This window comes from Rhodococcus sp. NPDC056960, from assembly GCF_042674125.1.
Taxonomy (GTDB): domain Bacteria; phylum Actinomycetota; class Actinomycetes; order Mycobacteriales; family Mycobacteriaceae; genus Rhodococcus_F.
In genome coordinates this window covers 207,606-305,862 of record NZ_JBHURF010000010.1, presented here as the reverse complement: position 1 = coordinate 305,862, position 98,257 = coordinate 207,606, and the positions used below count along the sequence as shown (strand labels likewise).

At 68.3% G+C, this 98,257-nt stretch carries 83 protein-coding genes and 2 pseudogenes (1 of these 85 running past the window's edge); 52 read left to right on the top strand and 33 right to left on the bottom strand.

The window, feature by feature from the left end; genetic code table 11:
* Positions 1–101, top strand: a pseudogene (locus ACFTWF_RS18460) (GntR family transcriptional regulator); the annotation flags it as partial.
* 66 nt (positions 102–167) lie between these two features.
* Here the strand turns inward: ACFTWF_RS18460 and purU are convergent.
* The 4 genes from purU to ACFTWF_RS18440 form a co-directional block, all read right to left on the bottom strand.
* Positions 168–1,016 carry a formyltetrahydrofolate deformylase gene (gene purU / locus ACFTWF_RS18455; RefSeq protein WP_378462632.1) on the bottom strand — a complete coding sequence of 283 codons (849 nt, stop codon included), beginning with the start codon at positions 1,014–1,016 and terminating at the stop codon, positions 168–170.
* Between the two features lie 113 nt (positions 1,017–1,129).
* Complete coding sequence (locus ACFTWF_RS18450; protein WP_378462631.1) at positions 1,130–2,023, bottom strand: bifunctional 5,10-methylenetetrahydrofolate dehydrogenase/5,10-methenyltetrahydrofolate cyclohydrolase; 894 nt, start codon at positions 2,021–2,023, stop codon at positions 1,130–1,132.
* A complete protein-coding gene (locus ACFTWF_RS18445; RefSeq protein WP_185724999.1) occupies positions 2,020–2,646 on the bottom strand; it encodes a cyclodeaminase/cyclohydrolase family protein in 627 nt (208 codons plus the stop codon). The genes ACFTWF_RS18450 and ACFTWF_RS18445 overlap by 4 nt, the downstream gene beginning before the upstream one ends.
* On the bottom strand, positions 2,643–5,108 hold the full coding sequence (locus ACFTWF_RS18440; RefSeq protein WP_378462630.1) for an FAD-dependent oxidoreductase: 2,466 nt from the start codon (positions 5,106–5,108) through the stop codon (positions 2,643–2,645). The genes ACFTWF_RS18445 and ACFTWF_RS18440 overlap by 4 nt, the downstream gene beginning before the upstream one ends.
* A 317-nt stretch (positions 5,109–5,425) precedes the next feature.
* On the opposite strand from ACFTWF_RS18440, the gene ACFTWF_RS18435 reads away from it, so the two are divergent.
* Positions 5,426–6,226, top strand: a complete 801-nt coding sequence (locus tag ACFTWF_RS18435; RefSeq protein WP_378462629.1) for an IclR family transcriptional regulator — start codon at positions 5,426–5,428, stop codon at positions 6,224–6,226.
* Between the two features lie 8 nt (positions 6,227–6,234).
* On the opposite strand, the gene ACFTWF_RS18430 is transcribed toward ACFTWF_RS18435, so the two are convergent.
* Together ACFTWF_RS18430 and ACFTWF_RS18425 are read right to left on the bottom strand one after the other, a co-directional pair.
* Positions 6,235–7,413 carry an NAD(P)/FAD-dependent oxidoreductase gene (locus ACFTWF_RS18430; protein WP_378462628.1) on the bottom strand — a complete coding sequence of 393 codons (1,179 nt, stop codon included), beginning with the start codon at positions 7,411–7,413 and terminating at the stop codon, positions 6,235–6,237.
* Positions 7,410–7,754: a bifunctional 3-phenylpropionate/cinnamic acid dioxygenase ferredoxin subunit gene (locus tag ACFTWF_RS18425; RefSeq protein WP_378462627.1), complete on the bottom strand. Its 345-nt coding sequence runs from the start codon at positions 7,752–7,754 to the stop codon at positions 7,410–7,412. Before ACFTWF_RS18425 ends, ACFTWF_RS18430 begins: the two co-directional genes overlap by 4 nt.
* A 198-nt stretch (positions 7,755–7,952) precedes the next feature.
* On the opposite strand from ACFTWF_RS18425, the gene ACFTWF_RS18420 reads away from it, so the two are divergent.
* The 6 genes from ACFTWF_RS18420 to ACFTWF_RS18395 all read left to right on the top strand — a co-directional run bounded on the left by ACFTWF_RS18420 (position 7,953) and on the right by ACFTWF_RS18395 (position 16,668).
* Positions 7,953–8,765 carry an IclR family transcriptional regulator gene (locus tag ACFTWF_RS18420; protein WP_378462626.1) on the top strand — a complete coding sequence of 271 codons (813 nt, stop codon included), beginning with the start codon at positions 7,953–7,955 and terminating at the stop codon, positions 8,763–8,765.
* Positions 8,766–9,142: 377 nt separating this feature from the next.
* Complete coding sequence (locus tag ACFTWF_RS18415; RefSeq protein ID WP_378462625.1) at positions 9,143–10,303, top strand: aromatic ring-hydroxylating dioxygenase subunit alpha; 1,161 nt, start codon at positions 9,143–9,145, stop codon at positions 10,301–10,303.
* Positions 10,300–11,931: a BCCT family transporter gene (locus ACFTWF_RS18410; RefSeq protein WP_378462624.1), complete on the top strand. Its 1,632-nt coding sequence runs from the start codon at positions 10,300–10,302 to the stop codon at positions 11,929–11,931. The genes ACFTWF_RS18415 and ACFTWF_RS18410 overlap by 4 nt, the downstream gene beginning before the upstream one ends.
* The gene (locus tag ACFTWF_RS18405) at positions 11,928–13,448 is read left to right on the top strand and encodes an aldehyde dehydrogenase family protein (protein WP_378462623.1); all 1,521 of its coding nucleotides are present in this window, start codon (positions 11,928–11,930) and stop codon (positions 13,446–13,448) included. Before ACFTWF_RS18410 ends, ACFTWF_RS18405 begins: the two co-directional genes overlap by 4 nt.
* A 32-nt stretch (positions 13,449–13,480) precedes the next feature.
* The gene (locus ACFTWF_RS18400; protein ID WP_378462622.1) at positions 13,481–15,049 is read left to right on the top strand and encodes an APC family permease; all 1,569 of its coding nucleotides are present in this window, start codon (positions 13,481–13,483) and stop codon (positions 15,047–15,049) included.
* Positions 15,046–16,668 (top strand): GMC family oxidoreductase, encoded by a 1,623-nt coding sequence (locus ACFTWF_RS18395; protein WP_378462621.1) that lies wholly within the window; start codon positions 15,046–15,048, stop codon positions 16,666–16,668. The genes ACFTWF_RS18400 and ACFTWF_RS18395 overlap by 4 nt, the downstream gene beginning before the upstream one ends.
* Here the strand turns inward: ACFTWF_RS18395 and ACFTWF_RS18390 are convergent.
* Positions 16,571–17,752, bottom strand: coding sequence for an alpha/beta hydrolase family protein (locus ACFTWF_RS18390; RefSeq protein WP_378462620.1), 1,182 nt, complete (start codon positions 17,750–17,752; stop codon positions 16,571–16,573). The two genes, ACFTWF_RS18395 and ACFTWF_RS18390, sit on opposite strands and share 98 nt — an antisense overlap.
* Before the next feature lie 185 nt (positions 17,753–17,937).
* On the opposite strand from ACFTWF_RS18390, the gene ACFTWF_RS18385 reads away from it, so the two are divergent.
* The 4 genes from ACFTWF_RS18385 (at position 17,938) to ACFTWF_RS18370 (ending at position 21,810) form a co-directional block, all read left to right on the top strand.
* Positions 17,938–18,771: an NmrA/HSCARG family protein gene (locus ACFTWF_RS18385; protein WP_378462619.1), complete on the top strand. Its 834-nt coding sequence runs from the start codon at positions 17,938–17,940 to the stop codon at positions 18,769–18,771.
* A gap of 105 nt (positions 18,772–18,876) precedes the next feature.
* Positions 18,877–19,731 (top strand): tryptophan 2,3-dioxygenase, encoded by an 855-nt coding sequence (locus ACFTWF_RS18380; RefSeq protein WP_378462618.1) that lies wholly within the window; start codon positions 18,877–18,879, stop codon positions 19,729–19,731.
* Positions 19,728–20,963: a kynureninase gene (locus ACFTWF_RS18375; RefSeq protein ID WP_378462617.1), complete on the top strand. Its 1,236-nt coding sequence runs from the start codon at positions 19,728–19,730 to the stop codon at positions 20,961–20,963. Before ACFTWF_RS18380 ends, ACFTWF_RS18375 begins: the two co-directional genes overlap by 4 nt.
* Positions 20,947–21,810, top strand: coding sequence for a PaaX family transcriptional regulator C-terminal domain-containing protein (locus ACFTWF_RS18370; RefSeq protein WP_378462616.1), 864 nt, complete (start codon positions 20,947–20,949; stop codon positions 21,808–21,810). The genes ACFTWF_RS18375 and ACFTWF_RS18370 overlap by 17 nt, the downstream gene beginning before the upstream one ends.
* A 4-nt stretch (positions 21,811–21,814) precedes the next feature.
* On the opposite strand, the gene ACFTWF_RS18365 is transcribed toward ACFTWF_RS18370, so the two are convergent.
* From ACFTWF_RS18365 to ACFTWF_RS18330, 8 genes are all read right to left on the bottom strand, one after another.
* Positions 21,815–22,264: a flavodoxin domain-containing protein gene (locus ACFTWF_RS18365; RefSeq protein WP_185724973.1), complete on the bottom strand. Its 450-nt coding sequence runs from the start codon at positions 22,262–22,264 to the stop codon at positions 21,815–21,817.
* A 34-nt stretch (positions 22,265–22,298) separates the two neighbouring features.
* Positions 22,299–24,065 (bottom strand): sulfite reductase subunit alpha, encoded by a 1,767-nt coding sequence (locus ACFTWF_RS18360; protein WP_378462615.1) that lies wholly within the window; start codon positions 24,063–24,065, stop codon positions 22,299–22,301.
* Positions 24,062–29,569 (bottom strand): glutamate synthase-related protein, encoded by a 5,508-nt coding sequence (locus tag ACFTWF_RS18355; protein ID WP_378462614.1) that lies wholly within the window; start codon positions 29,567–29,569, stop codon positions 24,062–24,064. The genes ACFTWF_RS18360 and ACFTWF_RS18355 overlap by 4 nt, the downstream gene beginning before the upstream one ends.
* 406 nt (positions 29,570–29,975) lie before the next feature.
* Positions 29,976–31,358, bottom strand: coding sequence for a dicarboxylate/amino acid:cation symporter (locus ACFTWF_RS18350; protein WP_378462613.1), 1,383 nt, complete (start codon positions 31,356–31,358; stop codon positions 29,976–29,978).
* Between the two features lie 188 nt (positions 31,359–31,546).
* Positions 31,547–32,533 (bottom strand): isopenicillin N synthase family dioxygenase, encoded by a 987-nt coding sequence (locus tag ACFTWF_RS18345; RefSeq protein WP_378462612.1) that lies wholly within the window; start codon positions 32,531–32,533, stop codon positions 31,547–31,549.
* 134 nt (positions 32,534–32,667) lie between these two features.
* Complete coding sequence (locus ACFTWF_RS18340; RefSeq protein WP_378462611.1) at positions 32,668–34,164, bottom strand: aldehyde dehydrogenase; 1,497 nt, start codon at positions 34,162–34,164, stop codon at positions 32,668–32,670.
* Positions 34,165–34,191: 27 nt separating this feature from the next.
* Positions 34,192–34,557 carry a cupin domain-containing protein gene (locus tag ACFTWF_RS18335; RefSeq protein WP_378462610.1) on the bottom strand — a complete coding sequence of 122 codons (366 nt, stop codon included), beginning with the start codon at positions 34,555–34,557 and terminating at the stop codon, positions 34,192–34,194.
* Positions 34,558–34,568: 11 nt separating this feature from the next.
* Entirely contained in the window at positions 34,569–36,686 is a 2,118-nt protein-coding gene (locus ACFTWF_RS18330) for an FAD-dependent oxidoreductase (protein ID WP_378462609.1), read from the bottom strand.
* A gap of 279 nt (positions 36,687–36,965) precedes the next feature.
* Here ACFTWF_RS18330 and ACFTWF_RS18325 point away from each other — a divergent pair, with 279 nt between their 5' ends.
* Together ACFTWF_RS18325 and ACFTWF_RS18320 are read left to right on the top strand one after the other, a co-directional pair.
* Positions 36,966–38,495 carry an APC family permease gene (locus ACFTWF_RS18325; RefSeq protein ID WP_378462608.1) on the top strand — a complete coding sequence of 510 codons (1,530 nt, stop codon included), beginning with the start codon at positions 36,966–36,968 and terminating at the stop codon, positions 38,493–38,495.
* 86 nt (positions 38,496–38,581) lie between these two features.
* Positions 38,582–39,508 carry a LysR family transcriptional regulator gene (locus ACFTWF_RS18320; protein ID WP_378462607.1) on the top strand — a complete coding sequence of 309 codons (927 nt, stop codon included), beginning with the start codon at positions 38,582–38,584 and terminating at the stop codon, positions 39,506–39,508.
* Here the strand turns inward: ACFTWF_RS18320 and ACFTWF_RS18315 are convergent.
* Entirely contained in the window at positions 39,505–40,713 is a 1,209-nt protein-coding gene (locus ACFTWF_RS18315; protein ID WP_378462606.1) for an enhanced intracellular survival protein Eis, read from the bottom strand. The genes ACFTWF_RS18320 and ACFTWF_RS18315 overlap by 4 nt on opposite strands.
* Positions 40,714–40,831: 118 nt before the next feature.
* On the opposite strand from ACFTWF_RS18315, the gene ACFTWF_RS18310 reads away from it, so the two are divergent.
* Positions 40,832–41,509: a hypothetical protein gene (locus ACFTWF_RS18310; protein WP_378462605.1), complete on the top strand. Its 678-nt coding sequence runs from the start codon at positions 40,832–40,834 to the stop codon at positions 41,507–41,509.
* On the opposite strand, the gene ACFTWF_RS18305 is transcribed toward ACFTWF_RS18310, so the two are convergent.
* A complete protein-coding gene (locus tag ACFTWF_RS18305) occupies positions 41,467–42,375 on the bottom strand; it encodes a dienelactone hydrolase family protein (RefSeq protein ID WP_378462642.1) in 909 nt (302 codons plus the stop codon). The genes ACFTWF_RS18310 and ACFTWF_RS18305 overlap by 43 nt on opposite strands.
* Positions 42,376–42,567: 192 nt before the next feature.
* Between ACFTWF_RS18305 and ACFTWF_RS18300 the strand changes: the two genes are divergently transcribed.
* The 6 genes from ACFTWF_RS18300 to ACFTWF_RS18275 are packed head-to-tail and all read left to right on the top strand — an operon-like array spanning position 42,568 to position 48,297.
* Positions 42,568–43,188 (top strand): flavin reductase family protein, encoded by a 621-nt coding sequence (locus tag ACFTWF_RS18300; RefSeq protein WP_378462604.1) that lies wholly within the window; start codon positions 42,568–42,570, stop codon positions 43,186–43,188.
* Entirely contained in the window at positions 43,185–44,645 is a 1,461-nt protein-coding gene (locus tag ACFTWF_RS18295; protein ID WP_378462603.1) for a 4-hydroxyphenylacetate 3-hydroxylase family protein, read from the top strand. Before ACFTWF_RS18300 ends, ACFTWF_RS18295 begins: the two co-directional genes overlap by 4 nt.
* On the top strand, positions 44,642–45,055 hold the full coding sequence (locus tag ACFTWF_RS18290; RefSeq protein WP_378462602.1) for a RidA family protein: 414 nt from the start codon (positions 44,642–44,644) through the stop codon (positions 45,053–45,055). Before ACFTWF_RS18295 ends, ACFTWF_RS18290 begins: the two co-directional genes overlap by 4 nt.
* Positions 45,052–45,723 carry a DUF1028 domain-containing protein gene (locus ACFTWF_RS18285; RefSeq protein ID WP_378462601.1) on the top strand — a complete coding sequence of 224 codons (672 nt, stop codon included), beginning with the start codon at positions 45,052–45,054 and terminating at the stop codon, positions 45,721–45,723. The genes ACFTWF_RS18290 and ACFTWF_RS18285 overlap by 4 nt, the downstream gene beginning before the upstream one ends.
* Positions 45,720–46,874: a M20 family metallopeptidase gene (locus ACFTWF_RS18280; RefSeq protein WP_378462600.1), complete on the top strand. Its 1,155-nt coding sequence runs from the start codon at positions 45,720–45,722 to the stop codon at positions 46,872–46,874. Before ACFTWF_RS18285 ends, ACFTWF_RS18280 begins: the two co-directional genes overlap by 4 nt.
* A 19-nt stretch (positions 46,875–46,893) precedes the next feature.
* Positions 46,894–48,297 (top strand): aspartate ammonia-lyase, encoded by a 1,404-nt coding sequence (locus ACFTWF_RS18275; protein ID WP_378462599.1) that lies wholly within the window; start codon positions 46,894–46,896, stop codon positions 48,295–48,297.
* Between the two features lie 21 nt (positions 48,298–48,318).
* Here ACFTWF_RS18275 and ACFTWF_RS18270 read toward each other — a convergent pair whose 3' ends face one another.
* Together ACFTWF_RS18270 and ACFTWF_RS18265 are read right to left on the bottom strand one after the other, a co-directional pair.
* Positions 48,319–48,726 carry a VOC family protein gene (locus ACFTWF_RS18270; protein WP_378462598.1) on the bottom strand — a complete coding sequence of 136 codons (408 nt, stop codon included), beginning with the start codon at positions 48,724–48,726 and terminating at the stop codon, positions 48,319–48,321.
* A gap of 168 nt (positions 48,727–48,894) precedes the next feature.
* Entirely contained in the window at positions 48,895–49,059 is a 165-nt protein-coding gene (locus ACFTWF_RS18265; RefSeq protein WP_378462597.1) for a hypothetical protein, read from the bottom strand.
* Between the two features lie 134 nt (positions 49,060–49,193).
* Here ACFTWF_RS18265 and ACFTWF_RS18260 point away from each other — a divergent pair, with 134 nt between their 5' ends.
* Positions 49,194–49,937, top strand: a complete 744-nt coding sequence (locus tag ACFTWF_RS18260) for a DUF429 domain-containing protein (RefSeq protein ID WP_378462596.1) — start codon at positions 49,194–49,196, stop codon at positions 49,935–49,937.
* 105 nt (positions 49,938–50,042) lie between these two features.
* Positions 50,043–50,498: a tellurite resistance TerB family protein gene (locus tag ACFTWF_RS18255; RefSeq protein WP_378462595.1), complete on the top strand. Its 456-nt coding sequence runs from the start codon at positions 50,043–50,045 to the stop codon at positions 50,496–50,498.
* Positions 50,499–50,541: 43 nt separating this feature from the next.
* Here ACFTWF_RS18255 and ACFTWF_RS18250 read toward each other — a convergent pair whose 3' ends face one another.
* Both ACFTWF_RS18250 and ACFTWF_RS18245 read right to left on the bottom strand, forming a co-directional pair.
* Positions 50,542–53,814 carry an arabinosyltransferase domain-containing protein gene (locus ACFTWF_RS18250; RefSeq protein ID WP_378462594.1) on the bottom strand — a complete coding sequence of 1,091 codons (3,273 nt, stop codon included), beginning with the start codon at positions 53,812–53,814 and terminating at the stop codon, positions 50,542–50,544.
* Positions 53,815–54,138: 324 nt separating this feature from the next.
* Entirely contained in the window at positions 54,139–54,774 is a 636-nt protein-coding gene (locus tag ACFTWF_RS18245; RefSeq protein ID WP_378462593.1) for a DUF4232 domain-containing protein, read from the bottom strand.
* Positions 54,775–54,932: 158 nt separating this feature from the next.
* Here ACFTWF_RS18245 and ACFTWF_RS18240 point away from each other — a divergent pair, with 158 nt between their 5' ends.
* Together ACFTWF_RS18240 and ACFTWF_RS18235 are read left to right on the top strand one after the other, a co-directional pair.
* Positions 54,933–56,357: an aldehyde dehydrogenase family protein gene (locus ACFTWF_RS18240; RefSeq protein WP_378462592.1), complete on the top strand. Its 1,425-nt coding sequence runs from the start codon at positions 54,933–54,935 to the stop codon at positions 56,355–56,357.
* A gap of 160 nt (positions 56,358–56,517) precedes the next feature.
* Positions 56,518–57,315, top strand: coding sequence for an SDR family NAD(P)-dependent oxidoreductase (locus ACFTWF_RS18235; protein WP_378462591.1), 798 nt, complete (start codon positions 56,518–56,520; stop codon positions 57,313–57,315).
* Here the strand turns inward: ACFTWF_RS18235 and ACFTWF_RS18230 are convergent.
* From ACFTWF_RS18230 to ACFTWF_RS18220, 3 genes are all read right to left on the bottom strand, one after another.
* The gene (locus ACFTWF_RS18230) at positions 57,309–58,661 is read right to left on the bottom strand and encodes a flavin monoamine oxidase family protein (protein WP_378462590.1); all 1,353 of its coding nucleotides are present in this window, start codon (positions 58,659–58,661) and stop codon (positions 57,309–57,311) included. The two genes, ACFTWF_RS18235 and ACFTWF_RS18230, sit on opposite strands and share 7 nt — an antisense overlap.
* A gap of 102 nt (positions 58,662–58,763) precedes the next feature.
* Positions 58,764–59,834 carry an LLM class flavin-dependent oxidoreductase gene (locus tag ACFTWF_RS18225; protein WP_378462589.1) on the bottom strand — a complete coding sequence of 357 codons (1,071 nt, stop codon included), beginning with the start codon at positions 59,832–59,834 and terminating at the stop codon, positions 58,764–58,766.
* A 1-nt stretch (position 59,835) separates the two neighbouring features.
* Complete coding sequence (locus tag ACFTWF_RS18220; protein ID WP_378462588.1) at positions 59,836–61,134, bottom strand: O-acetylhomoserine aminocarboxypropyltransferase/cysteine synthase family protein; 1,299 nt, start codon at positions 61,132–61,134, stop codon at positions 59,836–59,838.
* Positions 61,135–61,342: 208 nt separating this feature from the next.
* Here ACFTWF_RS18220 and ACFTWF_RS18215 point away from each other — a divergent pair, with 208 nt between their 5' ends.
* The 10 genes from ACFTWF_RS18215 (at position 61,343) to ACFTWF_RS18170 (ending at position 71,193) form a co-directional block, all read left to right on the top strand.
* A complete protein-coding gene (locus ACFTWF_RS18215) occupies positions 61,343–62,041 on the top strand; it encodes an alpha/beta hydrolase (protein WP_378462587.1) in 699 nt (232 codons plus the stop codon).
* Positions 62,042–62,087: 46 nt separating this feature from the next.
* On the top strand, positions 62,088–63,452 hold the full coding sequence (locus ACFTWF_RS18210) for an aminotransferase class I/II-fold pyridoxal phosphate-dependent enzyme (RefSeq protein WP_378462586.1): 1,365 nt from the start codon (positions 62,088–62,090) through the stop codon (positions 63,450–63,452).
* Between the two features lie 150 nt (positions 63,453–63,602).
* Positions 63,603–64,994 (top strand): LLM class flavin-dependent oxidoreductase, encoded by a 1,392-nt coding sequence (locus ACFTWF_RS18205; RefSeq protein WP_378462585.1) that lies wholly within the window; start codon positions 63,603–63,605, stop codon positions 64,992–64,994.
* Between the two features lie 35 nt (positions 64,995–65,029).
* The gene (locus tag ACFTWF_RS18200; RefSeq protein ID WP_378462584.1) at positions 65,030–66,553 is read left to right on the top strand and encodes an ABC transporter substrate-binding protein; all 1,524 of its coding nucleotides are present in this window, start codon (positions 65,030–65,032) and stop codon (positions 66,551–66,553) included.
* Positions 66,550–67,575: an ABC transporter permease gene (locus ACFTWF_RS18195; protein ID WP_378462583.1), complete on the top strand. Its 1,026-nt coding sequence runs from the start codon at positions 66,550–66,552 to the stop codon at positions 67,573–67,575. Before ACFTWF_RS18200 ends, ACFTWF_RS18195 begins: the two co-directional genes overlap by 4 nt.
* A 6-nt stretch (positions 67,576–67,581) precedes the next feature.
* Positions 67,582–68,439: an ABC transporter permease gene (locus tag ACFTWF_RS18190; protein ID WP_378462582.1), complete on the top strand. Its 858-nt coding sequence runs from the start codon at positions 67,582–67,584 to the stop codon at positions 68,437–68,439.
* Positions 68,429–69,295 (top strand): ABC transporter ATP-binding protein, encoded by an 867-nt coding sequence (locus tag ACFTWF_RS18185; RefSeq protein ID WP_378462581.1) that lies wholly within the window; start codon positions 68,429–68,431, stop codon positions 69,293–69,295. Before ACFTWF_RS18190 ends, ACFTWF_RS18185 begins: the two co-directional genes overlap by 11 nt.
* Positions 69,288–70,115, top strand: coding sequence for an ABC transporter ATP-binding protein (locus tag ACFTWF_RS18180; RefSeq protein ID WP_378462580.1), 828 nt, complete (start codon positions 69,288–69,290; stop codon positions 70,113–70,115). The genes ACFTWF_RS18185 and ACFTWF_RS18180 overlap by 8 nt, the downstream gene beginning before the upstream one ends.
* A gap of 71 nt (positions 70,116–70,186) precedes the next feature.
* Entirely contained in the window at positions 70,187–70,696 is a 510-nt protein-coding gene (locus tag ACFTWF_RS18175) for an NADPH-dependent FMN reductase (protein ID WP_378462579.1), read from the top strand.
* Positions 70,693–71,193, top strand: coding sequence for a flavin reductase family protein (locus tag ACFTWF_RS18170; RefSeq protein WP_378462578.1), 501 nt, complete (start codon positions 70,693–70,695; stop codon positions 71,191–71,193). Before ACFTWF_RS18175 ends, ACFTWF_RS18170 begins: the two co-directional genes overlap by 4 nt.
* Before the next feature lie 56 nt (positions 71,194–71,249).
* On the opposite strand, the gene ACFTWF_RS18165 is transcribed toward ACFTWF_RS18170, so the two are convergent.
* A complete protein-coding gene (locus ACFTWF_RS18165; RefSeq protein ID WP_378462577.1) occupies positions 71,250–72,077 on the bottom strand; it encodes an alpha/beta fold hydrolase in 828 nt (275 codons plus the stop codon).
* Between the two features lie 245 nt (positions 72,078–72,322).
* Here ACFTWF_RS18165 and ACFTWF_RS18160 point away from each other — a divergent pair, with 245 nt between their 5' ends.
* Complete coding sequence (locus tag ACFTWF_RS18160) at positions 72,323–72,910, top strand: C40 family peptidase (RefSeq protein ID WP_378462576.1); 588 nt, start codon at positions 72,323–72,325, stop codon at positions 72,908–72,910.
* 71 nt (positions 72,911–72,981) lie between these two features.
* On the opposite strand, the gene ACFTWF_RS18155 is transcribed toward ACFTWF_RS18160, so the two are convergent.
* Entirely contained in the window at positions 72,982–74,571 is a 1,590-nt protein-coding gene (locus tag ACFTWF_RS18155; RefSeq protein ID WP_378462575.1) for a GMC family oxidoreductase, read from the bottom strand.
* Between the two features lie 47 nt (positions 74,572–74,618).
* Positions 74,619–76,313 carry an aldehyde dehydrogenase family protein gene (locus ACFTWF_RS18150; protein ID WP_378462641.1) on the bottom strand — a complete coding sequence of 565 codons (1,695 nt, stop codon included), beginning with the start codon at positions 76,311–76,313 and terminating at the stop codon, positions 74,619–74,621.
* Between the two features lie 249 nt (positions 76,314–76,562).
* Between ACFTWF_RS18150 and ACFTWF_RS18145 the strand changes: the two genes are divergently transcribed.
* The 3 genes from ACFTWF_RS18145 (at position 76,563) to ACFTWF_RS18135 (ending at position 81,059) form a co-directional block, all read left to right on the top strand.
* Complete coding sequence (locus ACFTWF_RS18145) at positions 76,563–77,741, top strand: PucR family transcriptional regulator (protein WP_378462574.1); 1,179 nt, start codon at positions 76,563–76,565, stop codon at positions 77,739–77,741.
* A 76-nt stretch (positions 77,742–77,817) separates the two neighbouring features.
* Complete coding sequence (locus ACFTWF_RS18140) at positions 77,818–79,758, top strand: acyl-CoA thioesterase/BAAT N-terminal domain-containing protein (protein WP_378462573.1); 1,941 nt, start codon at positions 77,818–77,820, stop codon at positions 79,756–79,758.
* Entirely contained in the window at positions 79,758–81,059 is a 1,302-nt protein-coding gene (locus ACFTWF_RS18135; protein WP_378462572.1) for a glutamine synthetase, read from the top strand. Before ACFTWF_RS18140 ends, ACFTWF_RS18135 begins: the two co-directional genes overlap by 1 nt.
* Here ACFTWF_RS18135 and ACFTWF_RS18130 read toward each other — a convergent pair.
* Positions 81,060–82,279, bottom strand: a pseudogene (locus tag ACFTWF_RS18130) (fatty acid desaturase family protein).
* A gap of 181 nt (positions 82,280–82,460) precedes the next feature.
* On the opposite strand from ACFTWF_RS18130, the gene ACFTWF_RS18125 reads away from it, so the two are divergent.
* The 5 genes from ACFTWF_RS18125 to ACFTWF_RS18105 all read left to right on the top strand — a co-directional run bounded on the left by ACFTWF_RS18125 (position 82,461) and on the right by ACFTWF_RS18105 (position 86,934).
* A complete protein-coding gene (locus tag ACFTWF_RS18125; RefSeq protein WP_378462640.1) occupies positions 82,461–82,865 on the top strand; it encodes a hypothetical protein in 405 nt (134 codons plus the stop codon).
* Entirely contained in the window at positions 82,862–85,213 is a 2,352-nt protein-coding gene (locus tag ACFTWF_RS18120; protein WP_378462571.1) for a WXG100 family type VII secretion target, read from the top strand. The genes ACFTWF_RS18125 and ACFTWF_RS18120 overlap by 4 nt, the downstream gene beginning before the upstream one ends.
* 92 nt (positions 85,214–85,305) lie before the next feature.
* Positions 85,306–85,950 (top strand): hypothetical protein, encoded by a 645-nt coding sequence (locus ACFTWF_RS18115; protein WP_378462570.1) that lies wholly within the window; start codon positions 85,306–85,308, stop codon positions 85,948–85,950.
* A 95-nt stretch (positions 85,951–86,045) separates the two neighbouring features.
* Positions 86,046–86,525 carry a MaoC/PaaZ C-terminal domain-containing protein gene (locus tag ACFTWF_RS18110; RefSeq protein WP_378462569.1) on the top strand — a complete coding sequence of 160 codons (480 nt, stop codon included), beginning with the start codon at positions 86,046–86,048 and terminating at the stop codon, positions 86,523–86,525.
* Positions 86,526–86,619: 94 nt separating this feature from the next.
* The gene (locus tag ACFTWF_RS18105) at positions 86,620–86,934 is read left to right on the top strand and encodes a hypothetical protein (protein WP_378462568.1); all 315 of its coding nucleotides are present in this window, start codon (positions 86,620–86,622) and stop codon (positions 86,932–86,934) included.
* 133 nt (positions 86,935–87,067) lie between these two features.
* Here ACFTWF_RS18105 and ACFTWF_RS18100 read toward each other — a convergent pair whose 3' ends face one another.
* Together ACFTWF_RS18100 and ACFTWF_RS18095 are read right to left on the bottom strand one after the other, a co-directional pair.
* On the bottom strand, positions 87,068–87,430 hold the full coding sequence (locus ACFTWF_RS18100; RefSeq protein ID WP_378462567.1) for a VOC family protein: 363 nt from the start codon (positions 87,428–87,430) through the stop codon (positions 87,068–87,070).
* A 148-nt stretch (positions 87,431–87,578) separates the two neighbouring features.
* On the bottom strand, positions 87,579–87,731 hold the full coding sequence (locus ACFTWF_RS18095) for a hypothetical protein (protein ID WP_378462566.1): 153 nt from the start codon (positions 87,729–87,731) through the stop codon (positions 87,579–87,581).
* A gap of 122 nt (positions 87,732–87,853) precedes the next feature.
* On the opposite strand from ACFTWF_RS18095, the gene ACFTWF_RS18090 reads away from it, so the two are divergent.
* Positions 87,854–88,555: an alpha/beta fold hydrolase gene (locus ACFTWF_RS18090; RefSeq protein ID WP_378462565.1), complete on the top strand. Its 702-nt coding sequence runs from the start codon at positions 87,854–87,856 to the stop codon at positions 88,553–88,555.
* Between the two features lie 78 nt (positions 88,556–88,633).
* Positions 88,634–89,074 carry an SRPBCC family protein gene (locus tag ACFTWF_RS18085; protein WP_378462564.1) on the top strand — a complete coding sequence of 147 codons (441 nt, stop codon included), beginning with the start codon at positions 88,634–88,636 and terminating at the stop codon, positions 89,072–89,074.
* A 7-nt stretch (positions 89,075–89,081) separates the two neighbouring features.
* Here ACFTWF_RS18085 and ACFTWF_RS18080 read toward each other — a convergent pair whose 3' ends face one another.
* The gene (locus ACFTWF_RS18080; RefSeq protein ID WP_378462563.1) at positions 89,082–90,755 is read right to left on the bottom strand and encodes a plasmid pRiA4b ORF-3 family protein; all 1,674 of its coding nucleotides are present in this window, start codon (positions 90,753–90,755) and stop codon (positions 89,082–89,084) included.
* Between the two features lie 196 nt (positions 90,756–90,951).
* Here ACFTWF_RS18080 and nhaA point away from each other — a divergent pair, with 196 nt between their 5' ends.
* The gene (gene nhaA, locus ACFTWF_RS18075; protein ID WP_378462562.1) at positions 90,952–92,820 is read left to right on the top strand and encodes a Na+/H+ antiporter NhaA; all 1,869 of its coding nucleotides are present in this window, start codon (positions 90,952–90,954) and stop codon (positions 92,818–92,820) included.
* Here the strand turns inward: nhaA and ACFTWF_RS18070 are convergent, their stop codons facing one another.
* Positions 92,821–93,171 (bottom strand): GNAT family N-acetyltransferase, encoded by a 351-nt coding sequence (locus ACFTWF_RS18070; protein WP_378462561.1) that lies wholly within the window; start codon positions 93,169–93,171, stop codon positions 92,821–92,823.
* A 96-nt stretch (positions 93,172–93,267) separates the two neighbouring features.
* On the opposite strand from ACFTWF_RS18070, the gene ACFTWF_RS18065 reads away from it, so the two are divergent.
* A complete protein-coding gene (locus ACFTWF_RS18065) occupies positions 93,268–94,176 on the top strand; it encodes an LLM class flavin-dependent oxidoreductase (protein WP_378462560.1) in 909 nt (302 codons plus the stop codon).
* 13 nt (positions 94,177–94,189) lie between these two features.
* On the opposite strand, the gene ACFTWF_RS18060 is transcribed toward ACFTWF_RS18065, so the two are convergent.
* Complete coding sequence (locus ACFTWF_RS18060) at positions 94,190–95,386, bottom strand: serine/threonine-protein kinase (RefSeq protein WP_378462559.1); 1,197 nt, start codon at positions 95,384–95,386, stop codon at positions 94,190–94,192.
* A 61-nt stretch (positions 95,387–95,447) separates the two neighbouring features.
* On the opposite strand from ACFTWF_RS18060, the gene ACFTWF_RS18055 reads away from it, so the two are divergent.
* From ACFTWF_RS18055 to ACFTWF_RS18040, 4 genes are all read left to right on the top strand, one after another.
* On the top strand, positions 95,448–96,845 hold the full coding sequence (locus ACFTWF_RS18055) for a plasmid pRiA4b ORF-3 family protein (RefSeq protein ID WP_378462558.1): 1,398 nt from the start codon (positions 95,448–95,450) through the stop codon (positions 96,843–96,845).
* 225 nt (positions 96,846–97,070) lie between these two features.
* A complete protein-coding gene (locus ACFTWF_RS18050; protein WP_378462557.1) occupies positions 97,071–97,523 on the top strand; it encodes a hypothetical protein in 453 nt (150 codons plus the stop codon).
* Between the two features lie 37 nt (positions 97,524–97,560).
* Positions 97,561–97,749, top strand: coding sequence for a hypothetical protein (locus ACFTWF_RS18045; protein WP_378462556.1), 189 nt, complete (start codon positions 97,561–97,563; stop codon positions 97,747–97,749).
* Positions 97,750–97,824: 75 nt separating this feature from the next.
* Positions 97,825–98,257, top strand: partial view of a DNA polymerase IV gene (locus tag ACFTWF_RS18040; RefSeq protein WP_378462555.1) — the beginning only. It continues 611 nt past the right edge of the window; only the first 433 of its 1,044 coding nucleotides appear in the window; its start codon is at positions 97,825–97,827; its stop codon lies off the right edge, out of view.

Genomic DNA, 98,257 nt, shown 5'->3' with positions numbered 1-98,257 from the left:
AACTGCTACGGGCCATCGTCGACGGCGACGGAGACACCGCCTCCGCCCTCACCCTCGCCCACGTCACCGGCTTCGAGCAAGCCATCCGCGACCTGCTGTAGGCGCTTCGCGCCCGTGCGCCTTTCTGGTAGCAGGAGCTACCAGAAAGGCGCACGGGCCCGGAGGGCCTAACTGAAGACGACCGTCCGGTGACCGTGGAGCAGGACCCGGTTCTCGCAGTGCCAGCGCACGGCCCGGGACAGTGCGAGCGCCTCGGCGTCCTGCCCGACCGTGGCGAGTCGCGCCGGGTCGAAGGTGTGGTCGATGCGGATGACTTCCTGCTCGATGATCGGGCCCTCGTCCAGGTCGGGGGTGACGTAGTGGGCGGTGGCGCCCACCTGCTTGACGCCCCGATCGAATGCCTGGTGGTAGGGCTTGGCGCCCTTGAACCCGGGCAGGAACGAGTGGTGGATGTTGATGGCCCGACCGCGCAGCGCCCGGCACGCGTCGTCCGACAGCACCTGCATGTACCGGGCGAGGACCACGAGATCCGCATCGAACTCCTCGACGAGTTCGAGCAGCCGGGCCTCCGCCTGCGGCTTGGTGGCCGGGGTGACGGGGACGTGGATGAACGGCAGCCCGGCGGCCTCGGCCATCGGTCGCAGGACCTCGTGGTTGGAGACGACGGCGACGAGTTCGGCGCCGAGGTTGCCCGCTCGCCAGCGGAAGATGAGGTCGTTGAGGCAGTGGCCCATCTTGGAGACCATCACGATGACGCGGGGCAGGTCGGTGCCGTTGACGGTGAACGTCATGCCGAACTTCGTGGCGACGCTCTGGAATTCCTCGGTGAGGCGCTCGATGTCGACGTCTTCGGCCGACACGAACGACGTGCGGAGGAAGAAGGCGTCGCTGAGGGTGTCGTCGAATTGCTGATGCTCGGCGATATCGCAGTTCTGCTCGAAGAGAAAGGAGCTGACTGCGTGAACGATCCCGGGACGCTGAGCGCAGCTGAGCGTCAGGGTGAAGGTCTGGGTCATGTGGGTCTCCTCGATGCCGGACCTATTGAGGTGTCAGTCCGAGCGAACTGATATATCAGAATGGGCCCATGCTATTTCAGGCGGGACGAGCGGGTCAAGGGGTGGAGCGTGGGTCAGCCGCTGCTGCGGGACCCGGTCAGGAGGGCGTTCGATCGGCTCTGGGCGTACTGGGTCGCGGCAGCGTCGACGGTGTGATTGAGCAACAGTGCGGTGGTGACCGGTCCCACCCCGCCGGGAACCGGGGTCAGCGCGCCGGCCCGACCGTCGACGGCGGCGGCGTCGACGTCACCGAGCAGCTGCCCGTCGTCGGTGGCCGTGGTCCCGACATCGATCACGACGGCGCCTTCGGCCACGTGCTCGGCCGCGATCAGACCGGGTATCCCGACCGCGACGACGAGAATCTCGGCGTCGCGGGTGCCGGCGGCCAGGTCGGTGGTGTGCCGGTGGCAGACGGTCACCGTCGCGTTGCGTTGCACGAGCAGATGTGCCGCGGGACTTCCCACGACCGTCGACCGTCCGACGACGGCGGCGGTCCTGCCGTGCACGGGGATTCCGTGGTGGTCGAGGAGTGCGATCACGGCCTGCGCGGTCGCGGGTGCGAACGCCGGGAGGCGGGCGACGAGGCGTCCGAGGCTCACCGGGTTGGCGCCGTCGATGTCCTTGGCGGGATCGATCGCCTCGCGCAGCGCATCGAGGTCGGTGCCGTCCGGCAGGGGCGTCTGCAGGATGATTCCGTGGACGTCGGGGTCGTGGCCGAGTTCGACGAGTGTGGTGTGGATCTGCTCGGTCGTCGCCGATGGTCCGAGATCGACGGTGTCGCACAGGATTCCGGTGCGCTTCGCGGCGGACGCGATGGACCGCACGTACCACGCGGTCGATTCGTCGTCGGTGGCGAGGACCACCGCCAACCTGGGCCGGACGCCGAGGTCGGTGAGGGCGGCGGCGGCGACGGAGGCGTCGTTGCGGATGGAGGCGGCGAGTTCGGCGCCGCCGAGGCTTCGGGTCATGAACTCAGCTGCTTTCGTACTCGTGTGGTGACGGAGTCGGCGCGCTCGAGGATCGCGTCGACACCGGCGACGCACTCGGTGAGGGCTCGGCGGGTGTCTGCGTCGGTGATGCCGGGCAGGTTCACTTCGATGTTGACGCGGGCAGTGGTGGCGGCCGCGCGGGCAGCCTCGGCGGCGGCCGCGACGTCGCTGACGACGGTGCGGTTCGCCACTGGGAGCAGGGTGTCGGCGAGTGCGACCACCTCGCCTGCCGCGACCACCACCTCGGCGGGAACGGCGGCGGCACCGGCGAGCGCGGAGGCGATCGCCGCTGTACGCGAGGCGGATTCGTCGTCCGTGCCCCGAGGCAGCCGGTAGGCGTCGATCACGGCCGTGAACGCAGCCATGTCGTCGTCCGCGAATTGCAGGGCCTTCTCGCGGAACGCATCCGCGCCGGCACAGATGCGTTCGACGAGCAGACCGTGGTCGGCGTACTTCGTGCCGGTGGTGTACCGGGCGACCATCGAGACCAGCGCGGCCGCCTGGCCGAGGTGCAGCGCGCCGGTGGCGCCGCCGCCCGGCGCGGGGGTCCGGGCGGCGAGCGAGTCCAGGAAACCGGCGATCGTGTCGTCTCGAATGGTCATGACCGGATCTTCTTCATCTCGGGGTCGACGAGTGGTTCGGCGACGACGGTGGCGGGGATGCGGCGCCCGAAGTACTCGATCTCCACCGTGGTGTCGACGGTCGCGGTGGCGGGAAGCCAGGCGTAGGCGATGGGGGCCCCGACAGTGTGGCCGAAGGCGGCGCTGGTGACGTATCCGGCGGGTTCGCCGTCGACGAAGACGGGTTCGTGGCCCAGGACCACCGACTGCCGGTCGTCGATCATCAGGCACGCGAGGCGCCGCTGGACGGTCTCGTCGGAGATGCCGTCGAGGGCGTCGCGGCCGCGGAAGTCGCCCTTCTGCAACCGGACGGCGAAGCCGAGACCGGCCTCGTAGGGGTTGTGCTCGGTGGTCATGTCACTGCCCCAGGAGCGGTAGCCCTTCTCCATCCGCAGGCTGTTGAACGCGGCGCGGCCGGCGGCGATGATCTCGTGCTTCTGCCCCTCCGCCCACAGCAGGTCCCACAGGCGCAGACCGTTGTCGGCGGAGGTGTACAGCTCCCAGCCGAGTTCGCCGACGTAGGACAGGCGCATCGCGGTGACGGGCACACCGCCGATCCGGACCTGCTTGGACCGGAAGTACTTGAAGTTCTCGTTGGAGAAGTCGTCGCTGCTCAGTGCCTGCACCAGATCCCGGGCCCGCGGACCCCACAACCCGATGCCGCAGGTGCCGCCGGTGATGTCCCGGACCGCCACGCTGCCGTCGTCGGGGGCCTGGCGGCGGAAGTAGTCGAGGTCGAGGTTGCCGTTGGCGCCCACCTGGAAGACGGTGGCGGACATCCGGGTGACGGTGAGGTCGCTGCGGACGCCGCCAGCGTCGTCGAGGGCGAGGGTGTAGGTGACGGACCCGACGGACTTGTCCATCTTGCCGGTCGTCAGCCGTTCGAGCAGCGCGAGCGCTCCCGGGCCGGAAATCTCGAGCCGCTTGAGTGGGGTCATGTCGTACAGGGCCACCGACGTGCGGGTCTTCCACGCTTCGGCCGCGGCGATCGGGGAGTGGAACTGCGCGGCCCACGCTTCCCGGGCCGGCGGCTGCCACTCGGCCGGAAGCTGCTGCACCAGATGCGCGTTGGCCTCGAACCAGTGCGGACGCTCCCAGCCGGCGCTCTCGAGGAACACCGCACCGAGCTCCTTCTGGCGGACGTGGAACGGGCTCACCCGCAGATCGCGGGGAGACTCCTTGGGCTGCAACGGGTGCAGCACGTCGTAGATCTCGACGAAGTTCTGTTGCGACGTCTCGCTGACGTAGTCGGGTGCGATCTGGACGTCCTCGAACCGGTGCACGTCGCAGCCGTGCAGTTCGATCTCGGAGCGGCCGTCGACGAGCAACTGCGCGACGGCCCGGCCGACGCCGGCGGAGTGCGTGACCCACACGGCCTCGGCGATCCAGAATCCGGCGACGTCGGGGGACTCCCCGATCAGCGGACCGCCGTCCGGGGTGAACGAGAAGACCCCGTTGAAACCGTGCTCGAGTTCCGCGGATTCGAGGCACGGCAGCAGCAGCTTGCTCTGCTCCCAGGAGGGGGCGAAGTCGTCGTCGGTGAAGGGGAGCATCGACGGCATGTCGGCGTCGGAGACGTCGCCGCCGCTCTCGGCCAGGTCGCGCAGGTTCACCGGCATCGGGCGGTGCGCGTAGGAGCCGATGCCGAGGCGGTCGACGTGCTCACGGAAGTACAGGTCCTGGTCCTGGTGGCGCAGGATCGGGAATCCCGCCTCGGCGAGTTCGGTGTTGCGGCCGACGAGTTCGGGAATCTGCGCGGTCTTCGCGTACTGGTGCGCCAGGGGGAGCAGCGGCACGTCCATGCCCACCATCGCGCCGACGTCGGGACCCCAGAAGCCGGCGCAGGAGACGACGATGTCGGCGGGAATCACCCCGTCCGGGGTGGCGACGCCGGTGACCTTGCCGCCGGCCTGCTCGATGCCGATCACCTTCGTCGAGCCCTGGAACACCGCTCCGCGGGCCTCGGCGCGGCGGGCGAGCGCGACGACGACCCGGGACGCCTTGGCGAGGCCGTCGGTCTCGACGTACAGGCCGCCGAGGACCCGCTTCTCGTCGAGCAGCGGGTGCAGCTTCGCGCACTCGGCCGGGTCCAGGACGGCGCCCTCGATGCCCCAGGACGTGGCCCAGCCCTGCTTGCGGTGCAGATCGGCCAGGCGCTCTTCGGTGGTGGCTACCTCGAGTCCGCCGAGCTGGTTGAAACACCACTGCCCGTCGACGTCGAGTCCGACGAACTTCTCGACCGTGTACCGGGCGAACTCGGTCATCGTCTTGGATGCATTGGTCTGGAACACCAGGCCCGGTGCGTGCGACGTGGAGCCACCGGTGAGCGGCAACGGTCCCTGGTCGAGAACCGTGATCCGATCCCAGCCGCGAGCGGTGAGCTCGTCGGCCAGATTCGCGCCGACGATGCCGGCTCCGATGATCACTACGCGGGGTGACCCCATGATGGTCCTCCTGGTTGGGTGGGTGCCGGTGTGCGGCGAAGTACGGGTGCTGTATCGGAAAGATCTGCGAATCGCGAAATGTGCGGGAATGGAATTCGGGCCGTCATCGGCAATTGATATATCAATACAGTGGGTATGTGTCCGATAACGGGTCGACTCCGAATTGCAGGTAATTCCAGAGTGATCGGATGGGGGAAACGACAACTGTTCCGCGGAGTTCAGCGGAATTGAGCGGTGCGGTGTCGTGAGATGGCGCCGGAGTGGTGGTGGAGGGAGGTAACCGTCGCACGGTGGTGTCGCCTATCCTGATAGTCGCGATGACTGAATTGGACGATAATTCGAATGGGGATCGGAGCCGGCCGACCGGGGCTGTGCAGTCAGTGGACCGCGCTCTGGCCGTCCTCGAAATCCTGGCGAGACTCGGTACCGCCGGCGTCACGGAAATCGCGGACGAATTGGGAGTTCACAAGTCGACTGCGTCGCGTCTCGTCGCCGTGCTGGATTCGCGAGGCTACGTTGCGCAATTGAAGAACCGGGGAAAATTCCAGCTCGGCAATTCGATCGTCCGTCTCGCCCGCACCGCGTCGCCGGACGGCGATCTGGTGCGGCAGAGTCAGGAATTGTGCGCCGAACTCGCGCACTCCGTCGGTGAGAGCGTGAATGTGTCGATACTCGACGGCAATCGCTCGGTGAGCATCGTCAAGGCAGACGGTCCGTCCGGTGTCGGTACCAGTACCTGGGTGGGGCAGAGCAGTCCGGCGCACGCGACGGCGAGTGGCAAATTGTTGCTCACGGAATTGTCCGACAGCGACATTGCCGAGCGACTGGGAGAAACTCCGATCGCGCTCACGTCCAGAACTCTCACCGATGTGCAGGCGCTCGTGGAGTCGGTGAACACCATTCGCGAACGGGGCTGGGCCGAATCCGAGGAAGAACTCGAACTGGGGTTGAACGCGATCGCCGTTCCGGTCCGCGATTACACGTCGAAAATGATTGCGGCGCTGAGTGTGTCCGGGCCGGCGTACCGGCTGCTGCCGGAACGGTTCGCAGACGTCGCCCGCGCCGCACTCGACACGTCCCGGCAGATCAGCAGCCGATTGGGCTATGCCGCCACCTAGCGCCGGCATCAGACCCGCGACCTGGCGAGTTGCTTCTTGTACCGGGTGAACAGGCGGGGATTGTTCATCGCGAAGACTCCGACGGTGTCGCCGTCCCGGTCGTAGGTGGCCACGAACGAGCCGGTTCCGGGATCCCCGTCGACGAACCGCACCTCGTCGGTGCTGTTCCTCGTACCGGCGAACTGCAGCATCTTGCCGTACTGGTGCGACCAGAAGTACGGGATCGCGGCGGGCCCGGACGGTGTCGCCATGATGGTGTCCGCAACGGTCGCGGCCTGCGCGACGGCGTTGCTCCAGTGTTCGCTCCGGTGGTGCACCGCGTGGGCGTGGTCGAACGATCGTGCGCAGTCGCCAATCGCGTAGACGCCGGGGACGTTCGTACGGCACGACGAGTCGGTGAGGAAGCCGTCGTCGATCAGCAGGTCCGAATCGCAGGCCCATTCCACGTTGGGGACGGCCCCGATCCCGATCACCACGACGTCCGCGGGCAGGACCGTGCCGTCGCCGAGCCGGACGGCTTCGACGGCGCCGTCGCCCAGCAGGGCGTCGACGACCGCGCCGGTGAGGAGCCGGACGCCGTGCGCGGCGTGCTGTCCGGCGCAGATGGCGCCGAGTTCGGTGCCGAGGGGGCCTGCCAGCGGGGTCGGCGACGCCTCGACGACGGTGACGGCCAGGCTCATCCCGGCGGCGCTGGACGCCACCTCCGCTCCGATGAAACCGGCCCCGACGATCACCAGGTTCCGCGCCGTCGCGAGTGAATCCCGCAGTGCGCGTGCGTCGTCGACCGATCGGAGGGTGTGCACCCCGGTCAGGCCGGAGTGTCCGGGGAGGGTCCGCGCACGCGCCCCGGTCGCGGCGATCACGGCGTCGGCGTCGAGGTGGGATCCGTCGTCGAAGGTGACGCGGTGGCTCCCGTCGGGTGCGCGAACCAGGCCGGTCGCCGTGCTGTTCATGCGCCACTCGACGTCGAGGGTGTCGTCGTCGCTGTTCATGAGCAGCAGGTCCTCGTCGGTCACCTCGCCGGTGAGGAATTCCTTCGACAGCGGCGGCCGGTCGTAGGGCAGGGACTGCTCGCTCCCGGCCACGACGAGGCGGCCCGCGTATCCCTTCTCGCGAAGCGCGCGCACCGCCGACAGTCCGGCGAGCGAAGCGCCCAGTACTACAACGGAATTCGGAACAGTAGTCATCGCATGTCGTCCTTCTGTTCGAGGTGAACCAGCACGGTGCCGTCGACGATCGACACGTCGTGCGTGCGGACGGCGATCTTGGCCGGCGGACCGGACGGCACTCCGGTGCGGAGGTCGAAGCACGCTTCGTGGAGGGGGCACTCGACGGTGCAGCCTTCGACCCAGCCGTCGGCGAGTGACGCGTCCTGGTGGGTGCACGTGTCGTCGATGGCATACAGACCGTCGGAGGTGTGGAAGACGGAGATCGGAGCCCGGCCCGGCGGGGTCACCGTGACGACGTCGCCCACGGGCAGGGTCACGAGTTCGCACACGGGGAAGGCTGTGGCGCCGGGGTGGGTCACAACTGGGGAATCGTTATCGAGAATCACTCGATACCTCCGAAAGCGTCGGGGAGGAAGGACAAGTTGTGGAGCGGTTGTTGCGCTATGCGCGACGACTTGCAAGCTGTGCAACATAATGCTCGCGGGTGCCGCCCTGTGATGTCAAGCACTCGCGTGTAAAAACTGCGTGGCGGAAGTCCGTGGGCATAACCTCGGGGCATGAGTGAATCCGAGGCGACGGCGCCTGCGACGCAGGGCGGCGAGGGGAAGGCGAAGACCGTGCACGCGGTGGAACGGGCCATCGACGTGCTCGAGATCGTTGCCGCCGAAGGCAAGGTCGGCGCCTCGGAGATCGCCGTGCGGCTCGGCGTGCACAAGTCCACCGTCTCCCGTCTGATCGCATCGCTGCAGCAACGCGGATTCGTGGAAGAGACCGGCATCCGCGGCAAATACCAGCTCGGATTCGCGGTCGTCCGGCTGGCCGAGGCCAAGGTGGCGCAGAGCGGGCTGGTCGAGGTCGCGCAGCCGGAGTGCGACAGGCTGGCCGACGCCTTCGGTGAGACGGTCAATCTGGCCGTGCTGGACGGCGCGGCGACCATCAACGTGCTCGAGGCACGCAGCGATCGGCACGTGGCGTTGCGTACGTGGGTGGGGCAGGTCAGCCCGGCGCACGCGACCGCGACCGGCAAGGTCCTGGTCTCGGAGATGACGTCCGGGCAGCTTCGGAGCCGGCTGGGTCCGCGTCTCGAGGCGCTCACCGCCAATACGATCACCGATTTCCGGGCGTTCGACGTGGAACTCGAGCGCGTGCGGTCGCGCGGGTGGGCGTCCACCGCCGAGGAACTCGAAGCGGGCCTCCACTCCATCGCGGTGCCGGTGCGCAGTCAGGTCACCAAACGGATCGTCGCCTCGATCTGCGTGTCCGGGCCGGAGTACCGGCTCGAACGCGAACGATTCGAGGCGGTGGCACTCGAACTCGCCGACGCGGTGATGCGGATCGAAGCGAAGCAGTCCGCCGGCGAAGGTAGCTGAGCGCCCGGAAGTGCCTCTCCCTCAAGCCAGGACGAACGGATAGTCCCGTTTGTCCGGGTTCCGGCCTGCCGCGGTTAACGCGGTGTTTCGGCTGTGTCGCGTCCGCGAAAGATGTGCCGAATGTGATGTTTGACACGTCTACGGCGACGGTCTAAGTTGTGTAAATCGCATAGCGTTGCTGAAGACGCAACAATGCTGACCCCGCGGTGGTTCGGCCGACAGCCGTCCGTTGTTCGACCGATCACCGAGGATCGGGCCCGCATGTCGTCTCGCTCGGCACCGACGCCTACTGCGATCTGCGCCCATTCGCACACACACCTCAGGTCACAGCCCGACCGAACGCAACTTTCCCGGCAACGAAAGTAACGGTGACATCTATGTCCGCTCCGGACGTTCAAGCCCCCGCTCCCGCCCCTGCCCTGATCCCCACCCTGGGCGGCCGGTACTACACCGACGCCGACATCTTCACGGACGAACAGGAGAACCTCTTCGAGGCGATGTGGTTCTGCGCGGTCCGCGCCGCCGACCTCGCCGATCCCGGAGCCTTCAAGAAGATCACGGTCGGCCGGGAGAGTGTTCTCCTCGTCCGCGGCCGAGACGGGGAACTGCGCGCGTTCCTCAACATCTGCCGGCACCGCGGCGCCATGCTGTGTACCGAGGACGACGGGCAGATCCGCAGGAACCTGCAGTGCCCCTACCACGCGTGGACGTACGGACTCGACGGCAAACTCGTCGCCGCCCCCAACATGGCGGCGCTGCGGGACGAGACCGGTGCCGACATCGACAGGGTCCGGTACGGACTGATCCCGGTCGCGATCCGGGAGTGGCTCGGCTACGCCTGGGTGTGCCTGGCCGACGATCCGCCGTCGTTCGAGGACGACGTCATCGGGGCCGTGACCGAACGCCTCGGCGATCCGGGCGCCATCGATCGTTACCAGATCGGCAGCCTGGAACTCGGCCGCAGGATCGTCTACGACGTCGCGGCCAACTGGAAGCTGATCATCGAGAACTTCATGGAGTGCTACCACTGCGCGACCATCCACCCCGAACTCACCGAGGTGCTTCCGGAGTTCGCCGACGGCCTCGCCGCCCAGTACTTCGTGGGACACGGCGCCGCCTTCGGTGACGACGTCGAGGGATTCACCGTCGACGGAAGAGGCGGATTCGAGGCGTTGTCCGGCATCAGCCCCGAGCAGGACCGCAAGTACTACGCCATTACGATTCGGCCGCAGGTGTTCGTCAACCTCGTCCCCGACCACGTCATCTTCCACCGCATGTACCCCGTGTCCGCGGATCGCACCATCGTCGAATGCGACTGGCTGTACTCCCCGGAGGTCACCGCGTCGGGGCGCGACGTCTCCCGATCGGTGGAGTTGTTCCACCGGGTCAACCAGCAGGATTTCGACGCCTGCGAGCGGACGCAGCCCACGATGGCGTCGAAGGCCTACCGGAACGGGGGTGTGCTGGTGCCCGCGGAACACCACATCGGCGAATTCCACGACTGGTTACTCGACCGGCTGAGCGGGGACCACCGATGACGTACGCCGGCGAACAACCCAGGGTGACCGATCCGCCCCGGGTGCAGGCGCCGGAATCGGAGCCGAAGCACACGGCGTCCTCCGCCGGTGAGGGGCGGGGGAGCGTTGACAAGGTGGTGTTCGGCACGGCCGCGGCGCTCGGTGTCGGACTGATCCTGTGGGGACTGCTGGCGCCGGAGAACCTGTCGGTGGTGTCGACCGCCGCGCTGGACTGGCTGGTGGCCGACATGGGCTGGCTGTTCATCGCCGCGTCGTCGGCGTTCGTCGTCTTCTCGCTGTTTCTCGCGTTCTCCCGGTACGGGAAGATTCCGCTCGGCCGCGACGGCGAGAAGCCGGAGTTCCGCACGGTCAGCTGGATCGCGATGATGTTCAGCGCCGGCATGGGCATCGGACTGATGTTCTACGGCGTCGCCGAACCCCTCGCCCACCTGGTGAGCCCGCCGCCGGGAACGGACGGCTCCGTCGGGTCGGCGATGGCCACGACGATGTTCCACTGGGGACTGCACCCGTGGGCGATCTACGCGGTCGTCGGGTTGTCCATCGCCTACGGCTCCTACCGTCGCGGCCGCAAGCAACTCATCAGCGCCGCGTTCTTCCCCCTCCTCGGGCGCCACTCGGAAGGGGTCGCGGGGAAGGTCATCGACGTCCTCGCCATCATCGCGACGATGTTCGGCACCGCCGCGTCGCTCGGACTCGGCGCACTGCAGATCGGCTCCGGTCTCGAGATCATCGGCTGGATGGGGCACGTCGGCACGTTCGCGCTCGTCGCGCTCGTCGGACTGCTGACCTTCGCATTCGTCGGTTCGGCGGTCTCGGGGGTGGCTCGCGGAATCCACTGGCTGTCCAACATTAACATGGTGCTGGCGGTGGCCCTCGCGCTCTTCGTGTTCGTCCTCGGCCCGACCGTGCTCATCCTCAACCTGCTCCCGACCGCGATCGCCGACTATGCGGCGCAGCTCGCCACCATGTCGGGGCGGACCGCCGCGAGTGCCGGCGACGACACCGCGTCGTGGCTGTCGTCGTGGACGATCTTCTACTGGGCGTGGTGGGTGTCGTGGACTCCCTTCGTCGGAATGTTCCTCGCCCGGATCAGCCGCGGCCGGACGATCCGGCAGTTCGTCGTCGGCGTGATCGTCATCCCCACCTCCGTCAGCCTGGTGTGGTTCGCGGTGTTCGGCGGTGCCGGCGTCGGACTGCAGCAGGACGGTATCGACCTGGCGTCGAAGTCCTCGACCGAGGGCCAGCTGTTCGGAATGCTCGACCATCTGCCGTGGACGGGGTTCGCCACCGTGCTGGTGATGGTGCTGGTCGCAATCTTCTTCGTGTCCGGTGCCGACGCGGCCTCGCTGGTGATGGGCACCCTGTCGCAACGAGGTGCGCGGGAGCCGAGCACCTGGGTCGTCATCTTCTGGGGAACCCTCACCGGCGGCACCGCGGCCCTCATCCTCTGGACCGGAGGCTCGGACGCCCTGCAGGGGCTGCAGACGATGACGATCATCGCCGCCGCACCGTTCCTCCTGGTGATGATCGGATTGTGCTTCTCGCTGTACCGGGACGTCTCCCGGGATCCGCTCATCGTCGGTTCATCGAAAAAGTCTGCACACGAGAGGGTTTCGGACACAGTATGAAGACGACGGCGCTATCGGCGGATCTCGACGTGCAGAGATTGTTCGGGACGGTGAATTTCATCGCGGGAGAGTGGGTCGCGGCGACGTCGGGGCGCACCCGCGACTGCATCGATCCGGCGACCGGGAACGTGATCGCGACCGTCGACGAGGCGTCGCCCGACGACGCCCGGCGCGCCGTGGCCGCCGCCCGCGCGACCTTCGACGCCGGGGTCTGGCCGGAGACGCCGGTCGCCACGCGGTCGTCGCTGCTGTCGCGGATCGCGGATCTCCTCGAGCGCGACAAGGAGGAACTGGCGCGTATCGAGACGCTGGACACCGGGAAGACGCTGGTGGAGAGCCGAATCGACATCGACGACGTCGTGTCGGTCTTCCGGTACTACGCCCGGCTGGCCCTCGTCTCCGGTGACCGGGTGGTCGACGTGGGTGACCCCGCCGTCGTCTCCCGGGTGGTTCGCGAACCGATCGGGGTGTGCGTCCTCATCGCACCGTGGAACTATCCGCTGCTCCAGATCTCCTGGAAGGTGGGACCCGCCCTGGCCGCCGGATGCACGATGGTGCTCAAGCCCAGTGAAGTCACACCGCTGAGCACAATCGCGTTCGCGCGACTCATCGAGGAGGCGGGTGTGCCCGCGGGCGTCGTCAACCTGGTGCAGGGATGCGGCGCCGACCTCGGCCCCGCACTGACCGACACCGGCGACGTCGACTTCATCTCGTTCACCGGTGGACTCGCGACCGGCACCACCATCCTGGAGACCGCGGCCAAGCACGTCACGAAGGTCGCCGTGGAACTCGGCGGGAAGAACCCGCACATCGTGTTCGCGGACGCCGAGTGGGCGTCGTCGGTCGACCAGGTGCTGACCGGCGTCTTCCTGCATTCGGGGCAGGTGTGCTCGGCCGGGACGCGGCTGATCGTCGAGGAGTCGATCGCCGACGACTTCGTCTCCGCTCTCGTCGCGCGCGCCGAGGCCATCCGTGTCGGCCCGGGGCTCGACCCCGGCAGCGAGACCGGACCGCTCGTGTCGGCGGCGCAGCGGGACAAGATCGAAGCCTATGTGGCGCTGGGCATCTCCGAAGGGGCGACGCTCCGGACGGGGGGTTCCCGGCCCGCCGATCCCGCGCTCGACGGCGGCAGCTACTACCTGCCCACCATCTTCGACCACTGCGACCGCTCGATGCGCATCGTGCAGGAGGAAACGTTCGGGCCCATTCTCACGGTCGAGAGATTCACCACCGAGGCGGACGCGGTCCGGCTCGGCAACGACACCGAGTACGGTCTCGCCGCCGGAGTCCGCACGTCCGACGCCGCCCGCGGTGAGCGGGTGGTGCGCCGCCTGCGCCACGGGACCGTGTGGCTCAACGACTTCGGCTACTACACGGCTGCGGCGGAATGGGGCGGATTCAAGAAGTCCGGCAACGGGCGCGAACTCGGACCCGCCGGGCTCTCGGAATACCAGGAAGTCAAACACATCTGGAACAACACGACCTCACCTCTCGCGGGTTGGTTCACCGCACCCTGACAGGCCTACTCAACTTCTCAGGAAGTGATCGAATGACCAGTACCGACAAGACAACCGGTGATCACGACAGTGGACTCGAGGATTTCGGCTACAAGGAGTCCCTCGATCGCAGCATCGGCAAGTTCGCGAGCTTCGCCGCGGGCGTCAGCTACATCTCCATCCTGACCGGCACGTTCCAGTTGTTCTACTTCGGATTCGGCACCGCGGGTCCCGCGTACCTGTGGTCGTGGCCGCTGGTGTTCGTCGGCCAGCTGGCCGTGGCGCTGTGCTTCATGGAATTGGCCGCCAAGTACCCGATCGCCGGATCGGTCTACAACTGGGCCAAGACACTCGGCAGCAGAGTGGTGGGATGGTCCGCCGGCTGGCTGATGCTCACCGCGTCGATCGTCACCCTGTCCGCCGTCGTGCTGGCGCTGCAGCTCAACCTGCCGCGGCTGTGGAGCGGCTTCCAAATCGTCGGTGACGGCACCGGAGAACACGACTTCGCCACCAACGCCGTCATTCTCGGGACCGTGATGATCGCCTTCACCACCGTCGTCAACGCACTCGGCGTCCGACTCATGGCGATGATCAACAGCGCCGGTGTGTTCATCGAGATCATCGCGGCGGTCCTGATCGCGATCATCCTCGCCGCCAACGCCACCCGCGGCCCGCAGGTGTTCTTCTCCACCCACGGGTACGGTGCCGGCGAGAGCGGTGGATATCTCGGTGCGTTCCTGGTGGCGACGCTCGCGTCGGGCTACGTGATGTACGGGTTCGACACCGCGAGTTCGCTGGGGGAGGAGACGGTGGAACCCCGTCGCACCGCCCCCAAGGCGATCTTCCGTGCGATCCTCGCCTCGTTCGTGATCGGCGGCGCGATCCTCGTGTTCGCCGTGATGGCGGCACCCGACCTGGACGATCCGAAGATCGGGGCGTCGGACGGCAGCCTGCAATACATCGTCGAACAGGTGATGTGGGGCCCGCTGGGCACGATCTTCCTGGTGTGCATCGTGATCGCGGTGACCGTGTGCTCGCTCGCGGTGCACACCGCCGCCATCCGGCTGACGTTCGCCATGGCCCGCGACAACGCACTCCCGTTCGGTGAGCGCCTCGCCCGCGTCCACCCGAGAACCCGGACACCCGTCGTGCCCGCCGTGACGATCGGAGTGGTGGCCGCGCTGATCCTGGTGGTCAACATCGGCCAACCGCACATCTTCACCGTGCTCACCTCGATCGCGATCATCATGATCTACCTGGCCTATCTCATGGTCACCGGGCCGATGCTGAAGAAGCGGCTGCGGGGTGAGTGGCCGCCGCGGGACCTGAAGGAGGGCGGCTACTTCACGATGGGCAGGTGGGGATTGCCCGTCAACATCGTCGCGCTCGTGTGGGGAATCGGGATGGCCGTGAACCTGGCCTGGCCGCGCGAGGCCGTCTACGGCGAACCCTGGTACAACACGTGGGGCGCCTTCGTGTACATCGGCGTCATCCTCGGGTCCGGACTGCTGTGGTACCTCACCACCGGCCGCCACCACATCGGCACGTTGACGTCCCACAGCGCGGCGGTGGCGACACCCGCGCCGGAAACCGAACCGAACGACAAGGAGCTCGCCCGATGACCGACCGCGGATCGCAGAGCACTGCAGGAGAATTCGACTACGTCATCGCGGGCGGTGGCAGCGCGGGATGCGCTCTCGCGGCGCGCCTCAGCGAAGACCCGTCGGTGACGGTGTGCCTGCTCGAGGCGGGACCGTCCGACGTCGGGGACCGGGCGATACTCGAACTGTCGCAGTGGATGCACCTGCTCGACTCCGGGTACGACTGGGACTACCCCGTCGAGCCGCAGGAGAAGGGCAACAGCTTCATGCGGCACGCCCGGGCCAAGGTCCTCGGCGGCTGTTCGTCCCACAACTCGTGTATCGCGTTCTGGCCGCCGGCCGAGGCACTCGACGACTGGGAGGCGATGGGCGCGGCCGGATGGGGTGCGCGCGACATCCTTCCGTACGTCAGCCGGCTGGAGAGCAACGACGCCCCCGGCGACGGCCACGGACGCAGCGGACCGGTGCGGCTGCGGGACGTCCCGCCGAACGACCCCTGCGGCCACGCGGTACTCGACGCCGCCGCCGCGGTGGGACTGCCGACCGTCGCGTTCAACCGCGGCGGAACGGTACTCAACGGCGCCGGATGGTTCCAGATCAACGCGTCCGAGGACGGCACCCGGATGTCGTCGTCGCACGCCTACCTGCACCCGATCCTCGGGTCCCGGCCCAACCTGGAGGTCCGGACCGGCTGCTGGGTCAGTGAGATCCTGTTCGACGAACAGCAGACGGCGACCGGCGTCCGGTACCAGCGTCCCGACCTCACCGGCTACGACACGGTGTCGGCCCGGCGCGAAGTGATCGTCACGGCGGGCGCCATCGACACCCCGAAGTTGCTGATGCTGTCCGGAATCGGGCCCGCGGCCCATCTCGCCGAGTTCGGTATCCCCGTCCGCGTCGACTCACCGGGGGTCGGCGCGAACCTCGACGATCACGTGGAGGGTCTCGTCTTCTGGGAGGCGTCCCGGCCGATGGTCACCGAGTCGACGCAGTGGTGGGAGATCGGCCTGTTCGCGACCACGCAGCAGGGGCTGAATCATCCGGACCTGATGATGCACTACGGCAGCGTCCCGTTCGACATGAACACGCTGCGGTGGGGCTACCCGACCACCGACAACGGATTCTGCCTCACGCCCAACGTGACCCAGGGGAGGTCCCGGGGAACGGTCCGGCTGCGGTCCCGCGATTTCCGCGACCGCGCCAAGGTCGACCCCCGGTACTTCACCGACAGCGACGGCCACGACGACCGGGTGATGCTGGCCGGTGTGAAGCTGGCCCGCACCATCGCCGAACAGAAGGCGCTCCGCGGGTGGATCGCCCGCGAACTGGCGCCCGGACCCGACGCGGTCACCGACGCCGACATCCTCGACTACATCCACAAGACCCACAACACGGTCTACCACCCGGCGGGCACGGCCCGGATGGGCCGCGTCGACGACCCGATGGCGGTGCTCGACCCGGAACTGCGGGTCAAGGGTGTGCGGGGACTGCGCGTCGTCGACGCATCCGCGATGCCGAAGCTGCCGCACGTGAACCCGAACATCACGGTGATGACGATGGCGGAGCGCTGCGCGGATCTCGTGCGGGGTCGCGTGGGCTCCGGCCTGCGGTCGGCGGAGTCGACGCTGTCGGAGGTCTGAGCCGGGCGTCGATCGCCTCGGCGACGCTTCGCCAGAGGTCGCTGCCCGGATCGATGACGGCGAAGTGGTCGCCGGGCCCCTCGAGCGCGGCGACGTCGTCGGGCGTCGCCGCGGCGGCCTCGTGGTACTGCCTGCTCATCTCCAGCAGATCGGGTTCGTCGTCCACGCCGCACACCACCAGTTGCGGGACGCCGAGCGGCAGTCGTGCGAACGGTGACGACCGCTCGTACGTCGACCGGTCGTCGGACCAGTGGCCGCCGACGGCGTTCGCGACCGCTCCCTCGCCGAGCCGGCGTTCGTCGGCGAGCCGCAGGTTCAGGACCCCGGCGAGGCTGACGGCCAAGGCCGGACGCACCGCCGCCCGGTCGGCGACCGCGTCGGCGGCGGCGCGCAGCGCGAGCTGTCCACCCGCCGAGTGGCCGAGGATCACGACGCGGTCCGGGTCCGCCTCCGGAACGGCGCCGACCGCCTGCACGACGTCGGCGACATCCGATGTCATTGCGGCCCAGCGGTTCTCTGTGGGTCGCCGGTACTCGACATTCCACGTCGCGTACCCGCGGGCCGTGAGGTCGACAGCGAGGCCGTCCATCAGATCGCATTCCCAGCGGGGCCGCCAATATCCGCCGTGCACCAGCACGGCGACGGGAAACGGTCCGGTGCCGCCCGGGATCCGCAGCTCGGCGCGCTGATCGGGGTGGTCGCCGTAGCGGACGATCCTCCCGGGGTGGAAGCGGTGGTGGTACCAGCTGTCGACCGCGTAGCGGAGCCCGTCGAGTCCCCGCCCCCGGATGTGCGCCCGGACGCCGTCCGTGCGGTCGGGCTCGCAGTCCCCGAAATCGACCCGCACCGCCCCGCCCGCCGGCGCGGCGAACGCTGCTCTGGCGCCGGGCACGACGATGATCTCGCCTCGCGTCGCCGCCGACTGCACGGCGCGCTGCAGATCTGCGGTGTCCGCGGCGAACGTCACGTCGCCGGTGAGGTCGCGCGCATCCAGCGCCCGGCCCAGGAGTTCCGCGGCGGTTCCCCTGTGCGCGACGGACCCGGGCGCGAAGACGACATCGAGTCGGCGAGCGGATTCGGTCACCGGATCACCGTACGTACCCGTGGGCATCTGGCGAGGGCAAACTAAGGTGGTGCCGACGATCCCCGGGTAGCAGGCGGCCGCAGGTTCAGCGTGGAGAGCCACGGAACGTGGACCGGAGAGTAGTCCGAGGGGCGGAGGGATGCTGCGAGTACGCTGTCGCGGTCGAGAAGGAGAGGTTCTGTGCCATGAGTGAGCCGTATGCAGTCGTCGGAGCGACGGGTGGTCAAGGAGGCGCGGTCGTCGACGCTCTGCTCGAACGAGGACGTGAGGTCCGAGCACTCGTCCGCCGAAGCTCTTCTCGTACAGAGGCGTTGCGCCTGCGAGGCGTCGACATCGCCGTTGCCGACATCACCGATCGGGCGGCGGTCGCGTCTGCAGTCGACGGGTGTGCGGGCGTGTTCGCCATGACAACGCCTTTCGAAGAGGGCCCGGAGGCGGAGATCGCTCAGGGTGCCGCGCTCGTCGATGCCTTCAGTGATTCCGGCGTTCCCCACGTGGTGTTTTCTTCGGTGGCCGATGCGGACAAGAGCACCGGGGTCCCACATTTCGACACGAAGGCCGCGACCGAGGCGTTGCTGCGAGAATCATCGGTCTCGTACACGATCGTCGGTCCGACGTACTTCTACGACAACCTGCTCGGCGGCCTCGACGGCATCCGCCGAGGCCGACTCGATCTGCCTCTGCCTGTCGATACCCCGTTGCAGCAGTTGTCGCGCCGAGACCTCGGTCGGTTCGTTGCCCTCGTGTTCGACGATCCGGACCGATTCGCCGGGACGAGAATCGACCTGGCATCGGATGATCCGACGCCGCGTCGAATGGCCGAGGTGCTCGGTGAGGTGCTGGGCACACAGGTACATGCCTATTCGTCCGACGCGGACGCAATCGCATCGCCGGACATGCGCGCGATGTTCCGCTTCCTCACCGACACGGGATACGACGCGAACATCGGAGAACTGCGCCGGCTCTACCCCGAGGTGGGCTGGCAGAGTTTCGCCGATTGGGCGGCGGAGTTGGCGTGAGGCCGGCGGAGAAGCCGAGCAGTATTCGAAGAATGTAGCGGTCGCCACGATTATGTAATATGGGGGTCGGAGCCCGGTACTCGAACACCAGCAGTGAGGACGGCCATGGGCGTGGAGGCCAACACCAGAGCCATCGAGAAAGACATCGTCACCGATTTCAGCGAGCGGATGAGCTACGGCTCGTACCTCGACCTCGACACGCTGCTGAGCGCGCAGAAACCGGTGAGCCGTCCGGAGCATCACGACGAACTGCTGTTCATCATCCAGCACCAGACCACCGAACTCTGGCTGAAGCTCGTCCTGCACGAAACCCTCGCGGCCCGGGCAGCTTTCGACGCCGACGACATCGGCAGGGCGCTCAAGTGTGTGGCGCGGGTCAAGCACATCCAGAAGACGCTGACCGAGCAGTGGTCGGTCCTGGCCACACTGACCCCCACCGAGTACTCGGAGTTCCGGCAGTTCCTCGGCAACTCGTCCGGGTTCCAGTCCTATCAGTACCGCGCCGTCGAGTTCGTGCTCGGCAACAAGAACGCCGGAATGCTCACCGTGTTCGAGGCCGATCCCGCCGCCCACGACCTGCTCGAGCGTCTGCTCCGCGAGCCGAGCCTGTACGACGCGCTCTGGCAGTGCCTGGCGCGGCTCGGATACGACGTGCCGGCATCCGCGCTGGACCGCGACGTGACCGCCGCGTACACCCAGAACGACGACCTGCTGCCCCTGATCAAGTTCGTCTACGAGAATTCCGAAGAACACTGGGCCGTCTACGAGGCCTTCGAGGAGTTCGTCGACCTCGAGGAGAACTTTCAGCTGTGGCGATTCCGCCACATGCGCACGGTGCTCCGGACCATCGGCATGAAGCCGGGAACGGGTGGATCCAGTGGCGTGGGATTCCTGCAGAAGGCCCTCGAACTGACGTTCTTTCCCGAACTTCTCGCCATCCGTACCGAGATCGGACGATGATGCCCGCCTCCACCGACGTACTGGCATCCCGGGCCGGACAACTCGACGCCGCCGACCCGCTCCGCGAGTACCGCGCACTGTTCATCGGCGCCGACGATCCCGAGGTCGTGGCGTACCTCGACGGGAACTCTCTCGGCAGGCCCACCAAGGCGAGCGCCGAGCGGATCCACACGTTCGTCACGCAATCGTGGGGTGGCAGGCTGATCCGCGGATGGGACGAGGAGTGGTACGACCTGCCGATCACGATCGGCGACACGCTCGCGCGGGTGGCGCTCGGCGCGGCCCCCGGTCAGACCACCATCGGCGACTCGACGACGGTCCTGCTGTACAAACTCGCGCGGGGTGCGCTCGCGTTGCGGCCGGACCGCACCGAGATCGTCGTCGATCGCGACAACTTTCCGACCGACCGCTACGTGCTCGAGGCCATCGCCGGAGAGCTCGGGCTCACACTGCGGTGGATCGAGTCGGACACCCGGGGCGGCGTCACCGTCGACGACCTGACGTCCGTGGTCTCCGACCGCACAGCGCTCGTCGTGCTCAGCCACGTCGCGTACCGCTCGGGCTACCTGGTGGACGCCGCCGGCGCCGCCCGCGTCACCCACGACGCGGGTGCACTCCTGCTGCTCGACCTGTGTCACTCCGTGGGGTCGGTGCCCCTCGAACTCGACGCGTGGGGTGTCGACCTGGCGGTCGGGTGCACATACAAGTACCTCAACGGCGGGCCGGGGTCACCGGCGTTCGCGTACGTTCGCGCCGACCATCAGCGGGACTTCGTGCAGCCGATCTGGGGCTGGATGGGGCGCGACAATCCGTTCGCGATGGAGCAGGGCTACCGCCCGGCACAAGGCATCCGGCGCGTGATCAGCGGAACGCCGCCCGTGCTCGGCATGATCGCGCTGCAGGACACTCTCGCCCTTCTCGACGAGGTCGGCATGGCGGCCGTGCGGGCCAAGTCGGTCGCGCTCACCGAATACGCACTCGATCTCGTCCGCGAGTTGCTGGTTCCGCTGGGAGTGGAAATCGGATCGCCGGAGGATCCCGCCGAGCGGGGTGGTCACGTCATCGTCGATCACCCGCGGTTCGAGGTCGTCGTTCATCGACTGTGGACGAAGGGCGTCATCCCCGATTTCCGGGCCCCACAGGGTCTTCGCCTCGGACTGAGCCCGCTGAGCACGAGTTTCGGCGAGGTGTGCGCCGGGATACTCGCGATCCGTGATGAACTCGCCGACTGAACCGGCGAGCGCGATCCTCGACGACTTCGATTCGCGTCCCGGCAGCGCGACGTCGCTGATCCGCACCGTTCTCGGCGCGTACGTGCGCGACCTCGGCGGGTGGGTGGCCATCGCCGATTTCGTGGAACTGATGCAGGCCGTCGGCATCCCGTCCGAATCGACGCGCATCGCGGTGACCCGCCTGAAGAAGAAGGGCGTGCTGCGGCCGCTGACCCGCGATGGGCGGAGCGGATACGAGGTGACCGAGCAGGCCGAGGCGATGTTCACCCGCGGCGATCCGCGGATCTTCGGCTTCCGCCAGATGGCGGACACCGACCCCTGGCGGCTGATCTCGTTCACCATCCCCGAATCCCTACGGGCGGCGCGGCACCAGTTGCGCAGGCGCCTCGGCTGGATCGGCTGCGGCACCGTGTCACCGGGGCTGTGGATCGCACCCGAATATCTCGCCGGTGAGGTGGGGGACATCGTCGACGCGCTGGGACTGTCCGGGTACGTGACCACGTTCGTCTCCACGTCGGTGTTCGTGCCCGATTCGATGGAAGACGCGGCGGCGCGGTGGTGGGACCTCGGCGGCATCGCCGAACGCCACCGAGAATTCCTCGACCACCACCGGGTCGCGCTGTCTGCCGCCGGGGAGGTGTCGCCGCGCGACGCATTCGTCCGATTCGTGCCACTGCTCGACGAATGGCGGATCATCCCGTACATCGACCCGGGGCTACCCGCCGGCATGCTGCCCGCGAATTGGCCTGGCGCCGAGAGTGTTCGCCTGTTCGCGTCGGCGCGGGACCGCTACCTCGCCGAGAGCCGCGACTGGGTGCGAAACGTGCAGTCGCGGCTCCCGGTGTGAGGTGCTATCCGAGGAACTCCTCGCCGATGTTCTTGGCCCACTCCTCGGCCTGATCCTTCGGCCGGATCGAGCTGGACCCGTCGTGCCTGCCGTGCTCGCCGACCTGCACCGCGCCGAGCGAGATCAGCTTCTCCGCGAGGATCTCGCCGCCACGGTTGTACGTCTCCTCGTACACCTTGTCGCCGAGGCCGAACAGCGCGAACTGCATGCCCGTGAGGTCGGGTTCGTCCTCCTCCAGGCCCTCGAAGAATGGTTCCGCGCCGGTGGGCAGTTCGCCCTCACCGTAGGTGGAGCACACGATGACGTGGAAGTTCTCGGGGTCGAGATCGCCCGCGTCGAACTCCATCATGTCGTACAGGGACGTGTCGCCGTAGTCGCCGAGCACGTCGGCGATGTTGTCGGCCACCAGTTCGGAGGTGCCGCCCTCGCTGCCGTACAGAATCACCACTGCCATTGTTCTTGCTCCTCGTGAGTAGCTGCCGACGTGGTCAGTACACGTCGCGCAGGTAGCGCTTGTCCTTCTTGAGCTTGGTCACGTACTCGGCGGCCTGCTCAGTGGAGAGGATGCCATGGGTGGCGACCACCTGGTGCAGTGCCCGGTCGACATCCTTCGCCATGCGGGTGGCGTCGCCGCAGACGTAGAAGTGGCCCCCGTCCTCGAGCCAGGCGAACAACTCCGCGCCGTTCTCGACCATCCGGTTCTGCACGTAGATCTTCTCCGCCTGATCGCGGGAGAAGGCAAGGTCGAGGCGGGTGAGGAGACCGCTGTCGGTCATCGCGGCGATCTCCTCCTCGTAGATGTAGTCCGACGCGCGGTGCTGATCGCCGAAGAACAGCCAGTTGCGTCCCGACGCGCCCCGCGCCTGCCGTTCCTGCAGGAACGCGCGGAACGGCGCGATGCCGGTGCCGGGGCCGACCATGATCATCGGGGCGTCGTCGTTCGCGGGGACGCGGAACGACTTGTTCTTCGACACGAAGATTCCGCCGTTGCCGCCCTCGGCGATCCGGTCGGCAAGGAATGTGGAGCACACGCCGCCGCGGTCGCGTCCTGCCGAGCTGTGCCGGACGCTCGCGACGGTGAGGTGCACACTGCCGGGATTGGCGAGTGGGCTCGACGAGATGGAATACGCCCTGTGCTGCAACGGCTTGAGCAGGCCGACGAACTCGTCCGCGGTCAGCGTCACCGACGGTTCGAGGAGCAGCAGGTCGAGCACGTCCTTGCCCCACAACCAGGCGTCGAGCGCTTCCTTGTCGCCGTGCCGCAGCACGTGACTCAGTTCGTCGTCGCCCGCCCGCTTCTCGATCTCGTCGATGAATTCGTGGCTGGGCGTCGAGATCTCGTATGCGTGCAGCAGCAGGTCGCGCAGCGGCCGCTCCTTGCCGGTGACAGCGGCATCCGCGGGGATGCCCAGCCGGGCCACGAGGGCGTCGACGAGGGCGGGATCGTTGATCGGCATCACACCGAGCGCGTCACCGGCCTCGTACTCGAGACCGCTGTCGGCGAGCGCGAATTCGTAGTGCCGGATCTCCTTCGCGGACGTCTCGCTCGACAGCCGCCGGTTCACGGAGAGCGCGGAACCGTAGGGGTTCTTGCGGTTCCACTGCGACCGTGTGCGGGCCGGTTTCGTCACCGGCTCGGCGACATCGGCGACGGCGGACTCGCCGCGGATCCCCTCGACGGCCGCGAACAGCGGCAGCGTGTCGGCGACCCACGCGGCGGCGGTGTCCTCGTAGTCGACGTCGCAGTCGACGCGCGGCGTGACCCGGTGGGCCCCGAGCTGCTCGAGCCTCGTATCGATCATCTTGCCGGCCTGGCAGTACCCGTCGTACCCGGTGTCGCCGAGGGCGAGCACCGCGAAGTCGGTGGATTCGAGTCGCGGTGCGGTCTCCGCGGCCAGCGCCTGCCAGAACAGTTCGGCGTTGTCCGGCATCTCGCCCTCACCGTAGGTGGAGGTGACGACGAGGACGCGCTGCATGCCGGCGAGTACGTCCATGTCCACGTCGTCGAGGGCGCTCACGACCGGCGCGAAGCCGTGCGAACGTGCCGCGGCCGCCGCGTCTTCCGCGACACCCTCCGCGTTCCCGGTCTGGCTGCCGTACAGCACGTGCATGGCGGGCAGTTGCCCGCCTGTCGCGGCGTGCGCGTCGGCGCCGCCGACGACCAGACGCGAGCTCATTCCGGCGAGAAAGCCGGTGAGCCAGACGCGCTGGTCCTCGCTGAACGGGGCGTCCTGGGGGATGTAGGGCAATTTCATGAGGGCACCACGTCTTTCGTGGGGATGTCTTTCGAGGCGATCAGATCGGGGAGGGCGTGCTGCGCGAACAGCTCCTCGAAGCCGGGCAGCCGGCCGATCTTGGCGACGTTCTTCGCATCCTGGTGCAGGATCCAGCCGTACGTGCCGGGGGCGTCGATGGACCGCACGTTGCGGCGGCGCAGCGCATCCTTGTAGTCGGCGAGACGTTTGGCCGCCACCATCACGGCGAGGTCCTCGTCGCTGTAGTCCTTCAACGCTTCCCGTGCGTATCGCTGCAACCGCTGCACGAGGAAGAAGTCCTCGGTGAGCAGCAGGTTGCGGACGGCCTTGTCGACCGCCGGATCGGACAGATCGGTGACACCCGGCAGCTTCGACAGCGCCATCTCCTGCGCCGCGTTCAGCACGGTGTAGTTGTTCAGCAACGCGAACATGGCCTCGGTGTCGGTCTCGCCGTAGCCGGGCACGGCGCCGTCCTGAACCGCACGGCCGTCCCGGTAGTCCAGCTTGAACTTCCGCACCTGGTGCGCGACCAGTGCGGCGGCGAGCTCGTCGGCCAGGTCCTTGCGGGGCTTGGCCTTCAGGATCTCGTCGCTGTCCTGATACTGCAGCAGTGCGCGCGGCATCCCGTACACGAAGTGGTGCTGCTCGGTCTCCCAGTTCTCCAGCAGCCACGCCGCCTTGGCGGAGCCGGTGGCCTCGAGATGCCACCCGAGCAGCACGTGCACGGCCTGACGGTGCAGCGCCGCGTGCTCGTCGTCGCCGGTGAGGGAACCGAGCAGGATCGAGTCCGCGCTGGCCTTGCCGGGCAGCTCGTTCTCGGGGTCGTACTGGTAGACGAAGCCGCCGCTCATCCCGTTGCCGACGCCCTTGCCGAAGCCGCCGAGGTTGAGGACGGCGCCGTTGGTCATGTACTCGCAGGCGAAGTCGCCGACACCCTCGACCACCGCGGTGGCACCCGAATTGCGCACGGCGAAGCGGTCACCCGCCTGGCCCTCGACGAACGTGCGCCCACCGGTGGCGCCGAACAGCGCGAAGTTGCCGATCAACACGTTGCCGCCGTGACGGTCGGAGCCGCCGCCGGGCGAACGCACGACGATGCTGCCGCCGTTGGCGCCCTTGCCGACGCCGTCGTTGGCGGTGCCCGTGTGGACGAGGGTCATGCCGTCGTTGCAGAACGCGCCGTACGACAGGCCCGCGGACCCGGACGTCGCGATCCGGACGCTGCCGTCGCGCAGGTAACCGCGGCCACGCTCGTCGCGGAGCACGGCGGGCAGTGCGACCTCGGTGAGCTCGTGGTTGAGCATCCGCTCGATGTCGACCGCCAGCTGGGCGCCGACGCTCTTGTTGCGGTTGCTCAGGTGCACCCCGTCGCCGAGCTCGACCGTGGCCTCGCCCTGCTCGACCAGCGCGGCACGCAGCTGCACGAGCCAGCCGTCGTCGAGGGTGTAGTCCTTCTCCAGGTACACCGGATCGGCGATGGTGACCTCGTCGACCACGGCCAGCATCGCGCGCAGGTCGAGCTGGCCGACGCTCGACGGGTGGTCGAGCAGCTGCAGCAGATCCGAGCGGCCCCGGGCCTCGCGCAGCGACGACATGCCCAGCTCGGCGAGCACCTCGCGGGTCTCGTGCGCGATGTTCAGCAGGTACTGCGCCATCGCCCGCGGATCCCCGTCGAACAGTTCGGGATTGGTGGTCAGACCGGCCGGGCACTTGACGTTGCAGTTCTTGGCCATGACGCACTTGAGCATCATCAGCGCGGTGGTGCCGAACTCGAAGCTGTCGGCGCCGAGCAGCGCCGACTTCACCACGTCGCTCGCGGTCTGGTGCGCGCCGGAACACCGGAGCAGCACCTTCTGCCGCAAACCGTTGGCGCACAACGCCTGATGGACCTCGGCGACGCCGATCTCCGCCGAACGTCCGGCGTACTTGAGGCTCGTCACCGCGGCCGCACCGGTGCCACCGGTGTTGCCCGCGACGTTGATGACGTCGGCGCCGGCCTTCGCGACACCCACCGCGATGGTGCCGATGCCCTCCGAGGACACGAGCTTGACGATGACGCGGACCCGCGCCGCCTTGCAGTCGTGGATCAGCTGCGCCAGGTCCTCGATCGAGTACGTGTCGTGATGCGGTGGGGGAGAGACCAGTTCGACGCCGGGAGTGCCGCCACGCGCGGCCGCGATCTCGACGGTCACCTTCGGTGCGGGCAGCTGCCCGCCCTCACCGGGCTTGGCGCCCTGCGCGATCTTGATCTCGAGTTCCTCGAGCATCGGGTCGGCCAGATACCCGGCCCACACACCGAAACGGCCCGACGCGAACTGCTTGATCCGCGAACCGCGGATGGTGCCGTACCGGGAGATGTGCTCGCCGCCCTCACCGCTGTTCGACATGCCGCCGACCATGTTGGTGCCGTGCGCGACGGCCTCGTGCGCGTTGGAGTTGAGCGCACCGTGGCTCATGGCGCCGGACGTGAGGAACGGGGTGATCTCGCTGGCCTTCTGGACCTGCGCGAGCGGGACACTCGGCGGGGCGGTGCGCAGCAGCGACAGGCACCGCAGCGCCTCACCGGACGTGCGCACGACAAGCGCGTCGCCGTCGACGCGGTGCTCACGCAGGTCGTCGCCGAACCGCATCACCAGTGACTCGCCGAGTGCCTCCAGCACCCGAGCCTCGCCCGCGTGGGGGCCGGTGAGCCGGAGCCGGAACTCGTCGTCGCCGACCGGCTCGCACGCGAGTCCGCGCACTGCGAAGCTGTTGTTGCCCTTGCGGGAGAAGCGGCCCATCTGCTTGCGGAACTCCGCGGCCGTCGTGAGGAACGTGACGTCAGCGGGCAGATCCAGCACGTCGCGCAGCGCTGCGGGACGACGGGTGCGCTCCTCGGCCATGGTCCGCGCGAACGCCCGGTATCCGGGGGTGATCTCGAAGCGGTCGATCGCGTCGTGCGTCAGCTTCTGGAAGCCGGCGTTGCGGTAGGCGTCGTCGTCGAGCCCGAACGCGTCCTCGAGCCGGTTCAGCGGCAGCAGTCGCAGCGACTCGGTGTGGTCCTGGGTGCCCGCCGTGTCGAACGCGATGGGCTCCTCGGTGAGGTCGACGAAGCCGCGCACGGCCGCGGTGCCGTACGAGTGACCGGCGCCTTCCGCGCGCTCCTTGAACAGGCCGAGCAGCGGGATGTCCTTCTCGCCCGACACGGTGACGGCACGGGCGTGCCAGTCGGCGACGGCTTGCGCGATCACCGCGAAGCCGACACCGCCGACCGGGGTCTGGACGTTCGGGAACCAGCGGCGCAGGATCGGGTCGTCGGTGTCGAGGTAGTTGGGTTCGAAGAACTCGCCGCCGATGTAGCTCTCGGCGGTGCACAGGCCGACGCGTCCCATCGTCTTCATCAGCGACTTCTCGGCGGCCTTCGCGAACCGCTTGAACGCCACGTCGGCCTCGTCGGCGAACTTCTCCTCGGCGCGCAGGCGCACGGCGAGCGGGTACACCGCGGTGGCGCCGAATCCGAGGGCGGCGGCCACGTGGTGGGACGACGAGATCTGGCCGCTCTCCGCGACGACGGAGACCCGCAGGCGCAGGCCCTCTTCGATGAGACGCTGGTTGAGCGCCGAGATCGCCACGATCATCGGCAGCGCCGCCTTGTCGGTGGACACGTGCCGGTCGGTGACGACGGCGATGCCGCCGTGCTCCCGCGCGAACGCCTCCACGTCGTCACACAGGGCGGACACCGCGGCCTCGAGCGCGGCGGCGTTGGCGGCCGCGTCGCCCTGGACGGGGGTGTACAGCATCGAGAACCGCTCGACGGGTGTCTCCGTCTGCTTGCGGATCCGCAGCGCCTCGGCATGGGTGAGGATCGGCGACGGCACCACGATCTGCGGGGCCGACAGCGCCCCACTGTTCGGCTTGGCGCCGAGCGCCACCCGCAGCGTCATGCCGTCGGCCTCCCGGATGCTGTCCAGGGACGGGTTGGTGACCTGCGCGAACCGCTGCGAGAAGTACTTGGCGACGCCGCCTTCCTGATCGGAGAGCGCGTTGATGGCGTTGCCGTAGCCCATCGCGGAGATCTTCTCCTGACCCGATGCGAGCATCGGGTCCATCATGAACTTGAAGCTCTCCTGGTTGTGCGAGTACGCGACGAAGCGCTGGTGGCGGTCGAGGTCGCCCTTGTAGCGCAACGGGCCGGGCTCGGGCTGCACCTCGGGCAGGGCGTCGAGGGTGCGGCGCGCGTCGGCGACCAGCGTGACGTAGTCGGTGCGGGACGCGAGCAGTTCGAGCGCCTCGTCGGTGGAGTACGCGCGGCCCTCGCGGTGGTCGAAGTACAGCATGCCGCCGGCCTCGATGCGGCCGCGGTGCCGGACGGTGGCGGGGTCGAAGTCGATCTGCCCGGCCTCCGACGTGACGCACAGGTACTCGTCCGTCTCCACGGAACGCAGCGGACGCAGACCGAGCCGGTCGAGGCGGGCGCCGACGACGGTGCCGTCGCCGAAGATCAGCGCGGCCGGGCCGTCGTTCTTCTCCTCGTACAGCGAGAAGTACTCGAGCATCGCCCGCACCTCGGGCGACAGGGTGGAATCGTTCTCCCACGCCGGCGGCATCATCGACACGACCGCGGTCACCAGGTCGAGACCGTCCTCCACGACGCGGCTCTGCAGCGTCTGGTCGAGGCGACAACTGTCGGACTGGCCGTGCGGGCGGACGATCTCCCGGTTCCGGGCGCGGGCCAGCGCCGTCTCGGACAGCCGGTTCTTCTTGTCGGTGTTGAGCTCACCGTTGTGTGCCATCAGGCGGAACGGCTGCGCCATCGTCGGATGCGGGTCGGTGTTCGTCGAGAACCGGGTGTGGAAGTACAGGGTGTGGATGGCGTGGGCCGGGTCGACGAGGTCCTGGAAGTACGGCATCACCTCGTTCGAGTTGAGCCGGCCCTTGAGCACCTGCGTGCGCGCGCTGAGCGACAGCGGGTACAGCCCGGCCAGATCCGGCTGGGTGTACGCGACGGCCTCGATCGCGAGGAGGGCGTCGTGGATGCGACGGTCGAACTCGGCCTCGTCGGCGCACGCGCCGGGTGCGGTGAACACCCACTGCCGGATCGGCAGCTGGTGCCGGATCGCGGCGGGCCGCAGCACGGTCGCGTCGACGGGCACGTCACGCTCGAGGAGCACCCGGAATCCCTGGTCGGCGAGGGCCAGCTCGATGACCGCCTCCGCGTCGCCGTGGAACGCCACGTCGGTGGGGAGGAAGAAGTTGCCGACACCGAAGCGCCCGGCCTCGAGATCGTCGTGCCCCGTCAGGGCGCGGAAGAACGGCACCGACAGGTCGACGCACACGCCCGCGCCGTCGCCGACACCCTCGGCCGACATGCCACCGCGGTGAGGAACCGCACACAGTGCCTCGTGGCCGCGGAGGAGGACGTCATGGGTCTGAATGCCGTCCTTGCGGGTGATGAAGCCCACGCCGCAGCTGCTCTTGTCGAGCGTCCTGTCGTACAGGCCGGACTTTGTGGCACTCGTGTTCAACCGACTGTCTCCTCGCGATACTCGCCGAATAGGTTTCCGTGCTGGGCGCACGGGTGGCGTCGGCGAGAGGATCACGGCAGAGAACCGGCCCCGTACCGATGCGCCGGTGAGGCAGACGTCGTTGTCTGAAATGCGGACTTTGGCATGTCCACGCGAAACCGCAGATTAGCGGAGGCTAAGTCCTTACTGCAAGCTCCTCGATCCACGGCCGACGAGCGATACCAAATCCGCGCCGGGCGTGCAGGCGGAACGCGCAGTCGCGAACATCACACCAGGCCAGGTCGTAAATCGTGCATGCCCCGGTCGCCCGCCGAACGACCGTTCGGACTTACCGGTCCGTAGCTGCGCAGCGATCGGCCGTCATGACGACAGCCTCCCACGTGCGGAAGGCTGCCGTCGGTGTTCGCTACGCCGCGGCGACGGTCTCGTCGTCGTCGACGAAGGGGTCGCCGGTCCGCTCGGCGTTGTAGCGGGTCTCGTCGAGTATGCCCTCGCGCTTCGCGACGAGGGTCGGGACGAGCGCCTGACCGGTGACGTTCACCGCGGTGCGGCCCATGTCGACGATCGGTTCGACCGCGAGCAGCAGGCCCACGCCGGCGAGGGGGAGGCCCAGCGTCGACAGTGTGAGCGTCAGCATGACCGTCGCGCCGGTGGTGCCCGCGGTGGCGGCGGACCCGATGACCGAGACGACGACGACCAGTAGGTAGTCGGTGAACGACAAAGGCACACCATAGAATTCGGCGACGAAGATCGCGGCGATCGCCGGGTAGACGGCGGCGCAGCCGTCCATCTTGGTGGTCGACCCGAGCGGCACCGCGAACGACGCGTACTCGCGGGGGACACCCAGATTGCGTTCGGTGACCCGCTCGGTGAGGGGCAGGGTGCCGATCGACGACCGGGACACGAATCCGAGCTGCGTCGCCGGCCAGACGCCGGAGTAGAACGCGCGCACCGACAGGCCGTGCGCGCGGATCAACACGGGGTAGACGACGAGGAACACGATGGCCAGACCGATGTACACGGCGGCGGTGAACCAGCCGAGCGAACCGATGGCGTCCCAGCCGTACGTGGCGACGGCGTTCGCGATCAGCGCGGCGGTGCCGATCGGTGCGAGGCGGATGATCCACCACAGCACCTTCTGCACGATGGCCAGCAGCGACGCGTTGAACTGCAGGAACGGCTCGGCCTTGGCCCCGACCTTCAGCGCGGCGATGCCGATCGCGGCCGCGACGACGAGCAACTGCAGCACGTTGAAACTCAGCGACGTGCTGGCGGCGCCCTCGGTGAGGGTGGTCTTCGCGTTCAGGCCGAGGAAGTTGCTGGGCACCAGTCCGGTGACGAACGCCCACCACGAACCGGTGGTGGTCGGTTCCTTGCCCGCGCCGGTGACGGTCGTGTGCGAGCCCGGTTGTGTGACGAGTCCGATGACGATCCCGATGACGACGGCGATGAATGCGGTGATCGCGAACCACAGCAGTGTCTGGACGGCGAGGCGCGCGGCATTGGCCACCTCACGCAGGTTGGCGATCGAGCTGACGATCGCTGTGAACACCAGCGGGATCACCGCGACGGTCAGCAGTTTCACGTAACTCGAGCCGATGGTGTGGACGGTTCCGACGAGCCAGTTCTCGTTGCCGTCGGCGGCGACGGGCATCGCGCGGGCGACGAGTCCGAGGACGACGCCGACGACGAGTCCGGTGACGATCTGGGGGCCGAACGCTGTGGCCCACTGGGGAAGTCGGCGCCGGGAGGTGGTCTCGGCGCGCGTGGGCAGCGCGGTATCGGGCATGGGTGTGCCTTTCGCATGGGGCCGTGGACGTCGCCCGGTGGGGCGGATACGGCGAGAGAGTCCTGAGTGAAGAGGTGCGTCAGCGCGAGCGCGGACAGATGGCGCTCGCCTGGAGGCGGAGGTCGACGTAGCGTCGAGAGGTCAGGAACAACACTGCGAGAACAATACTCCCGGTGGCGGCAGTCTGATTACTGCGGTGCCGCCTCGTCCGGATACCAGCGCCGGTAGACGTCGGGGTGGGCGCGGGTGCGGCTCTTCCATGCGTTCTCGCCGTACGTGCGGTACAGCGGATTCGCCGGATCGAGTTCGATGCCGCGGGCGCGGGCGGCCAGGTGCGGCGGCAACTCGATGGTCGGAACGGTGGCGTCGAGTGCGGGATTGAGGAAGTACGGCACCGACAGCCGCTCGGGCGCCCCCGCGGGGGTGAGCACCCGGTGCCGGGTGGCTCGCAGGTATCCGCCGGTGGCGACCTCGAGCAGTTCACCGATGTTCACGACGAACGAGCCTGCCCTGGCGGGCGCGTCGATCCAGTCGCCGTCCTCGGTCTCCACCTGCAGTCCCGACGATCCCGGTTCGAGGAGCAGCATCGTCAGCACGCCCGAGTCCTTGTGGGCGCCCACGCCCTGTTCCCCGGTGTGGTCGGCGCTCGGCCGTTCCGGATAGCGGACGACCTTGATGAGCGTGGCGGGGGCGTGCGCGAAGGCGTCGTCGAACGTGGCCGGGTCGGCGTCGAGCGATGCGGCCCAGTTCCGGAGCAGCCGCATCCCGACGTCGGCGAGGGCGGCGTCGAGGGCCTCGATCGTCTTCTCGAGGTCGGGCAGGTCGGCGGGCCACTGGTTGGGACCTTGCAGCCGCAGATAGTCGGCGGCGCCGGGGATCGGCTGCCGTTCGGGACCGATGTCGATCTGTTCGCGCCAGTCCGTCTCGCCGTTGGTGAGTTCACCGCCCACGCGGTTGTAGCCGCGGAAATGCGGGCTGTTGAGCATCGCGATCGACTGCTTGGAGTCCTCGGACAGGGCGAAGAACTCCCGTGCGACCGTGAACACGCGGTCGAGCAGCTCCCGCTCGACGCCGTGCCCGTCGAGGTAGAAGAAGCCCACGTGATGGGTGATCTCCCGCAGCCGTTCCCGCCCGGCCGGTGTGTCCAGTTCGGCGAGATCGATGACGGGGAGCATTCCTCCACGGTATCCCCGGGTGGACGCGGTGTCAGGTGTCCCGGCGGCGCTCGAGTGGGGTGCCACGATTCGGGGGCGAATGTACCCCTCGGCGCCTCGGGAGCGCCGAACGGTACATTCGCCCGCCGGGCTCGCTACGGCCGCAGCCGGATCCACGTGGTCTTGAGCCCGGTGTACTTGTCCATCGCGTGCAGCGACAGGTCGCGGCCGAACCCGGACTGTTTGAACCCGCCGAACGGGGTCTGCGCGCTGATGGCGTCGACGGTGTTGACGGACACCGTCCCGGCCCGCAACGCGGAGGAGACGCGGTGCGCCCGGTTCAGGTTCTCGGTCCACACCGAGGCGGCCAGACCGTAGATGCTGTCGTTGCCCATGCGGATCGCCTCCGTCTCGTCGGTGAACGTCTGGACGGTGAGGACCGGCCCGAACACCTCCTGCGTCACCACCTCGGCGGTCGGTGCGACGTCCGTGAAGATCGTCGGTTCGACGAAGCACCCCCGGCCGTCGACGGTGGTCCGGTTGCCGCCCAGCAACACCCGGCCCTCCGAACGGGCCCGGTCGATGAACCCGGCGACGCTGCGAGCGTGGTTCTCGTCGACGATCGCGCCCAGCGTCGACGCGGGATCGAGCGGATTGCCGGGGCGGATCGACGACGCCCGGCGGACGAGGGCCTCGGTCGCCTGTTCGGCGACCGACGCGTCCACCAGCAACCGGGAATTCGCCGAGCACACCGCGCCCTGGTTGTAGAACGCGCCGAACACCGCCTTCTCCACCGCCTCGTCGAGGTCGGCGTCCGCGAACATGAGGTTGGGGCTCTTGCCTCCGCATTCGAGCCAGACCTGCTTCAGATTCGAGTCCGCCGCATACCGGAGGAACCGCTTCCCGGTCGCGGTCGAGCCGGTGAACGCGACGACGTCGACGTCGGGATGCAGGCCCAGCGCCGCCCCGGCGGTGGCTCCCGGTCCCGGGACCACGGCCAGGACGCCGTCGGGCAGCCCCGCCTCGGCCGCCAGTTCCGCCAGCCGCAGCACCGACAGCGGCGCCTGCTCGGCGGGCTTGAGCACGACACTGTTGCCCGCGGCCAGGGCCGGCGCCAGCTTCCACACCGCGAGGTCGAGCGGGAAGTTCCACGGGACCACCGCCCCGATGACGCCGAGCGGTTCGCGGGAGACCAGCGCGAGACTCCCGGGATCGGTGGGCGCGATCTCCCCACCGACCTTGTCGAGGGCCTCCGCGTAGAACCTGAAAAGCTCGGCGGCCGAAGGGACGTCGACGGTCAGCGCCTCCACCACCAGCTTGCCCATGTCGAGGGAGTCGAGCAGGGCGAGCTCGTGGCGGTGCTCGAGGATCAGCTCGGCGAGCCGGAGCAGGACCCGTTTGCGGTGCGACGCCGGGCTGCGCGACCAGATGCCCGAGTCGAACGCCTCCCGCGCCGACCGGACCGCCACGTCGACGTCCGGGGCGTCCGCGGCGGACACCCGCGCGAGTAGTTCGCCGGTGGCCGGATTGATCGAGTCGAACGTCTCGTCCGATTTGGCGGGACGGAACGCGCCGTCGATGAACAGTTCCCGGCGCGGCGTGATCGTCGCGGCGAGCGCTGTCCAGTCGTCGAGTGTGGTCGGATCAGGCATCGTCATCCTCGTGCTCGAAAGTGGTGGTCAGGGAACGTAGATCGCGAACTGCTTGAGCAGCGGTTCGTCGACGCGGTACTCCCCGCGCCAGCCCCTGGTCAGGGTGAATGCGTCGCCGGGTCCGAAGGTGTGTGAGGTGCCGTCGTCCGTGGTGAGCGTCACCGACCCTTCCAGCACGCGGGTGTATTCGTCGCCGGGATAGGACTCGATGTACTCGCGGTACGGCTGCGCGCGCCACGAGCCGATGGTGAACTTGTCGTCCCCGCTGCTCAGGTGGACCATCTCGTGTTCCTGGGGATCGCCCGCCCGGAGCGTGTCCGGGGTGACGTACGCGCTGGGCGTCATCGCCGCGACGTTCTCGGCGCCGGTGGGGATCGGGTGTACTGCGGTCATGGTGGGTCTCCTCAGTTCTGTGCGTTGACGAGCGGGGGGACGGACAGGGTGCGGACGGGTTCGATGGACAGTCCGGTGACTTCCCGGCGGAACGCGACCGGACCCGTGGCCGGCGGTTCCTCCAGTTCCTCGGCGTACCGGTGCCCGGACCAGACCGCGGCCGCGATGGTGGACGGCGCCCAGGCGTCGCCGATGCCGCGGACGCTGCGCAGGTCGGCGCCGGCCCATTCGGATTCCCGCGACTGCAGTTCGTGGAACAGTGCGTCGTGCGGGAGCCGGGCCGTGACGAGGACGACGCTGTCCGCGTCGACGAACTGCTCGTCTCCGGTGAACGCGCACACGGTGCGCACACCCTGGGCGGTGACCTCGGTGACGGCGCGATTGACCTGAACGTGCACGCCGGCGTTGATGATTCGCTTGCGGATGCGGACCACTTCCATGGTGTTCGTCGTCCACTGCGACACGTGCGCGGCCGGTGTGATCAGGGTGACGTCGAATCCCTCCTTGGCCAGGAGTTCGGCGACCACGGCGCCGAGGTAGTAGTGGTCGTCGTCGAAGAGCACGACCTTGTTGCCCGCGGGTCGTAGCCCCGCCATCACGTCGTCGGGGGTCAGGACGTCGGCGTGCTCGTCGACGGGGACGGCGTGGGTGTGCCACCGGCCGACGCCGTCACGGCGCCAACTGGAACCGGTGGCGACGACGACGTGGTGGAAGTCGTTGTCGATGACGTCGTCGGCGGTCATCTCGCTCTCCATGAACACGTCGACGTTGGACAGCTTGCGGAGTTGCTGCTCGCGGTAGTCGACCACCCGGATCCAGGCGGACAACCCGGGCAGCTTCGACTCGCGGGACACCCGGCCGCCGAGTTGCCGGCTCGCCTCGGCGAGGCTCACGCTGTAGCCGCGCTGCCCGAGGGCGCGGGCCGCCTCGAGTCCGGCGGGACCCGCACCGACGACGAGCACGTTCGACTCGCTCGACCGGACCTTGATCCGCTCCGGGTGCCACCCGCGACGGAACTCTTCACCCATCGTCGGGTTCTGGGTGCAGCGGATCGGCGACATCGTGAAGTCACCGGACACGCAGATGTTGCAGCCGATGCATTCCCGGATGTCCTCGAGGTTCCCCTCCTCGATCTTGCGGGGGAGGTATGGGTCGGCGATCGACGGCCGGGCCGCCCCGATGAAGTCGAGGATCCCGCTCTTGACCTGGTGCAGCATCGTGTCGGGCGAGGTGAAGCGGCCGACGCCGACGACGGGTTTGGTGGTGAGCTGCTTCAGCCCCCGGACGTACGGTTCCTGCTCCGCCTCGGGACCGAACCGCGAGGTGACGGAGTCGTCCTCCCAGCTGCCGAGCACGAAGTCCCAGAGGTCGGGGGTTTCGCCGAGCAGGCCGATGACGTCCTCGATCTCGCTGCGGGTGATCCCCTCGTCGCCGAGGAGTTCGTCGACGGAGATGCGGCACGCGACGGCGGCTTTCCCGTCGGCGACCTCGCGGGAATCCTCGAGGATCTCGCGGAGCAGACGCACCCGATTGGTGAGGCTGCCGCCGTACTCGTCCGTCCGGTTGTTGTAGCGGCGGGACAGGAAGTGGTGCAGGCCGCCGATCGCGTGCCCGGCGTACACGTAGACGATGTCGTATTCGGCCTTCAGCGACCGGCGCACCGCTTCCTTGTGCCAGTGCCGGAGGTCGGCGATGTCCGACTTGGTCATCGCGCGGGCCTGGACGGGGTCGTAGTTCCAGGAGACGACGGGCAGATTCTGCGGGCCGAGCGGGGTCTCGCGGCTGATCAGGTTGGGGCTGTTCAGGCCGTTGTGGGCGAGTTCGATGCCGGCGAGGGAGCCGCCCTCGTGAATCTTCTCGGAGATCCGGGTCAGGGCGGGCAGGTCCTGGTCGTCCCATAGTCGCAGCTCGATGAACGGGCCGATGTCGGAGGTCGGGTGGATCTCCACCTGCTCGGTGCAGACGACCGCCCAGCCGCCTTCGGCCTTGACGCGCCGCATGTAGGCCTCGCCGGACGGGTCGCGGTAGCCCATGCCGTTGCAGTGGGGGACTTGGAAGAATCTGTTGCGGGCGGTGACCGGTCCGATCTTGACCGGCTCGAAAAGGATGTCGTATCGCGGATCACGCACGGTGGGTTCCTCACGCTGTTCGGTTCGTGCAGTGCCAGAATCGTCGGTCCGCGCGACCGCAACAGTCAACAGGATCTTTCCGTCCCACTGCATCGATAATTCAGATGCCAACTCGGTGTCGGGATCATCTGCAGAATCGATGCACTACCCCGGATCTTTGTGCTGTACAGATTTGCCCGGGGCGGACGAGAGTAGTGACCGGCATCACTTGCTGCACACCGCCGGCGCAAGCACCTTCCTCCGACTCCAGCAAACAGACTCCAGCAACGAGGTACAGCGATGAGTGACAACACCCCCACCGCCCTGGCGGACGAACAGACCCAACACCTCAGGAAGTCGCTCGGCCGGTTCGACATCGTCTTCCTCATCGTCGCGGCGGTGGTGTCGGTCGAGGTCCTCGGTCAGGTGTCCACGTTCGGCGCGGAGACGTTCACCTGGGCGCTCGTGCTCGCCGTGTTCTTCCTCCTGCCGTACGGCCTGATCTTCGCCGAGATCGGCAGCACGTTCACCGGCGAGGGCGGCGTCTACGTGTGGGTGCGGCGGGCGTTCGGCCGTCCCCTCGCCGCGCTCGCGTCGCTGCTGACGTGGGTGACCCAGCCGGTCTGGGTCGGCGGATCGATGGCGTTCATCGCCGCCGAGACGTGGAACCACTACGTCAGCGCCTTCGAGGAAGGCTCGGTGACGGACTACCTGTTCAAACTCGTCTTCATCTGGCTGACGGTGCTCGCCGCCGTGGTGAGTCTCGCACGGGGCAAATGGATTCCGACGATCGGCGCGTTCCTGAAAATCGTCTTCCTGCTGTTCTTCCTCGTCACCACCGGGATCTACGCCGCGAAGAACGGGTTCGCCGGCATCTCCGCGGGAGACTTCAGCCCCACCCTCACCGGGCTCCTCGGCGTCACACCGCTGCTGCTGTTCTCCTACCTCGGTTTCGAATCCGGCAACAGCGCCGCAGGCGAGATGAAGAACCCCGCCCGTGACGTCCCGATCTCGATCGCCCGCGCGTGCGCCATCGCCGCCGCGTCCTACCTCCTGCCGATCTTCGCGATCCTGCTCGTCGTGCCCGCCGACGACATCACCGGTGTCGGCGGACTGCTCGAGGCCGTCGCGACCGTGTACAGCGTGTACGGTCCCGCCGCACCCGCCATGCTGACCGTGACCGGCCTGATCTTCGCGGTCATCCTCATGACCCAGGGCGCGGCGTGGATGATCATCAGCGACCGCATGCAGGCCATGGCCGCCGCCGACGGCGCCTTCTTCGGCGGGTTCTTCGGCCGCTTCCATCCCCGCCTCGGCACTCCGGTGCGCGTCAACTTCCTGTCCGGCGTCGTCGCCACCGTGTTCATGATCGCCGCCATGCAGATCACCGGCTCCGGCGGTTCCGTCTTCGCGGTCGTGCTGACCATCTCGATCTCGACGTTCCTGCTCAGCTACCTGATCGTCATCCCGTCCGCGATCCGGCTGCGCACGCGGTTCCCGGATGTCGCGCGACCGTTCCGGGTTCCCACCGGCAACGCGGGCTTCCGGCTTCTCGGCGGTCTCTGCTTCGCCTGGGTGCTGCTCGGTTCGTGGGTGGCGGTCTTCCCCGGAACCCTGGAGGCGGTGTTCGGCCTCGACTACGATTTCGACGACATCTGGGGCGTGAGCCAGTCGACGTTCGAGGTGTTCACTCTCGGAACGCTGGCCGTGCTCGCGCTCCTCGGCGCGGTCGGGTACGTGCGCGGCAAGTCCGTGCGGTCCGCGACCGGCCCGCGCTCCGCGCGCGACGACGAACCGGACCCTGACCTCGCGAAGGCCGACGTCCGCTGATGATGACGCGTCCGGCGCGGGTGTCGGAGGTAGCTCCCCGGTCGGAGACCTGCGATCCTGATGGCCTCAGATCCCGAGGAGAGCGCATGCAACGACGACCCGACGTAACGTTGACCCAGCTCAGGTATTTCGTCGAGGCCGCGAACTTCTCCAGCATGACGAAGGCCGCCGACGAACTGATGGTCGCGCAATCGGCGGTGTCCTCGGCGATCTCTCAGCTCGAGCACCAGATCGGCACCCAGCTGTTCATCCGGCAGCGGTCCCGCGGGCTGGTCCTCACCGCGGCGGGGGAGGAGATGCTCCGCGACACCCGGAGCGTGCTGGCTCACCTCGGTGAAGTTCTCGATGCCGCCCGCGGCCACGAGGACACCGTCCGGGGCACCGTCCGGCTGGCCTGCTTCGTCACCCTCACGCCGTTCATCCTGCCGACGCTGATCTCGGATCTGCGCGATCAGCACCCCGACCTCGAGGTCGAGGTGGTCGAGACGCAGGCGGAGGCGGTGCGGGCGGCGCTGCGGAACGGCACCGTCGAACTGGCCCTCACCTACGACCTCGCACTGGGCGACGACATGGAGACCGAGACCCTCGGCGTCGCCCGGCCGCACGTCGTCCTGCCCCCGGACCACCGGCTGGCCGGCCACGACGCGATCGCGCTCGCCGACCTCGAAGGCGAACCGATGGTGCTGCTGGACCTGCCGAGCAGCCGCGACTACTTTCTGGCGATGCTGTCGGGGTCGGGGATCACCCCGATGGTCCGGTACCGGTCGGCGAGCTACGAGACGGTGCGCGGACTCGTCGCCCGCGGCCACGGCTTCTCGATCCTCAACCAACGGCCCGCGGAGGGCCGGACGTACGACGGTGGCCGGGTCGCGACGTTGCCGATCGCCGACGACGTCCCGGGTCTGCCGGTGGTACTCGCCCGGCTGAAGGGGGTGCGGAGCACGGCCCGGGCCCGGGCCGTCGCCGAGCGGGCACGGGCCGTGTTCGCGGCGCAGGCGGGCACGTCGGGTTAGAAGGCCCACCCCATCTGGGCGTCGCGGTCGGAGCCGAACGCGCTGTCGAACCGGTCGAGCGTGTCGGCGTCGGCGGCCCGCAGCCGGTTCGCGGCCGCGAGCGTCCGCGCCCGATGCGCCCCGAGATAGAGACTGCCGAGCACATCCAGATCGAGCACCAGATGGGGTGCGGCGTCGGTTCGGGTGCACACGGCCTTGCCGTCCCGCACGGTGAGCGCAAATCGGCCACCCGCGCTCAGGAACCCGTCGTCGACCTGAACCACCACGTCGAGATCGCGGCGATAGGTGCGGGCCTCCAGTGCGGCGGCGACGTCCATGATCCGCACCCACAACTCGTCGTGGCGGGACGTCGTGCGCACCAACCGGCCGTCGGTCAGCAGGTAGGGCAGCGGGTCCTCCGGGGTGAGATGCGCCTCGACCCGGCGCACCAGATCGAGGCCGAGCAGCGCCCGCCACAGCGCGGCATGCGCGTCGGAGCTGACCGTCCGGATCTCGTCCACGCGGGCCACCGACCCGTTGTCGCCGGAGACACGGCGGTAGAGCACGTAGCCGTCGGGGTGGACCAGTCCGAACTGGGCTGTGCCGCCGCCGCGCTCGCTCTCCCGGTCGGCGAAGATCCGGTTCCACACGATCTCCGGGCGCACCTGCGCGCCGGGAGTCACCGCCTGCCAGCGGTCGTAGACGTCGGTGAACGCGGACCGTGACTCGGCCGGATGGACCATGCGCACCCCGCCCGGGTCGGGGGCGTGCGGGTGCGGGATCGCGAAGCGGCGGTCGATGCTCACCGTCGCCTCGACGGTCGCGGGACCGTACCCGAACCGTCCGTAGATGCCGCCCTCGCTCGCGGTGAGAATCGACAGCGGCACCCCCGACTCCCCGATGCGAGTGTGGTGCGCGGTGTAGAGGGCGCGGAGGATGCCGCGCCGGCGGTGGGTGGGCGCGACCGTCACCGCCGTGACACCCGCCGCCGCGACGCTTGCGCCGCCGGGGACGGTGACGGTCATCGGAATGTCCATGGTGGCGCCGACCACCTCGTCGTCGTCGAGCGCGATGATCGGCGGTGCGCCACTCACGAGTTGCTGCCAGTGCGCGGTGAATTCGGCGGTCTGCGGTGTCACGAAACAGATCTCGTTGAGCACGATGATCTTCGGCCAGTCCTGTTCGGTCGCAGTTCTGATCGTGATTCCGCCGTCGCTCGTCATCATCCGACACTGGCACACCCCGCGCCCACTCGCAGCCGAATTTCCGTGCCCGGCCTTGACCCGGTCGGCGTCTTCGGCGAGTCTGAGATCCTGCCGACCGGGGTGAGGGGGTGACGTCACGGTGTCGAAGGACCACACCTCGTCCGCACCGCGCCGAACGCTCCGGCTCCGCCGCGAATCCTGGGGATTCGTCATCGGCTCCTTCCTGTTCGGCCTGGCGGCCACGCGGGTGTACGGGCACGCGGCCGGCGCCGAGATCGACAACATCAGCTACTTCGTCGGATCGCTGTTCTTCACCGCCGCCGGGTTCATCCAGCTGCGGCTCAGTGGCAGGCCAGTGCCCGGCGACGACTCCGAGACGGTCGAACGCTACGACTGGTGGTCGGCGCTGATCCAGTTCGTCGGCACCCTGCTGTTCAACATCAGTACCGGTGTCGCGCTCATCCACGGCCTCACCGTCGAACAGGACCGGGTGTGGGGGTGGCGGCCCGACATCTTCGGGTCGACCGCCTTTCTCGTCGCCAGCGCGTTGGCGGTGGTGGCCACCACCGAAACCGACAAGCTGTGGGATCCGCACGCCCGCAACTGGCGCAGTACCTGGCTGAACATGATCGGGTCGGTGGCATTCGGGGTGTCCGCCGTCGCCGCGTTCATCGTGCCCGGCACCGACGCGCTGGAGAACGCGGGGATCGCCGATCTGGGCACATTCGTGGGCGCGGTCTGTTTCCTCGTCGCCGCCCTGCTGATGCGCCCGCCTCACCCGACGTATTCGCCGAACCAGGCGAGCACACGTTCGTAGGCCTCCGCCGCCGCGGCCGCGTTGTACCGGGGCCCGGTGTCGTTGAAGAACGCGTGATCTGCGCCCGGGACCGTGACGATCTCGTGCGGCAGCCCCGCCTTGGTGAGCGCCGCGTCGGCGGCGTCGCGGGACGCGTTCACCCTCGCGTCGAGTTCCGCGTAGATGGCGAGGACCGCGGCCTTCGACCCGGAGAAGTCCGCGCCGTCGGGCAGGGGGCCGTAGAAGGGGACGGCGGCCGCCAGTTGCGGCTCACCGGACGCGAGCAGTTGCCACACCATGCCGCCACCGAAACAGAAACCCACTGCCGCGTACTTCTTGTCCGGTACCCGGCGGGCGAGTTCGTCGACGCCCGCCTTCATGTCGGCGACGAAGCGCTCCGGCGGCACGGTGGCCAACGCGGCGGTGGCTTGAGCCTGGTCGGTGAACGTCGCGGTCCCGCCCTCCTCCGACAGCAAGTCGACTGCCAGCGCGGAGTAGCCGGCACCGGCGAAACGACCGGCCACCGAACGAATGTGGTCGGTCAGGCCCTTGTTCTCGTGCACCACCAGGACCGCCCCGCGGGGCTCGGCCGCCTCGGCCCACGCCCCCTGCAGGACCCGCCCGTCGGGACCGGCGAACGTCACGGCCTCGGTGCCGACCGCGTCGGCCACCCCCGGTGGCGGGGGTGTCGCCCCGCCGGGCGTCACCGGAGCCGAGGTGGACGACTGCTCGTCGCCGCCGGTGGAGCAGGCGGCCAGCAGCGAGGACGCCGCCGCCACCCCGAGGCCGATGAGGCCGAGTCTTCGCAGCGCCTCACGGCGGGTCAGCAGCCCGTCCGCATGGTCGATCGCGATCTCTTCGGCGATATAGCGTTGCAGTGGCGTCATCATCGTCCCCGTCCGCATCGGCTGTCGTAGGAATTATCCCTGGTCGAGCAGGGCATCGGCATCGGTTCCCGTTGCATCAGTTCTTCTTATGCAGTGCGCCATTTATCTGTGTTGTACAGATTTCACCGTGCGCCCCAAGATTGGTTCCACGGCACGAACTCCTCGCTCACCGCACACAGAAAGGAGCCCGTCATGCCGATCGCTGACCGACACGCCGCCGTCGAAACGACGGCCCGAACATCGGTGGCTGCACCGATGCCGGACAGCTCGACCGCGAACTTCGTCACGGCTATGGGAACCGTCGCGACCGGGGTCACCGTCGTCGCGACCGACGGTCCCGGTGGCCGCGCGGCGCAGACCGTGAGCGCGATGTGCTCCGTCTCGGCCGACCCCGCCCTGGTGCTGGTCTGCATCCACGGACGGAGTCCCGTCAACGACGCGATCTCCGAGAACGGCGTCTTCTGCGTCAATGTGCTTGCCACCCAGCATGATCACGTCGCCGACACGTTCGCGGGCCGGCCGTGGCCCGGCAAGCAGCGTTGGGATTTCACCTGCGGGCACTGGACCGTCGCCGACTCCGGATCCCCGCGCGTGCACGACGCGATCGCGTCGTTCGACTGCACCGTCCACGACGTCATCGACGCCGGCACCCACCGCGTCTACATCGGACGTGTCGCCGCCGTCGAATCCCACCCCGGTGAACCGCTCGTGTACGCGTCCCACACCTACAGCAAGCCCGCAGCATTCGAACCGTCCACCTTCCCCGACTACCCGGACGCACACCCTGCGCCGAGGACCAGGAGCACGAAATGATCCGCACCGGAGACGAATACAGGGAGTCCATCAGAGACGGCCGTGAGGTCTGGGTCGACGGGGAACGCGTCAAGGACGTCGCCGACCACCCCATGTTCAAGCCGATCGTCGACGTGCGGGCACGCATCTACGACCTCGCCCACGACGAGGCCACGCAGGACGCGATGACCTACGTCGACCCCGAATCCGGCGAACGCAACGCCATCGCCAACAAACTGCCCCGCACCCAGCAGGACTGGCTCGACAAGCGCGCCGCCGTCGACCTGGTGCTCGAGGACACCCGGGGCGTGGTCACCCGCGTCGGCGACGAGACCATCGGCGAGATGTGGTCGCTGTTCGACGGTCAGGACGTCCTCAACGAGGTCGACCCGCGCTTCTCGGAGAACATCCGCCGCCACCTCGATCGCTCGGTCCGCGAGGACCCGTTCCACGTGTCGGCGAACACCGACCCCAAGGGTGACCGGTCCAAGGCGCCGCAGGATCAGGACCCCGACATGCTCCTGCACGTCGTGAAGGAGACCGACAACGGGATCGTCGTCCGCGGCGCGAAATACGAGACCGCCGCCGCGTACTCCAACCAGGCGTTCACCAAGCCCACCATCGCGAACTGGGGCAACAGCGAACTGTCCGACTACGCCGTCGGATTCGTGCTCGACATGGGGGCGCCGGGGCTGAAGTACATCTCCCGCAACGGGTTCGCCGGCCGCGCGCCGTCCGCGGACTACCCGCTCGCGAACCGTGTCGACGAGGTCGAATCCCTCGTCGTATTCGACGACGTCGAGATCCCCTGGGAGGACGTCCTGTTCTACCGGCACACCCGGGCGGCCACGTTCATCCGCTCCACTCTGCACCGCTACAGCGCGTTCCCGTTCGTCCAGCGCACCCTGCACCTCGCCGATCTGATGATCGGATCCGCGCTGTGGAACGTCAAGCAGAGTGGCCTCGAGAAGCAGCAGGCGGTACAGGAGAAGCTCGCTCAGCTCGCCTGCTACCGGGAGACGATCAACGCCCACCTCACCGCGGCGATCTCGCTCGCCGAGCCCAGCCCCGGCGGCCTGCTCATGCCCAACCAGTCCCTGCTCTACACCGGCCGGGTGATGGCGCTCAGCCAGCTGCCCGCGATGATGCACATCGCCCGCGAGCTGTGCGGCGGCCAGATCTGCATCACACCGGACGCCGCCACGTTCGCCGACCCGGACGTCGCGCCGTGGCTGGAGAAGTTCTACTCCATCAACGACGACTGGGTGGCCGACGACCGTCGCAAGCTCCTCGCGTTCGCCCGCGACCTGCTCAACAGTGACTACGCGGGCCACCGGCTGACGTTCCAGCTGTTCGCCCAGTCGCCGCCGTTCGCGCAGCTCGCCGCCGTGTACCGCAACTTCGACTTCGACGGGCCGCTCGGGCTGGTCAAGGCCGCGGCGGGACTGTCGGACAACGTCGTCGGAGGTGCCGCATGACCACCCACACCCGCATCCGCCCGTTCAACACCCGCGAGACGTACCCCGAACAGAACCTGGACAACGACCTCGCGCAGGCCGTCGTCGCCGGCGGGGTCGTGTACCTCCGCGGGCAGATCGGGCAGGACCTCGACACTCGCGAGTCGGTGGGCATCGGCGACGTCGAGGCCCAGGCCGAGAAGGCGATGGCGAACATTGCGATGCTGCTGAAGGAGTCGGGCAGCCGGCTCGAGGACGTCGTCAAGGTCACCATCTACCTGGTGGACGTCCGGTACCGGGAGACGGTCTACCGGGTGGTCGGACGCTGGCTGAAAGGTGTGCACCCGGTGTCCACCGGCCTCGTCGTCGACGCCCTCGCCCGGCCCGAATGGCTCGTCGAGATCGACGCGACGGCAGTGATCAGCTCATGACGTTCTCCCTCGTCGCCCGCGATCCCGGAGGCGCGTTCGGGATGGTCGTCTGCTCCTCCAGCCCCGCGGTGGCGTCGCGCTGCCTGCACGTGCGGCCCGGGGTCGGCGTCGTCGCCTCCCAGAACGTCACCAATCCGAACTTGGGGCCGATCGGACTCGACGCGCTCGCGTCGGGCGAGAATGCGGAGACCGCGCTGAAAACCGTACTCGCGCAGGAGAAGTTCTCGGACTACCGACAGCTCGTCGTCGTCGACGCGGACGGCGGCACGGCGGTGCACTCGGGCGCGCAGACGCTGGGCATCTCCAGCAGCGCGCAGGGCAGCGGCGCCGCCGTCGCCGGCAACATGCTCCGCGACGAGGGCGTCATCCGGTCGCTGCTGTTCGGGTACGTGTCCAGCACCGCCCCGACCTTCGAAGGCAGACTGCTCGACGGTCTCACCGCCGCGATCACCGCGGGCGGCGAGGCGGGGCCCGTGCACTCGGCCGGAATGCAGGTGGTCGACGACGTGCCCTGGCCCGTCACCGACCTGCGCGTCGACTGGCACGACGACCCGGTCGGCGAACTGTGCCGGCTGTGGACGGTGTGGGAACCGCAGAAGCGGGACTACCGGATGCGGGGTGTCGACCCGACGGCCGCCCCGTCCTACGGCGTGCCGGGGGATCTGTGAGTGCCGGTGCCGGCGGGGCGATTCGGGACGGGGCCAGGCGGGCGGAAGACCGGATCCTGGCCCTGTCGCACGACCTCCATGCCCACCCGGAGGTCGCCTGGGAGGAGGAACGCTCGTGCGCCCGCGTCGCCGGCGTCCTGTCGGACGCCGGGTTCACGGTGGAGCAGCAGTACGTCGGGCTGCCCACCGCGTTCCGCGCACAGGTGGGCTCCGGACCGCTGCACCTCGCGGTCTGCGCCGAATACGACGCACTCCCCGGGCTCGGGCACGCGTGCGGGCACAACGTCATCTCCGCCGTCTCGGTGGGAACGGCGCTGGCCCTCGCCCCGCTGGTCGACGACCTCGGCATCACGCTGTCCGTGCTCGGTACCCCCGCCGAGGAAGGCGGGGGCGGCAAGATCGAGATGCTCACCCGCGGGGCGTTCGACGGCGTCCACGCCGCCGTCATGGCCCACCCGGGTCCGGTCGACGTCGCCCGAGCCGAACCATACGCCGTCTCCCACAGCCACATCCGGTACGACGGCAAGGCCGCGCACGCCGCGGCCTACCCCGAACGGGGCATCAACGCGGCCGACGCGTTCACCGTCGCGCAGGTCGCCATCGGGCTTCTCCGGCAACAGCTTCCGTCGAGCACGCGCGTGCACGGGATGACGACCCGCGGGGGAGAAGCGCCGAACGCCATCCCTCAGCGCACCGAAGGTCGCTGGTACGTGCGCGCGGAGACGCTGGAGGAGCTGGCCCGCGTCGAGCCCCGGGTGGCCCGCTGCTTCGAGGCCGGCGCCGTCGCGACCGGCTGCGAACTCACCATCACCCCGGAGAGCGAGCCGTACTCGGAGTTCCGCACCGACGAAGCGCTGCTCGCGTCGTACGTCCGGCACGCGGAGGGGCTCGGCCGGGTGTTCCGCACAGGGGCGGACTCGCTGATGAACCGGGCGTCCACCGACATGGGCAACGTCTCGCAGGTGCTCCCCGCGATCCACCCCTACATCGGCATCGACTCCGCGCCCGCCGTCAACCATCAGGCCGAGTTCGCCGCGGCCAGTGCCGCGCCCGCAGCAGACCGGGCGGCCGTCGACGGTGCCCTGGCCCTCGCCCTGACCCTGCTCGACGCGGCGACCGACCCCGGTCTCCGCACCCACCTGCTCCACTGATCACCCCGAAGGAAGTCCGATGTCCCGCATCGCCCAGCCAGTCCGCACACGCGTCGAACACGACCTGCTGGGGGAGCGGGACGTCCCGCTGCACGCCCACTACGGGATCCACACCCTCCGGGCGCTCGAGAACTTCACCATCACCGGGACGCCGATCGGCCGCTACCCGGAGTTGGTCGCGGCGCTGGCGTGCGTCAAGCAGTCGGCGGCGGTCGCGAATCGGCGACTCGGGTTGCTCGACGCGCGCCGCGCCGACGCCGTCGTCGCCGCCTGCGAGCAGATCCGCGGCGGCGCCCTGCATGACCAGTTCGTCGTCGACGTGATCCAGGGCGGCGCGGGCACGTCGACCAACATGAACGCCAACGAGGTCATCGCCAACCGCGGTCTCGAACTGCTCGGGCACCGGCCCGGCGACTACATGTTCCTGCACCCGCTCGAGCACGTGAACCTGAGTCAGAGCACCAACGACGTGTACCCCACCGCCCTGAAGGTGGCACTGCAGTTCGCGATTCGACGACTCCGCGTGGCCATGGCGGCACTCGCGGAAGCCTTCTCCGCGAAGGCGGCGGAGTTCAGCGATCACCTGAAGATGGGACGCACCCAGTTGCAGGACGCCGTCCCCATGACCCTCGGCCAGGAATTCGGAGCGTTCGCGGTGATGGTCCGAGAAGACGCCGAACGTCTCGAGGAAGCCGCGCTGCTCGTCGCCGAGATCAACCTGGGCGGCACCGCCATCGGCACCGGGCTCAACGCCCACCCCGACTACGCGAGGCTCGCGTGCGAGGAACTGCGCGCCGTCACCGGTCTACCGCTCGCCACCGCGACCGACCTCGTCGAGGCCACCCAGGACGTCGGCTCGTTCGTGCAGCTGTCGGGGGTGCTCAAACGCACCGCGGTGAAGCTGTCGAAGATGTGCAACGACCTGCGGCTGCTGTCGTCGGGACCGCGGGTCGGGCTGGGCGAGATCAATCTGCCTGCGGTGCAGGCCGGGTCGTCCATCATGCCCGGCAAGGTGAATCCGGTGATCCCGGAGGTCGTCAATCAGGTGGCGTTCGAGGTGATCGGCAACGATGTCACCATCACCCTCGCCGCGGAGGGCGGTCAGTTGCAGCTGAACGCGTTCGAACCGATCATCGCGCACAGCCTGTTCGCGTCGCTCAGCCACCTCGCCGCGGCCTGTGAGGCGCTGACCTCGCGCTGCGTCGCCGGGATCACCGCCAACGTCGACCACATGCTGGCCGGAGTGGAACGGTCGATCGGCCTCGTCACCGCGCTCAGCCCCCACCTCGGCTACGAGACCGCGACCCGATTGGCGGCGGAAGCCCTCGACACGGACCGTAACGTCACCGAACTCGTTCTCGAGCACGGCCTCCTCAGTGCCGACCAGCTCGACGCCATCCTCATGCGCCTTCGGCGCCCGTGAGTACTTATTAACGTCGGGCGGTTAATAAGTACTCACGGGCGGAGCAAAGAATTCGAGCGCAATGTTGTCGGGGTCGCGGAACGAGATGCCGGATCCGTAGTGCGCATTCTTGATTCCCCCGTGCTCGATGCCGAGTGCGTCGAGCCGCTCCACCCACCCGGGCAGTGCGTCGGGGGAACACTGGAACGCGATGTGGTCGAGCCCGACCTGCCGTTCGTCGAACCTGGTGGGAGCGCCGCTGTCCGGGTGCGTGTGCAGGCCGAAGAGCATCCCGCCGTCGAGCGCGAACACCGTGTGGTGGAACGTCCCCGATTCCTCGTCCTCGTCGAGCACGGGGGCGGAGTCGAACAGTGTGCTGTACCAGGCGGTGCTGGCCGGAAGGTCGGACACGGTGATCGCGACGTGGGTGAGGCCCGGGAAACTGGACATCTGCGACAACTTTCTCTCCGGCGGACTGGTCTCCGTTTCCGACCCTAGCGAGCCGGCGCGGCCGCGTGGTGGACAATCCGGAAACCCTGCCCGGGCGGGCAGGGCCCCGGCCGACCACACGACGAGCGCCCGAGCCGGTAACCGGCTCAGGCGGTGCGAGGTTCGGGCTCAGAGTCGCGCGGGTTCCCGCGTCGTCGAGGTGACCTTCGCTCCGGAGCTGTGCCGGGCGACGAGGAGGTAGAGGGGTCCGGTCACCACCAGCCCGGCCACCCACGACAGGTCGGCGCCACCGAGGAACGCGGACACCGGGCCGGTGTAGAGGGACGTCGCCATGAACGGAATCTGGACGACGATGCCGAGCAGGTAGTGAAGACCACAGTGGCCGGAGGCGCCGAATCGGTACAGAACAACTAACCGATGCGTTGCATCACTTCTGCTGATTCAGCGGGTCGAACTAGTCTGGGCCGATGCGCACCGTGGGAGTCGACCTGGCAGCCGAGCCGAAGAAGACGGCGCTGGCCGTCGTCGACTGGTCCGGCGGTGTGGCCCGCGTCGAGTCCGTCCGGCTGGGAGCCGGAAACGACGCCGTCACCGCGGCCGTCCTGGCCTGCGACAAGGCCGGAATCGACGCACCATTCGGGTGGCCCGACGCGTTCGTCCGGATGGTGTCCGACCACCACGCCGGCAAGCTTCCCCCGACCAGCGGTCTCGCGAACCGCGACGGACGCCGACCGCTGACCAAGCGGCGCACCGACCTCGTGGTGCAGGCCGCGACGGGGATCTCTCCGCTCAGTGTGTCGGCGGATCTCATCGCGCACGTCGCGCTGCGCTGCGCCGGACTTCTCGCGGAACTCGGCGACCTCGGCGTCGACGTCGGGCGAGTCGACGGCCGGGTGGTGGAGGCGTATCCGGCGGCCGCGCTGCGTATCTGGGGGCTGACGTCGCGCGGATACAAGAGCGCGCAGAACAGGGTGACCCTGGGTGGGTTGGTCGACACGCTGCTGGCGGCCGCGGACTGGCTGGAACTCGGTGCGTTCCAGACGCTCTGCCGAGAATCGGACGATGCCCTCGACGCGGTGCTGGCCGCGGTCATCGCGCGAGCCGCGGCCGTCGGATGCACGGCGCTGCCCGACGGCGACGACCGCGCCGTCGCCGAACGGGAAGGGTGGATCCACGTGCCGACGGGAAGCCTGCAGTCGTTGCGACCCTAGCGGCGGCGACCGCGCTGGTAGACCGACCGCGGCGACGCCCTCGAGGGAAACCTGGCAAATTGGACACCACACGCACCGTGCGTGGGCACACGACGAAGGAGTCCAATGGCTTTCTGGGATCAGCTGAAGGCAAAGGCGTTCGAGATGAACGGCCAGCTCAAGACGAAGACGGCACAGTTCCAGAACAAGGAGTTCGCCAACGCCAGCATGGCCATGTGCGCCCTCATCGCCGCGGCGGACGGGACCATCGACCCGTCCGAGCGGCAGAAGACGTCGGCGCTGATCACCAGCAACGAGGCGCTGAGCGTGTTCCCGTCGGACGAGTTGAGTCAGAAGTTCGACTGGTACTGCAGCAAGCTGCAGTCCGATTTCGAGTTCGGCAAGATCGAGGCCACCGCCACCATCACGAAGCTGAAGTCCAAGCAGGATCAGGCCCGGGCGGTCATCCAGATCGGCATCGTCATCGGTGGCGCCGACGGCAACTTCGACCAGCACGAGCGAAATGTGGTGCGCGACGCCTGTTTCGCCGTCGGTATCGCACCGGCGGAATTCGAACTCTGAGATGAGACGGTGACGCGCCCGGCGGAGGGCGCGTCATCGACCCTCAGTAGGCGGTGATGATCGGCGCCGGATTCCACAGACCCGAACGCTGCGTCCGGGTGGTGTCGATCTCCGCGGCCGTCGCGCCGGCGTCGAGGGGGGAGTACTGCTCCACGCCGCCCCAGTCGCGGTCCCAGTCGTCCTTCAGATACGAAGGGATGGTGCGGCTCGCCCGCGTCATCTCGATCCAGCCGAGCGGCCCGCCGCCGTACCGGTCCTGCCACAGGCTGGTCATGATCGCGCCGGGGCGGTCCGGGAGGATCCGGTACTCGGGGACCTCCGCGACGCCCACACGGTGATCGAACGGTCGCTGGCACGGAAACGCAAGGCCCACAGCCCAGTCGATCATCACGGGCGCGTCCGATCCGATCACGTCGTTCAACGTCTGCGTCCGTGGAACCCGCGGCGGTGTCACCGCCAGCCACTGCTGCGGATCGCTGTCCGAGTCCGAGGTCACCAGTCGGATGACATTCGTATCCTGCGGCAGGGAATCGAGCGGGACGCGCAGATTCCGCCACGACGGCGCCGGGCCGATGTCGATCGGCGTCACACGCCCGGCCGCCGCGACCGTGCCGTCCGGTTGGGCGGTGCCGTACTCCACCTCGAGATTCTGGCCGTAGGTGACGACGCCGTCCGCGTCGACGGAGCGGATGCGACCCGCGGCGGCGATGGAGATGATGTCGCCCGCCCCGGTGTCCGAGTCGGCGTCCGGCAGCCGGTACCAGCCGGTGGTCAGTGCCGCGTCGCCGTCACTGCCGTCGCTGCCGAGGACCGGGGTGCGCGACGGGTCGAGTCCGAACGGCAGGGCGACGGCGCTGCCGTTCACGCCCACCGCGCCGGCGCCGCCGCCGGTACCTGCCGCGTTGCTGGACGCCGTCTGCGCGGTGTTGTCGGTCTTGACGGAGTTGGCGACACCGGCATCCGACGATTCCTCGTCGGCGCTCAGATCACCGGCGACGCCGTTCGGGGTGAAGCCGACGGTGCCGGTGCCCGCGAGCGTGGTCGCCGCGTCACCGGACAGCGGTTGCAGGAGCGACGCGTTGGGATCCGTTTCGAGCAGGACGTCGTTGGCGAGACCGCACGGCGCGCCGGTGACGGCGTCGACGTTGGAGCGGGCCAGGGAGAACGCGGGGTACTGCGCGACCGCGCCCTTCGCCATCGACAGCACCTCGAACAGGACCATCGCGGCGGCCGCCACGGTCAGCGGCGGGATCGCCCACAGCCGTCCCGGCGGCGCCGATTCGGCCCCTCGGTAGGGTTCGCGGAAGTAGCACCACGCCGCGATCAGCAGCATCAGCAGCGTGGCGCCGAGCAGGATCGTGCCCGCGCCCAGACCGGCGATCGACACCGGTTTGTCCCACCACGGAACGCTGTAACTGGACACGTACCACCACCCGTTGGTGCTGGTGAAACACATCGCGAGGAGGAACAGGACGGCGGCCGCGAACAGGGCGCGGTTGCGCGGCGAGCGCACCACGCCGGTACTCACCGCGACGCACGCCAGCACCGCCAGCGACCCCGCGAGGCCCGCGTAGATGCCGAAGTGGTGCGTCCACTTGGTGGGCGTGAACATCATCAGCGCCATCGCGGCCAGCGTGATGCCGAGAAGCCGCCGTGACGGTCCCACCGCGGTCCCGGGGATCCGGCCGCCCTTGCGCAGCATCACGAGAATCGTCACCGCCAGGGACAACACCATGACGAACACACCGAACCGCCGCGACAGCGAACCGTCCACCGAGATGTTCAGCAGGTACTGATAGCGGAGGTATTCGTCGAACCACGGCACGTTCGGTCCGATGGCATGCACGTGCTGCATCTCCAGCACCGCGGCGAGGGTCTGGTCCGCGAATACCGCCACCAGGATCACGGTCCCCGATGCGACGAGCGGCGCCAGCAACGCCAGGTAGCCCACCGTCTTGGCCCGCGCGATCACGATCTGCAGGATCGGCCGCGCACCTGCGACGAGGGCGCCGAAGCAGATCAACCCGGACGGACCCGCGGTCAGCGTGGCCGCACCGACGAGGATTGCCACGGCAGCGGGCAGCAGTCGCCGGGTCGCGACGGCGCGTTCCACCGAACACCACGTGAGCAGGACGCCCACCGCGACGATCGGTTCGGGCCGCAGACCGTTGTTGTAGGGGAGCCAGAACGCGAGGAACACCAGGCCACCCGTCCACAGCGCGAGCCGGTTTCCCCGGACGGCGGCGCCGAGTCGCGGCGCCACCTCACGGCTGATCACCAGCCACGCGACGATGCCGGCGAGCAGCGCGGGCAGTCGCACGAACGGGCTGGCCGGTGTGATGTTCGCCAGCACGGCGAGGACGTCGTAATAGGGAGACCCGAACGGCGCCTCCGGGACGCCGTACCAGCGGAAGTAGTTGGCCATGTATCCGGCCACCTCGGACGTGCGGGCCATGTTGAACTGATAGCCGTCGTCGGAGGTGGAGGCGCCGATGAAGTGCCACAGCACCAGCGTGCCGAGGACGACGGCGTCGACCGCCCCGAACGACCACCAGCGGGTGGGCAGGAATCGTCGTGCCCGGCGGCCGTCCACGTTGTCGAGGCGGTGCAGCGCCAGAAGCGCGAGAATCGTCGCGAGTGCGCCCACGACCATCGCCACGAGTTTGATCGTCGACGGCGTGGACGAGAACCGGCTGTCGATCTGCGCGGTCACCTGCAGTCCATCGGGCGCCGGCCCGTCGAGATCACTGAAGATGCCCACCATCTGCGGACGGAGGTCGGCGGCGACGACGGTCGGTGGGTCCTGGCCGGCCGCGACGAACCCGGCGGCCGTGTGCGTGGAGTCCGACGACACCGCGAGCGTGCAGCCGGCGGGTAGCTCGGTCAGCGGCGACGACAGGATCACCTGGTTCCGAAGCAACACCTCGACACCTGCGGGTCCGTCCGGGGTCGCCGAATTCACCTTGACGACCAGTCCGTACTTCCCGGCGTCGGCGGCCCCGGCGGGCGCGGTGGAGGTCAGGATCCCGCCGCGGTCGGCGAGCCCACCGACCGCCGAGCAGGGGATCCGGACGTCGAGGCTCAGCGGCGCATAGGAGACGAGCGGTGCCTCGACGCTTCCGGTGCTGCCGTTCTGCGGCCAGCTGAGGGTCGCGCTGTCCTGCTCGACCGGAAGGAACGGGAGCGACAACGTGAGCAGCACTCCGACGACGGAGGCGATGACGGCGAGAAGGCGGGCGGAGCGGACCGACTGGCGACGGTGAGACGACTGGGGCGGGGTCCCGATCGGCGACTCGTCCGAGTCGTCTCTGGACACATTCGCCGATTCCAGCCTGCTGTCAGTCACGACGTCGGATAGTACCCATCCGCGCAGATGGTTAGCGAAGGCAAGGAACAGGCCTGGTCGCGGGGGCTAGCGGTCCCGGCGGGTTACAGAGCGAGGTGTTTCAGGATCCGCGACCGGCGTTCCGCGCGGGTCAGAAGGTGATGGTGGTGGTGCCGCGGACCGCGGCGATGCCGAACCTCGGAATGGACTTCGCGGATGATCTCGAACATGCCTCCGCCTTCCTTCGACGCGAGCCGTAATCCGACGGTAGGTCGCGGCTGGGTGACCCGATTCACCCGGCGCGGGTGAACCAGGTCACCCCGTGACCGGCTGCACGGACAATTGCTGGACGCCGGTCTGCGCACATCCGGTGGTGGGGTAGGGAAGGAACACCGACCCCGTGTCGTTCGGTGGGTACACCCTGAACCCGGCGACGGCGGTGGGTCCGCACGTCTCGGCCGGATAGTTCTGCACCACCGTCGCGCGCACCGCGGCGGTGGCCCGCGCGCCGGGTGCCACCGTCACCGGATTCTCCGCCCCGCCGTCCCGGGCCGCCGCGGTCCCGACCTGCGGGCCGTCCGGTGCCGCCACATACGAGACCCCGGGATACCCGTGGAGGACGCACGTGCGGCTGCTCGTGTTGGTGAACACGATCGGAATCTCCTGCGACCCGGCCGCCCCGCTCGACTCGCCGAGCGTCACCTGTAACTCGCCGATCAGGCAGCCGTCGGGGTGCGGTGCGGTGGTCTCGGTCGACGACGACGCGGATGCAGATGCAGATGTGGAGGGAGTGCCGGTGATCGTGGTGGGCGCCGACGTCGTCGGAGCGGGGCCGCCGGGTGACGGCTCGGCGGTCCCCGACTCGTCCGTCGACCCGCACGCCGAGGCGGTGAGCACGGCGGCGATCCCGAGTGCTCCGAGAAGGGTGCGTGCCGGTGAAGGTGTGCGCATGGATCACTCCTCCTGCTGGACGTGCGGCCTACGTCGATGGTCCGCGATCGGCGTCGTCCCGGCATGTGGTTCCGCGAGATCGCAATCACCCCGTGCCGGGCGACCGCGGTCGTAGGCTGCGGGTCGCAGGGGGTCCGCTTTCTACCGGAGGGTGACCGATGAGCGAAGTTCTGGACCGCACCACGATCTACATCGACGGATCCTGGGTCGAGTCGCAGGGAACGGGCCGTATCGACGTGGTGAACCCGGCCACCGAGGACGTCATCGCGGTGGTGGCCGAGGGCACCGCCGACGACGTCGACCGGGCCGCGAAGGCCGCGCGGGCGGCGTTCCCCGCCTGGTCGGCGTTCAGTGGCACGGAACGGGGCGAGTACCTCCGGAAGGCGGCCGCCCTGATCCAGGAGAGGCTCGACGACTTCACCGCGCTGGTGTCCCGCGACATGGGGATGCCGCTCGGATTCGCGAAGCCGATCCAGATCGGCATGCCTCTCGCGAACCTCGCCGCCTTCGCCGAACTGGCCGCCACCTACGACTTCGACGCCCACGAGGTCGGCAATTCGCTCATCGTGCGCGAGCCGATCGGCGTGGTCGGCGCCATCACCCCGTGGAACTTCCCGCTGCACCAGGTGGTGCTCAAGGTCGGCGGCGCACTGGCCGCCGGCTGCACCGTGGTGCTCAAGCCCACCGAGGTGGCGCCGCTCGCCACGTACGCGCTCGCCGACATCTTCGACGAAATCGGGCTGCCCGCAGGCGTGTTCAACCTCGTCAGCGGGTTCGGACCCGTCGTGGGCGAGGCGATCGCCGGCCACCCCGAAGTGGACATGGTCTCGTTCACCGGCTCCACCCGCGCGGGCAAGAGGGTCGCGGTGGTCGCCGCCGAGACGGTGAAGAAGGTGGCGCTCGAGCTCGGCGGCAAGTCGGCCAACGTCATCCTCGACGATGCCGACCTGACGAAGGCCATCACCGATGGCGTCGCCAAGTGCTTCCTTAACTCCGGCCAGACCTGCTCGGCGCTCACCCGGATGCTCGTCCCCTCCGACAAGGTCGACGAGGCCGCCGTCATCGCGGCGCAGGTCGCGCAGAACTACTCCGTCGGCGACCCGACCGCCGCCACGTCGATGCTCGGCCCGTTGGTCAACTCGAACCAGCTGAAGCGGGTCCGCGGCTACATCGAACAGGGCATCGCGGAGGGTGCCCGCCCGGTCCTCGACGGCCGGGAGACCGGCCAGGACACCGGCTACTTCGTCGGCCCCACCGTATTCTCCGGTGTCACAGAGGACATGACCATCGCCAAGGAGGAGATCTTCGGCCCCGTCCTGTCGATCATCGGGTACCGGGACGAGGACGACGCGGTGCGGATCGCCAACGCGACGGAATACGGGCTCGCCGCCGGCGTCTGGTCCGGTGACCAGGATCGCGCCGACCGCGTCGCGCGGCAGCTGCGCGCCGGGCAGGTCGAGGTGAACGGTGGGGCGTTCAACACCAACGCCCCCTTCGGCGGATACAAGCAGTCGGGCATCGGCCGTGAGGCGGGCGTCCTCGGGTTCGAGGAGTTCCTGGAGATCAAGTCGATCCAGCAGTAGGCGGCTTCGCCGCCCGTGCGCCTTTCTGGTTGTTCCAGCTACCAAAAAGGCGCACGGGTGTGGAGCGCAATTGGCCTCACACTGAACCGAATCCGTGACTCCCGGCGGTCCCGTACCTACCCTCGGAGCGGGGGACGGGCAGCAGGAAGAGGAGAAAGACATGGATCTCGGTCTGGGCGGCAAGCGGGCGATCGTCACCGGCGGCAGTCGCGGCATCGGGCTGGCGATCGCGCGCAGTCTCGCGTCGGAGGGCGCCGACGTGGTCCTCGCGGCCAGGAGCGTCGAGGCGCTGGAACTGGCGGCGAAGACGCTGGCGCAGGAGACCGGGCGGCGGGTGATCGGGATTCCCACCGACACCGGCGACGACAACTCGGTGCGCGCCCTCGTGCAGCGGACGGTGGACGAATTCGGCGGCGTCGACATTCTCGTGAACGCCGCGGCCACACCGTGGAGCGCGGGCAAGCCCAGCGATTTCGCGTCCACCACCGACGACGCGGTGCGCGAAGAACTCGAGATCAAGGTGCTCGGCTATCTGCGGACCGCTCGCGCGGTGGCGCCGCACCTGGTGGAGCAGGGGTGGGGTCGGATCGTCAACATCAGCGGACTCGGTGCACGCCAGGCCAACTCCATCGCGCAGACCGTGCGGAACGTCGGTGTGTCGGCGCTGACGAAGAATCTCGCGGACGAACTCGGACCGCACGGCGTCAACGTCACCGTGGTGCATCCGGGACTGACGCGCACGGAACGCCTCGTCGACCGCCTGGCGAAGCAGGCCGAGGACGAGGGGGTGCCGGTGGCCGAACTGGAGTCGCGGCTGGCCACCAACTCGATCCACCGGTTGATCGACGCGAGCGAGGTCGCGGACGTCGTCACGTTCCTGGCGTCACCGCGCAGTGTCGCCATCACCGGCGACGCGGTGGCCGTCGGCGGGGGCGCTCCGGGAGCCGTCTATTACTGAGAGGTGACTTCCCGGGCGGCGCGCTCCCCGGAGCGGACGGCACCGTCGACCCAGCCGCACATCACTGACGAACTCTCCGTGCCGGCCCAGTGAATGCGGCCGCAGGGCTCGCGGAGGGTGTGGCCGAACTGGGTGAGCACACCCGTCGGCGCATGACTGAGCATGCCGCCGCCGGAGTAGCGCTCGACGCTCCAGTTCTGCTCGATGTAGTCGACGGGGGAGGCCGCCTTGCTTCCGAACCTGGCGGTCAATTCCCCGAGTACCGCCGACTTCCGCTCCGCCGCCGACAGTTTCCCCATCCTGCGGGCGACCGGACCCTCGACGATCACGCACAGCACACCGGGACGTCCCGTGTCCGTGCTGGCGTCGATGGTGATGGTGGCGGGGGATTCCAGTGCCGCCGACTGTCCCGACAATCCGTCGGCGCGCCAGAAGGGTTCGTCGTAGACGACGGCGATCTTGCTGACGGCGCCGCTCGGCATCCGCTGGTGTAGGAACGACCGGTCCATCGGAAGCCGGGGTTCGTAGAGGATGTGGCTCGCGATCGCGAGGGGTACCGCGACGATCGCTCTGCGGGCCCGCACCGCCATGTCCGCCGAGCGGACGGTCACGCCGTCGTCGTCCTGCTCGATGTCCCGGACGGGCTGCGACAGATGCAATGAGTCGCCGATCTCGGCGGCCATCGGACGGTACACGGCGCCCATTCCGCCGACCGGCCGGGCGTCCTCGGCCGCATCCTTCACGCCGAGAACGAAACTCGGACCTCCGCCGGATGCCATCTGGTACAGGACGAACAACATCGACACCTCCGACGCCGCGGAGGTGTAGCAGCCGGCGATGGCGGTCTCGAGAAGGTCGTGGGCGGGCTTGGACGCGGTGTTGTCGCTGAGCCATTTCGCGAGGCTGATCGAGTCCCACTTGGCGGCCTTCTTCGCCTCCCACGGTGCGTCCAGGGGGATTGTCTTGCACATCTCACCGAGTTCGACGAAGACGGCACCGAGGTTCGCGGCGGCCCAGGGACTCATCGTCCACGGGATGGTGCCCTTGTACCGGTACTGCTTGCCGCCGACGACCATCATCGCTTCGCCGTCGGTGTACTGCTTGTAGCTCTTGACGCCGAATTCGTCCATCAGGGCGTAGATCCGGTCCTGCCCCGGGCCGATCCACGCGCCACCGCGATCGATCCACGAGCCGTCGTCGCGGTCCTCGGTGAACGTGCGCCCGCCGATCCTGTTCCGCGCCTCCAGCAGCGCGACCGATTGTCCGGCCTGTTTCACGCGCAGCGCCGCCGTCAGCCCTGCGAAACCTGCGCCGACGACGCAACAGTCGACCTCGATGTCTGCCATGACACATCCCCTCGCGCTCGTCCGGGAACGAAACTGCTGCGCACAGAATGTATCCATCCTGACGCGCGGCGACCGATGCGGTCAAGAGCCCGTGAGTACTTGTTAACCGCCCGCGGTTAACAAGTACTCACGGGTGGGGACGAGGGGAAACACCTGCTCGGCGATGCGTTCGAGTTCCTCGTGGGCGGGGGAGCACTGGATGAGCAACAGGGTGAGGCCGGCGTCCTGGTAGGCGCGGATCTTCTCGGCGACCTGTTCCGGGGTGCCTACGAGGTCGGGCCGCAGTCCGCGGGTGCCGACCGAGTATTCGCGCCGCGACAGTTCGACGTCCAGTTCGGAGTTCCGCACGAACTCCTCGAACGAGGCGTAGCCGGGCGAGCGGGGATCGACGGTGGTGATGCGGTCGAGTTCGGCGCGGGCCTCGGCTTCGGTGTCGCGCACGATGACGTACGTGGACATGCCGAATTCGGCCATGTCCCGCTGGTGGATTCGCTGCGACCGCGCGTTCATGTCCGCGATCTTCGTGCGCACCTCGTCGACGGTGCCGCCGTGCAGGACGTACGAGTCGGCGAAGGTCGCGATGGACTCGCGGCCGCTCTCGCTCTCACCGCCCGCGAAGACCGGGGGGTGGATTCCGGGTTTCGGCGACAGGACCGAGTCGCGCACGGTGAAGTGCTCACCCTCGTAGCTGAACGGGGTGTGTTCCCACAGCCCGCGGAGGACGTCGACGAATTCGGTGGCCTGCCGGTACCGCTCGTCGTGCCGGGTGAAGGCGCCGCCGTACTGCCGCGCCTCCTCCTCCCACCATGCGGCGACGACGTTGAGCGCGAACCGCGCGGCACCGGCATCGGTCGTTCCGGCGATGTCGGTGATCGTCGCGGATTCCTTCGCGGTGACCGCGGGCAGGTGGAATCCAGGGCGCACCGCGGTCATCACCCGAAGCTGTTCGGTGACCGCGAGAATTGCCGACGACAGCGACCACGCCTCGAGGCTGGGCGCGTCGACGCCCTTGCGGTCGTTGAGATACAGCTCGGGCACGAGGGTGGTGTGATAGCCGAGCCGGTCGGCCAGTTGCGAGAGCTTCTTGACGTAATCCCAGGTGGCCGGCATTCCCTCGTCGCCGAGGTTGCGCAGGAAGCCGCCGTAGATGGGCGTCCAGTAACCGAAGTGCATGTCATTCCTCCGTGATGGCGTCGAGCGACGCACGCAGATCGTCGACGAGGTCGTCCAGGTTCTCCAGCCCGATCGACAGCCGGACGGTGCGGTAGCCGAATCCGGCGTCGCGGAGTTGCGCGTCGTCGAGATGGCTGTGCGTGGTGGTCGCCGGGTGCACGACCAGCGAACGGGCGTCGCCGATGTTGGCGACGATGGCGAACAGTTGCAGCGAGTCGACGAACTTCGCCACCCGCGCGTCGTCGACGGCGAGATCGAAGGAGAACACCGAACCGGCGCCCCGGGGCAGGTACCGCTGGGCGGCATCGTGCCACCGATTGTCCGGCAGGCCGGGGTAATTCACCCGGGCGACCGCGGGATGACCGTCGAGGAACCGTGCGATCGCCAGCGCCGAGGCGACCTGCCGTTCCAGCCGCAGGTCCAGTGTCTCGAGACCCTGAAGCAGCTGAAACGAATTGAACGGCGACAGCGCGGGACCGAGGTCGTGGACGATCTTCGTCTTCGCGTAGACCAGGTAGGCGCTCCGGTCGCGACCGAACTCCTCCCACAGCACGAGGTCGCCGATCCGCGGGTAGGGCTCGGTGAACTGGGTCCACCGCTGCGGTTCCGCGCCGAAGTCGAACGTGCCGAGGTCCACGATCACGCCGCCGAGCGACGTGCCGTGCCCGCCGATGAACTTGGTGGCCGAATACACGGCGATGTCGGCGCCGAAGTCCCTCGGCCGGAGCAGGTACGGGGTGGCGACCGTGTTGTCGACGATCAGCGGGACGCCTGCCTCGTGCGCGATGTCGGCCACCGCCCGGACGTCGAGGACGGAGGCGACGGGGTTACCGATCGTCTCGGCGAAGAACGCCCGGGTCTCGGGTCGCGCCGCCGCCCGCCAGCCGTCGAGGTCGTCCTGATCGACGAGCGTGACCTCGATCCCGAAGTCCGCGAAGGTGTCGGTGAGAAGATCGACCGTCCCCCCGTACAACTGCCGTGCCGCGACGATGTGCTGCCCCGACTTGGCGAGGGTGAGGAGAGCGACCGCGACGGCGGATTGTCCGGACCCGGTGGCCAGTGCGGCGACACCGCCGTCGAGGTCGGCGAGGCGCTGCTCGAACACGGCCTGCGTGGGGTTCCCGGTGCGGCTGTACAGGTTCCCCTTCCGCCGCAGGGAAAAGATGTCCCGCGCCTGGTCGAAGCTGCCGAAGTCGTAGGCAACCGATTGGTAGATCGGGGGGATCGCGGTGTTCTGCGCAGTTCCGGGTTGATAGCCGGTGCGGACCTGCCGGGTCGCGAACCCTGTGGTCTCGGGCATCGGTGTGCCTGTCCCTTCGTCGATACGTCTGAGTCGATATGTCTGGCCGAATGGCAGAGCAAAACGAATATGTTCGGAACAAAACACGAAGTGCGCCGAGAAGACACGTGTTTTGTTCTGCTCGAGCTTTAGTCTTGTTCCACCTCGCGTGGGTGGGTCAGGGTGACGCAGTCAATTCCTGCGAACTAGCACCCGAATGAGGTAATCAGTGGACATCGACTGGCTGGAACCCGAAGCGACCACACGAGGCTCGGTGATCGTCATCGCCGGCCGCGGCGAGCGGGCTTCCGTGTACCGCCGGTTCGCCCGCCGGATCGCGTTCGACGGGTACCGCGTCGCGGTGGTGGAGAACGATCCCGCGGCGGTCGGCCGGGTGATCGCCGATGCCGATGCCGAACTCCCGATCGTCGTGGCCGGGTCGGACAGTGGTGCGCTGACCGCCCTCGACGTCGCCGCCGGACACCCGGCCGTCGCCGGGGTGGTGGCCGCCGGACTTCTGGTCGCGGGTGCCGACACCTTCTCGGGAGAGTGGGACGGCGAACTCGAGGTTCGCTCCGCCTGCCCGGTGCATCGCGGCGTACTCTCCTCGGCCGACGCACTCGACCGGGGGACGCTCGGCGGCGAAACGCCGGTGGCGACGGCGAACTCGCTGGTCCACGTGCGGGTCCCCGTTCTCGTCGTGCACGGAGGCGCCGACGTCCTGAGCCCGGCAGCGGACGTGCGCGCCGTCGCCTCCGCGTTGCCCGACGCTCGGGTCGTGATCGTTCGCGACGGACTCCACGACATCCTCAACGACGTGTCCCACCGGTCGGTTGCCGCCGAGATCGTGCAGTTCCTCGAGCGACTCCGCCTGCCCGGCACGCCGGACATCCTTCTCCGCGAACCGGCGGGCGCACTCGTGCAGTGACCCGGCCGGCCGGGGCGGGTAGCGGTTGTCGATCGAAGGGGCGGAGATGTCAGCGGTGCTGGAGTCGGAGACGATCTCTCCGAAGTGGTTGCTCGAACGGGTGGAGGGACGCACCGGGGAACTGGCCGATGCCGTCGCGGACCTCATCCGGTCGGGGGACCTCAGCCCCGGCGACCGTCTGCCGACGGTCCGTGCGCTCGCGAAATCGACGGATCTCAGCGTCGGTGCGATCGTCAGCGCCTGGGGCCGGCTGCAGGACCAGGGGTTCGTGCAGACCCGCCGGCGCGGCGGCACCGTCGTACTTCCGCCCCTCGACAGCGTGCCCGAGCGCGGCATCCCCGACTGGCGTGGCGTGGACCTGGCGCAGAATGCCCCCGATCTGGCACTGCAGCCGTCGCTGTCCGACGCCTTGCTGTCGAGTCTGGACGCGGAGACGCTCAATGTGTTCGGCCGGGAACTGATGACCGAGCGGTTGCGGAATGCCGTCGCTCCGGGGTGGCCGTTCGAACCGGAGGCGTGGGCGACGGCGGGCGGCGGCACGGAGGCGTTGCTGCTGGCGGTGGAGGCCGCAGCGCCGCCCGGATCGATCGTGGCCGTCGACGAACCCCTCGGCCCCGGTGTTCTCGATACCCTCCGCGATCTGGGGCTGGTGGCGATCGGCGTCGGCGCGGATCGCGACGGTCCCCGGCCGGACGCTCTCGATGCGGCCCTGACGGCCGGCGCGGTGGCCTTCGTGTTCCAGCCCGGTGCGCCGTTCGCGGTGCATCATGCGGTCAGCCCAAGGCGCACACGTGAACTCGCCGACGTGCTGCGACGGCATCCGGCGGCGTGGGTCGTCGAGGACGACTCGATCGGCCCGCTCGAACCCGGACAGCCCCCGACCGTCGGTGGCGAACTGCCGCTGCGCGTGGTCCGGATCCGCAGCTACTGCAAGGCATATGGGATCGACGTGCGAACCTCCGTGCTCGGCGGGTCGCGTGAACTGATCGAGAAGGCGATGAAGGTGCGCAGTCACGGAGTCGGCTCGAACAGCCGCATCCTGCAGAACACCCTCGCCCACCTGGTCGGCAGCGCCGACGCCGAACAGGCGGTCACCGCCGCGCACGACCGCTACGCCACCCGGCGCGCGTCGCTGCTGGCGGCCCTGACCGGCCGCGGCATCGATGCGTACGCCGGCCCGCACAGTCTGGTCGTGTGGGTCGCGGTGTCGGACGAGACCGCGGCGCTCGTCGCGTTGGCGCGGCAGGGGATCTCGGTGGGGGCGGGCTCCCGCTCGTTCGTCGAGACACCGGCGCAGCCGCTGCTGCGTCTGTCGGCCACGCAGCTCCCGGACGACGCGGAGCGGATCGGGCAGCTCGCCGACGTGGTCGCGTCGGCGGTCGCGGAGTCGTCGCGGGAGTTCTTCGACTGATCGGACTTTGTTCGACAGCGTTGCGGGACATACGAAATATGTTTTGAAACATCGAGAATTTAATACTCTGCACGCGGCAATTTGCTCCATACACTTCAACGCGGCGTGCCGAGGCAGGTGCCTGACGGCGGACGACGAAGGAGCGACATCATGACGAGACGGCAACTGAAACTGGGTGCTGTCCTCACGCCCACCGGTGGGCCGGGGCACCCGTACACCTGGCTGGACCCGGAGATCGACGGTGACGCGAGCGTCGACATCGACTGGTACATCCGCTACGCGCGTCTGGCCGAGCAGGCGAAGTTCGACCTCGTGTTCATCGTCGACAGCCAGTTCATCACCCCCGACTCACCCCCGCACTACCTCAACCGGCTCGAGCCGCTGACGCTGCTGTCCGCGCTCGCGGTGGCCACCGAGCACATCGGCCTCGTCGGCACGCTGACCACGTCGTTCAACCAGCCGTTCAACCTCGCGCGGCGGTTCGCGTCCCTCGACCTGATCAGCCGCGGCCGCGCCGGGTGGAACGTGGTCACCAGCGGCGACTCGGGGACGGCCGGAAACTACGGCCTCGAGGAGCATTACGATTACGCCACCCGCTACGGCCGGGCCCTCGAGCACGTCGAGGTCGTCAAGGCGCTGTGGGACTCCTACGAGGACGACGCGTTTCCGCGCGACCGCGAGGCCCGCCGCTTCCTCGACGCGGACAAGCTGCACACGCTCGATCACCGGGGTGAGCACTTCTCGGTGGTGGGACCGCTCAACATCGAACGGTCGCGGCAGGGGCAGCCGGTGATCTTCCAGGCGGGCGACTCCGACCAGGGCCGTGACCTCGGGGCGCGGATCGCCGACGGAATCTTCACGCACGCGCCCACTTTCGAGGCCGGCGCCGCGTTCTACGCGGACATCAAGTCCCGGGCCGCCGCCCAGGGGCGCGATCCGGAGGACATCGTGATCCTGCCCGGGGTGACGGTCACGGTGGGCGACACCGACGCCGACGCGCGGGAGATCGAACGGGCAACGCAGCTCGCGGACAACGACTTCGGCAAGTCGCTCCGCGAATTGGGCCGTCCCTTCGGCTGGCACGACTTCCGGCAGTACGACCTCGACGCACCGTTCCCCACCGAGGCGCTGAAGGACGCCGAGCGGAGCTTCTACACGCAGGCGAAGAAGATCGCGGACCTCGCTGCCGACCGGGGGCTGACCCTGCGGCAGACGGTCGAGGCGCTGAGCGCACCGAAGACGTCGCCGTTCACCGGCAGCGCCGAGACCGTCGCGAACGAACTGCAGCGCTGGCTCGACGGCCGCGCCCTCGACGGCATCAACATCCACATCGGTCACCCCGCCCAGTTCCGTCGCTTCGTCGACGAGGTGCTGCCGATCCTGCGTGAGCGCGGGGTCGTCCGGGAGGACTACGAGCAGAACACGCTGCGCGGCAACCTCGGCCTGCCGTTCGCGGAGAACCGCTACACCCGGGCACGACGCGACGGGATCGACCCCACCCCGCTGCCCGGCACCACCGCATCGCTGTCCGCGAGCGTCTGAATCACCACCCCCCATTGCATGGTCAGGAGCACCCAGTGAGCAAGAAGAGCCGGCGGATCGCCGGCGCCGTCATACTCGGAGTGATCGTCGGGCTCGTCGCCACCGCGTGCGGCGGTAGCAGCAGCTCGGACGGCGCCGAGGTCAAGTGGGCGTTCAACCTCCCCACGTCGTGGGATCCGGTGACGAGCCGGACCGGAAACGACATCAACACGATCAGCCTCGCGTACGCGTCGCTGACCCGGCTCGACGCGGAGGGCAACGTCGAGCCGTCGCTCGCCGAGAGCTGGAAGTACAACGCCGACGGAACCGCGGTGACGTTCACGCTGCGGGACGGACTCACGTTCTCCGACGGAACCACCCTCGACTCCCAGGCCGTGAAGGCGTTCTTCGACCGCGGCAAGACACAGGACGATTCGTTCCTGCGCGATCAGCTCGCCGGCGTCACCGACGTCACGGCAGACAGCGCCACCGACGTCACACTGCACCTGGCCGACGCCGACTACCAGATCCCGTACCTGGTGGCCGGGCGCACCGGCGCGATCGCCAGCCCCACCGCGGCGGCCGATCCGCAGAAGCTCAGCGTGTGGCCGGTCGGGGCGGGACCGTTCACGATCACCGATTTCGTCGCCGAGGACCACGCGTACTTCGAGAAGAACCCGAACTACTGGGACGCCGACAACATCCACATCGACCACTTCGAGCTCAGCGTCGCACCGGATCCGGCCACGCTCGTCGCCGGCGTCCAGTCCGGTTCCATCGACTTCGCGACGCTGCCCGCCCTGCAGTCCAAGGAAGCCGAGGCCGCCGGTCTCGACGTCACCGTCAAGCCGTCGCTGGCCGCGAACGACGTGTCGATCAACCTCAACAAGGCCCCGTTCGACAACCCGAAGGTCGTCGAGGCGTTCCGTTACGCATTCGACCGTCAGGCGTTCGTCGACGTCGTCACGAACGGTCTGGGGAGCACGACGAGCCAGCCGTTCCCCGACGGGTACCTCGCCTTCAACCCGGAGATCGAGAAGATCTGGAACTATGACCCCGACAAGGCTTCTCGCCTCCTCGCCGAGGCGGGCTACGCGCCCGGACAGCTGTCGATCGAGATCACCGCGCAGTCGGCGGCCACCAACCGGGCGGAGCTGGTGCAGTCGCAGCTGAAGAAGATCGGCGTCGAGTCCACCATCAAGGTGGTCCCGCCGGGATCGTCGACGTGGCAGAGCGAGGTCTACCTCGCGAAGAACCCGCAGCTGGCGACGGACGGCACCATCGGACGTGAATCCCCGGTGCAGAACCTGCTCGCCGTCTACGGTCCGGAAGGCATCATGAACCTCAGCGGCCCGCACGCGTCGCCGGAGTTCACCGCCGCACTCGACGCCGTCCGCCGCACGCCCCTCGAGGACCCGGAGTACAAGCCGCGGTTGTGGCAGGTCGTCAAGGTCGGTGTCGAGCAGTCGCCGACGAACTACCTCTTCAGCAACCCGTGGATCATCGTGTCCAACCCGGATCTGAAGAACCTGAACATCCTGCCGTCCCAGGTTCGGTGGGAAGGCGTCACGGTCTCGTGACGACCGCAGACGTCCAGGCCGCAGGCACCGGGAGAACATTCGCTCTCCCGGTGCCTGCGGGTGCACTCGGCACGGCGGCGCGGGTCGTGCTGAGCACCGTGCTGATCGTGGTCCCGGTGTTCCTGTTCTCCACCCTGATCACCTTCCTGCTCGGAGCGGCCAGCGGACTCGACCCGGCCGCCGGGATCGCCGGCGACGCCGCGACACCCGAGACCATCGCCCGCATCGACGCCGAATTCGGTCTGGACAAGCCGATCTGGCAGCAGTACCTCGACTGGATGTCGAGCATGCTGAGCGGCAACCTCGGCGTCTCGTGGTTCAGCAAGATCCCGGTCAGCGAGTTGATCGGCGAGCGGCTCGCCGTCAGCGCCTCCATCGCGGGGGTGGCTCTGGTCATCGGACTCGTCCTCGGTGTCGGACTCGGGGTGCTCGCCGCCGTCTACAAGGGCAGCCCGCTCGACCGGGCGATCACCGCCTACACGTCGGTGGCCTCGACGTTGCCGCCGTTCGTCATCTCGATCGGACTGATCCTCGTCCTCAGCGTGGGGTTGCACTGGCTGCCGTCGGCCGGGTACGTTCCGCCGGACCAGAACTTCGGCCGCTGGCTGTCGCTGATCATCATGCCCGCCATCGCGTTGAGCATGGACGTCGTCGCCGACATCGCGCGGCAACTGCGCACCGGGCTGGTCGCGGAACTGGATCAGAACTACGTCACCGGCGCCGTGGTGCGCGGCATCAGCCCGTCACGAATTCTGTTCGTGCACACACTGCGGAACGGCAGCGGTCCCGCGCTGTCGATCCTGGGCATGAAGATCCCCACCCTCATCGGCGGCGCCGTCGTCATGGAGACCATGTTCTCCATGCCCGGCTTCGGTCGCCTCGCCGCCGACTCCGCACTGCGCGGAGACGTGCCCATCGTCCAGGGGGCGCTCGTCGTGGCGATCGTGTTCGTGCTGTTCTGCAACATCGTCGTCAACATCGCGCAGAGCGTCTTGCAGCCGGCAACCAAGCGGAGAGACTGACATCCCATGCTCACAGCAATCCTGCGCTATCACTCCGCTCGCGCCGCGGTCATCGTCCTCGGGCTGATCGTGGTGCTCGCGGTCTTCGGGCCCGCGCTCGCCCCGTTCGACCCGCTCGAACAGGACACGGCCGCAATCCTGCAGGGTCCGAGCGGAACTCACTGGCTCGGGACGGATAACGTCGGACGGGACGTGTTCAGCCGGCTGCTGGCGGGATCGACCGTGTCGGTGCTGTCCGCGCTGCAGTGCGTCGTCGTCGGATTCCTCCTCGGCGTGATCCCGGGCTTCCTGTCGGTGTACCTCGGGCGCGGAGTGGAGTGGTTCACGCTGCGGCTGATGGATGCGCTCATCACGCTGCCGTTCCTCGTCTTCGCCGTCGCGATGACCGCGCTGCTCGGAAACGGGCTCGCACAGGCGATGTTCGCCGTCGGTATCCTCATCGCACCCGCCTTCTACCGAGTCACGCGCGCCGCGGCACTGACCGTCGCCAACTCCCAGTACGTCGAGGCAGCAGAATTGATGGGGGCCGACACGTCCTGGATCATCCGCCGCCACGCGGTACGCAAGGTGCTGCCGGCGGTCGGGGTGACGTTCGCGGCGATGACCGGGGCCAGCCTCGTCATCGTGTCGTCGCTGACGTTCCTCGGGATCGGCGTCGTGCCGCCGGACCCGACGTGGGGCGGGCTGCTCGCCAGCGGATTGCAGTACCTCTACCAGGTTCCCTTCGGCCCCGTCGTGCCCGCGCTGTTGATCGTCGCGACCGTGTGGGCCCTCAACGCCATCGCCGACGCGCTGCGCGACGCGACCGGCCGACCCCGACGACACGCCCCGAGAAAGCAGGAGGTCACTTCGGATGTCCATTGACACTTTGGATGCCACGACGGCAGCCGGAACCGCGGTCCCCCGCAGGCCGGTGCTCACCGTCAGCGATCTGCGCATCGCACTGGGCGACGGAACCGAACTGGTGCACGGCGTCGACTTCTCCCTCGCGCGCGGCGAAGCCCTCGGCATCGTCGGCGAATCGGGAAGCGGGAAGTCGCTGACCTGCCGTGCCATTCTCGGGATCCTGCCCCACGGACTCGACGTCACCGCCGGCTCGATCGACTTCGACGGCGTCGAACTCACCGACCTCGGGCGCAAACAGTGGCGACCCCTGCGGGGAACCCGCATCTCCGCGGTGTTCCAGGACCCGGCGTCCTACCTGAACCCGTCCATCCGCGTCGGGGAACAACTCGCCGAGGCCCTCCGGTCCACACTCGGGCTGTCCCGCGCGGACGCGAAACGTCGCGGCGTCGAACTGTTCCTCAAGATGGGACTGAACGACGCCGGCACCGTGTACCGCCAGTACCCGCACGAACTGTCCGGGGGAATGCTGCAACGGGTGCTCATCGCGATCGCGGTGTCCGCGGAACCCGAACTCCTCATCGCCGACGAGGCGACCACCGCCCTGGACGTCACCGTTCAGGCCGAGGTGCTCGACCTCCTCGAGGACCTCCGCGACGAACTGGGCCTCGCACTCGTCCTCGTCTCGCACGACCTCGCGGTGGTGGCCCAGGTCTGCGACAGCGTGATCGTGATGCGGGACGGCGCCGTCGTCGAATCCGGGCGTGCGGACCACCTGCTGACCGCGCCCCGGCACGAATACACCCGCCAACTCGTCGACAACCATCGGGAGTACGGGCTCGAGTCGTACATCGGAAAGGAAACGGCCCGTGTCTGAGTCGTTGCTGCGCATGACCGATGTCCGGGTGGAACGTGGGCAGCGCGGCGCCCGCAGGCAGATCCTGCACGGTATCGCCCTGACCGTCGATGCCGGCGAGAAGGTGGGGCTGATCGGCGAAAGCGGCTCCGGGAAAACGACACTGGCCCGGACGATTCTCGGTCTCATCACTCCGACGTCCGGGTCGATCGAGATCCGCGGGCAGCGAGTCGACGACCTGTCCGCGGCGCAGCGCAGGGCACACCGGCGCACCGGGACCGTGCAGTACGTGTTCCAGGATCCGCTGCTGAGCCTCGACCCGGACATTCCGGTGGGCGAGTCGATCGCCGAGGGGCTGCTCGTGCGGGGCGGAGTCGACCGCGGGGTCGTACGGTCGCGGGTCGCGGCGGTCCTCGGCAGTGTCGGACTCGACGCCGACATCGCGGTGCGGCTTCCCGCCGAGTTGTCGGGTGGGCAGCGTCAGCGGATCGCGATCGCGAGAGCACTGGTCCTCGATCCGGCGCTGTTGCTGCTCGACGAGCCGGTCAGCGCCCTCGACTCGGTCAACCGCATCCAGATCCTGAAACTGCTCACCGAGCTCGGGCACTCGCGGCAACTCGCTCAGCTGTTCATCTCACACGACCTGGGGGCGGTCGCGGCGCTGGTCGACCGGATCGTCGTGCTCTACCGCGGCAACATCGTCGAGGACGGTCCGACCCACCAGGTGATCTCCGATCCGCAGCACCCCTACACCGCGCTCCTCGTCGGATCGGCACCCACGTTGAGCGGCGGGGCGGTGACCCGGGAGCGGCGCCGGGAGTTGAGGCTCCGCCTCCCGTGAGTACTTGTTAACCCCGGGCGGTTAACAAGTACTCACGGGTGCCGAAGGCACACTGGAAAGGTGATGAAGCGATGAAGGTAACGGTTGTGGCGGGCAATCCCAAGCCCGGTTCGAGGACGCTGGACGCGGCCGGTCTGGTAGCGGCCGCGGTGGCGGGCGCCGCCGTGGATTCGACGGTCGACGTGATCGAGCTCGGGGCCGGTCTGCTCGGGTGGGGTGACGAGAAGGTCGCGACGGCGGTGGACACGGTGGCGTCGTCGGATCTCGTCGTCTTCGCCAGCCCCACGTTCAAGGCGTCGTACACGGGCGTGCTGAAACTGTTCCTCGACCAGTTCGCCACCGGCGACGGGCTGAAGGACGTCGTGGTGGTGCCGCTGATGCTCGGCGCGGGCCCGGCCCACGCCATGGCACCCGACCTGCTGCTCAAGCCCGTGCTCGTCGAACTCGGCGCGACGGCCCCGGCCCCCGGCCTCTATCTGATCGACACCACCTACACCACCGACACCCGCATCGCCGACTACGCCCAGCGGTGGGGTGCGATCCTCACCGCGGCGGCCCGGACCAGGACGGAACATTCATGACACAGGCTGACGGCACGTTGGACCAGACCTCGCTTCGGGAGGCATTCGGACATTTCCCGAGCGGCGTCGTCGCCGTCTGCGCCGAAGTCGACGGTGAGCGCATCGGGATGGCGGCGAGCACGTTCGTCCCCGTGTCCCTCGAGCCGCCGCTGGTCGCGTTCTGCGTGCAGAACACGTCCACGACGTGGCCGAAGCTCGCGGACCTGAAGCACGTCGGGATCAGCGTGCTCGGTGAGGCGCACGACGCGGCCGCCCGGGTTCTCGCCGCCAAGACCGGTGACCGGTTCGCGGGGCTCGACACCGAGACCACCGACGGCGGCGCACTGTTCATCGACGGCGCGTCGGTGTGGCTCGACACCACCGTCACCCAGCAGGTACCCGCCGGCGATCACGCCATCGTGGTCCTGCGGATCAACGAGCTGAGGGTGCAGTCCGAGATCGAACCGATCGTCTTCCACCGCAGCCGGTTCCGCTGGCTGCGTACCGTCGCGTCCTAGCAGAGGCGGCTCCGCCGCCCGTGCGTGGCTAGGGAGTCTCTGGAATCGCTACCCACTCACGGGGTGTGGAGGGCCCGGCGCACGGTATCGGCGAAGGTCGCGGAGTCGTGGATCAGCCACCCGTGGCCGCCGGTGACGGTGAGGACGGGCGGATTGCGCAGCGCCTTCCGCAGCGATTCGAAGCTGGCGAGGGGAATCATCCGGTCGCCACGACCCCAGACGAGGGACACCGGGAGTCCACGGTCGGCGAGGACGCCGAGTTCGTGGCGCAGGTCTGCCCGTCTCGCCAGGTGCGCGATGCGCCAGACCGCGCCCGGATCCCGCACCGTGTTGGGCAGGAAACCGTTGAACAGCGACGCCGCCGTGTGGGCGAGGGAGCGGATCGACAACGCCTCACCCAGCATCGACGCACCCCAGTCCCACAGCGGTCGCTCGTGAATGGGCCGGGTTCCCCAGCCGTTGGGCGACCACGCGCCGCCGCCCACGGAGTTGACGAGTACCAGGCGTGCGACCCGGTCCGGAAGGTCGTGGGCGGCCTGAATGGCGACGCCTCCGCCGAAGGAGTGGCCGACGAGCGTGACCGGTTCGTCGATTCCCTCGTCGTCGAGGAACCGTCCCAGCCAGGCCGCGTAGCCGGCGAAGTTCCGGGACTCGGGTGGATGGTCCGGGGTTCCGCCGAACCCGGGAAGCGTCGGGGTGAGGACGCGATGCCCCTGCTGGGCGAGCATCGACAGGCTGCGGCCGTACACCCGCGGGGTGAGTCCCCATCCGTGGAGGAAGACGACCGGCGAACCGTGCCCGACGACGGTGAGCGCCGGGACGTCCGCGCCGGCGGGTTCCCCGAAGATCTCGGGTTCTGAGTTCTGGGTGAGTGACACGCACACAGCGTGGACGACGGGTATGCCGTCGGGAACGGGCCGAATTGCCCGAAGGCATACCTGTTTCTCACGTTTGATGACTGACCGGTCGGTTCGATACCCGATCGTTATATACCTGGATTGCGAAAACGGGTATGTGTATGGGCCATTCGGCCGTTGTCCGCTGAGTCCGTAACCGAGATGTTATCTAACGTCTCGTCCGAAGGGCACGGATGCCGCCGGACATCGAATGAATCGAAGGACTCACCTCAATGGCCAAGCATAGATTGCGTCGGGGCAATCGTCTGCAGTTTTCGACCGGCGGTCTTCTGATCGCCGTCGGTGTGGGAGCGGGAGCGTTCATGCTTCCTGCTGCTCCCGCTGCAGCGGAGCCGATCACGATCCCAGGGATTGGGACGTTCGAGGTACCGGGTGTACCGCCGGTCCCACCAGTGCCGTCGGTACCGAACCCGGGACCCCTCCCGGGACCGCCGCCCGCGCCGCCGGCGATGCCGTCCACCCACGGTGCCCAGGCTCTCGCGGCCGCAGAGTCTAAGCTCGGCTCGCCCTACGTCTGGGGTGCGACCGGTCCGAATGCCTTCGACTGCTCGGGTCTCGTGCAATGGGCGTACAAGCAGGCGGGTGTCTCGCTGCCACGCACCACCTACGACCAGGTGAACGGTGGAACGCCCGTGGACAAGGGAAGCCTCCAGCCCGGCGACCTCGTCCTGTTCAACGGAGCCGAACACGTCGGGCTCTACGCCGGTAACGGCACGGTCGTCCACGCGCCGACCGCCGGACAGCCGGTGAAGGAGGCGCCGCTCGACTCGATGCCGTTCTACGCGGCGCGCCGGTACTGAGGCGGCTTCGCCACCCGTGCGCCTTTCTGGTAGCCAGCGCTACCAAAAAGGCGCACGGGGCGCGGAGCGCCCTACGAGTTCCGGATCAGATCCGAAGCCCGCTCGCCGATGAGGACGCAGGGTGCGTGGGTGTGCCCGCGGATGATGGCGGGCATGATCGACGCGTCCGCGACCCTCAGGTTGTCGACCCCGCGCACTTTCAGGTCGGGGGTGACGACGCTGGCGTCGTCGGTGCCCATGCGGCACGTTCCGACCGGGTGATAGAGCGTGTGCGCGTTCTCCTCCAGCGCGCGTTCGAGAATCTCGTCGGGCGGCGTGCTCGGCTCGACGGCCGGCCGAATCAGGTTGCCGAGCTTCGACTTCAGTGCCGGCGCCGACGCGAAGGCGTCGCACTGCCGCAGCCCCTCGATCATCGCCCGCCGGTCCACCCCGTCGCTGTCGCTCAGGTAGCGGGGATCGATGATCGGTTTGGCGAGGGGATCGGCCGACTGCAGTGAGATCTCCCCGTTGCTCAGCGGTTTGAGGAGGATGGTGCCGAGAACCGCGGCGTGGCTGGTCGCCGGGATGAGTCCCTCGTCGAAGAACGGCGCGGGGCCGAAGATCATCTCCAGATCGGGCAGTGTCAGATCGTCCCGACTGCGGGTGAAGCCGTACGCCTCACCGACATTCGAGGTGAGCATGCCCCGGCGTCGGGTCAGGTAGTTGAGCAGTTCGGGGATCTTCTCCGCCGCATACAGCGAGTCCGAGTCGACGCTGTAGCCGAGGAACGACACCAGGTGATCGAGCAGGTTCTTCCCGACCTCCGGCCGGTGCTGCTGCACCGCGATGCCATGCCGCCGCAGTTGCTGTTCGTCGCCGATGCCCGACAGCATGAGGAGTTGCGGGGTGTTGATCGCCCCGCCCGACAAGGTCACTTCCTTCGCGGCGCGCACCGTGTGCCGGGCGCCGTCCTTCTCGTATTCGACGCCGACCGCGGCGGAGCCCTCGAAGAGGACGCGGGTGGCCTGGGCGCCGGTGACGACGGTCAGGTTCTTCCGTTTGAGGGCGGGCCGGAGGTAGGCGTCGGCGGTGCTCCACCGGGCTCCCCGCTTCTGCGTGACCATGGTCTGCGAGAAGCCCTCGGGCCGGTTCGTGTTCGCTCGCTCGACGGGGTACCCGACCTCTCCCGCCGCGTCGAGGAACGACCCGGTGAGCGCCCGGGGGCTCCGCTGGCGCGAGACGACGATCGGACCGCCGGTTCCGCTGTCGCCGGCGGCCGCGTCCTGCACGTTCTCGATGCGGCGGAAGTATTTGACCACTTCCTTGAACGACCAGGAGTCGTCGGTGAGTTCGGCCCATTCGTCGTAGTCGGCAGCGAATCCGCGCACCCACATCATGGCGTTCATCGACGACGAGCCGCCGAGCATCTTGCCGCGCGGCCAGTAGATCTTGCGGCCGCCGAGCCCGGGTTGCGGCTCCGTCAGGTAGTCCCAATCCGACTCGCTGCGGAACAGTTTCGAGAATGCCGCGGGAATATGCGCGAACTTGTCCTTGTCCTCACCTCCGGCCTCGAGGACGACGACCTGGCTGCCGGAGTCGGCGCTGAGCCGATCGGCGAGTACCGCGCCTGCCGAACCCGACCCCACGATCACGTAGTCGGCCACTGACAGTTCCTGATTCATCGGTCATCTCCACTTCGACGGGGTGAGGGATCGGGGACGCACTGCCCTCATCCGCGCAGCGCGGACGCGAAGATCGCCGGGAGCCGGGTCCACGAGGGTGCACCGGCAAATCCTGTCAGCAATCGGCCCGTCGTGGCAGCGGTTCGGTTGGTGACGAACCACGGGGGCTTGGGGGAGATGGACATCTCGCGGTTGAGGATCGACCGCGGCGACGGACGGAACGGGCCGCGGACGACGGTGCGCTCGGGCCGGTCGATGAGCAGCGCGTTGTGGACCACGCCGATGCCGCTCTGGACGTCGTTCAGGGTGTGCCCGGGGAAGGCGCCCCACGTGGCGGTCGCGGTGAGGTACCCGACGCCGGTCCACGCATTGACCGCGATGGTCCCGTACCGCAGGCTCTCGAGCAGCGAGTCGAATTCGGCGCCCATCGCCTGGATGGTCTTCGGTGCGGCGACGATGTTGACGCCGAGGGTGCCGATGAAGTCCTCGTTCACGAGGTCGGCGGCGTGTGCCGCGAACGCGGAGCCGCCGTGCGGCAGGTCGATCACACCGAGCACCGGTGCGAAGTATTCGGTCTGCAGCAGAGGCGTGTAGTCGCCGGGTTCGAGATCGGTGACCAGGATGCGCCCGCCGTTCCGGCCGAGGTGCGCCGCGGTGGGGAACGAGGCGGTGGCGCCGGCGACCCGGGCGTCGCTGCCGGGGTAGTACGCGGCGCGTTCCGGCGCCCGGTCCAGTGCCTCCCGCAGCGCCGCCACGAATTCGTCGCGCTGCTTCCACTCGGCCGACACGACGACGGCCTGCGCGGCGACGCAGTTGTAACCGCCGTTGTGGAGTCGTTGCGTCGCAATGTGTTCGGCCTGGAACTTGATGTCGGCGCTGCTCCATTCACCGGGCAGGACGATGGTGGGGGAGACGCCACCGAGTTCGCTGGAGATGGCCTTGGCGAGAATGGGCTCGTTCGCCGTCTTGCGACGCGCCCCCTCGTCGCCGGTCCCGAACACGATCGCGTCGTGGGTGAGGGCGCTGCCGGTCATGTGCACGTGGTCGACGAGGTCGTGGTGCACCAGATATGTCCCGATCTCGGCGCCGCCGGTGAGCAACCGGACCGCTCCGATGGCGACGAGTGGTTCCAGGACGCGCGTCAGGACGGGCAGCAGGCGGTCGGTGACGGGATTGAGCTTGAGGGCGACGACGCGGTTGTGCGCGAACAGTTCGTACAGGGTGTCGAGTGGGGCGATCGAGGTGATGTTGCCGGCGCCCAGCACCACGCCGATGCCCTGGGTCCGCGACGGGTCGCGCTGGGCGAGGCCGGCGTCGCGCTGTGCCGTCGCACGATCGATTCCCGGTTGCAGCCACACGTCCGCGCTGAATCCGCTGAGGAGCAGCTTGTCGAAGATGTTCAGGGGCAGCACCTTGACGGTGGTGCGACCTCCGGGTGCCGTGCCGAACGCGGCACCCTCCAGGGGACTGTGCCCCGATTCGAGTTTCGCGAGGCTGGCGGACAGCGCCGCGGTGCCGGTGGCCAGCGGATACGGTCCGGACATCCACTCCTCGCCGACCAGCGGCGACTTCGGGTCCAGGCCCTTGATCGCGACCGCGGCGTCGACCCAGTCGTCCGCGTGCTGCACGGTGAGGTCGTGCACCTGGTCGAGTAGCTTGCGGCGGTCGGCGAGGGAGAGGCCGGCCCACGTCTTCTCGCCCTCGGACAAGGCGGCGAGGGCCGCGTCGACGTCCGGGTACAGCGAGGTGGCGTCGGGGGTGTTGGAGGTGGCCTCGGGTTCTGTAGTGCTCACGGTGGACAGCTCCGCTCGGGTCGAATGCAGGTAGGACTGCGCCACGGAACGAGACGAACACTGTGGCGTAGAACACTGATTCTCGTCCTGTTCCGTGCGCCCACGCCATAGGCCGCGGCTGTCAATCCCGTCGCGGGCGCTATGCCATCGCACAAAACGGCTATGGCGCGGAGTACCCCGGGTGGATAGTCTTGCCGGATGACCGTCAGCCCGGACGTCGCGCCGTCGCCCACCGATCTCCTGGGATCGATGCTCGAATCCGTCGAACAGTTGTCCGAGGAACTCGTCGCCCGCATCCTGTCGGCCGAGCACGGGTACGTGGAGGCGACCCTGCTGACCCCCGAGCAGCTGTACGCGGCGTGCGTCGACAATCTCGAGGCGATGCTCGGCAACCTGTCCGGCAGCGCCCCGATCCGGCTGGAAGCGGCGCGGGCGGCGGGGCAGCTGAAGGCCGAACAGGGTGTGCCGCTGGCGGCGCTGTTGCACGCGTTCCGGCTCGGCGGCCGCCTGATCTGGGACGAACTGATGAACCGTTCCGAGGGCCGGGCCACCAACGCCCTGCTCGACATGGCCGCCCAGGTGTGGGCGCTCGTGGACGTCTACTCGGACAGCGCCGCGGAGGCGTACCGGGAGACCGCCGACATGCGAGCCCGCGAGGACGCGGAGTCGCGTGGCCGGCTGATCCGAACACTGTTCGGTGACCACACGGCCAATCCGGCGGGCGCCGCCGACGCGCTCCGCACGTTCCGGATTCCGGAGAACAGCACGTTCGTCGTCGTGTCGGTGGAGGCGGCGGCCCCGTCCGCCGCGGACGTCGTGCAGTCGGACCTGCGCGGCGTCGGTGTCGATTCGGTGTGGGACTCGGAGGTCGACGGCCGGATCGGGCTGCTGTGGGCGGCCGGCGCCGAGGTCCTGGAGCCCGCCCTCGACGTTCTCGGCCGCACCGGTCACGGCCGGATCGGGGTCAGCTCGGTGTTCGGACGCCCCGGCGGAACCAGCGACGCCGTGGAGCAGGCGCGGATCGCCCGCCGGTGCGCCGGGCACGCGGGCGGCCCGATCACCCGCTACGAGTCGGTGCCCGTGTCGCTGCTGCTGGTCAGCGTCCCCGACGCCGGGAAGCTCGCGTCGAGCCAGATCCTCGGCCCGGTGCTCGCCCTGCCCGCCGAGGAACAGGACAGCCTGCTCGCCACCCTCGACGCCTGGTTCTCGTGCCGCGGCTCCACCACGGCGGCGGCCACTCAACTGCACTACCACCGCAACACCGTCCTGTACCGGCTGCGCAGAATCCACACCCTCACCGGACGCGACTTCTCCGACCCCATCGACGCCGCCGAACTGTACGTCGGCCTGCGGGCGCATCAGCTGCTCGGACGCTGAGCCGGCTTCGGCGATTCGGCACCCCGCGCCCGCCCGGGGACCGACAATATGGTGAGTCGAGCAATGGGGCAGGGCAATGGGATTCGTCATCGGATTTGCGCCGTGGATCGTCTACTGGATCCTGGTGGGCAACACCGGATTCGTCGCTGCCGTGGCGATCGCGTTCGGTATCGCGCTGGCCGGTCAGGTGCTGCAGCGGGTGCGGCACGAGCCGTGGCGCACCCTCGAGGTGGGGACGGTGGCCGTCTTCGCGGTGCTGCTGATCGCGGCGCTCACCCTGGACGACGCCGTCCTCGAACGGTGGCTGCAGCCGCTCGGTAACGTCGGGCTGTTCGCGATCGCGGCGGTGGGCGCCCTGATCGGCCGGCCCTTCGTGCGTGAATACGCGGAGGCCGGTGTCGACGCGCAGACCGCGGCGAGCGGCGGATTCCGGTACGTCACCACGGCGATGACCTGGATGTGGGTGGCGGCGTTCGGGCTGATGACGGTGTTCTCGCTGATTCCGCCGATCGTCGACGGCGACGCCACCCTGCGCGACGCCGGCGACACCCTGTCCGTCGTCTGTTACTGGGTGCTGCCGTTCACGCTCATGGGCGCCGCGGGTCTTGTGTCCGCGGTGTTCCCCGGCTGGTTCGAGTCGCGCTCGCAACTGCTCGATGCACAGTCGACGGACCCCGAGGTGACGCCGCAGCCGACGCCGGCCGCGGACGTGTCGTCCGGTGCCCTCGTCCTCGACGTCCCGGCGAATTCGCGCCACGACCAGGCGTTCTCGCTCGTCGTGCGCGGCGCCACTCCCGGCGCGCCGGTGACGGTCCGCACCACCGGGACCGACCTGTTCGGTGCGTGGTGGCGGTCGGAGGCCACGTTCACCGCCCCGGCCGACGGGGTGGTCGACGTCGCGGCGCAGAGCCCGGACCGCGGGGACTGGGACGTCGCGGACGGCGACGCACCGCTGTGGGCCATGCGTTTCGTGTCGCAGGGCCGGGTGCCCGACCTGTTCGTGCCCCCGCCCGACGGGTGGCTCGTCACCGTCGAGGCGACGTCGCCGGACGGCATCGCACGCCGGACGGTGACACGTCACGTGAGCGACGCCGGGGTGTTCGTTCGGCCGCTGGACGTGGGCGGACGATCCGCGCTGCTGGCGTTGCCCGCCGGCGCCGCGCCCCTCGGCGGCTGGCCGGCCGTCGCCTGCTTCGGCGGCTCGGAGGGCGGCATCGACTCGCAACGCTTCACCATCGGCATGCTGGCCGCCAACGGGTATGCCGCACTGGCCTATTCATGGGTGGACGAGTCGAACACCGAGGCGACGCTGGTGAACATTCCGCTCGAGCGGTTCGCGGATGCGGTGGCGGCGTTGGGTGCTCAGGGGTCGGTGGATGCGAACCGGCTCACCGCGATGGCGATCTCGCGCGGCGCGGAAGGTCTGCTGGCCGCGGCCTGCGCCTGCGACGTTCCCGTCGCCGGACTGATCCTGGTCAGCCCGAGTTCGGTGTCGTGGCAGGCGATCGGGCCCGACGGGGAGATCGCCGACACCCCGTCGTGGACACGGAACGGACTGCCCGTGCCGTGGGCACCGCTGCCGGGAGGCGAGCTGATGCCGCAGTTGATCGGCAACGCGTGGCGGGCGCACCGCGACATCGCCGCCCACCGCCCGAGCCTGCTGCGGCTCGGAGCCGCCTACCGTGCCGGTCTCGCCGCCGCACCCGCCGACGCGGCGCTGCGGTCCGAGGAGGCGACGCCGCCGCTGCTGTGCCTGACCGGCGCGGACGATCAGCTGTGGCCGTCGGGCGAGATGGCCACAGCTCTGCTCGACCGTCGATCCGCCGCCCACGACGAGCACCGGACGTTCGACGGTTCCGGCCACCTCATCCGCCTCGGTGTGTTTCCCGCCGACGCGCAGTGGACCGGGGGCATCGCGTTCGGGGGTGGTGGGGCCGGGCAGGGCCGGGCCCAACGGGAAGCGGTGCGCAGCGTGCTCGACTTCCTCGCACGGATCACGGCAGGGGCCCGGGCGTGATGCGCAGCGAGAGGGACGACCATGGCCGAGGGGACCGCATCGTCGGCTCCATCGTCGACATGGCCGGGGTCTCCCGCGCGAAGGTGCTGCCGATCGCGAGATCGACATCGTTCGTCGAATCCGGTGCGGGCGCCTCACCGAGTTGGAGCGTGTTCTGCATCGACGACCACCTCGCGTTCACGCCGGCGTTCTCCGTCGTGGGCGATCTTCGGCTCCGCATCGTCAGCGACGACGTGCGCGATCTGGGCAACGGCACGTACTGGGCGCCGGCGTGCCTTACCGAGCAGGACGGGACGCCGTCGCTCGCCTGCACCCGGGGCGCGTTGCGGCGGGTGACGGAGCGGTTGGCGTCGTCGGGCCTCACCGCACGGGTGGGTTCCGAGATCGAGTTCACGCTTTTCGGCGGAGTGGCCGTCGAGGAGTGGGCGGCGTACGGGCTCAATGCCGTACTCGCGCAGGAAGAATTCCTCGGACGACTGCTCGCGGCCGCCGCGACGGCCGAACTCCCGATCGAACAGGTCCACGCCGAGGCAGGACTCAACCAGTTCGAGGTGTCCCTCGCCCCCGCCGATGCCGTCCGGGCGGCCGACGACGCGGTGCTGGCCCGCGCACTGATCAGCCGCGTCGCGCGAACCCTGGGACTGCGGGCGTCGTTCTCGCCCATGCCCGTTGCGGGCGGTTCGGGTAACGGCGCGCATCAGCACGTGTCGTTCGCCGAAGGCGGCCGGCCGCTGCTGTCGGGAGGTCCGGGTCCGCACGGATTGACCGAGGCGGGTGGCGCGGCCGTCGCGGGGATACTGCGGGCGCTGCCCGACGTCACCGCCGTCCTCGCCGGGTCAGCGCTCTCGCACCTGCGGCTGCGTCCGGGGATGTGGTCCGGCGCGTACCGGTGCTGGGGTCTGGAGAACCGGGAGGCCGCCGTCCGCCTCTGCGCCGACACCGCCGGCAACCCGCACGGCGCGAACCTCGAGATCAAGGCCGTCGACCCGTCCGCGAACCCGTATCTCGGCACCGCCGCCATCCTCGGCGCCGCCCACGACGGAATCCTCGGTGCACATCCCCTCCCGGACGAGGTGTCGGTCAATCCGGCCGAACTGACCGGAGCGGACGCCGTCGACGTGCTCCCCACGCTGCCGTCCGACGTGCTCGGAGCGCTGCGGTCGTCGTCGCTCGCGCAGGACCTGTTCGGTCCCGCGATCGTGGAGGCGCTCCTGGCGGTCAAGGAGTACGAGCACTCCCGGTACCGGGACGAGCCGGTCGACGAGGTCGCGCAGCGCTTCCGGTTCGCGTGGACGCCGTAGTCAGTGACGGATCATCGCCAGCGCGGTGCGCAGCCCGCGCCGCTTGCCGGTGGCCGGGTCGACCCCGAACACTTCCTTCATCCCACCCCGGATACGGAATCGGAGTTCGGACGCCGTCTCCGGTGCGTCGTCCGCGGACGCCGACAAGAAGCGGTTGGGCAGGGCCAACTTGAGGATGGTCCGGAGGGTCAGTCCGTACTGGTGGGGGAGTGAACCCGTCGTGTACGGCAGGTCGTACTTGTCGCACAGTTCCCTTATCCTCACACCGATCTCGGCGTAACGGTTGCTCGGCAGGTCCGGGAAGGCGTGGTGCTCGATCTGGTAGCAGAGGTTGCCGCTCATGAACGCCAGCACCGGCCCGGCGTGGAAGTTGGCGGAGCCCAGCATCTGACGAGATACCATTCGGCCTTGGTCTCCCGGTCGAATTCTTCCTTGGTGAACTTCTCGGCGCCGTCCGGGAAGTGTCCGCAGAAGATGACACCGTAGGCCCACAGATTCCGGATCACGTTGGCAGTGACGTTGGCCGTCAGGGTGGATTTCCAGGCGGGCCCGGTGAGCGCCGGGAATACCACGTAGTCCTTGCCGACCTGTCGCGCGATCTTTCGTCCCACCTCCTTGGCGTTGCGGAGCGTCTCGGCGCGGTCGTAGTCGCCGCGCCGGATGCTCGCCACGTCCAGGTGGTGCAGCGCGACACCCCACTCGAACAGCAACGCCAGCAGCACGTTGTAGAACGGTTGCGCCAGATACACCGGTGACCATTTCTGGTCCCGGGTCATGCGCAGGATCCCGTACCCGACGTCGCTGTCGAGGCCGACGATGTTGGTGAACTTGTGGTGCACGTAGTTGTGCGAATGTTTCCACCCGGAGGACGGGCACGTGTTGTCCCATTCCCAGTTCGACGAATGAATTTCCGGGTCGTTCATCCAATCCCATTGGCCGTGAATGACATTGTGGCCGAGTTCCATGTTCTCGATGATCTTCGCCGCGGCCATCAGAGCGGTGCCCAGGATCCACGCCGGTCTCTTCCGGCTGCCGAACAGGACGACCCTGCCCGCAATCGCCAGCGACCGCTGCAGCTTGATCGTCCGGTCGATGTACCGCGCATCGCGGGCGCCGCGGGACTCCTCGACGTCTGCGCGGATCGCATCGAGTTCTGCACCCAGCGCCTCCACATCCGCCTCGGTGAGGTGGCTGTACTCCTTGATATCGGTGATGGCCATCTCGTGTCGTTACCCGGTTCACCCGATTCTCAATCCGAGTATCCGGTTAACCGTGTCGTGGTCACACGTCCGTGCGACGGCGTCCGCTATTCTCTGCACGGTCGCCGAGCGTGTCGGTGACCCGGTCCGGGGGTGGACCGTGAGGCAGATATCAGGGGGAAAGCCGATGTCGGTGGGCGATATGACGTGGCCGGAAAGTGTCATCGGATCCGTGGACGGAACCGATGCGACGCAGCCACCGCTGGCGAGCGTCCCCGGATTGCCGCCGGTGCTCGGGGGCCCGGAGATCGCGGTCGTCAAGGTCGACCCCGATATGCTGCGCGCGATGGCCGGTGCGCTCGGCGCCGTCGCCCGTGAGGTCGAGGAGCTGGGCGGCCGGCGGAGCTTCGACCACGCCGGCCGGGCTGTCGAGGGATCCGACACCGCCGCCGCCTGCCAGGACGCCGGAGACATCCTCGCGTCCGCCCTCGGGGTCGCCGCGAGCCGCATCGACGAGATGGCGTTCATCGCGGGAGACGGCGCCGAGAATTACGACGTCACCGACACGTCGTTCGCTGCGCAGCTGTCGGCGATGGGGGAGATGTGATTCCGCGGAGGTCGCAGCTGCACGTCTGGAACCCGCAGGACCTGACCTCGGCAGGTGAAGAGATCGGCCGGACCGCCGAAGACACGCGCAGCCGGGCGGAGGACGTCTATCGGGTTGTCGCCGATCTGGGTGGGCACGACGACTGGCGCGGCCCCGCGCAGGCGGCCGCCGAGCAGCGAGCGAACACCGAGCGCACCGAAATCCGAAGACTCGCGGACGATCTGGACGACCTGTCGCACGCGCTCGTGGGTGGCGCCGATCGTCTCGGCCATGCGCGGGATTACGTCGCGACCGTGATCGACAAGGCGGCCACCGATGGATTCGCCGTGTCCGACGACTGGCAACTCGTCAGTCAGCCGCCGACGGCGACGAGTGAGGCCGAGGCCGCCGAGCGCGCCGACCTGATGGAGTACTGGCGCAGCCAACTCGATGGGGCGCTGACGGAACTCGACAATGCCGATCGGGACATGGCGACGGCGATCCGGGACGCACTCGGCGCCGTGGCGGCCAGTGCACCCGCGTCGAACGGCCTGTCGGGGCACGAGGGCACCACGCTGGGCGAGCAGGTCGCGCGCGGCGGATCCGACATTGCGCAGGAAGTCCGCGATCGTGTTGCACGGGAGATCCTGGCCGCGGGGCTCACCCCCGAACAGGTGAAGACGCTGGCAGACGGCGGCAAGGTCACGGATGTTCCGCAGGGAACGATCGACTTCCTCCAGCAGTTCTACACCGCGGCCGGCAAGGACGGTTTCCTGGAGCTGTCGGAGCAATACGGCGAGAACGGACGCACCGAGGCCGCCAGCGCGCTGTCCAACGGTCTCGCCGTCGTGTCGAACTACAACATCGGCAGTGCCGCCGGGGACGTCGGCGGCCAGGGCCACATCCCGGAGAGCCTGCGCGGACTGTTCGAGGGGCCGGTGACGTCGACCGGCAACCTCACGAAGGGTGCGCACGACGCCCCGCAGCAGTCGTTGGTCGTCAACAACGGCCACGACCTGGCACGCTTCACCAAGGCGTTCGGTCTCGCCGACCCCGCAGTCCAGCAGGGCAGTGAGCTGAGCGAGAACCTCCTCTCCCGTGCCGGCGAAATCGCGTCGGCCACCAACGACAAGAGTCTGCTGATCGGCGACTCCTTCGACCACAACGTTCTGCGCCGCGACGGCGTCGACGCACTCCTGCAGGACATGATCGGCGTCGGCGGCCGCGACCATGTCGCCGTCCACAACATCCTGTCCGGCGAGGGAATACCGGCCGACTACAACCGCGACGACGTCATCATGCCTCTGCTCCAACGTGATTGGGTCGACGGCGGCGAACAGAACGTCGCGGGAATGTTCGACTGGATCGCCGACGACGCCCGACCCACCGATCCCTCCGATCCCGGAGAATTGTTCCGGTCGAGACAGGCCGGCGAATCGGCATTCGGGCTCGCCCAGATCCTGGCAGCCAAAGACGCCGACTTGCTGGATATCCCGGAGATGAAGGGGCAGTCCATCGGCGAGGTGAACCCTCACATCACCCAGGCCTTGGGCACATCACTCGCACCCTACATCGGCAATATGGTGGGGGTGCCCGGAGACTTCGCGGGCACTTCGGGTTTCGCCAGTCCCACCGGCGGAGAATTCGGGCTGGAGAACGCGCCCCGCCTCTTCTCGGTGATCGACTCCAACGCCGATGCAGCAAGCTACTTCAACGCGCAAGCATTCGGAATGTCGGCTCAGCTGGAGCAGGCGTGGACACTCGAAGGTCGAACTCCCGAGGTCTCGCACAACCAGTACGGATGGTGGGCAGGCAGTATCCAGGGGGTGGTGGATAGAGGTTTCGACCTAGAGTTCGCTGACCGATCGGGGGACGAATCCTCAATGAATTCATCGGGATTCGAGGACAAAGGCGTCGCGTACGACACCATTAGAACGGTCATAAGTAAGGGGGTCGAGTTCATTCCGGGTGCAGGTCCAATTATTTCGAGTGGGATTGACCTTGCGGACCCGGCATTCAAGAGCGCGGTGATGGGGGCTGTGCCCGACAACACTGCGCAATCGAATACTCAATTCGCTGACGAGGCGCACCTTGCCAAGCAGTACTACCAAATCGCGTTAGGTCTACAGGCGGCGAATGGTGGAGTGCTCGGTCCCTACGAGGGACTGGAGGAATTTCGAGATGGGGAAAACGGTCCTCTGTTGCCGTATGACAAGATCGCGGGAGACCGCCCCGCATCCACGCTCCCGATACTTGGGGCAAACCTTTCGAGCTACATAATCGACTCCGGGTACACAGGATTGGGCGAGTTCATCGACCAGATGAACGCAGGGCGCGAGTTTGCTCAGAATGCGACTGGCGGCCAGTGAATCGACATCTGGGTGCGATTGTCGCCGCGGCGTTCTTGCTGGTAGCGGGGTGTAAATCGAGTGATGCGGAGTCCCCAGCGGCTGTGCCGGCTGTGACTTACTCGGTGCCGGACAGCGTGGGTTACAACTATCGGTGGTCAGCCGACCCGGGCATCGATCTGTCCAGCCGGCCGGCGACAGTTGTACGGGCCTATATGGAGTCCTACTATCTTGCGGTCAACAGCAGCGCGCTTTCGGCCACGTACCCGGGTTTTGCGGAGGCGGTTCCACAAAAGAAGAGGGCCGACTTCGATAACCCCATAGACCCGACCGACCGGAGATATGTCGGTACCCAGTTTCAACATCTGATGTGGATGACGCCGACCGAGCATGGCTGGTTCGCCACGGTGTGCACGGGCGACTACTCGGTGATGGAAGTGGGCGAAGACGGGAAGTTCTACAACGTGGGGTCGAAGTACGTGAACGCGGAGACGGTGGAGTTGATCGCACCGAATGACCAGTCCGCGACTTCGGCAGAATCCTCCGGCTCGGAACGTGCGCCCACCGTCAATGTGTTCGGTGGTTGGACATTGGCTGAACATGCGAAAGGCGCGCGTGATCAGAACGCTTACACGGAGTGCGACTCACGCATGCCTGATGCCAGGGATGTGCGACCGCCCAAGGCGAACCTCCCGCACGACACCCCGTACCCGACGCTGGCTCCGTATCCGGGCTGGCCGCGTTATGACGAGAACTGACAGCCATCGCCTGCCGCCTGAGGAAGGGCGCTGTCACCGCCGCCCGCGTTCGGTCATATCCTCGACTGCAGTCTCCGTGTCGGGGACTGTAGCGAATGATCGGACGGTTGATAGTGGACAGCAAGTGTGACGTCGTTTACGCGGACGACCTGGTGGTCGGCGGGAAGTTCGCGTTGGGCTCGTACACGGTGACGGAGCAGGAGGTGGTCGAGTTCGCGGGGCAGTGGGATCCTCAGTCGTTCCACATCGATCGGGATTTTGCAGATGACGGCTATTTCGGTGGGCTCATCGCGAGTGGTGTGCACACCATCGCGGTGTGTCAGCGACTGTCCGCGTCGACGCTGTACGAGGGGTGGAGCGTCATCGCCGGGAAGCGGATGCGCGATGTGAACTTCCTGCGGCCGGTGCGGCCGGGTGATGTGCTCACCGGAAATTTGGTGGTCGAGGATGTGGTTCCGGACGATCGCGGACGGGCCTTGGTGACGGTTGCGGCGGAGATTCTCAACGGGTCGGGCAAGCAGGTCCTGACGTCGGTGACCGAGATGTACATGCGCTGCCGACCCGAAACCGACTGATCGTCGAATTTCTGCAACGAACACCCTCGTCGAGGATTGTTTTCCGCGTTTATGGGTACCGCCCCGTGAGGCCAGGCAACCAACGGAGGCAATTATGAGAATGGGCAGGAGAGTGGCCGCGGTGGCAGTATTCGCGGCTTCGATCGGATTGGGAGCGTCCGGTGTCGCCTGGGGTGGCACTCTCGACTCGGCGGTACCGGTACGCAGACCGGATGTCGTCCAACCGCTGCCACCGGGGTTCCCGCAGAACGGCCCGGTCGGGTGCGACGACTGGGCGGAACCCTACGAGAACAACGTGCCGCAGTGGGGCACCGATCCGTACAACCAGTTCGACAACTGGTGCGACGGCCCCGACGACGGTATCTCCTCGCAGCCGGCCAACGATCAGGGCCGAACCGTCAATCCCTGATTCGCCGGTGATCGTTCGCACGACGTAGTGGGCCGACGTGCAGTTCGGTCGTGAACCGAAACCGACCGTTCGTCATACTCGCACCCCGTAAAGCGCCAGTCCGATGATCAGCGCGACCTCGAGGGCGCGCTGATCATCGTCCGTCGGGCGGTTCGTGCAGGCCGAAAGCGGATCCCTGGTCGTCGTGGCACAGTTTGAACTTCCCGAATTTCGCCACCGACTCCGGGTCGTCGCCCAGATCGACGGCGTCGACGGTGCCGCCCAGTGCCAGCACCTGCTCGACGGCGGCCGCGAGGTCGGGCACCCGGAAGAATACGTAGGGGCTGGCTCCTTCGTCGCCGCCGTGGATGCCGCCCGGGACGTTCGGTGTGTTGATCGCGTAGCCGGACCCGCCGGGTCCGGATTCGAATTCCCAGCCGAACAACGCTGAGTAGAATTTCCGGCCCTGTTCGGTGTTGGCCACACCCAGTTCGAAGAACGACAGTTCGCCCGACATGAGCACTCCTCCGTCGACAGTGTCCACGTGACGCTACGCCGAGTTTCCGTCGGGCATGCGCGAGTGCGCGAACCAGCTGAGCGTGAACGTAATTCGCAGGTGAGCGGCGCGGAGTGCCGGGGTACGCATCGCCACTCACGGGGTTGCGTCAGGCCGCCAGCTCGTCGGCGATTTCGATGTCGATTTCCTGTTCGGTCATTCCGCCGAAGAGGTGGTTGGTGAACATGTCGGCTCGGTTCTGTGGTGGGGTAGTCGGTCCCGTCGCGGCCGGACCTGTCCGACCTATGGGGTGTATCGGCATCGGACGCTCCACCGTTTCACCCCGCACGTGAGTGGGAAAGCGTGTTCGGACGCGCATTCCCACTCACGTAGCGCTTAGGCTCGACCCGACCGTTCGTGTCCCGGAACAGGAGATGAGACGAGATGCCCGCAACCTTCGTTCTGCTGCCCGGCGCCGGCTCGGACTCGTGGTACTGGCATCGCGTCACACCGCTCCTCGAGGAGCGTGGGCACTCGGTGATCGCCGTCGACCTGCCGTACGGTGACGACGCGGCGGGGCAGTACGAGTTCGCCGACGTCGTCGTCGACGCCGCCGAGGACGTCGAGGGGGCGATCGTGCTGGTCGCGCAGTCCATGTCCGCGTTCACCGCAGCGATCGTGTGTCAGCGCGGCGAGGTCGATGTCGACCTCCTGGTTCTGGTGGCGCCCATGCTGCCGGCGCCGGGGGAGGCGCCCGGGCAGTGGTGGGCGACCACCGGACAGCCGGAGGCGAAACGCGCGCTCGATGTGCAAGAGGGTCGCGACCCCGACGCCCCCGACGACCTGCGGTCGCTGTTCTTCCACGACGTTCCCGCGGCCGTAACCGAGCAGGCGTTCAGTCAGGAGCCGCCGGTGGTGTCGGATACCCCGTTCGAGACGGTGTGGCAGGCGGACGCGTGGCCGCACGTCAAGACGCGCGTCGTCGCCGGCAGTCGCGACCGGCTGTTTCCGCTCGACTTCATGCAGCGGATCGTCCGGGAGCGGCTGGGTATCGTGCCGGAGGTCATCGATGCGGGACATCTCGCGGCCCTCGCGCGACCCGACGAACTCGCTGCCATGCTGGAGCGCTACGCGGCCGAACTGTAGGACAGGTGAGTGGCAATGCGTGCTGGAGGACGCAATGCCACTCACGTGGGGCACATCCGTCGAGAGAAAGAGCAGTAGATGGCGTTGTCGGTGTCAGGCGAGTTCGAGATCGAGGCACCTCCGGAGCAGGTGATGGCCGCTCTGGTGGAGGTCGAACGCATTCCCGAGTGGTCGGCGGTGCACAAGGAGGTCGTGGTGGAGTCGCGGTTCGACGACGGACGTCCCCGCACCGTGCGGATGACGCTCGCCGTCCTCGGTGTCTCCGACGTTCAGCTCGCCGAGCACAAGTGGATAGGGGACGAGCACATGTCGTGGACGCTTCTCGAGAGCGAGAAGCAGAAGTGCCAGGAGGGGGAGTACCGACTGACCCCCACCGCCCGCGGGACGCTGGTGTCCCTGACGATGTCGGTGGAGCCGAAGGTGTGGGTGCCGAAGTCCGTGCTGCGGCAGGGGCAGAAGCAGGCCGTCCGGCTGATCCGCAAGGGCTTCACCACGTTCGTACAGGAGAACTACGCCTGACCTCGCGCTACCCGAACAACGACGCGAACGCTGAATTGACCCGGTCTCGATCGAACGAGGTCGGATCGAGTTGCTGACCGGGGCGAAGACCGAGCCATTCCCGGATCTCCGCGTGCTCCTCGTGTCCTGGATCGGCGCTGGCGTCGATCTTGGCTGCCCAACCCCACGGCCCGCCGGAATCCTCGTACGGCGCCATGTTGCCCCCGTCGAGGCAGAGCGCGCCGGCGAAGTCGGGATGGGGGTCATCGACGGATTCGACGACGATGTGGTGGATCCAGTCGTCACCGAAGTCGTACAGGTAGGTGAGATGGTCGCCGACGGAGCCGAGCAGCATCCCGATGGGGATCTCCTCCTCCGGAACGACCGGGCCTTCCACGTCGCGGTGCGCGATGTCGTCGGCGGGGATGAAGACTCCGCCACCCGAGTACGCCGGTCCGACGGAGAACTCGTGGAGATGAGCATCTTCCCACCCGAACGCGGACTGGATGATGTCGTGGAGAGCGGCGAGCGGTAGCGTGGCATCGAGTCGAATGCGGCGCCAGACGGGAATGTGTGTGCCTTCCAACGAGATCCGCAGGGTTATCTGCGCATCCACCACGTCTGGCAGTGCGTACTCGGATTCCGAACTCGCGAGCTGGACGGCACGCAGGACGGCAGGCTGCAGCGCAGCCGGAACGCGGTAGGCGTCGTCCTTGGTCAGCCACTTCTGTTCCACCAGCGCGTCCAATCGGTCGTAGACGAAGTCATCCATGAGCGATTCGTCGTCGAGCGGCGCGTCTTCCGGCGGGGTGGGGGACGGCTCCGATGTCATTCCGGCAAGGATCACTTGCATCACGACGACGTCGGTCAGTTGCATGAGGTCGAGGTGGTCAGGTTGCGAGACGAATTGGCGGCGAACGAATTCGGTGACGGCTGCGCGAATCAACGGCAGGGCCGGCGTCGTGTGGTCGGCGAGCAGCTCCGCGTTCGGACCGCGGACCGCGCGCGTGGAGTTGACGGTGATGAGACCGACCTCTTCGGCGGTTTCCCAATACGTCATCATCTCGGGCACGTCGCGCATCGAGCGGATTTTCCTGACCCGCGGATATCCGTCCGAGTCGACGGCGAGATCGATTCCCAGCGCGTCAGCGAGACCGGGAAGGGAGGCCGGTTTGGGCACCTTCGTGGCGGTGACGGGCATACTCGTGCCGACCCAGTCGACGAGTGCGGCGAGGGCCGTGATCGCGGGAAGGGCGAGCAGTGCGCGAAGTTCGTCTTCCTCGTCCACGGTGGGAAGCGCGATGTCCTCCGGAAGGAGGACGGGTGGCTCCGGCTCGACGAATTCGAGGAGGTCCTCGATGCAGTGCGTGAAGTCCTCTTCGGTGCCGGTCCACAATCGATTCTCGTCGAGAAAGTTCAGGAACGTCAGCGTGGACGCGATGATCGTCATGGCGACGTCGTCCATGTCGTCGGTATCTTGCGCGACGAGTTCGTCGGCGACCTCGAGCAGGGCATGCGCGTCCACCGGGAGCCAGCCGGTGGCGCGGAAACCGGGGCGGGTGTGCGAGAGGTTCGTGAGTGTCGACTCGACGAGGTGCCCGTAGTCTTCCGCATCCTCGTCGAGTTCGCCTCCGCGGAGCCACTGAACGAAGCTGTCGATGAGCGCCTCGTCGACGGCGGGAGTGGGAAACAGTGGTGACACGGTGGAGCGGTTCCGTCGTTGGCGTGCCTTCTGCTTCGCCGCACGCTTCTGGCCCGGATTGCTCCTGCGCTTCGATCCCATGGCGAGATGGTAACGCGCAGTGTTCGGGTAGTCGGGCGGCCCGAACGGACTGCGGAGCGGCTGATGGGCAGCGGCGTTAGGCTGACCAGCGGCGGAACTGGAAGTGAGGGGACAGATGACGGTCGACCAGAGCAGCCCCACCCCACTTCGGCGACTGTCGATGAGGTTGGCCGAGATTCGCGACGACACGGACGACGACAAGCTGTCGGCCGGCTTTCTCCTCGTCGCGACGATCGTCGCGTTGGTGTGGGCCAACGTCGGGCAGTCGTACGAGTCGTTCTGGCACACGCCGGTGACGATCCAGATCGGCGACTATGTCGTCAGCCTCGACCTGAAGCACTGGGTCAACGACGGGTTGATGACGCTGTTCTTCTTCGTCGTCGGGTTGGAGGTGAAACGCGAGCTGACGATCGGCGAACTCACCGACCGTGCCCGCGCCGCCGTCCCGCTCCTCGCCGCCATCGCGGGCCTGGCGCTGCCCGCCGCCCTGTTCCTCGTCCTCAACCCCACCGGGGAGGAGGCGAGCGCGTGGGGCGTCGTCGTCTCCACCGACACCGCGTTCGTGCTGGGGGCGCTCGCGCTGGTCGGTCCCCGATGCCCCGCCCGGTTGCGCCTGTTCATCCTGACCCTCGCAGTCGCCGACGACATCGGCGCCCTCGCGATCATCGCCTTCTTCTACACCGATAACCTGCGGCTCGGGCCCCTGCTCCTCGGGTGCGTGGGACTGCTGCTGATCATGCAGTTGCGCAAGCTCGAGGTGTGGCGTGGCGTCGCCTATTTCGTGGTCGCGGCGGCCACCTGGGTGGCGTTCTACGAATCCGGCGTCCACCCCACCCTCGTCGGTGTGCTGATCGCGCTGATCCTGCCGGTGTATCCGCCGAGACGCAGCGAGGTGGAGCGGGCAGGGGAACTCACGCGCGCGTTCCGGCAGTCACCCAACTCCGACTACGCCCGCGCGGCGCAGCTCGGGGTGCTGCGGGCGGTGTCCGTCAACGAGCGTCTCCTGCGCTTCTACCAGCCGTACACCGCGTTCCTCGTCGTCCCGATCTTCGCGCTCGCCAACGCGGGAGTGGTCATCACCGGGCAGACCCTCGCGGACGCGGCCCGGTCGTCGCTGGCGTGGGGCATCGTGCTCGGCCTGGTGGTCGGCAAGCTCGTCGGCATCACCGCGGCCACCGCCATCCTCTCGAAGCTGCGGCCGGGCAGCCTGCCACCCGGGCTGACGCTCTCGCAGATCACCGGCGGCAGCGCGCTGGCCGGCATCGGCTTCACCATCTCCCTGTTCATCGTCGACCTCGCCATCGACTCTCCCGAGCTGGCCAACGAGGCCCGGGTCGGCGTGCTGACGGCGGCCGTCATCGCGACGGTGCTCGGCTGGGCGTTGTTCCGGCTGTCGGACTGGCGGTACCCGCCGACGAAGGCACCCGGCCTCACCCTCCTGCGGCCCGTCGCCCTTACCCGCGATCACGTCCGCGGCCCGGCCGATGCGCCTCTCACCCTCGTCGAGTACGGCGACTTCGAATGCCCGTTCTGCAGCAAGGCCACCGGCAGCATTCGGGACGTGCGAGCGCATTTCGGTGACGAACTGCGCTACGTGTTCCGGCATCTGCCTCTCGACGACGTGCACCCGCACGCCCGGTTCGCCGCCCAGGCCAGCGAGGCGGCGGCCGCGCAGGGACGGTTCTGGGAAATGCACGACCACCTGTTCGCCAACAGCGACGCCCTCGCCGAGGACGAGATCTTCGGGTACGCGGCGGAGCTGGGGCTCGACACTGACCGGTTCGAGGAAGACATCCGCAAGGGCGAATACCTCCACCGCGTCGACGACGACGAACTCGACGCCGAGTCGAGCGACTTCCGCGGGACCCCGACGTTCTACCTCGGCGCGACGGGCACCGACCTTGTCCGGCACAGCGGCCCCTACGACGCCGCGACCCTCATCGGACAGCTCGAGGAGGCCCGCGGCGCCGACGGCCGGCCGTGATCAGCCGCGCGAATCCTTCACCGCCTGGACGGCGTCGGGGGTGACCGGGTCGACGCTGTCGGCGAAGTCGTCGTGCTTCTTGAGGTAGCCGGCGACGAACGGGCAGATCGGCACGATCCGCTTGCCGCCGCGGACGGTCTCGTCGAGCGCGCCGTGGATCAGGGCGGTGGCGAGGCCGCGTCCCGCGAACTGGTCGCCGATCTCGGTGTGGAAGAAGATGCGCTGGTCGCCGCGGTCGAGGTACTCGGTGAGCCCGGCGCGCTCTCCGTCGACGTGGATTTCGAAGCGGTGGTGGTCGGGTGCGTCCCGCACGTCGGGAGCGGAGCCTGCGGTCGTGTCTTCGGATGTCATGAACCCACTATGCCGCCCGGCGAACCGGGTGTTCCCGGCGGGCGAGGTGGTGGATGATCGAAAGGAGTCCGGGAACCGAGAGGGGACGCGACCGAGATGACCGACTACGGCAGAGCCCTCCAGTTCGGCGTGTTCGTCACCCCGACGGTGGAGTTGCTGAGCAACACGTTCGAACTCGCCGCGCTCGCCGATGAGACCGGGCTCGATTTCGTCGCCGTTCAGGATCACCCGTACCAGGCGAAGTTCCTCGACTCCTTCTCGCTGATGGGCACCCTGCTGGCCCGAACCGAGCGGGTGCGCGTGTTTCCCGACGTCGCGTGCCTGCCGCTGCGCCCGCCCGCGGTGATGGCGAAGGCCGCGGCCAGTCTCGACGTCATGTCGGGCGGCCGGTTCGAACTGGCGTTGGGTGCGGGCGCCTTCTGGGAGGCGATCGGCGCGATGGGCGGCGACGTCCGCACGCCCGGGCAGGCGGCGACGGCGGTGGAGGAGGCGGTCGAGGTGATCCGCCTCATGTGGTCCGGGGAGCGTGCCGTCCGATCGGAGGGCAAGTTTTACCGCCTCGACGGGGTGCATCCCGGGCCGGTCCCGGCGCATCCGATGGGGATCTGGCTCGGTGTCGGCGGGCCGCGGTTGCTGCGCGCGCTGGGGCGTTCCGCCGACGGATGGGTCCCGTCGAGCTCGTACTTCCCGCCGGAGGTCCTGCCCGGCATGCACGCGAAGATCGATGCGGGCGCCGCGGACGCCGGCCGCGATCCGAGTTCGATCGTCCGCGCCTACAACATCTTCGGGCGGGTAGGCGACACTCCGTCGGACACGCTGTTCGAGGGAACCACCGAGCAGTGGGTGAGCCAGTTGACGGACCTCGCGGTGGAGACGGGCATGGACACGTTCGTCTTCGGCACCGACGGCGACGACCCCGCGCAGGTCAGGAAATTCGCGACCGACGTCGCGCCGGCCGTGCGGGCCGCCGTCGACGCGCACCGCGGCGTCGGCACCCCTGCGTGAACCACCGACCGGGTCAGTTGCCGTTCTTCTCCTTGTCCTTGGTCTTGTTGTTCCCGTTCCCGTTCCCATTCCCGTTGTTGCCGTTGCTGTTTCCCGGACCCGGTTTCGGGGCGTTCGCCGAAGGTGCGTTCGGCGGCGGGACGGGTGCGACGGGGGTGATCTCGACGGCGCTGCTCGGGGCGGTCACGGGGGCCGGCGGCGGACTGACGGCGGTGGTGCCCGCGCCGGGGCCGACGGTGCCGTCCCGATTCTGCGCCGCGATGGCCAGCGCGCCGACGACGACCGCGACCAGCAGCGCGGCAATGGCGGCGATGATCAGACCGGTCCGCCGGCGGGGTCGCGCAGGCTCGGGCGGTAGCTCGTGGACGGCCGTGGTGGGCGTGAATGCTCTCGTCGGGGGGACGGGCGTTCCGAGGACGGCGGCCCGCATCGACGGGGCGTCGGCGTACCGATGCCGCGGATCGCGGGCCATCGCCCGTTCGATGGTGTGCGCGAGGCCCGGGTCGGCGTCCGGACGCATCTCGTGGAGGGGCCGGGCCGCGCCGTCGGTGATCGCCCGGGCGAGCGAGAGGATGTTGTCGCCGGCGAACGGCCGCTGCCCGGTGACGGCCTCGTAGCCGACGACCCCGACCGCGTAGAGGTCGTCGGAGGGGGTGGCGGGTTTGCCGGTGATGCGATCCGGACTGAGGTACGCGACTGTACCCAGGACCTGCCCGGTCGCGGTGTGGTCGGAATCGGCGCTCTTCGCGATCCCGAAGTCGGTGACCTTCACCGCGCCGGTGGCGGTGAACAGCACGTTGCCCGGTTTGATGTCGCGGTGCAGGATGCCGGCGTGGTGGGCGGCGCCAACCGCGGCGAGCACGTCCGCGAGGATCGACCGCACCCGCCCGTCGGGGAGCGGACCGCCGGCGATCTCGTCGGCCAGGGTGCGGCCGGGAAGGCGTTCCATCACGATGTACGCCACGCCGGCGTCCTCGCCGCAGTCGTGGACGGCGACCACATTCGGGTGGTTCAGCGTGGCGGCCAGCCGGGCCTCGGCCTCGAACCGCCGCCGGGTGTCGGGGACCGACGCGAGTTCCGGGCGCAGCACCTTGACCGCGACCGGCCGTTCGAGGCGCAGGTCCCAGCCGTCGTGGACGTCGGCCATCCCGCCCCGGCCCAGCACTGCTCGCAACTGGTACCGACCTGCGAGAACCGGGGACACGGGCATGCGTTCACGCTATCGTCACCACTTGTGCCGGACACCGCTGCCTCCCGCCTAACATGACGCCATGACCGCTTCGGGTAAACGCCGACATCTGTCCGTCGTCCCCGACGTGCCGATGATCGTCCGGCCGTCGGCGAGGCGGGGTCGCCGCGACGTCGCGAGCTATCACCTGCGTATCGAACTCGACGAGGTGACGCCGCCGATCTGGCGTCAGTTCGTGGTGCCGTCGAACCTGTTTCTACACGAGCTGCATCCGATAGTGCAGACGGTCATGGGCTGGCAGGACAGTCACCTGCATTCGTGGGTCGGCGGCGAGCCGCCCGCCTCGGAGCGTTACGAGATGCGCGAGAGCATCGACGAGGGATTCGCCGACGAGGACGACGAGCTGTGCGAGGACGCGGTGCGGCTCGACCAGGTTCTGGCCGAACCCGGCGAACTGCTGTCCTATCTGTACGACTTCGGGGACGGCTGGGACCACACGATCGTCCTCGAGCGGATCGACGCCGACGGGTCTGCGCCGACGATCGCGTGCGTTGCCGGCGCCCGCGCCTGCCCACCCGAGGACTGCGGCGGACCGGGCGGGTACACGGATCTGCTGAAGGTCCTGGCCACCCCGTCGCATCCCGGTCATCACGACGCCGGGGCGTGGGTGGGGCCGGGTTTCGCGCCTGAATCGTTCGGTGTCGACGTCGTGAACCGTAACCTCCGGTTGGAGGCCGTGATCCGTGACCACGGCCCGGTGACCGATTCGAAGTTGGCGGACTTGCTGCGCCGGATCCCGCATCAGGCTGCCCCGCATGTCTTTTCGCTCCTGGAGCATGCCGGGCTCACCGACCGGCGGGTCGGCATCGAGGCGGCCCAGGACATGGCGACGCGGCATCTGCGGTGGTTCCTGCAGCGGATCGGACCCGACGGCATCACCCTGACCCAGGCAGGCTATCTGCCCCCCGTCGTCGTGGCGGAGATGCGGCAGACGCTGCCGGGCTTCGACGAATGGCCCGCCACCAGTAACCGTGAGACGGATCAACGGCCGGTCCACCTGCTCCGCGAATACGCCAAGACCCTCGGACTGGTGCGCAAGTACAAGGGAAAGCTGGTTCGGACCAATCTCGGAAGTTCGATGGCCGGCGACGTCGTCAAGATGTGGCGTCACCTGCTCGAGCGTCTGCCGCTCGGCACCGACCAGGTCGAGCGGGAGGCCGGATACCTCGTGCTTTTCACCCTCGCCGCCGGCACCTCCTCGGACGAACGCCGAGACGCGATCGCCGAGGGACTCGCCGCCCTCGGCTGGCGGACGAGCGACGGCACCGTCGTCGGCCGGGAAGAACTCTTCTGGATCGCGCGCCCCACGATCACCTTCCTCGAACTGATCGGCGCCATGGTCGAGGGTTACCGCCAACGCGACCAGCCCATGGACCCCCAATGGGGCCGCCTCTTCGCGCAGATGGTGCTGTCGATGTAGTTCCGCAACGCGGAAGTCGGTGCCGTTAGTCGAACATGTTGCGGGGAAGGCGTATTCGACTGGGATGGTGACCGGATGCTGCTCCCGATCGCGTCATTCGTGTGATCGACACAGTGCGGTGCAGAACGCTTTCGGCGCACATCTGTCGGAACCTTCTGCTTTGATACGACTCATGGGGAGCCCGACGCTCCCCGGCGTTATCGCGAGCATGGGAAGGTGATGGCGATGGTCGATTCCACCGAGTTGCCCGAGGTTTCGTGGGCGGGAATGGTCGAGTGGTTGACGGGGTCGCTGGTCGATCAGCCGGTCGCGCTCGTCGTCGAGATCGGCCCGAACAGCTACATCAGTGACGACGACGACCAGGAAGTCGTCTGCGCGCAGATTCAGGTGCTGGCCGACGGTGTGCTGATGCTTCGTCGATCACGTGTCGAGCTCGGGCATTTGCTGCTCGCCGATTACTCCTCCGGGAACCTGCCACTCGACAGGTGGCAGTTCGACGGTCACTTCGAAGACTGCACGGACGGCTACCTCTTCAGCCGGGACGTCAACCTCATCGCGAACACGTGCGTGGCCTGGTTCCGGGACAACTGGGGCACCCGGTCCACCAGCGAACTCGGATGTTCGTACCGCTTTCCCGACGAGTTGCTGCCGCCGTCGGACTCCACGGATGTATCCTGAAGTCTTCGCCTTTCGCGGAGTCACCATCGGAGGCACAATGCCTACCCATCACCCGTCACGGACGGACCGCGGCTGCGCTCTCTGTTCCCCGCGCAAGCGGCGTGGCATCGGCGTCGCTGCCCGCGAGACCATCCCGACGCGTCGCAAACTCGGGAAGGCCCGCCGGCTGGTGCGCGGCGATCTGGGCGACTACGCCGACGAAATGTGGGACCGCGAGGCGGAGTAGACGCGGATCCGAACGGTGCGGCCGAACTGACGGATTTGCCGGTGGTCTGCCCGTCGATTCCGGCACACTGGCTTCATGAGCACACCGCCGCGTCGCCGGTGGGTGCTGCATGTCGATCTCGACCAGTTCATCGCCGCGGTCGAGGTGCTGCGGCACCCTGAGCTGCGGGGACGTCCCGTTGTCGTGGGCGGTCGCGGGGATCCCACCGAGCGTGCGGTGGTGTCGACCGCGTCGTACGAGGCGCGTGAATTCGGTGTCGGTTCCGGCATGCCGATGCGGATCGCGGCCCGGAAGATCCCCGACGCCGTGTTCCTGCCCGTCGACGCCGAGGCCTACACCGAGGTGTCGGGCGTCGTGATGGACACGTTGCGGAAGCTGGGTGTCGTGGTCGAGGTGATGGGCTGGGACGAGGCGTTTCTCGGTGTCGAGACCGACGACCCGGAGACCTTCGCGCGAGGCGTCCACGACGCCGTCCTCGACGCGACCGGGCTGCACTGCTCAGTCGGTA

What these genes read in the sequence shown, in the direction of transcription:
- purU (WP_378462632.1), bottom strand. Translation starts at nt 1,016, where the DNA reads ATGACCCAGACCTTCACCCTGACGCTCAGCTGCGCTCAGCGTCCCGGG.
- ACFTWF_RS18450 (WP_378462631.1), bottom strand. Translation starts at nt 2,023, where the DNA reads ATGACCCGAAGCCTCGGCGGCGCCGAACTCGCCGCCTCCATCCGCAAC.
- ACFTWF_RS18445 (WP_185724999.1), bottom strand. Translation starts at nt 2,646, where the DNA reads ATGACCATTCGAGACGACACGATCGCCGGTTTCCTGGACTCGCTCGCC.
- ACFTWF_RS18440 (WP_378462630.1), bottom strand. Translation starts at nt 5,108, where the DNA reads ATGGGGTCACCCCGCGTAGTGATCATCGGAGCCGGCATCGTCGGCGCG.
- ACFTWF_RS18435 (WP_378462629.1), top strand. Translation starts at nt 5,426, where the DNA reads ATGACTGAATTGGACGATAATTCGAATGGGGATCGGAGCCGGCCGACC.
- ACFTWF_RS18430 (WP_378462628.1), bottom strand. Translation starts at nt 7,413, where the DNA reads ATGACTACTGTTCCGAATTCCGTTGTAGTACTGGGCGCTTCGCTCGCC.
- ACFTWF_RS18420 (WP_378462626.1), top strand. Translation starts at nt 7,953, where the DNA reads ATGAGTGAATCCGAGGCGACGGCGCCTGCGACGCAGGGCGGCGAGGGG.
- ACFTWF_RS18415 (WP_378462625.1), top strand. Translation starts at nt 9,143, where the DNA reads ATGTCCGCTCCGGACGTTCAAGCCCCCGCTCCCGCCCCTGCCCTGATC.
- ACFTWF_RS18410 (WP_378462624.1), top strand. Translation starts at nt 10,300, where the DNA reads ATGACGTACGCCGGCGAACAACCCAGGGTGACCGATCCGCCCCGGGTG.
- ACFTWF_RS18405 (WP_378462623.1), top strand. Translation starts at nt 11,928, where the DNA reads ATGAAGACGACGGCGCTATCGGCGGATCTCGACGTGCAGAGATTGTTC.
- ACFTWF_RS18400 (WP_378462622.1), top strand. Translation starts at nt 13,481, where the DNA reads ATGACCAGTACCGACAAGACAACCGGTGATCACGACAGTGGACTCGAG.
- ACFTWF_RS18395 (WP_378462621.1), top strand. Translation starts at nt 15,046, where the DNA reads ATGACCGACCGCGGATCGCAGAGCACTGCAGGAGAATTCGACTACGTC.
- ACFTWF_RS18385 (WP_378462619.1), top strand. Translation starts at nt 17,938, where the DNA reads ATGAGTGAGCCGTATGCAGTCGTCGGAGCGACGGGTGGTCAAGGAGGC.
- ACFTWF_RS18380 (WP_378462618.1), top strand. Translation starts at nt 18,877, where the DNA reads ATGGGCGTGGAGGCCAACACCAGAGCCATCGAGAAAGACATCGTCACC.
- ACFTWF_RS18375 (WP_378462617.1), top strand. Translation starts at nt 19,728, where the DNA reads ATGATGCCCGCCTCCACCGACGTACTGGCATCCCGGGCCGGACAACTC.
- ACFTWF_RS18370 (WP_378462616.1), top strand. Translation starts at nt 20,947, where the DNA reads ATGAACTCGCCGACTGAACCGGCGAGCGCGATCCTCGACGACTTCGAT.
- ACFTWF_RS18365 (WP_185724973.1), bottom strand. Translation starts at nt 22,264, where the DNA reads ATGGCAGTGGTGATTCTGTACGGCAGCGAGGGCGGCACCTCCGAACTG.
- ACFTWF_RS18360 (WP_378462615.1), bottom strand. Translation starts at nt 24,065, where the DNA reads ATGAAATTGCCCTACATCCCCCAGGACGCCCCGTTCAGCGAGGACCAG.
- ACFTWF_RS18350 (WP_378462613.1), bottom strand. Translation starts at nt 31,358, where the DNA reads ATGCCCGATACCGCGCTGCCCACGCGCGCCGAGACCACCTCCCGGCGC.
- ACFTWF_RS18345 (WP_378462612.1), bottom strand. Translation starts at nt 32,533, where the DNA reads ATGCTCCCCGTCATCGATCTCGCCGAACTGGACACACCGGCCGGGCGG.
- ACFTWF_RS18340 (WP_378462611.1), bottom strand. Translation starts at nt 34,164, where the DNA reads ATGCCTGATCCGACCACACTCGACGACTGGACAGCGCTCGCCGCGACG.
- ACFTWF_RS18335 (WP_378462610.1), bottom strand. Translation starts at nt 34,557, where the DNA reads ATGACCGCAGTACACCCGATCCCCACCGGCGCCGAGAACGTCGCGGCG.
- ACFTWF_RS18325 (WP_378462608.1), top strand. Translation starts at nt 36,966, where the DNA reads ATGAGTGACAACACCCCCACCGCCCTGGCGGACGAACAGACCCAACAC.
- ACFTWF_RS18320 (WP_378462607.1), top strand. Translation starts at nt 38,582, where the DNA reads ATGCAACGACGACCCGACGTAACGTTGACCCAGCTCAGGTATTTCGTC.
- ACFTWF_RS18315 (WP_378462606.1), bottom strand. Translation starts at nt 40,713, where the DNA reads ATGATGACGAGCGACGGCGGAATCACGATCAGAACTGCGACCGAACAG.
- ACFTWF_RS18305 (WP_378462642.1), bottom strand. Translation starts at nt 42,375, where the DNA reads ATGACGCCACTGCAACGCTATATCGCCGAAGAGATCGCGATCGACCAT.
- ACFTWF_RS18300 (WP_378462604.1), top strand. Translation starts at nt 42,568, where the DNA reads ATGCCGATCGCTGACCGACACGCCGCCGTCGAAACGACGGCCCGAACA.
- ACFTWF_RS18295 (WP_378462603.1), top strand. Translation starts at nt 43,185, where the DNA reads ATGATCCGCACCGGAGACGAATACAGGGAGTCCATCAGAGACGGCCGT.
- ACFTWF_RS18290 (WP_378462602.1), top strand. Translation starts at nt 44,642, where the DNA reads ATGACCACCCACACCCGCATCCGCCCGTTCAACACCCGCGAGACGTAC.
- ACFTWF_RS18285 (WP_378462601.1), top strand. Translation starts at nt 45,052, where the DNA reads ATGACGTTCTCCCTCGTCGCCCGCGATCCCGGAGGCGCGTTCGGGATG.
- ACFTWF_RS18275 (WP_378462599.1), top strand. Translation starts at nt 46,894, where the DNA reads ATGTCCCGCATCGCCCAGCCAGTCCGCACACGCGTCGAACACGACCTG.
- ACFTWF_RS18270 (WP_378462598.1), bottom strand. Translation starts at nt 48,726, where the DNA reads ATGTCCAGTTTCCCGGGCCTCACCCACGTCGCGATCACCGTGTCCGAC.
- ACFTWF_RS18265 (WP_378462597.1), bottom strand. Translation starts at nt 49,059, where the DNA reads ATGGCGACGTCCCTCTACACCGGCCCGGTGTCCGCGTTCCTCGGTGGC.
- ACFTWF_RS18260 (WP_378462596.1), top strand. Translation starts at nt 49,194, where the DNA reads ATGCGCACCGTGGGAGTCGACCTGGCAGCCGAGCCGAAGAAGACGGCG.
- ACFTWF_RS18255 (WP_378462595.1), top strand. Translation starts at nt 50,043, where the DNA reads ATGGCTTTCTGGGATCAGCTGAAGGCAAAGGCGTTCGAGATGAACGGC.
- ACFTWF_RS18245 (WP_378462593.1), bottom strand. Translation starts at nt 54,774, where the DNA reads ATGCGCACACCTTCACCGGCACGCACCCTTCTCGGAGCACTCGGGATC.
- ACFTWF_RS18240 (WP_378462592.1), top strand. Translation starts at nt 54,933, where the DNA reads ATGAGCGAAGTTCTGGACCGCACCACGATCTACATCGACGGATCCTGG.
- ACFTWF_RS18235 (WP_378462591.1), top strand. Translation starts at nt 56,518, where the DNA reads ATGGATCTCGGTCTGGGCGGCAAGCGGGCGATCGTCACCGGCGGCAGT.
- ACFTWF_RS18230 (WP_378462590.1), bottom strand. Translation starts at nt 58,661, where the DNA reads ATGGCAGACATCGAGGTCGACTGTTGCGTCGTCGGCGCAGGTTTCGCA.
- ACFTWF_RS18225 (WP_378462589.1), bottom strand. Translation starts at nt 59,834, where the DNA reads ATGCACTTCGGTTACTGGACGCCCATCTACGGCGGCTTCCTGCGCAAC.
- ACFTWF_RS18220 (WP_378462588.1), bottom strand. Translation starts at nt 61,134, where the DNA reads ATGCCCGAGACCACAGGGTTCGCGACCCGGCAGGTCCGCACCGGCTAT.
- ACFTWF_RS18210 (WP_378462586.1), top strand. Translation starts at nt 62,088, where the DNA reads ATGTCAGCGGTGCTGGAGTCGGAGACGATCTCTCCGAAGTGGTTGCTC.
- ACFTWF_RS18205 (WP_378462585.1), top strand. Translation starts at nt 63,603, where the DNA reads ATGACGAGACGGCAACTGAAACTGGGTGCTGTCCTCACGCCCACCGGT.
- ACFTWF_RS18190 (WP_378462582.1), top strand. Translation starts at nt 67,582, where the DNA reads ATGCTCACAGCAATCCTGCGCTATCACTCCGCTCGCGCCGCGGTCATC.
- ACFTWF_RS18185 (WP_378462581.1), top strand. Translation starts at nt 68,429, where the DNA reads ATGTCCATTGACACTTTGGATGCCACGACGGCAGCCGGAACCGCGGTC.
- ACFTWF_RS18175 (WP_378462579.1), top strand. Translation starts at nt 70,187, where the DNA reads ATGAAGGTAACGGTTGTGGCGGGCAATCCCAAGCCCGGTTCGAGGACG.
- ACFTWF_RS18170 (WP_378462578.1), top strand. Translation starts at nt 70,693, where the DNA reads ATGACACAGGCTGACGGCACGTTGGACCAGACCTCGCTTCGGGAGGCA.
- ACFTWF_RS18160 (WP_378462576.1), top strand. Translation starts at nt 72,323, where the DNA reads ATGGCCAAGCATAGATTGCGTCGGGGCAATCGTCTGCAGTTTTCGACC.
- ACFTWF_RS18155 (WP_378462575.1), bottom strand. Translation starts at nt 74,571, where the DNA reads ATGAATCAGGAACTGTCAGTGGCCGACTACGTGATCGTGGGGTCGGGT.
- ACFTWF_RS18145 (WP_378462574.1), top strand. Translation starts at nt 76,563, where the DNA reads ATGACCGTCAGCCCGGACGTCGCGCCGTCGCCCACCGATCTCCTGGGA.
- ACFTWF_RS18140 (WP_378462573.1), top strand. Translation starts at nt 77,818, where the DNA reads ATGGGATTCGTCATCGGATTTGCGCCGTGGATCGTCTACTGGATCCTG.
- ACFTWF_RS18135 (WP_378462572.1), top strand. Translation starts at nt 79,758, where the DNA reads ATGCGCAGCGAGAGGGACGACCATGGCCGAGGGGACCGCATCGTCGGC.
- ACFTWF_RS18125 (WP_378462640.1), top strand. Translation starts at nt 82,461, where the DNA reads ATGACGTGGCCGGAAAGTGTCATCGGATCCGTGGACGGAACCGATGCG.
- ACFTWF_RS18110 (WP_378462569.1), top strand. Translation starts at nt 86,046, where the DNA reads ATGATCGGACGGTTGATAGTGGACAGCAAGTGTGACGTCGTTTACGCG.
- ACFTWF_RS18105 (WP_378462568.1), top strand. Translation starts at nt 86,620, where the DNA reads ATGAGAATGGGCAGGAGAGTGGCCGCGGTGGCAGTATTCGCGGCTTCG.
- ACFTWF_RS18100 (WP_378462567.1), bottom strand. Translation starts at nt 87,430, where the DNA reads ATGTCGGGCGAACTGTCGTTCTTCGAACTGGGTGTGGCCAACACCGAA.
- ACFTWF_RS18095 (WP_378462566.1), bottom strand. Translation starts at nt 87,731, where the DNA reads ATGCCGATACACCCCATAGGTCGGACAGGTCCGGCCGCGACGGGACCG.
- ACFTWF_RS18090 (WP_378462565.1), top strand. Translation starts at nt 87,854, where the DNA reads ATGCCCGCAACCTTCGTTCTGCTGCCCGGCGCCGGCTCGGACTCGTGG.
- ACFTWF_RS18085 (WP_378462564.1), top strand. Translation starts at nt 88,634, where the DNA reads ATGGCGTTGTCGGTGTCAGGCGAGTTCGAGATCGAGGCACCTCCGGAG.
- nhaA (WP_378462562.1), top strand. Translation starts at nt 90,952, where the DNA reads ATGACGGTCGACCAGAGCAGCCCCACCCCACTTCGGCGACTGTCGATG.
- ACFTWF_RS18070 (WP_378462561.1), bottom strand. Translation starts at nt 93,171, where the DNA reads ATGACATCCGAAGACACGACCGCAGGCTCCGCTCCCGACGTGCGGGAC.
- ACFTWF_RS18065 (WP_378462560.1), top strand. Translation starts at nt 93,268, where the DNA reads ATGACCGACTACGGCAGAGCCCTCCAGTTCGGCGTGTTCGTCACCCCG.
- ACFTWF_RS18060 (WP_378462559.1), bottom strand. Translation starts at nt 95,386, where the DNA reads ATGCCCGTGTCCCCGGTTCTCGCAGGTCGGTACCAGTTGCGAGCAGTG.
- ACFTWF_RS18055 (WP_378462558.1), top strand. Translation starts at nt 95,448, where the DNA reads ATGACCGCTTCGGGTAAACGCCGACATCTGTCCGTCGTCCCCGACGTG.
- ACFTWF_RS18050 (WP_378462557.1), top strand. Translation starts at nt 97,071, where the DNA reads ATGGTCGATTCCACCGAGTTGCCCGAGGTTTCGTGGGCGGGAATGGTC.
- ACFTWF_RS18045 (WP_378462556.1), top strand. Translation starts at nt 97,561, where the DNA reads ATGCCTACCCATCACCCGTCACGGACGGACCGCGGCTGCGCTCTCTGT.